This window comes from Leifsonia sp. A12D58, from assembly GCF_047530025.1.
GTDB lineage: Bacteria > Actinomycetota > Actinomycetes > Actinomycetales > Microbacteriaceae > Cryobacterium.
This window is the reverse complement of record NZ_JBLJAT010000004.1, coordinates 228,595-343,937: the sequence shown is the minus strand read 5'-3', so window position 1 is coordinate 343,937 and position 115,343 is coordinate 228,595. Positions and strand designations below refer to the sequence as shown.

General features: G+C 64.0%; 99 protein-coding genes, 1 tRNA gene and 1 riboswitch (1 of these 101 running past the window's edge). Of the genes, 46 read left to right on the top strand and 54 right to left on the bottom strand.

Going from position 1 to position 115,343, the window contains the following annotated elements; genetic code table 11:
• Together ACMT3I_RS12330 and ACMT3I_RS12325 are read left to right on the top strand one after the other, a co-directional pair.
• Positions 1-602, top strand: partial view of a putative F420-0 ABC transporter permease subunit gene (locus ACMT3I_RS12330; protein ID WP_414804782.1) — the 3' portion only. The gene continues 568 nt to the left of window position 1, outside the view; only the last 602 of its 1,170 coding nucleotides appear in the window; its start codon lies beyond the left edge, outside the window; it ends in the stop codon at positions 600-602.
• The gene (locus ACMT3I_RS12325; RefSeq protein ID WP_414804781.1) at positions 599-1,420 is read left to right on the top strand and encodes an ABC transporter ATP-binding protein; all 822 of its coding nucleotides are present in this window, start codon (positions 599-601) and stop codon (positions 1,418-1,420) included. The genes ACMT3I_RS12330 and ACMT3I_RS12325 overlap by 4 nt, the downstream gene beginning before the upstream one ends.
• Here ACMT3I_RS12325 and ACMT3I_RS12320 read toward each other — a convergent pair.
• Positions 1,417-2,109, bottom strand: coding sequence for a YceI family protein (locus ACMT3I_RS12320; RefSeq protein WP_414804780.1), 693 nt, complete (start codon positions 2,107-2,109; stop codon positions 1,417-1,419). The two genes, ACMT3I_RS12325 and ACMT3I_RS12320, sit on opposite strands and share 4 nt — an antisense overlap.
• Before the next feature lie 270 nt (positions 2,110-2,379).
• On the opposite strand from ACMT3I_RS12320, the gene cofD reads away from it, so the two are divergent.
• On the top strand, positions 2,380-3,396 hold the full coding sequence (gene cofD, locus ACMT3I_RS12315) for a 2-phospho-L-lactate transferase (RefSeq protein WP_414804779.1): 1,017 nt from the start codon (positions 2,380-2,382) through the stop codon (positions 3,394-3,396).
• A 53-nt stretch (positions 3,397-3,449) separates the two neighbouring features.
• Here cofD and cofC read toward each other — a convergent pair whose 3' ends face one another.
• Genes cofC through fgd form a run of 4 tightly spaced genes read right to left on the bottom strand, consistent with a single transcriptional unit; the run spans position 3,450 to position 7,340 of the window.
• Positions 3,450-4,145 carry a 2-phospho-L-lactate guanylyltransferase gene (gene cofC / locus ACMT3I_RS12310; RefSeq protein ID WP_414804778.1) on the bottom strand — a complete coding sequence of 232 codons (696 nt, stop codon included), beginning with the start codon at positions 4,143-4,145 and terminating at the stop codon, positions 3,450-3,452.
• Complete coding sequence (gene cofE, locus ACMT3I_RS12305) at positions 4,142-5,281, bottom strand: coenzyme F420-0:L-glutamate ligase (RefSeq protein ID WP_414804777.1); 1,140 nt, start codon at positions 5,279-5,281, stop codon at positions 4,142-4,144. The genes cofC and cofE overlap by 4 nt, the downstream gene beginning before the upstream one ends.
• Entirely contained in the window at positions 5,281-6,282 is a 1,002-nt protein-coding gene (locus ACMT3I_RS12300; protein ID WP_414804776.1) for a TIGR03557 family F420-dependent LLM class oxidoreductase, read from the bottom strand. The genes cofE and ACMT3I_RS12300 overlap by 1 nt, the downstream gene beginning before the upstream one ends.
• A gap of 53 nt (positions 6,283-6,335) precedes the next feature.
• Entirely contained in the window at positions 6,336-7,340 is a 1,005-nt protein-coding gene (fgd, locus tag ACMT3I_RS12295; protein ID WP_414804775.1) for a glucose-6-phosphate dehydrogenase (coenzyme-F420), read from the bottom strand.
• 288 nt (positions 7,341-7,628) lie between these two features.
• Between fgd and ACMT3I_RS12290 the strand changes: the two genes are divergently transcribed.
• Positions 7,629-8,465 (top strand): exodeoxyribonuclease III, encoded by an 837-nt coding sequence (locus ACMT3I_RS12290; protein ID WP_414804774.1) that lies wholly within the window; start codon positions 7,629-7,631, stop codon positions 8,463-8,465.
• A gap of 65 nt (positions 8,466-8,530) precedes the next feature.
• Here ACMT3I_RS12290 and ACMT3I_RS12285 read toward each other — a convergent pair whose 3' ends face one another.
• Together ACMT3I_RS12285 and ACMT3I_RS12280 are read right to left on the bottom strand one after the other, a co-directional pair.
• Entirely contained in the window at positions 8,531-9,451 is a 921-nt protein-coding gene (locus tag ACMT3I_RS12285) for an AEC family transporter (protein WP_414804773.1), read from the bottom strand.
• Between the two features lie 194 nt (positions 9,452-9,645).
• Positions 9,646-10,659: a serine hydrolase domain-containing protein gene (locus tag ACMT3I_RS12280; protein WP_414804772.1), complete on the bottom strand. Its 1,014-nt coding sequence runs from the start codon at positions 10,657-10,659 to the stop codon at positions 9,646-9,648.
• A 42-nt stretch (positions 10,660-10,701) separates the two neighbouring features.
• Between ACMT3I_RS12280 and ACMT3I_RS12275 the strand changes: the two genes are divergently transcribed.
• Complete coding sequence (locus ACMT3I_RS12275; protein ID WP_414804771.1) at positions 10,702-11,436, top strand: nucleoside/nucleotide kinase family protein; 735 nt, start codon at positions 10,702-10,704, stop codon at positions 11,434-11,436.
• Between the two features lie 100 nt (positions 11,437-11,536).
• Here the strand turns inward: ACMT3I_RS12275 and ACMT3I_RS12270 are convergent, their stop codons facing one another.
• Both ACMT3I_RS12270 and ACMT3I_RS12265 read right to left on the bottom strand, forming a co-directional pair.
• Positions 11,537-14,464, bottom strand: a complete 2,928-nt coding sequence (locus tag ACMT3I_RS12270) for an esterase-like activity of phytase family protein (RefSeq protein ID WP_414804770.1) — start codon at positions 14,462-14,464, stop codon at positions 11,537-11,539.
• Positions 14,465-14,565: 101 nt separating this feature from the next.
• Entirely contained in the window at positions 14,566-15,399 is an 834-nt protein-coding gene (locus ACMT3I_RS12265; RefSeq protein WP_414804769.1) for an SDR family oxidoreductase, read from the bottom strand.
• Between the two features lie 200 nt (positions 15,400-15,599).
• Between ACMT3I_RS12265 and acs the strand changes: the two genes are divergently transcribed.
• The 5 genes from acs (at position 15,600) to ACMT3I_RS12240 (ending at position 21,882) form a co-directional block, all read left to right on the top strand.
• Positions 15,600-17,684 (top strand): acetate--CoA ligase, encoded by a 2,085-nt coding sequence (acs, locus tag ACMT3I_RS12260; protein ID WP_414804768.1) that lies wholly within the window; start codon positions 15,600-15,602, stop codon positions 17,682-17,684.
• A gap of 128 nt (positions 17,685-17,812) precedes the next feature.
• Positions 17,813-18,748, top strand: coding sequence for an ABC transporter ATP-binding protein (locus tag ACMT3I_RS12255; protein WP_414804767.1), 936 nt, complete (start codon positions 17,813-17,815; stop codon positions 18,746-18,748).
• 87 nt (positions 18,749-18,835) lie between these two features.
• Positions 18,836-19,879, top strand: coding sequence for an aliphatic sulfonate ABC transporter substrate-binding protein (locus ACMT3I_RS12250; protein WP_414804766.1), 1,044 nt, complete (start codon positions 18,836-18,838; stop codon positions 19,877-19,879).
• Between the two features lie 85 nt (positions 19,880-19,964).
• A complete protein-coding gene (locus tag ACMT3I_RS12245) occupies positions 19,965-20,843 on the top strand; it encodes an ABC transporter permease (RefSeq protein ID WP_414804765.1) in 879 nt (292 codons plus the stop codon).
• A gap of 46 nt (positions 20,844-20,889) precedes the next feature.
• The gene (locus ACMT3I_RS12240) at positions 20,890-21,882 is read left to right on the top strand and encodes an LLM class F420-dependent oxidoreductase (RefSeq protein ID WP_414804764.1); all 993 of its coding nucleotides are present in this window, start codon (positions 20,890-20,892) and stop codon (positions 21,880-21,882) included.
• Here ACMT3I_RS12240 and ACMT3I_RS12235 read toward each other — a convergent pair.
• Positions 21,863-22,753, bottom strand: coding sequence for an SDR family NAD(P)-dependent oxidoreductase (locus ACMT3I_RS12235; protein WP_414804763.1), 891 nt, complete (start codon positions 22,751-22,753; stop codon positions 21,863-21,865). The two genes, ACMT3I_RS12240 and ACMT3I_RS12235, sit on opposite strands and share 20 nt — an antisense overlap.
• Before the next feature lie 177 nt (positions 22,754-22,930).
• Here ACMT3I_RS12235 and ACMT3I_RS12230 point away from each other — a divergent pair, with 177 nt between their 5' ends.
• The gene (locus ACMT3I_RS12230; RefSeq protein WP_414804762.1) at positions 22,931-23,296 is read left to right on the top strand and encodes a MerR family transcriptional regulator; all 366 of its coding nucleotides are present in this window, start codon (positions 22,931-22,933) and stop codon (positions 23,294-23,296) included.
• A 72-nt stretch (positions 23,297-23,368) separates the two neighbouring features.
• Here ACMT3I_RS12230 and ACMT3I_RS12225 read toward each other — a convergent pair whose 3' ends face one another.
• Both ACMT3I_RS12225 and ACMT3I_RS12220 read right to left on the bottom strand, forming a co-directional pair.
• Complete coding sequence (locus ACMT3I_RS12225; RefSeq protein ID WP_414804761.1) at positions 23,369-23,992, bottom strand: hypothetical protein; 624 nt, start codon at positions 23,990-23,992, stop codon at positions 23,369-23,371.
• 248 nt (positions 23,993-24,240) lie between these two features.
• Positions 24,241-25,398, bottom strand: a complete 1,158-nt coding sequence (locus ACMT3I_RS12220) for an MFS transporter (protein ID WP_414804760.1) — start codon at positions 25,396-25,398, stop codon at positions 24,241-24,243.
• A 314-nt stretch (positions 25,399-25,712) separates the two neighbouring features.
• Here ACMT3I_RS12220 and ACMT3I_RS12215 point away from each other — a divergent pair, with 314 nt between their 5' ends.
• Positions 25,713-26,960 (top strand): methyltransferase, encoded by a 1,248-nt coding sequence (locus ACMT3I_RS12215; protein ID WP_414804759.1) that lies wholly within the window; start codon positions 25,713-25,715, stop codon positions 26,958-26,960.
• Between the two features lie 68 nt (positions 26,961-27,028).
• Here the strand turns inward: ACMT3I_RS12215 and ACMT3I_RS12210 are convergent, their stop codons facing one another.
• Positions 27,029-27,652 carry a LysE family transporter gene (locus ACMT3I_RS12210; protein WP_414804758.1) on the bottom strand — a complete coding sequence of 208 codons (624 nt, stop codon included), beginning with the start codon at positions 27,650-27,652 and terminating at the stop codon, positions 27,029-27,031.
• Positions 27,653-27,870: 218 nt separating this feature from the next.
• Between ACMT3I_RS12210 and ACMT3I_RS12205 the strand changes: the two genes are divergently transcribed.
• Positions 27,871-29,316: a DUF6421 family protein gene (locus tag ACMT3I_RS12205; RefSeq protein ID WP_414804757.1), complete on the top strand. Its 1,446-nt coding sequence runs from the start codon at positions 27,871-27,873 to the stop codon at positions 29,314-29,316.
• Positions 29,309-30,049 (top strand): SDR family NAD(P)-dependent oxidoreductase, encoded by a 741-nt coding sequence (locus ACMT3I_RS12200; protein WP_414804756.1) that lies wholly within the window; start codon positions 29,309-29,311, stop codon positions 30,047-30,049. The genes ACMT3I_RS12205 and ACMT3I_RS12200 overlap by 8 nt, the downstream gene beginning before the upstream one ends.
• 53 nt (positions 30,050-30,102) lie before the next feature.
• Here ACMT3I_RS12200 and ACMT3I_RS12195 read toward each other — a convergent pair whose 3' ends face one another.
• From ACMT3I_RS12195 to ACMT3I_RS12180, 4 genes are all read right to left on the bottom strand, one after another.
• Positions 30,103-32,808 carry a glycoside hydrolase family 2 protein gene (locus tag ACMT3I_RS12195; protein ID WP_414804755.1) on the bottom strand — a complete coding sequence of 902 codons (2,706 nt, stop codon included), beginning with the start codon at positions 32,806-32,808 and terminating at the stop codon, positions 30,103-30,105.
• 77 nt (positions 32,809-32,885) lie between these two features.
• Positions 32,886-34,256, bottom strand: coding sequence for an extracellular solute-binding protein (locus ACMT3I_RS12190; protein WP_414804754.1), 1,371 nt, complete (start codon positions 34,254-34,256; stop codon positions 32,886-32,888).
• 92 nt (positions 34,257-34,348) lie between these two features.
• The gene (locus ACMT3I_RS12185; RefSeq protein ID WP_414804753.1) at positions 34,349-35,269 is read right to left on the bottom strand and encodes a carbohydrate ABC transporter permease; all 921 of its coding nucleotides are present in this window, start codon (positions 35,267-35,269) and stop codon (positions 34,349-34,351) included.
• Positions 35,270-35,275: 6 nt separating this feature from the next.
• On the bottom strand, positions 35,276-36,349 hold the full coding sequence (locus tag ACMT3I_RS12180) for a carbohydrate ABC transporter permease (protein WP_414804752.1): 1,074 nt from the start codon (positions 36,347-36,349) through the stop codon (positions 35,276-35,278).
• 139 nt (positions 36,350-36,488) lie between these two features.
• Here ACMT3I_RS12180 and ACMT3I_RS12175 point away from each other — a divergent pair, with 139 nt between their 5' ends.
• From ACMT3I_RS12175 to ACMT3I_RS12120, 12 genes are all read left to right on the top strand, one after another.
• Entirely contained in the window at positions 36,489-37,529 is a 1,041-nt protein-coding gene (locus tag ACMT3I_RS12175; RefSeq protein WP_414804751.1) for a LacI family DNA-binding transcriptional regulator, read from the top strand.
• Positions 37,530-37,712: 183 nt separating this feature from the next.
• Complete coding sequence (locus ACMT3I_RS12170) at positions 37,713-39,083, top strand: carboxypeptidase-like regulatory domain-containing protein (protein WP_414804750.1); 1,371 nt, start codon at positions 37,713-37,715, stop codon at positions 39,081-39,083.
• Between the two features lie 104 nt (positions 39,084-39,187).
• On the top strand, positions 39,188-40,618 hold the full coding sequence (locus ACMT3I_RS12165) for a sensor histidine kinase (RefSeq protein WP_414804749.1): 1,431 nt from the start codon (positions 39,188-39,190) through the stop codon (positions 40,616-40,618).
• Positions 40,615-41,379 carry a response regulator gene (locus tag ACMT3I_RS12160; protein WP_414804748.1) on the top strand — a complete coding sequence of 255 codons (765 nt, stop codon included), beginning with the start codon at positions 40,615-40,617 and terminating at the stop codon, positions 41,377-41,379. The genes ACMT3I_RS12165 and ACMT3I_RS12160 overlap by 4 nt, the downstream gene beginning before the upstream one ends.
• A gap of 64 nt (positions 41,380-41,443) precedes the next feature.
• Complete coding sequence (locus ACMT3I_RS12155; protein ID WP_414804747.1) at positions 41,444-42,094, top strand: hypothetical protein; 651 nt, start codon at positions 41,444-41,446, stop codon at positions 42,092-42,094.
• On the top strand, positions 42,052-42,303 hold the full coding sequence (locus ACMT3I_RS12150; protein ID WP_414804834.1) for a helix-turn-helix domain-containing protein: 252 nt from the start codon (positions 42,052-42,054) through the stop codon (positions 42,301-42,303). Before ACMT3I_RS12155 ends, ACMT3I_RS12150 begins: the two co-directional genes overlap by 43 nt.
• Positions 42,304-42,338: 35 nt before the next feature.
• Positions 42,339-43,262, top strand: coding sequence for an aldose 1-epimerase family protein (locus ACMT3I_RS12145; protein ID WP_414804746.1), 924 nt, complete (start codon positions 42,339-42,341; stop codon positions 43,260-43,262).
• 107 nt (positions 43,263-43,369) lie between these two features.
• The gene (locus ACMT3I_RS12140; RefSeq protein WP_414804745.1) at positions 43,370-44,254 is read left to right on the top strand and encodes an ABC transporter ATP-binding protein; all 885 of its coding nucleotides are present in this window, start codon (positions 43,370-43,372) and stop codon (positions 44,252-44,254) included.
• Positions 44,255-44,319: 65 nt separating this feature from the next.
• On the top strand, positions 44,320-45,426 hold the full coding sequence (locus ACMT3I_RS12135; RefSeq protein WP_414804833.1) for an ABC transporter permease: 1,107 nt from the start codon (positions 44,320-44,322) through the stop codon (positions 45,424-45,426).
• Positions 45,427-45,498: 72 nt separating this feature from the next.
• Positions 45,499-46,569 carry a threonine aldolase family protein gene (locus ACMT3I_RS12130; RefSeq protein ID WP_414804744.1) on the top strand — a complete coding sequence of 357 codons (1,071 nt, stop codon included), beginning with the start codon at positions 45,499-45,501 and terminating at the stop codon, positions 46,567-46,569.
• Entirely contained in the window at positions 46,569-48,260 is a 1,692-nt protein-coding gene (locus ACMT3I_RS12125; protein ID WP_414804743.1) for a long-chain-fatty-acid--CoA ligase, read from the top strand. Before ACMT3I_RS12130 ends, ACMT3I_RS12125 begins: the two co-directional genes overlap by 1 nt.
• Before the next feature lie 134 nt (positions 48,261-48,394).
• Entirely contained in the window at positions 48,395-48,979 is a 585-nt protein-coding gene (locus ACMT3I_RS12120; RefSeq protein ID WP_414804742.1) for a nitroreductase family protein, read from the top strand.
• Positions 48,980-49,109: 130 nt separating this feature from the next.
• Here ACMT3I_RS12120 and ACMT3I_RS12115 read toward each other — a convergent pair whose 3' ends face one another.
• Positions 49,110-50,147, bottom strand: coding sequence for an NADP-dependent oxidoreductase (locus tag ACMT3I_RS12115; RefSeq protein WP_414804741.1), 1,038 nt, complete (start codon positions 50,145-50,147; stop codon positions 49,110-49,112).
• Between the two features lie 74 nt (positions 50,148-50,221).
• Entirely contained in the window at positions 50,222-50,611 is a 390-nt protein-coding gene (locus ACMT3I_RS12110; RefSeq protein WP_414804740.1) for a DUF1304 domain-containing protein, read from the bottom strand.
• Between the two features lie 123 nt (positions 50,612-50,734).
• Here ACMT3I_RS12110 and ACMT3I_RS12105 point away from each other — a divergent pair, with 123 nt between their 5' ends.
• A complete protein-coding gene (locus ACMT3I_RS12105; protein ID WP_414804739.1) occupies positions 50,735-51,316 on the top strand; it encodes a TetR/AcrR family transcriptional regulator in 582 nt (193 codons plus the stop codon).
• An 80-nt stretch (positions 51,317-51,396) separates the two neighbouring features.
• Here the strand turns inward: ACMT3I_RS12105 and ACMT3I_RS12100 are convergent, their stop codons facing one another.
• Positions 51,397-52,173, bottom strand: coding sequence for a M23 family metallopeptidase (locus ACMT3I_RS12100; RefSeq protein WP_414804738.1), 777 nt, complete (start codon positions 52,171-52,173; stop codon positions 51,397-51,399).
• Positions 52,174-52,553: 380 nt separating this feature from the next.
• Positions 52,554-53,603 carry a zinc-dependent alcohol dehydrogenase family protein gene (locus ACMT3I_RS12095; RefSeq protein ID WP_414804737.1) on the bottom strand — a complete coding sequence of 350 codons (1,050 nt, stop codon included), beginning with the start codon at positions 53,601-53,603 and terminating at the stop codon, positions 52,554-52,556.
• Between the two features lie 130 nt (positions 53,604-53,733).
• Between ACMT3I_RS12095 and ACMT3I_RS12090 the strand changes: the two genes are divergently transcribed.
• Together ACMT3I_RS12090 and ACMT3I_RS12085 are read left to right on the top strand one after the other, a co-directional pair.
• A complete protein-coding gene (locus ACMT3I_RS12090) occupies positions 53,734-54,309 on the top strand; it encodes a gluconokinase (protein ID WP_414804736.1) in 576 nt (191 codons plus the stop codon).
• Positions 54,310-54,326: 17 nt separating this feature from the next.
• A complete protein-coding gene (locus ACMT3I_RS12085) occupies positions 54,327-55,799 on the top strand; it encodes a gluconate:H+ symporter (protein WP_414804735.1) in 1,473 nt (490 codons plus the stop codon).
• Here the strand turns inward: ACMT3I_RS12085 and ACMT3I_RS12080 are convergent.
• From ACMT3I_RS12080 to ACMT3I_RS12065, 4 genes are all read right to left on the bottom strand, one after another.
• On the bottom strand, positions 55,796-57,358 hold the full coding sequence (locus ACMT3I_RS12080) for an amino acid permease (RefSeq protein WP_414804832.1): 1,563 nt from the start codon (positions 57,356-57,358) through the stop codon (positions 55,796-55,798). The two genes, ACMT3I_RS12085 and ACMT3I_RS12080, sit on opposite strands and share 4 nt — an antisense overlap.
• 313 nt (positions 57,359-57,671) lie before the next feature.
• Positions 57,672-57,953 carry a hypothetical protein gene (locus tag ACMT3I_RS12075; protein WP_414804734.1) on the bottom strand — a complete coding sequence of 94 codons (282 nt, stop codon included), beginning with the start codon at positions 57,951-57,953 and terminating at the stop codon, positions 57,672-57,674.
• A 370-nt stretch (positions 57,954-58,323) separates the two neighbouring features.
• The gene (locus ACMT3I_RS12070) at positions 58,324-60,144 is read right to left on the bottom strand and encodes a DUF222 domain-containing protein (RefSeq protein ID WP_414804733.1); all 1,821 of its coding nucleotides are present in this window, start codon (positions 60,142-60,144) and stop codon (positions 58,324-58,326) included.
• Between the two features lie 544 nt (positions 60,145-60,688).
• Complete coding sequence (locus ACMT3I_RS12065; RefSeq protein ID WP_414804732.1) at positions 60,689-62,866, bottom strand: ATP-dependent Clp protease ATP-binding subunit; 2,178 nt, start codon at positions 62,864-62,866, stop codon at positions 60,689-60,691.
• A 151-nt stretch (positions 62,867-63,017) separates the two neighbouring features.
• Here ACMT3I_RS12065 and ACMT3I_RS12060 point away from each other — a divergent pair, with 151 nt between their 5' ends.
• On the top strand, positions 63,018-63,827 hold the full coding sequence (locus ACMT3I_RS12060) for an EI24 domain-containing protein (protein ID WP_414804731.1): 810 nt from the start codon (positions 63,018-63,020) through the stop codon (positions 63,825-63,827).
• A gap of 175 nt (positions 63,828-64,002) precedes the next feature.
• Positions 64,003-65,295 carry a glycosyltransferase 87 family protein gene (locus ACMT3I_RS12055; RefSeq protein ID WP_414804730.1) on the top strand — a complete coding sequence of 431 codons (1,293 nt, stop codon included), beginning with the start codon at positions 64,003-64,005 and terminating at the stop codon, positions 65,293-65,295.
• 16 nt (positions 65,296-65,311) lie between these two features.
• Here ACMT3I_RS12055 and ACMT3I_RS12050 read toward each other — a convergent pair whose 3' ends face one another.
• The 3 genes from ACMT3I_RS12050 to ACMT3I_RS12040 all read right to left on the bottom strand — a co-directional run bounded on the left by ACMT3I_RS12050 (position 65,312) and on the right by ACMT3I_RS12040 (position 69,150).
• Entirely contained in the window at positions 65,312-66,445 is a 1,134-nt protein-coding gene (locus tag ACMT3I_RS12050; protein WP_414804729.1) for a class I SAM-dependent methyltransferase, read from the bottom strand.
• A gap of 101 nt (positions 66,446-66,546) precedes the next feature.
• On the bottom strand, positions 66,547-67,992 hold the full coding sequence (locus ACMT3I_RS12045; RefSeq protein WP_414804728.1) for an APC family permease: 1,446 nt from the start codon (positions 67,990-67,992) through the stop codon (positions 66,547-66,549).
• Between the two features lie 60 nt (positions 67,993-68,052).
• Positions 68,053-69,150 (bottom strand): alcohol dehydrogenase catalytic domain-containing protein, encoded by a 1,098-nt coding sequence (locus tag ACMT3I_RS12040; RefSeq protein WP_414804727.1) that lies wholly within the window; start codon positions 69,148-69,150, stop codon positions 68,053-68,055.
• Positions 69,151-69,268: 118 nt separating this feature from the next.
• Between ACMT3I_RS12040 and ACMT3I_RS12035 the strand changes: the two genes are divergently transcribed.
• Complete coding sequence (locus ACMT3I_RS12035) at positions 69,269-70,708, top strand: PucR family transcriptional regulator (protein ID WP_414804726.1); 1,440 nt, start codon at positions 69,269-69,271, stop codon at positions 70,706-70,708.
• An 81-nt stretch (positions 70,709-70,789) separates the two neighbouring features.
• Here the strand turns inward: ACMT3I_RS12035 and ACMT3I_RS12030 are convergent, their stop codons facing one another.
• Genes ACMT3I_RS12030 through dnaK form a run of 4 tightly spaced genes read right to left on the bottom strand, consistent with a single transcriptional unit; the run spans position 70,790 to position 74,673 of the window.
• A complete protein-coding gene (locus ACMT3I_RS12030; protein WP_414804725.1) occupies positions 70,790-71,206 on the bottom strand; it encodes a heat shock protein transcriptional repressor HspR in 417 nt (138 codons plus the stop codon).
• 2 nt (positions 71,207-71,208) lie between these two features.
• Entirely contained in the window at positions 71,209-72,207 is a 999-nt protein-coding gene (locus ACMT3I_RS12025) for a DnaJ C-terminal domain-containing protein (protein WP_414804724.1), read from the bottom strand.
• Complete coding sequence (locus ACMT3I_RS12020; protein ID WP_414804723.1) at positions 72,200-72,808, bottom strand: nucleotide exchange factor GrpE; 609 nt, start codon at positions 72,806-72,808, stop codon at positions 72,200-72,202. Before ACMT3I_RS12020 ends, ACMT3I_RS12025 begins: the two co-directional genes overlap by 8 nt.
• On the bottom strand, positions 72,808-74,673 hold the full coding sequence (dnaK, locus tag ACMT3I_RS12015; protein ID WP_414804722.1) for a molecular chaperone DnaK: 1,866 nt from the start codon (positions 74,671-74,673) through the stop codon (positions 72,808-72,810). Before dnaK ends, ACMT3I_RS12020 begins: the two co-directional genes overlap by 1 nt.
• A 348-nt stretch (positions 74,674-75,021) precedes the next feature.
• On the opposite strand from dnaK, the gene ACMT3I_RS12010 reads away from it, so the two are divergent.
• Entirely contained in the window at positions 75,022-76,908 is a 1,887-nt protein-coding gene (locus tag ACMT3I_RS12010) for an InlB B-repeat-containing protein (protein ID WP_414804721.1), read from the top strand.
• 84 nt (positions 76,909-76,992) lie between these two features.
• A complete protein-coding gene (locus tag ACMT3I_RS12005; RefSeq protein WP_414804720.1) occupies positions 76,993-77,292 on the top strand; it encodes a hypothetical protein in 300 nt (99 codons plus the stop codon).
• A gap of 25 nt (positions 77,293-77,317) precedes the next feature.
• Here the strand turns inward: ACMT3I_RS12005 and ACMT3I_RS12000 are convergent, their stop codons facing one another.
• Positions 77,318-78,715, bottom strand: a complete 1,398-nt coding sequence (locus tag ACMT3I_RS12000; RefSeq protein WP_414804719.1) for an L-serine ammonia-lyase — start codon at positions 78,713-78,715, stop codon at positions 77,318-77,320.
• 290 nt (positions 78,716-79,005) lie between these two features.
• Positions 79,006-79,105: riboswitch (glycine riboswitch) on the bottom strand.
• A 95-nt stretch (positions 79,106-79,200) separates the two neighbouring features.
• Here ACMT3I_RS12000 and ACMT3I_RS11995 point away from each other — a divergent pair.
• Both ACMT3I_RS11995 and ACMT3I_RS11990 read left to right on the top strand, forming a co-directional pair.
• Positions 79,201-80,610 (top strand): MFS transporter, encoded by a 1,410-nt coding sequence (locus tag ACMT3I_RS11995; protein WP_414804718.1) that lies wholly within the window; start codon positions 79,201-79,203, stop codon positions 80,608-80,610.
• 81 nt (positions 80,611-80,691) lie between these two features.
• Positions 80,692-81,375, top strand: a complete 684-nt coding sequence (locus ACMT3I_RS11990) for a FadR/GntR family transcriptional regulator (protein WP_414804717.1) — start codon at positions 80,692-80,694, stop codon at positions 81,373-81,375.
• 79 nt (positions 81,376-81,454) lie between these two features.
• On the opposite strand, the gene ACMT3I_RS11985 is transcribed toward ACMT3I_RS11990, so the two are convergent.
• The 7 genes from ACMT3I_RS11985 to ACMT3I_RS11955 all read right to left on the bottom strand — a co-directional run bounded on the left by ACMT3I_RS11985 (position 81,455) and on the right by ACMT3I_RS11955 (position 88,728).
• A complete protein-coding gene (locus ACMT3I_RS11985; protein WP_414804716.1) occupies positions 81,455-82,426 on the bottom strand; it encodes an ABC transporter substrate-binding protein in 972 nt (323 codons plus the stop codon).
• Positions 82,427-82,528: 102 nt separating this feature from the next.
• Positions 82,529-83,527 carry an ABC transporter permease gene (locus tag ACMT3I_RS11980; RefSeq protein ID WP_414804715.1) on the bottom strand — a complete coding sequence of 333 codons (999 nt, stop codon included), beginning with the start codon at positions 83,525-83,527 and terminating at the stop codon, positions 82,529-82,531.
• A complete protein-coding gene (locus ACMT3I_RS11975; protein ID WP_414804714.1) occupies positions 83,524-85,044 on the bottom strand; it encodes a sugar ABC transporter ATP-binding protein in 1,521 nt (506 codons plus the stop codon). Before ACMT3I_RS11975 ends, ACMT3I_RS11980 begins: the two co-directional genes overlap by 4 nt.
• Positions 85,041-85,472: an RbsD/FucU family protein gene (locus tag ACMT3I_RS11970; protein ID WP_414804713.1), complete on the bottom strand. Its 432-nt coding sequence runs from the start codon at positions 85,470-85,472 to the stop codon at positions 85,041-85,043. Before ACMT3I_RS11970 ends, ACMT3I_RS11975 begins: the two co-directional genes overlap by 4 nt.
• A 124-nt stretch (positions 85,473-85,596) precedes the next feature.
• Positions 85,597-86,478: an amidohydrolase family protein gene (locus ACMT3I_RS11965; RefSeq protein ID WP_414804712.1), complete on the bottom strand. Its 882-nt coding sequence runs from the start codon at positions 86,476-86,478 to the stop codon at positions 85,597-85,599.
• Positions 86,475-87,431, bottom strand: coding sequence for an aldo/keto reductase (locus tag ACMT3I_RS11960; protein ID WP_414804711.1), 957 nt, complete (start codon positions 87,429-87,431; stop codon positions 86,475-86,477). The genes ACMT3I_RS11965 and ACMT3I_RS11960 overlap by 4 nt, the downstream gene beginning before the upstream one ends.
• Before the next feature lie 10 nt (positions 87,432-87,441).
• Entirely contained in the window at positions 87,442-88,728 is a 1,287-nt protein-coding gene (locus ACMT3I_RS11955; protein ID WP_414804710.1) for an L-fuconate dehydratase, read from the bottom strand.
• Between the two features lie 185 nt (positions 88,729-88,913).
• On the opposite strand from ACMT3I_RS11955, the gene ACMT3I_RS11950 reads away from it, so the two are divergent.
• Both ACMT3I_RS11950 and ACMT3I_RS11945 read left to right on the top strand, forming a co-directional pair.
• Positions 88,914-89,777, top strand: coding sequence for a fumarylacetoacetate hydrolase family protein (locus ACMT3I_RS11950; protein ID WP_414804709.1), 864 nt, complete (start codon positions 88,914-88,916; stop codon positions 89,775-89,777).
• Positions 89,774-90,526, top strand: a complete 753-nt coding sequence (locus ACMT3I_RS11945) for an SDR family NAD(P)-dependent oxidoreductase (RefSeq protein WP_414804708.1) — start codon at positions 89,774-89,776, stop codon at positions 90,524-90,526. Before ACMT3I_RS11950 ends, ACMT3I_RS11945 begins: the two co-directional genes overlap by 4 nt.
• A gap of 18 nt (positions 90,527-90,544) precedes the next feature.
• Here ACMT3I_RS11945 and ACMT3I_RS11940 read toward each other — a convergent pair whose 3' ends face one another.
• Positions 90,545-91,069, bottom strand: a complete 525-nt coding sequence (locus ACMT3I_RS11940; protein ID WP_414804707.1) for a hypothetical protein — start codon at positions 91,067-91,069, stop codon at positions 90,545-90,547.
• An 87-nt stretch (positions 91,070-91,156) separates the two neighbouring features.
• On the opposite strand from ACMT3I_RS11940, the gene ACMT3I_RS11935 reads away from it, so the two are divergent.
• A complete protein-coding gene (locus ACMT3I_RS11935; protein ID WP_414804706.1) occupies positions 91,157-91,567 on the top strand; it encodes an ASCH domain-containing protein in 411 nt (136 codons plus the stop codon).
• Positions 91,568-91,575: 8 nt separating this feature from the next.
• A complete protein-coding gene (locus ACMT3I_RS11930) occupies positions 91,576-92,535 on the top strand; it encodes an LLM class flavin-dependent oxidoreductase (RefSeq protein ID WP_414804705.1) in 960 nt (319 codons plus the stop codon).
• A gap of 14 nt (positions 92,536-92,549) precedes the next feature.
• Here ACMT3I_RS11930 and dcd read toward each other — a convergent pair whose 3' ends face one another.
• On the bottom strand, positions 92,550-93,170 hold the full coding sequence (gene dcd, locus ACMT3I_RS11925) for a dCTP deaminase (protein ID WP_414804704.1): 621 nt from the start codon (positions 93,168-93,170) through the stop codon (positions 92,550-92,552).
• 71 nt (positions 93,171-93,241) lie between these two features.
• Here dcd and ACMT3I_RS11920 point away from each other — a divergent pair.
• Positions 93,242-93,312: transfer RNA gene (locus ACMT3I_RS11920), tRNA-Gly, on the top strand.
• 116 nt (positions 93,313-93,428) lie between these two features.
• The gene (locus tag ACMT3I_RS11915; protein ID WP_414804703.1) at positions 93,429-94,292 is read left to right on the top strand and encodes a CPBP family intramembrane glutamic endopeptidase; all 864 of its coding nucleotides are present in this window, start codon (positions 93,429-93,431) and stop codon (positions 94,290-94,292) included.
• 201 nt (positions 94,293-94,493) lie between these two features.
• Here ACMT3I_RS11915 and ACMT3I_RS11910 read toward each other — a convergent pair whose 3' ends face one another.
• Entirely contained in the window at positions 94,494-95,093 is a 600-nt protein-coding gene (locus ACMT3I_RS11910) for a TetR/AcrR family transcriptional regulator (protein WP_414804702.1), read from the bottom strand.
• A 122-nt stretch (positions 95,094-95,215) separates the two neighbouring features.
• Between ACMT3I_RS11910 and ACMT3I_RS11905 the strand changes: the two genes are divergently transcribed.
• Positions 95,216-96,160 carry an alpha/beta hydrolase family protein gene (locus tag ACMT3I_RS11905; RefSeq protein WP_414804701.1) on the top strand — a complete coding sequence of 315 codons (945 nt, stop codon included), beginning with the start codon at positions 95,216-95,218 and terminating at the stop codon, positions 96,158-96,160.
• A gap of 229 nt (positions 96,161-96,389) precedes the next feature.
• On the opposite strand, the gene ACMT3I_RS11900 is transcribed toward ACMT3I_RS11905, so the two are convergent.
• The 7 genes from ACMT3I_RS11900 to ACMT3I_RS11870 form a co-directional block, all read right to left on the bottom strand.
• Positions 96,390-97,622 (bottom strand): Gfo/Idh/MocA family protein, encoded by a 1,233-nt coding sequence (locus ACMT3I_RS11900; protein WP_414804700.1) that lies wholly within the window; start codon positions 97,620-97,622, stop codon positions 96,390-96,392.
• A complete protein-coding gene (locus tag ACMT3I_RS11895; protein WP_414804699.1) occupies positions 97,609-98,931 on the bottom strand; it encodes an alpha-L-fucosidase in 1,323 nt (440 codons plus the stop codon). The genes ACMT3I_RS11900 and ACMT3I_RS11895 overlap by 14 nt, the downstream gene beginning before the upstream one ends.
• 37 nt (positions 98,932-98,968) lie before the next feature.
• The gene (locus ACMT3I_RS11890) at positions 98,969-99,787 is read right to left on the bottom strand and encodes a carbohydrate ABC transporter permease (RefSeq protein WP_414804698.1); all 819 of its coding nucleotides are present in this window, start codon (positions 99,785-99,787) and stop codon (positions 98,969-98,971) included.
• Entirely contained in the window at positions 99,784-100,617 is an 834-nt protein-coding gene (locus tag ACMT3I_RS11885) for a carbohydrate ABC transporter permease (protein WP_414804697.1), read from the bottom strand. The genes ACMT3I_RS11890 and ACMT3I_RS11885 overlap by 4 nt, the downstream gene beginning before the upstream one ends.
• Positions 100,618-100,702: 85 nt before the next feature.
• Complete coding sequence (locus ACMT3I_RS11880; protein WP_414804696.1) at positions 100,703-101,989, bottom strand: ABC transporter substrate-binding protein; 1,287 nt, start codon at positions 101,987-101,989, stop codon at positions 100,703-100,705.
• Between the two features lie 227 nt (positions 101,990-102,216).
• A complete protein-coding gene (locus ACMT3I_RS11875) occupies positions 102,217-104,862 on the bottom strand; it encodes a glycoside hydrolase family 98 domain-containing protein (RefSeq protein WP_414804695.1) in 2,646 nt (881 codons plus the stop codon).
• A 165-nt stretch (positions 104,863-105,027) separates the two neighbouring features.
• A complete protein-coding gene (locus tag ACMT3I_RS11870) occupies positions 105,028-106,185 on the bottom strand; it encodes an ROK family protein (protein WP_414804694.1) in 1,158 nt (385 codons plus the stop codon).
• Between the two features lie 323 nt (positions 106,186-106,508).
• Between ACMT3I_RS11870 and eis the strand changes: the two genes are divergently transcribed.
• Complete coding sequence (gene eis, locus ACMT3I_RS11865) at positions 106,509-107,693, top strand: enhanced intracellular survival protein Eis (RefSeq protein ID WP_414804693.1); 1,185 nt, start codon at positions 106,509-106,511, stop codon at positions 107,691-107,693.
• A gap of 162 nt (positions 107,694-107,855) precedes the next feature.
• On the opposite strand, the gene ACMT3I_RS11860 is transcribed toward eis, so the two are convergent.
• Complete coding sequence (locus tag ACMT3I_RS11860; protein WP_414804692.1) at positions 107,856-110,120, bottom strand: ABC transporter permease; 2,265 nt, start codon at positions 110,118-110,120, stop codon at positions 107,856-107,858.
• Positions 110,121-110,314: 194 nt separating this feature from the next.
• Here ACMT3I_RS11860 and ACMT3I_RS11855 point away from each other — a divergent pair, with 194 nt between their 5' ends.
• Complete coding sequence (locus tag ACMT3I_RS11855) at positions 110,315-110,983, top strand: TetR/AcrR family transcriptional regulator (RefSeq protein ID WP_414804691.1); 669 nt, start codon at positions 110,315-110,317, stop codon at positions 110,981-110,983.
• Between the two features lie 212 nt (positions 110,984-111,195).
• Positions 111,196-112,191 (top strand): TerC family protein, encoded by a 996-nt coding sequence (locus ACMT3I_RS11850; RefSeq protein WP_414804690.1) that lies wholly within the window; start codon positions 111,196-111,198, stop codon positions 112,189-112,191.
• A 48-nt stretch (positions 112,192-112,239) separates the two neighbouring features.
• Here ACMT3I_RS11850 and ACMT3I_RS11845 read toward each other — a convergent pair whose 3' ends face one another.
• From ACMT3I_RS11845 to ACMT3I_RS11835, 3 genes are read right to left on the bottom strand one after another with little or no spacing between them, the layout of a single operon-like run.
• A complete protein-coding gene (locus ACMT3I_RS11845) occupies positions 112,240-112,959 on the bottom strand; it encodes a glycosyltransferase (RefSeq protein WP_414804689.1) in 720 nt (239 codons plus the stop codon).
• Positions 112,956-114,407 (bottom strand): PIG-L family deacetylase, encoded by a 1,452-nt coding sequence (locus tag ACMT3I_RS11840; RefSeq protein WP_414804688.1) that lies wholly within the window; start codon positions 114,405-114,407, stop codon positions 112,956-112,958. Before ACMT3I_RS11840 ends, ACMT3I_RS11845 begins: the two co-directional genes overlap by 4 nt.
• Complete coding sequence (locus ACMT3I_RS11835) at positions 114,401-115,342, bottom strand: acyl-CoA dehydrogenase (RefSeq protein ID WP_414804687.1); 942 nt, start codon at positions 115,340-115,342, stop codon at positions 114,401-114,403. Before ACMT3I_RS11835 ends, ACMT3I_RS11840 begins: the two co-directional genes overlap by 7 nt.
• Position 115,343 lies beyond the last annotated feature (1 nt).

The window sequence follows — 115,343 nt, the reverse complement described above, 5'->3', positions numbered from 1 at the left end:
TCGCCAGGGTGGGAGGCACGATCAGCCCGGGGCGCGCAGTGTTGTCCGGGCTCGCCATCGCGCAGCTGGCCGCTGCGGGCACCTCGTTCGTGATCTTCTGGTCGGCGAAGGGCGATTCGTATCGCGAGATTCTGAACTGGCTGCTCGGCTCGGTTGCCGGTGCGTCGTGGTCGAGCGTGGCGATCTCGGTGGGCGCACTTCTCGTCGTGGGCACCGGCATCCTGCTCTCGGCCAGTCGGCTCGATGCCTTCGCGTTCGGCGACACCGCAGCGGCGTCACTCGGCATCAATGTGAACGCGACCCGCTGGGTACTGCTCACGGCCGTGGCCCTGCTCACCGGTGCCATGGTTTCGGTCAGTGGTGCGATCGGTTTTGTGGGGCTGATCCTGCCGCACGTCGTGCGCGCCGTGACCGGTCCTGGTCACCGTCGATTGTTGCCGCTCGTGGTTGTCGCCGGTGCCATCTTCCTCGTGGTCGCCGATACCCTCGCCCGTACGGTGTTCGACCCGCGGGAGCTGCCCGTCGGCATCGTGACGGCGTTCATCGGAGTCCCGGTCTTCATCGCGCTGATCAAGCGCAAGCGATCGGCGGCTTGGGCATGAGCGCCGCCGTGGGGACTGTGGCGCACGCATCCGCTACCTCTGGCGCCGCGGTATCCATCGACGACCTGTCATTCGCGATCGATGGCACGACAGTGCTGCGCGAGGTATCTGCGCAGATCCCGCGCGGCGCGGTGACCGGGCTGCTCGGGCCGAACGGGGCAGGCAAGTCGACATTGCTGCGCCTGATCGCCGGCATTGAGAAGCCGGCATCCGGTGCCGTGCTGCTTGACGGCACAGCTCTCGCATCGCTCCCCCGTCGCGAGGTCGCTCGTCGCATCGCGTTGCTTGAGCAGAATGCGGTTCCGAACGTTGAGTTGTCGGTGATCGAGGTGGTGTTGCTCGGGCGGATCCCGCATCGGTCTCGCCTGCTTGGCAGCTTCGGCGGTGATGACGATCGTGAGCTCGCGCTCGATGCGCTGGATGCCGTCGGGTCACGTGACCTCGCTGAACGCGACTGGCACACCCTCTCTGGCGGACAACAGCAACGTGTGCAGATCGCGAGGGCGCTGGCTCAGCAGCCATCGCTCCTGCTACTCGATGAACCGACCAACCACCTCGACATCAGCGCGCAGCTGTCGCTACTGGCCCAGGTGCGGGGGCTCGGGCTGACGTCGGTCGCCGCGTTGCACGACCTCAACCTGGCCGCGGCCTACTGCGACCACATCGTGTTGCTGCAGGACGGCGCGGTGGTGGCCGCCGGACGCCCGGACGAGGTCTTGCGGCCGGAGGTGATTTCATCCGTCTACGGTGTGGACTGCGATGTCATTCCGCATCCGCGGGGTGGGCATCCGGTGATCGTGTTCTCGCCTGCTGGTTAGGCCTTCGCGAGTTCGAGCAGGAATTCGACGTAGCCGGTGTCTTCGACCTTGACGAAGCCAAGGCTCGGCGCCGTCACGTTGAAGTCGGAGAACGTGATCGGGATCTGGCCGGCGAGTTTTGCATTGTCGCCATCGAGGGCGGCGGTGATCTCCACGGTCACGTCGTTGCTGACGCCGTTGAGGGTGAGTGTTCCCGTGGCCGACACGGTCTGCGCTTCGCCTGAGTCGGGCACTGTCATGGCCGCGATCGGCTGGGTGAGCACGAAGGTGGCCGTGGGGTATTGAGCGGTGTTGATCGCCTGGGTGCGGAAGTACTGGTCACGGGCCGCTTCGTCAGTCGCGATCGATGCCACATCCACATCGATGGTGGCCGCGGTGATCTCGGTGGATGTCGCGGTGACGGTTCCTGCGACGGTCTCGGTGCGCGCCGTCACCGTGATGTCGGTGCCGTTCAGCACCTCGTCGACGCGGTAGCCGGCGTATGAGCCGTCGCTGACAGTCCAGTCGCCCGCGAGTTCGTCGGCGGTGAGAGTACTCGGGGCCAGCGTGCCGAACTCTTCGACGGGGTCGGCGGCGGCGGGTCCGACGATCACATCGCGGTAGAAGGCGGGGCCGAAGGCGATGGCCGCCCAGCCCAGCACGACGACGACTGCCGCGATACCGGTGATGACCTTAGCTTTTGTGCTCATGCGCTTCATGCTCTGTCTGTTCTCTCTCGAGGGGCGAGGCGTCTGTTGGTGCAGTCGTGCGTGGTGCGATCACGCACAGCGTATCCAGCTCATGTGTGTAAGCACTATGCACTCTCTATGAGTATTCGATGCGGTGTTCCCTGTGCCGCGAGATCGGAGTTGTGGTCGTTATTCGGGCCCCAGAACGACCACAACTCCGATCTCGCGCACGTGTGAATGCACGTGGTTCCGCAGGCGTGAACGCACCGCGGATGCGGGAGAATCTAGAGCATGCAGAAGATTACGGTGTTGGCCGGCGGCGTCGGTGGCGCACGATTCACTCGCGGGTTGTTGGCGTTGCTTGACGAGAGCGCTGGCAGCAGGACTGCGGCTGACGGCGGGGACGCAGCATCCGTCACCGTCATCGTGAACACCGGCGATGACATGTGGCTGAACGGGCTGCGAGTCTGCCCCGACCTGGACACCGTGATGTACACGCTCGGCGGCGGCATCAACGAGGCGCAGGGCTGGGGGCGTCCGGAGGAGTCCAAACGTACCTCGGATGAGATCGCAGCGTATGGCCGCGGCTGGTCGTGGTTCACCCTCGGCGACCTCGACCTCGCGACCCACATCGTGCGCACTGACCTACTGCGAAGCGGATCGACGCTCAGCGAGGCGACGCAGTTCTTGTGCCAGCGCTGGCAGCCCGGGGCGCGTCTGCTGCCGATGAGCGACCAACCTGTCGAGACCCACGTGCGGCTGGCAGCGGATGTCGACGAGCACGCAGCGGGCGACTTGATCCACTTTGAGGAGTGGTGGGTGCGCTACCGCGCGCACGTTGACGTGACCGAGTTCGTGCAGGTGGGTCTGGAGACGTCAACGGCTGCGCCCGGCGTGATCGACGCGATCCTGGACGCCGACCTGGTCATCCTGCCGCCGTCGAACCCGGTGGTGTCGGTGGGCACAATCCTGGCGGTTCCGGGGGTGCGCGCCGCACTGCAGGCCACGAGTGCCCGCGTTGTCGGAGTCTCGCCGATCATCGGCGGTGCTGCCGTGCGCGGCATGGCCGACCACTGCCTGCAGACCATCGGCGTCGAGACCTCTGCCGCGGCCGTCGGGCTGCACTTCGGGTCGCGAGCATCGGGCGGTGTGATCGACGCGTGGCTTGTTGACGAGACGGATGCCGCGGCCGTCCACGCGCTGGAGGCGGCGGGCATCCGCTCTGCTGCTGTTCCGCTGTGGATGCACGATGTCGCCACGACCGCTGATATTGCCAGGGAGGTACTCGCGATCAGCGAGGCGCACTAACGATCAGGGAACGGCGAGCAGCGGTGCCAGGCTGGTTGCGCTCGCGGCGTGGGTCAGGCGGGCGGCACTATCGCAGGGGCGGTGCGTGCGACGAGTGCACTCGTGTGGGCGCCCACGCCCAAGTGCAGGGCATCCGCCAGGTTGTCGACGGTGTCGACGTCACGACGGATCGAAGCGTTCGAGTGGATGTCGAGCGGAACGTGCCCCGCGGACTCGTGAGCGGCACGCGACCCCAGGCCGAAGCGCGGTACGAACGGGACGCCGGCCAGCGCGAGCAACGTCGTCGTTCCGGCACCCTCACGATCGGGAACCATCGAACGCTCGTGATCGGCAGCGAGCGTGAGAGCGGCTTCGACGTCGGCAATCTTGAGCGCCGGGAGATCACCGGTGACGACAGCGATATTGAGCGCAGGCCAGGCCTCGCGGGCGGCATCCACACCTTGAACGATGGCCCAGTTGAGGGGATCCGACCGGGCGTTTCTGGCTGTGTTCGTGGCTGCCTGCCTCGCTGCGCGCCCCGAGTCTTCTGGGATCACGACGGCACCGAGCTGCAGCATCCGCGCCGCCACGACCTCATCGGCCGTCACAACACAGACCCGCGCGATCGACGGTGCGGCCAGTAGCGCAGCGACGGTATCGAGGGCGAAAGCGTCGGCCAGGCGTGCACGATCCGGATGGTCGCCGAGGCGCGTCTTCGGTTCTTCTGCCCCGGCGCTGCCCTTCACCGGCACGATTGCGACCCAGCTCACGCCGGTTCGTTTCCTGGCTCATGCGCGATGGGAACGTCGGCTGACTGCGTGTCGGCCTCATGCGCCCCCGCTGGATGCTCGCCGTCCACCTGCGCGTGGGCTGCGGCGAGACCGGCAGCGAAGCCCGCTGCCTGCCCCTGGGCCAGGCCTGCCTCGAACCCGGCGGCATAGCCTTCGGCGTGGGCCTCGGCGCTCCCGAGTCGAAACATGTCCTGCGCGCTGTCGCGCTGCAGGATCCGGGCGCCCTCGGCGGCCTGAGAAGCGGATGTCGGAGTGCCAGCATCGATATCGGTGGCGGCTACGGCATCCGAGTCGGCTACCACCAGCCGGGCGAGCCCACGCACCACGGCGACCGGGTTCTGGCTGGTCTTGCCCTTCACGAGGTCGGCAGCACCGGCGATCTCATCGCCGGCGGCGGCCGCAGTGACGGCCAGGCGGTGACCGAAAGCGTCGGTTGTGCCGCGCAGGTCATCGAGCACGAGCACCCCGGCGGCCCCGATTGCAATGTCTGTCTGACCGTCACGCCAGACGCGTCCGGCGGTGTCGGTGATAATTACGCCGAGGCGCAGGCCTGTCGCGGCACGCAGGGTGGCGCAGAGGGCACGGGCCGAGGCATCCGGGTCGACGGGCAACAGCAACACCGTACCGTCGGCGGTATTACTGGCGTCAACGCCCGCCGCGGCCATCACGAGACCCTGTCGGTTCTCGACGATGCGCGTCACGCCGTTCGGGTGCACACGGGAGGCCACCACACGCACCGTTTCGTCGGTGATCGCCTGCTCGCGGTCGGAAGCCGGCACGATCCGGCCCTCGGCCTTGGAGACGATTTTGCTGGTCACGGCCAGAATGTCACCATCGCGGAGCACCGTGCTCGACGCTGTTGTGGCTGCGACGACACCAGCGCCGGCACCAGCACCAGCACCAGCACCAGCACCAGATACGGCACCGTCCTTGGCGCCGGTGCTGGCCGCAGCCAGAATCAGCGCGGCCAGGTCATCCCCTGGCACGATCTCGCCGATGCCCTCGAGCACAAAGATCTCGAGTCCTGAAGATTGCGTCAGGGGCCTACCTTTCGCATCCGCCGCTCCCGTCGCATCCGCCACACGCGCAGCCGTCGCATCCGCTATCTCAGACATCAGCGCACCAGCTTCGGCAGGACATCGCGGCCGAACACGTCGATCCACTCCCGCTGATTGCGCCCGACATTGTGCAGATAGATGCGATCGAAGCCGAGATTGATGTAGTTCTGGATGTAGGCGCGGTGCACGTCCGGATCGGCTGAAATCACCATCCGGCCATCGAAGTCCTCTGGCCGCACCATCTTGGCCATCTGCTCGAACTCATACGGCGAGCGGATATCGGCCTTCGGAAACCGCATTGCCCCGTTCGGCCACTGCTGCATCGCGTTGATCATGGCGAGCTCGTCACTCTCTGCCCAGCTCAGGTGCAGCTGCAGCACCTTGGGCATCGTTGCAGGATTCTTGCCGCCATCACGCGCGCCCTCATTGAAGCGATTGAACAGCATCGAGATCTTCTCCGGCGGAGCTTCAACGGTGATCAGGCCGTCGGCCACGCGACCGGCTCGCTTCGCGGTGATTGGGCCAGCGGTGGCAACCAGGATCTCCGGTGCGACCGTGGGCATGCTCCACAGCCGCGTGGATTCGAGCTTGTAATACTGGCCGGAATGCTTGAAATCCCGTCCGGCGATCGAGGCGCTGAACAGCTTCGAGATAATCTCGATGGCTTCGAACATGCGGTTGAGGCGCTCGGGGGCTTCTGGCCAGTACGCAGCCATGACGTGTTCGTTGAGCGCTTCGCCCGAGCCGAGTCCGAGCCAGTGCCGCCCCGGATACATCGAGGCCAGCGTGGCGGATGCCTGCGCCACCATCGCCGGATGCCACCTGAACGTTGGCGCCGTTACCCCTGGACCGAAGTTGGCACCGGTACGCTCGCCGACCGCCGCCAGCACACTCCACACAAACGAGGACTCGCCCTGCGCCGGCACCCACGGCTGGAAATGGTCGGTCGCCATCGTGCCGGTGAAGCCGTTGGCCTCGGCATACGCCGACAGGGCAACGGCCTCCGCCGGGGCGAACTGCGCCAACATGGCTGCGTAGCCGATCTCCACCTGGGTCATGTCTCCATTGTGTCGGTTGGGTTGGGTCGGTCGGAACGCGCCGGCGGCTCGCTCTAGCCCAGTGCCCGCAGGCGCGGTGCGAGGTCGCGCTCGAACAGGTCGAGGAAGCGCTTCTGGTCGGCACCAGGACCGTGGAACACCAGGTGGTTCAGGCCGGCATCGATGTACGGCTTGATCTGGGCGACTGCCTCGTCGGGGTCAGAGGCGACGATCCAACGCTTGGCGACCTGCTCGATGGGCAGGGCATCCGCTGCGGCTTCCATCTCGATCGGGTCGTCGATCGAGTGCTTCTGCTCGGGTGTGAGCGAGAGCGGTGCCCAGAATCGGGTGTTCTCCAGCGCGACGGCGGGATCCGTGTCGTACGAGATCTTGATCTCGATCATGCGATCGATGTCGTTGATATCGCGACCGGCCTTCTCGGCACCCTCGGCAACGGCCGGCAGCAGCTGCTCGGTGTAGAGCTCCATGCCCTTGCCAGACGTGCAGATGAAGCCGTCGCCCGCACGGCCGGCATAACGCGCGACGGTTGGTCCGCCTGCGGCGACATAGACGGGGATGCCGCCCTCCGGAACGTCATAGATCGACGCCCCCTTGGTGTGGTAATACTCACCGTCGAAGTCGACGCGGTCGCCATTCCAGAGTTCGCGCATCAGCGTGACGGCCTCGCGCAGGCGAGCGAAGCGCTCCTTGAAGTCGGGCCATTCGCCGACAAAGCCGGTGGCGATTTCGTTCAGGGCCTCGCCGGTGCCGACGCCGAGGAACACGCGTCCCGGGTAGAGGCAGCCCATCGTGGCGAATGCCTGCGCGACGACCGCGGGGTTGTACCTGAAGGTCGGGGTCATCACCGAGGTACCGATCTGGATACGCGAGGTGCGCTCACCGACGGCGGTCATCCAGGCGATCGAGAACGGGGCATGGCCGCCGTTGTGCCGCCATGGTTGGAAGTGGTCGCTCACCGTGACGCTGTCGAACCCGTGTTCCTCGGCCATGACACCCAGTTCGACCAGCTCGCGTGGCGCGAACTGCTCGGCCGATGCCTTCACTCCCAATTTCAGCACTCTATGCCTCCGTTATCGGGACGCCGGTGTCCCCTCGATGTGGTCACTGACTCCGCGCACGCTTGCGACGGGGCAGTAGTACTACTTTCTCACTTTGGATGCCGTCGCGGCGCATTCGCCCCACTGTGGTGGCATCCGGTGCAGTAATCATGCGTTCCAGCAATCATCGGTTGCAGTAGCGCTAGGCGTGTATTGCGAGCGGACGTGGGTGATGTGCGAACGGACGTGGATGGCGTGCGCGCGGACTGCCCAGTTCGCGCAGTCGGCGTCACCAAATAGGCTTGCTTCATGCGCATTGCCACCTGGAACGTCAACTCCATCCGTGCCCGATCCGGCCGAGTCGTCGATTGGCTGGTGCGCGAAGACATCGACGTGCTCGCCATGCAGGAAATCAAGTGCAAGCCTGAGCAGTTTCCGGCCGAACCCTTCGAGGAGGCCGGCTACGAACTGGTGCTCCACGGCCTCAACCAGTGGAACGGCGTTGCGTTCGCCAGCCGCTTGCCGATGACGGATGTCGCCACCAGCTTCCCAGGTATGCCCGGGTTCTTGAAGGGCCAGGAGGGTCCAGACCAGCCGCTCGAGGCGCGGGCGCTTGGGGTGACGGTTGAGGACATCCGCTTATGGAGCCTGTATGTGCCGAACGGCCGCGCGCTGGATGACCCGCACTATGTGTACAAGCTCGACTGGCTGGCCAGGCTCGACGCGCATGCCCGCGACGAGCTCGCGAAGAACCCCGACCTCGCGCTGGCCCTGATGGGTGACTTCAACGTCGCGCCGACGGATGCCGATGTCGGCGACCCGTCGTTCGTCCACGGTGTCTCGACTCACGTGTCGGACCCGGAGCGCGCGGCATTCGCGGCATTCGAGGAGGCAGGACTCACCGATGTTGTGCGCCCGATCGTGCCGGAGGGCTTCACGTTCTGGGACTACAAGCAGCTGAGGTTCCCGCGCAATGAGGGCATGCGGATCGACTTCATCCTGGGCTCGCACGCCTTCGCCGACCTCGTGACGGATGCCAGCATCCACCGCAACGAGCGTAAGGGTGATGCGCCGAGCGATCACGTTCCGGTTGTCGTCGACCTTGAGCTTGAGGGCGAAGACGACGATCGCCCGATGATCTTCTAGTTCTGGGCTGGGGCTTATGCATGCGGGCGCCGGGGCGCGGCGCGCGGCGTGCGGCGTGCGGCGCGTCAGGCGAGCAGGGCAGCGATCAGCAGCAACGCCGGGATTGAGCCGACGGTCGTCACGAGCACGGTGTCGCGCGCGACGACGATGCCGCGGTCATAGCGAGCCGCGAAGTTGAAGATGTTCTGCGCTGTTGGCAGCGCAGACACTGCAACGACGGCGAACAGGTCCTGGCCGCTTATCCCGAACACCAGGTCGCCGATCAGGTAGGCGACGACGGGCATCACCGCGACCTTGATGATGGATGCCGCGGCGACCTGTTTGCGGCCGGTGCCCGCCTTGAGCGGACGTTGGCCGTGAAGCGACATCCCGAAGGCCAGCAGCACGAGGGGGATCGCGGCTCCGCCGATGAGTTCGAGCGGAGCCATCACCGGGTCTGGCACCTGCACACCGAGGACGGCGATCAGCACACCAATGAGCGAGGCGATGATCATCGGGTTACGGAGCGGCCCAAGCAGGATCGAGCCGACCGACGCTCGGCCACGCGTCGCTACGTCGAGGATCCCGAGGGTGATCGGGGCCAACACGAGCAGCTGCAGCAGGAGTACGGGCGCCACATACTGCGCATTGCCCAGCACATACACGGCAACGGGAAGCCCAATGTTGTTGGCATTGACATACACAGCGGATGCCGCCCCCAGGGCCGTCTCGCTCACCGGCATCCGGAAGAACACGCGAGCTATGACCAGGTACAGGCTCGCACCAATACCCACGCTACTGAGCACGGTGAGCAGGAACGACGAGAACAGCACAGAGACGTCGGCATGGGCGAGCACGGTGAAGAGCAGCGCTGGCGTCGCGACAAAGAAGGCGACCCGGTTGAGCACGTGCCCGGCGTTGGCGCCCGCAATGCCAAAGCGTTCGACGATGTAGCCGACGAGGATCACGAAACCGATGATCGCGAACCCGACCAGAACTCCACCCATTTGAAGAAGTCTAGATGGGCACTCGGTGCTCGGTCTGCTGGTTCCATCCGGTGCGCGAAATCGGAGTTGTGGTCGCTATAACCGCCGCAAAACGACCACAACTCCGATTTCGCGGCAGAACAAGCAGCTGAAGTAGCTAGGCAGTAGCAGCAGCTAGGCAGCTGAAGTAGCTAGGCAGCAGCAGCAGCAGCTAGTCAGCCACCGAGACGCTCGTCGAGCTCACGCACGACATCCCAGGCGCCCTCTTCTGAGTTGCTCAGCACCACGACGTCGAGCTCGGCATCGTAGTAGTGGCGCAGGATGCCGCTGGCTCCGGATGCGACACCATCGATGAAGTACGAGCGCACCAGGTCACCCTCATCGAGATCGAACTCGAAGCCAAAGCCGTACCGGGTGGTCTCATCCAGCTCAACCTGCGGGCTGAAGAATTCCTCGGTGAGCTCGCTGTTCAACAGTTCGCCGTTGCGCAGCGCCTGCAGGAACGCGACGAGGTCGGCGGCCGTCGCTTGCGCACCCTCGTGCGGGGCTCCAATGGGCAGCGCGCTGTACAGGGTCGAGGTCCACAGGCCGTTCTCGCCCTGGTCCCAGCCTTCTGCGACACGTGGGGCGACATCCGTGCGGTCGTAAAAACCGGCGTCGGTCATACCGGCGCGCGTGAAGATCTCGTCGTAGACGTACTGGCGGAAGCTCTGACCTGTAACCCGCTCAAGGGCGAGACCGGCGAGGATGTAGCCGGCGTCCGAATAGTTGCTCTCAACGCCGGGGCCGGCCAGCGGCTCCTTGTGGGCGAACAGCGGCAGGAAATCGATGGTGTTGCGCAGCGTGTAAATCGGCGTCTTCGCCCACAGCGCCGCGTAATCCTCGCCGGCTTCCTCATCGACGATGTCGGCAATACCGCTCGTGTGGGTCAGCAGGTGCAGCAGGTTGACGTCGGTGCCGATGGTGGTTCCGGCCAGGTCGACGTAGTGATGGATAGACGTTTCGAGGTCAAGACGCCCGGCCTCGACCTGCTGCAGCACAGCAACGCTCGTGAAGAGTTTGGTGATCGACGCAGTGTCGAATCGAGTGTCAAGCGCGTTCGGGATGCCCCAACGCTGCGTGGCCAGACCAGCCGCCGCCTCGAAGACGGTAGCGTTTCCCTTTTTGACGAGAACGACCCCCGAGAATTCGTTGTCGGCGAGAAATTCGTTCAATCCTGTTGTATCCACCACTCAAGTTTACGGAGTAGACCGGCGAGATAGCATCGTCAGGTGCCTGAACCCGTGCCCCGCGACCGAGATGAGCGTGAGCTGCGTTCGATCGACGAGGTGATAACCGGGCTGGAGAGCCTGATCCACGGCACGGCTGGCAGGGCGAATGCCCGAGCGGATGCAGTCAGCGATCACCCTCGACTCATCGTGGGAATCGCAGGGTCACCTGGCTCGGGCAAATCCACCATTGGGGCGACGCTGGTCGAGCGGCTGAACGCTGCGCCGTCGCCCGCGATGCAGTCGACCGGTGAACCCCGCGCCGTACTTCTGCCGATGGATGGCTTCCACCTGCCCCAGGCACGGCTCGTCGAGCTCGGACGCCGCGACCGTATGGGCGCGCCAGACACCTTCGACGTCGGCGGGTTCGTCAGCACGCTGCATGCCTTGCGCGCCGTGGGCCATGAACCAGTGCCTGTGCCAGGCTTCGACCGCGAAATCGAGGAACCTGTGCCCGACTCCATGAGCATTCCGGCAACGGCGAGCATCGTGGTGGTCGAGGGCAACTATCTGTTGATGCAGTCCGGAGGCTGGCAAAACGTGTTGCCACTTCTCGACACGAGCTATTTCGTGGAGCTGGAGCGCGGCATCCGTCTCGAACGGCTCATCGCCAGGCACGAACAGTTCGGCAAGAGCCCGGATGCAGCGCGCGACTGGGCGCTCGGCCCCGACGAAGCAAATGCGCGGCTGATTGAAGAATCAGCCGCACAGGCGATGCACCGCATTCGTCTGGACTGACCTTCGGCAGATCTGACCCGAGTGTCGCGAGTGCCGCGAGTGCCGCCACCACGTTTCTGCGGCGACGGCACTCTGGCGCCTTCGGATCTCAGCCCTCGGCTCAGGCCCTGCTGCGACGAAGACGCAAGCGAATCAGCACAACGGCGAGTCCGGCAAGGATGAGCACACCTGCTCCACCGAGCCAGGGCACCAGGTTCTGCACGCCGGTGGAAGCCAGGCTGCCCGCAACGCTTCCCGCAGAGGCGAGCGCAGTGACAGTCACTCCGACCCTGGCGACCTCGACGCCGCCAACCGACGCGACGATCGTGTGCCGGCCTGCCGGTGTCGCGGCAGGAATCTGCAGCGTCCCCGTCACTGCACCAGCCGCCGATGCCCTGAGTGAACCGAGCGAAACAGGCTCGGAGAAGAGGACAAAGTCGACATTCGCGCCAGTCGCGAAGCCTGCACCTGAGACGTTCACTCGATCACCGGCGGTAACGGTTCCGAGGCCAAGCGAGAGCGTCGCTGAATCCGTGGGTACCTCGGTCGGTGCCGGCGTCGGCTTCTCGGTCGGCGTCGGCGTTGCAGTCGGCGTAGGCGTCGCAGTCGGCGTTGGCGTTGGCGTTGGCGTTGGCGTTGGCGTTGGCGTTGGCGTTGGCGTCACAGTATCCGTTCCGAAGATAGCCGCTGCGGTACCGATATTCAGGAACACCGTTTCGCCCGTTGCATCCTTCAATCCGTCGTTGTCGGTGACGATGTAGACGTTCCCGTCGGCGCCGATGGTCAGGCCCTCGAGCTTCTCCTGCGTCCAGCCGTTCAGAGAGCGCAGCGCCGGAAGGGCGTCGAAAGCGAGTGTCTTCGGGAGCACCAGGAGCGGAGCGCCGGCAACCGGATCGGTTTCTGGCAGTTCGACCGTGTAGATCCGCTTGTTGACGGCGGCAGGACCGTTGAGCTTGTCACGCTCGATCACGGCAAGCGTGTTCGAATTGACGGCGACGATCTCGGACAGGCCGACCCAGTCTGACGGCGTGCTCGGGGCAGCCAGCTGGTAGCCGAACCAGGTCCAGCTCGATGTCGTCACGTCGTAGCGACCGATGCGGGTCACCCCGTCGCCGTCAACGGTCGAGGCGGTGGAACTCGGGTCGGTCCAGAGCGGACGCTGGATGGCGACGAACACCTGCTCGTTTCCGGCGGCATCCGTGATGGCCGTCACACCCTCATAGCCCCACTTGTTGATGTGGTCCGAAATCTCGACCGGGAGGTCGACGGTCTCGACGACCGCGCCAGCGGCATCCGTCCGGTACAGCTTGTTGGCCGCGCCCGTCGCACCCTCAGAGGCGAGCCAGAATCCGCCCTGCGGCCGGGCGAAGAGCCCCTCGACATCGAAGTTCGCCGGGGTGCCGCCCTGCGTCACGACAAGCCCCGTCGTGATGCGGGCTGGTGTCTTTGTGGTGTCCACGGTGAAGATGGTGCTCGGCTTGAGCGCGCTGTCGCTCGCCGTGTACAGGGTGCCTGGCTGGCCGGGCGCTGCGCTGAGTGCGCCAAGAGCGCTCCAGCCGATCGGTGCGCCGGTCGCGGTGCCGTCCGCGGTGTCCGAGATGATTGTCGGCGCCTGCGCTGCAGCGGCCCCCAGCTGGTAGATGGCAACGGATGCGCGCACACCGACGCTTGCGTCATCCGTCTCGCTGGAGACGACGAGCAGCCCCCGCGACGGAATGCTGAGCACGCCCTCCGGGCCATTCGTGGTGAACAGCAGCTGTTCGAACACCGGGTTGACCGGGTCACTCAGGTTGTAGACGGCGACGAAGTTGCTGCGCTCGCTCGCAACAAATCCGTAGCGGACCCCGTTGACCGTCGACACGGCCAGACCCTCCGGCTCTGATCCCTTCTTCGCTGCTCGGTCGTCGTTGTAGACACCGTGCTGCACGGCGAGGCGTTCAAAGGTGTTGCCGGCATCCCAGCTGACCGTGCCGCTGGTGGCGTCAAAGATTGTCCAGCCGCGGGTCCCGCCCTTCCAGTCGCCCTCGTTGGCCGTTGCCACGTGAGTATCGCCGACCCAGGCGATGGAGTCTGGCTCGCGGGGTGTCGACGCTATCGAACCGGTCAGGTCGATTTTGCCGTCCTTCTTGGTGTCGATGCCGGCAACGGCAACGGATCCGGCGCTGAACACCGTGTCGATCGCACGGGTCGCCAGGTCGATCACAACGATGCCGTTGTTCTCCTGAAGGGTGAGCGCCAGCTTGTTCTTACTGTTGATCGCGACGTATTCGGGTTCGGGGTCTGTGGCCTCGACAATGCCGGCGGCGGTGAAGTCCGGCAGCGCTGAGCCGTCGGGCGCGACCAGGGCGACCGGCGTCGCTGCCCAGCTGGTCGGGCTGGCGTTCAGGTCGATTACCTGCACAAATCCGGCGGGGAGCTGCGGCAGGTCACCCTTCGCGTGGCCGGCTGGGGTGGCATCCTCGTCGCGCTGGTTCTCGATGGCGATGGCCGCGTACTTCTTGTCTGCGCTGATGGCGATGGAGTCCGGCTGACCGAGCAGGTCGATCGAGGTCACGAGCGTGCGGTCGGAGATCCTCAGCACGTCGAGCCGTCCTGACGGGTTGGCGAAGTCGCCGCCGGATTCGTCGATCACCACGAGCACGTAGTCGCCGTAGACAGCGACCGAGGTTGGCTGATCATCGGCGTGGCCGAGGTCAGCCAGCGAGATCGTGCCGAGGCCGGTGGGCGCCGCAGGGTCGGTGATGTCGAGGAACCCGATCCGCTTGCCGAGGGCATCCGTATAAATGACAGTCTTGCCGTCGTCCGTGACGGCCGAGATCTCGGCGACTGTCGGCAGCGCGGCATCCACACCGGCCGGTACGTTCTGGAAGACCGGGTAGGTGGCCACCCTGTTGTAAGCGGATGTTGCTGGCACGGCCTGGGCCGCATCGGCGCCCTGCCCGGGAATGGTGCCGAATGCTCCGACCACGATCGCTCCGGCCAGGAGCGCCGTGGCTCCCCGAGTGAACGTTGTCTGACGCCGAGGTCTGATGGCTGTGTGTGCGCGCATACACCCAACCTGTCGAGTACGCACGAACCGATGCGAACTCCCCGATAGACGGAGGATTACGCAGGGGTGAACAGGCGGTGTCCTGGCCCGCTATCCCTCGATCAACGCCCGGTGAACTTCTCCATCGAGCGATAGACACCGAAGACGTTGTCGGCGACGGCATCCCAGACCGGCAGGGGCAGCGTGCCACGGAGGGCCTGCGCGAGACCGACGGTCCAGGGCATCCGGAGCAGCGGGCTACCGGCGAGCATCGACTTCCACACCCGGTTGACCACATATTCGGGCGTCATGATCGGGGTGAGCAGCGGACCCCGCGCCCCCGCGAACATGCCCGTTGAGATGTAGCTCGGGCAGACCGTGGTCACCTTCACGTAGTCGTGACCCTGCTGCACCAGTTCGAGGCGCAGCGAATCGCTCCACGAGATGAGCGCGGCTTTCGACGCCGCATAGACGCTCATGCGCGGGTTCGACAGGGTGCCGGCCGCGGATGCGATGTTGACGATCCGCGATTGGCGGTTCGGGTTCTCCATCATGGCCGGCAAAAACTCGCGAGTGATGTACATCGGCGCGAGGGCATTGATCTGCATGGTGGGGCGGGTGTCTTCGCCGTTGTCGTGTTCCCAGAAGTATTTGCCGCGGATGATGCCGGCGTTGTTGATCACGATGTCGGGGTTGCCGACCTCCATGCGCACGCGCTGGGCGGTCTGCGCAATCGCGCCGAGGTCGGAAATGTCGACGACGTATGGCGCGATGCGTGTGCCAGGCCAGGCCAGGTCGTTGAGCTCGGCGGCAGTCGTGGTGAGGGCGGCCGAGTCACGGTCCCAGAGGATGACCGCCTTGGCGCCCTCGGCGACGGCGCGCTCGGCGTAGAGGCGCCCCATTCCCATGGCGGCTCCGGTGATCAACACGCGTGCTCCAGCAACGGTTCGAGTCATGTTTCTATCATCCCAAGGTTCGCCGGGATCGGCTGACGGGATGAGCGGATGCGCATCCACTGCTCGCGTGCAGCCGCGCGGATTACGTCGCGTTTCGACCCGCGTGGCAACGCAACGCCAGATCCGGCACGCTGGCAGAAACGGTTCGGTCAGGGATGAGGTGACTCACGTTGACTCTCAGCATCACGAGGACATTCGCCATGACATCCGCCAGCCCCACCATCGAAAACCTGCTCTCCGAGACGCGGCGATATCCCGCAACCGCCGAGTTTGCCGCGCAGGCCAACGTCGATGCCAGCTGGTGGGCGAAAGCGGATGCCGACCCCGTCGCATTTTGGGCCGAACAGGCGAAGCGGCTGGACTGGGCAACGCCCTGGCACACCGATCACAGCTGGCAGCCGGCCAAACGAGCGGATGCAGCGAGCGCCGCCACAGCGAATACGGCAACTACAGACACCGGATTATCCGACGCCCTCGCCATCCCCCGCGCCGAATGGTTCGCCGGCGGCACCCTCAACGTCGCGGTGAACTGCGTCGATCGCCACGTGGCAGCGGGCAAGGGTGACAAGGTGGCGTTCCACTTCGAGGGTGAGCCAGGCGACCGGCGCACACTGACCTACAGCGATCTGCAGAACGAGGTGAACAAGGCGGCCAATGCCCTGACCGCGCTCGGCATCGTGCAGGGCGACCGGGTGGTGCTCTACCTGCCTGTCATCCCTGAGACCATCATCATCACCCTGGCCATCGCGCGCCTCGGCGCCGTGCACTCGCTGGTCTTCGGCGGATTCTCGGCCGAAGCGCTGCGCTTTCGAGTTGAGGACACCGGCGCAAAGCTGCTGGTCACCACCGACGGCCAGTTCCGTCGCGGCGCGGCTGTACCGGTGAAGACCGCGGCCGACGAAGCCGTCGCCGGTGTCGCCTCCATCGAGCATGTGCTCGTCGTGCGGCGCACCGGAGAAGCGGGCGCCGATGTTCCGTGGACTCCCGGGCGCGACGTCTGGTGGCACGACGTTGTCGATTCGGCCTCCGAGCAGCACAAGCCGGAGTTCTTCGATGCAGAGACGCCGCTGTTCATCATCTACACCTCTGGCACGACCGGAAAGCCCAAGGGCCTCGTCCACACCAGCGGCGGATACCTCACCCATGCCTCGTGGAGCCACTGGGCGATCTTCGACGCCAAGGACGACGACGTCCACTGGTGCACGGCCGACCTCGCCTGGGTCACCGCCCACACCTACGTGCACTACGGGCCGCTCTCGAACGGAACGACGTCGGTGATCTACGAGGGCACACCGAACACGCCGCATCCGGCCCGTCACTTCGAAATCATCGAGCGCTATGGGGTCACGACCTATTACACGGCGCCGACGCTGATCCGCACCTTCATGACCTGGTTTCCGAATGGGCTGCCAGCCGAACACAACCTGTCGAGCATCCGCTTGCTTGGCTCGGTGGGTGAGGCGATCAACCCGGAGGCCTGGGTGTGGTTCCGCGACAACATCGGGGCCGGAACCGCGCCAATCGTCGACACGTGGTGGCAGTCAGAGACGGGTGCCGCGGTGATGGCACCGCTGCCCGGCGTGAGCACGTTGAAACCCGGCTCTGCCCTGCGCGCCATCCCCGGTCTCACGACGCGCGTCGTCGACGATGCCGGGGTGCAGGTGGCGAACGGCTCTGGGGGCTACCTCGTCATCGATGGCACCTGGCCGGGCATGGCCCGCACCGTCTGGGGCAACCCGGAGCGCTACCTGGACTCGTACTGGGCGAAGTTCGCGGAGCAGGGCTACTTCTTCTCGGGCGACGGCGCCAAATACGACGACGATGGTGACATCTGGCTGCTGGGGCGGGTGGATGACGTCATCAACGTGTCTGGCCACCGGCTCTCAACGATCGAGATCGAATCGGTGCTTGTCGCTCATCCCGCCGTCGGCGAGGCGGCGGCTGTCGGCGTCGAGGATGCCGTGACCGGCCAGGCCATCGCGGTCTTCGTCATCCCGTCGGATGCCTCGGTTCTCACCCACCCTTCGGACTCGGAGGCCACCACCGCGCTCGCCGCACGGCTGCGGGCGCACATCACCCGGGAGATCGGGGCCATTGCCAAGCCGAGGGAAATCTTCTTCGTTTCTGACCTGCCGAAAACCCGTTCGGGAAAGATCCTGCGACGTCTGCTCGGAAACCTGGTCGACCGGCGCCCCCTGGGCGACGTGACCTCACTGCAGGATGACGCCGTTCCTGGCCAGATCGCGGCAGTCGTGGCGGCGTCACGCGGCGACATCCGCTCGTAATTTCGGCGGCCCGGCACCCCGGCGAGTTGCGGCTGTTGAGTGTTACGCCCGGTTTCGTTGCCCGCAGACGAACTGCCCAGCACTGGATAACGTCGAAGAATCTTCCAGAACGATTGTTGATTCAGACCATGCCCATTCACACCGCATCTCGCCTGAGTGCAGACGCCGCAACGGCAACCGTCGCGCCCACGAACGCGTCCGTGCCTGCGTCCGTGCCTGCATCCGTGCCTGCATCTGTGCACGGCGCTAGCGGCGCAGCCGCGACCCCGGTCGACAACACCTCGTTCACGGTCGAGTTCGCCGGCGTCGGCCGGGTTTTCGCCACCGAGGCCAAACGTACGTCTGGTGCGCTGACCGTGTTGCAGGATGTCTCTCTCACCGTGAGTGCCGGCGAGATTCTCGCAATCCTCGGCACCAGCGGATGCGGCAAGTCCACACTGTTGCGGATTGCCGGCGGTCTCGACCGTCCGACATCCGGGCACGTCCTGCTCGATGGCACTCCGGTGAGTGGAATCGATCCGCGCTGCGCCGTCGGTTTTCAAGAACCGCGGCTGCTGCCCTGGCGCACCGTTGCCGACAACATCGCACTCGGCCTGCCACGCGGCACCGGTCGCGCGGCAGGTCAGGCACGCGTCACCGAGCTGCTCGACCTTGTCGGCCTTGCCGACTTCGCCGGGCATCGTCCTCGCGAGATTTCCGGCGGCATGGCGCAACGGGCGTCACTGGCCCGCGCGCTGGCCCGCAACCCCGGTGTGCTTTTGCTCGACGAACCGTTCGGCGCCCTCGATGCACTCACCCGGCTTAAGATGCAGGACCTGTTGCTTGAGGTGCATCAGGCGGCCCCGACAACTGTGCTGCTCGTGACGCACGACGTCGACGAGGCACTCCAGCTTGCTGACCGGATCATCCTGCTCGGACGCCCAGACGCCGAGAGTGCAGCCGGCATCCGACATGAAATCGTCGTACCTGGCCATCGCCCTCGCGACCGCGGTTCAGCCGAGCTCGCTGAGCTGCGGGCCGACCTGCTCGCCGGACTCGGCATCGACCGGCACAGCGGCGCCTAGCCAGAGCCACGCCGCATCCATCCCACACAGCATCCGCCCCACACAGCATCCCTCCCACACAGCGCCCCACCCAGCCGAGAGAATCCCATGACAACACGACGCGTGACAGCATCCGCCCTCATCGCCGCCGCAGCGGCCGTCAGCCTGCTGCTGACCGGCTGCGTTGCCGGTGAAAACCAGTCGGCCAACGCCGATGTCGCCTCCGAAGATGCCACCAGCACCCAGGGCGGCACCCTCAACATCGACTTCGCCACCTACAACCCGCTCAGCCTGGTGATCAAGGACCAGGGCTGGCTCGAGGATGCCCTCGCCGAGCAGGACATCACCGTCAACTGGGTGCAGTCAGCCGGCTCGAACAAGGCCAACGAAGCTCTGCGTGCCGGTGCGATCGACGTGGGTTCGACGGCGGGATCCGCCGCGTTGCTCGCTCGCTCGAACGGGTCACCCATCCAGGTGATCGATATCTTCTCCCAGCCGGAGTGGGCAGCCATCGTGGTTCCAGACGGCTCAGCGATCACCTCGGTCGCCGACCTCAAGGGCAAGCACGTCGCAGCGACCAAGGGCACCGATCCTTACTTCTTCCTGCTGCAGTCGCTCGAAGAGGCAGGCCTCACCCAGGACGACGTTGTGGTGGAGAACCTGCAGCACGCCGACGGCTGGGCTGCCCTGCAGAGCGGCGCCGTCGATGCCTGGGCCGGACTCGACCCGATCATGGCCGGAGCAGAAGAGGCCGGCGCCAAGCTCATCTACCGCAACGTCGACTTCAACAGCTACGGCTTCCTCAACGCTACCGAGACGTTCGTGAAAGAGAAGCCAGATGTCGCCCAGACCGTCGTCAACGCTTACGAGCACGCTCGCGAGTGGGCGCTGGCCAACCCTGAGCAGACCGCGCAGATCCTGTCGGATGTCGCGGGTCTCGACATCGCCGTCGCCACCAAGGTCATCACGGAGCGCACGAACCTCGACGTCGACAACGTTCCCGGAGACGCCCAGCTCACGGTGCTCACCACGATCGGCCCGATCTTCGTCGAAACCGGCGATGTTCCCAACCAGGCTCAGATTGACGACGCGCTGTCCAGCCTGATCAACCCGACCTTCGCCACGAAGGCCGACGCCTCGGCGATCAAGTAGTTCACGTGCGGGGCGGCACCCGCCGCCCCGCACTCACCCGCTGGATCCACGTCCAGCAGCGCCCTCGCTCGACAGGACCGGACCGATGACTGACACCAACGCCGCAGCGGATGCGCTCACGCTGTCTCTGGCGAACCCCGCTACCGCCGCGATCCCCGGCGCCGCACCCCAGGATCCCTCCCCTGCCGATCGCTCGCCCCTGGCGTTCAGTCGACGCCGCTGGGTCATCATCCTCGGCGGCCTGCTGCTGCCCGCGCTGATCCTCGCGGTCTGGCAGTTCGTCACGACGTCTGGCCTCGTGAGCACGTCGCAATTACCCTCCCCCGTGATGGTCTGGGAAGCCGGAGTCGACCTCTACAACCGCGGACAGCTCACCCTGTACGTTGCTATCTCAACCCAGCGGGTGCTGATCGGTTTCGCAATTGGAGCCAGTCTCGGTCTGGCCCTCGGCGCGCTCGTCGGCCTCTCCCGTGCCGCAGATATCCTGCTGGCCCCGAGCCTCGGTGCGATCCGGGCCGTGCCGTCACTGGCCTGGGTGCCCCTACTGCTGCTCTGGATCGGGATCGGCGAAGACTCCAAGATCACCCTCGTCGCGATCGGCGCATTCTTTCCCGTCTACACGACAGTCGCGCAAGCGCTGCGACACGTCGACGCGCAGCTCGTTGAGGCCGGCCGGGCATTCGGACTGGGCGGCGTGAAGCTGTTCACCACGGTGCAACTGCCCGCGGTCGTTCCGACAGTGATTTCCGGCCTGCGGCTCGCGCTCGCGCAGTCCTGGTTGTTCCTGGTGGCCGCCGAACTTCTGGCCGCGTCGATGGGCCTCGGGTTCCTGCTGACCGAATCGGGCGGCAACGGCCGGATCGATCGCATCCTGCTCGCCATCGTGCTGCTAGCCGTGCTCGGCAAGATAACGGATGCCCTGATCGGCGTACTCGAACGCTGGGCGAACAAGCGCTGGGCGTAGCGCGTGGCGGACGAACGGCGAGTGCCGTCGCCCTAGGCTGAACGACATGCGATTCGGACTTTTTGTACCCCAGGGCTGGCGACACGACCTCGTTGGCATCGAACCGGCCGAGCAGTGGGCCGCCATGAGCGGGCTGGCTGCCCATGCGGATGCCGGCCCCTGGGAATCGATCTGGGTCTACGACCACTTCCACACCGTGCCGGTGGCCACCGAAGAAGCCACCCACGAAGCCTGGACGCTGATGGCCGCCTTCGCCGCGACCACCTCCCGCGTGCGCCTCGGCCAGATGTGCACGTGCATGAGCTATCGCAACCCGGCGTACCTCGCGAAGGTCGCCGCCACTGCCGACCTCATCTCGGGCGGACGCATCGAAATGGGCATCGGCGCCGGCTGGTACGAGCACGAGTGGCGTGCGTACGGCTACGGATTCCCGCGCGCCGGTGAACGCCTCGCCCGCCTCGACGAGGGCGTGCAGATCATGAAGCAGGCCTGGACAACAGGTACCGCAACCCTCGACGGCGAGCACTATCAAGTGGATGGCGCCATCGTGCGGCCACTCCCGTTGCAGCAGGGCGGCATCCCGATCTGGATCGCCGGCGGCGGCGAAAAGGTGACGCTGCGAATCGCGGCCCAGTACGCGGACTACACGAACTTCGACGGCTCAGCCGAGGGCTTTGCGCACAAGAGCGCCCTGCTGCGTGGACACTGCGAGGCACTCGGTCGTGACTTCGACAGCATCACCCGTTCGGCCAACTACAACACCATCATCGCCGCGACCGAGGCTGAAGTCTCTGAGCGCATTGACGCCATCGAGGCGCGCGTGACGCCATACCTCGGCGCAGAGAAGGCCACCGAATTCGTGTCCGAATACCGTAGCGGCACGGCGATTGGCGTCGGCACCCCCGAGCAGGTCGTCGAGCGATTGACCGAACTCAAGGGGCTGGGTCTCGGCTACGCGATCCACTACTTCCCCGAGGCGGCATACGACCGCAGCGGCATCGAGCTGTTCGAGCGCGAGGTTATGCCGGCATTGCAGTAGGCGGCGTGGCCGGAGCTGCCGGTGGCGAGGCCATCCCGGTCCGCGCCGTGGTTTTGAACGCCGGCGTACCGGCGAGGCGTCCTCCGTCGACGGACAGAACAGTGCCCGTGACGAACGACGCAGCGTCGGAACAGAGCCACACCGCGGCATCCGCTACGTCTCTGGCCGTACCGACGCGTCCCAACGGCACAGCGGCGGCCACGTTGGCCAGCGCCTCATCGCTCGCCGAGGCGAGGCGATCGGTGAGTATTGGCCCTGGCGCAATCGCATTCACACGGATACCGGCCGCCGCGTAGTCGAGAGCGGCCACTTTGGTCAGTCCCCCGATGCCGAATTTGCTCGCGACATACCCGGCAAGCCCGGCTACACCCTGCTCGCCCGCTGTGGATGACAGGTTGACGATCGCTCCGCCGCCCTCGCGCTCCAGCATCAGCTCCAGCTCGTATTTCAGGCTGAGGAAGGTGCCGCGCAGGGTGCTGTCGATCGAGCTGTCGAATTCGGCATTGGTCCAGTCTCCGAGCGGTGTCGGAAGATGGCCGCCCCCTGCAGCGTTGTTCACAGCAATGTCGAGGCGTCCGACCCGACGACGAACCTCGGCAAGCAGGCCGCGCACCGATTGCTCGCTGGTGACATCCGCAACCAGGGCGACAGCGACACCGCCGTGCGCCCTGATGTCAATCACTTGCGAGGCGAGCGCAGCCTCATCACGGGCGGCAAGCACAACGGATGCCCCAGCTGCAGCCAGGGCCCCGGCGATCGCGGCCCCTATGCCTCGGCTGGCCCCGGTGACAAGTGCCACCTTGCCGCTGAATGCGCCAGACCAGTTGGGGCGCCCCGGGGTGACGATAGGTGTCGATGCAGTGTTAGTCATGATCTACTCCTCGAAATCAGCTGACTCCCGAGTGAGTGGATCGGCAAGCTCTCTGCTCTGCGACTACGGGTCTCACCCCCGTTGACAGCGGAGCAAAACCATCGAACATTGACATGCCTGTCAAGGTAGAATTGCCAACACGCAGCCCCGTGCGGCACCGGATGAGAGGTGGAATCCGTGAAGATCGGCGAATTGTCTGAGCGCACCGAGGTTTCACCCCGACGGCTGCGCTATTACGAGGAGCAGAACCTGCTGGAGTCGAGCCGAGAAAGCAACGGCTACCGCGATTATGCGGAGTCAGCTGTCGATCGCGTGGTTCAGATCCGCGGACTCATCGATGCCGGAATCCCCACGGCACTGATCAAGGACATGATCCCGTGTCTGCGCGGCAAGCAGTCGATTCACGTGGAGCGCATCACGCCGGAGATGATCGAGACGCTCAACCAGCGTCGCGACCAGCTGGCCCGCAAGATCGAATGCCTCACCAAAAATCATGACGCCGTCGATGCTTATCTCGCCGAGGCGGTGAAGGCGCTGCACTAACGACGCTGCAGGCGTCCTAGAAAGCCAGCGCACACCCTGAGCGCAACGACGACCGCGCTGTTTGGGCCGGTGTCAGCCCAGTCTCGTGAGCCAGAGCTCCGAAAGCGCCACGCTGGGGGCAGAAGTGAACTCCGGCGCACAGTGTCCGATTTCGGTGCGACCACCACCATCCTCAAGCGGGAGTGGGTTCACCTCGAGCATCGCGAGCGCTCTGCGGCAGGGAATCGCGAGCAGGTCACCGACAACGATGTCAGCAGGCAACGTGACAGTTCCGCTAACCGTATGTTCCTCCCCCGCACCCGCGCGCATGCCAGCGCCAGCAAGATGAATCTGGGCAACCTTCGCAGTCGACGCCCGACCGATCAGTCGGGTCTGGGCAAATTCAAGTTGCAGGCCGGCCAGGCGCGCGTCGAGTGATACGCGCAGCGCGCCATCTGCTGCAGGCATCACGCTGGTGACTCTGGCCACAATGACACTTGCCCGTTCAGTCGATGACGGCCGCCCGCCCGAGCAGGGGATGACGGCAGCCGCGGTGTGCACCGAGGGGGTTCCGCACAGATCAGCGACACGCAACAGCGAGACACCTGAAACGAAGACGTCGGTGGTGGTTGCGTGGCTGAGCTCCGGCCAAGCGTCGAGATCGAGCGGATCGGGGATGCTGCGGCGCAGCGAGGGCAGAATGCGGGTGAGGGTCACGTATTCACCACGTGCGAACGCGGGAGCAGAAGCGGGTCATGGCTCAGTTCTACGCCGCATCGCTTCGAGTGACACCGATTATTACGGAAGCCATACGGTGACGCCGCTGAACCTCATGGAATCTTTACGGAGAGCGCTGGAGCGTTACACCTTGCCCGGCAATTCGTGCCGGGTTCGCGTCCCAATCTGACTCACGTTGCCAGCGTCATCACGGCGATCGCGATTGTGACACCAACGTGATCGCGACATCAGTTTGTCGCTGCAAATCCGCGCCGCGAACCCAGCACCACTGCACCACTGATTACGACCAGACCGAGGGCGACCCATGGCACCGTGCCCTCCCCTGCGGCATCGAGAACCATACCGCCCACGAAGGCTCCTCCGGCGATCGCACCGTTCCACGCTGTGACAATCAGCGATTGGGCGACATCCGCTGACGCTCCGGCCACCCGAGCGGGGGCGTTCTGCAGTAGTGAGGGCGCCCCACCGTACGCAGCTCCCCACAAACCGACAGCAATGATCGTTGCAATCGGACTCTGACCGAGCACGCCCAGGGTGATCATTGCCAGCCCGAGGGCAGCGGATGCCGTTATCACCAGCATCCGAAGCTGCCTGTCGATGAGGATGCCGACAACGACAAGCCCCGCGATGGCGCTTACCCCGAAGACCAACAAGACGATATCGAGATGGTCGGACCAGCCCGAAGCTCGCATCAGCGGCGCGACATAGGTGTAGGCAACGTTGTGACCAAGCACGAATGTGAGGGTGACCGCCAGGATCGCAATGATTCCGGGGGTACGCAGCACCTGTCCGAGCGTCGCGTGGCCTGCTTTTCGCTCGCCGGGAAACTGTGGAACCGAAACAAGCACCCACACGATTGCCACGAGGGTCACCGCGGCGATCATGCCGAAGACCAACCTCCAGCCAATGGCGGCTCCGAGCAGGGTACCGAGCGGCAGGCCAAGCGCGAAGGCAATCGGGGTGCCGGCCATGGCGATTGAGAGCGCGCGGCCCGATTGCGCAGGTGGCACCATCCGCATCGCGTAGCCGGCCATCATCGCCCAGAGCAGCCCGGCGAGCACTCCGCCGAACACGCGGGCGATGAGGATGACCGTATAGCTATCCGACAGCGCGGTGATGATGTTTACCACCATGAAGCCGAGCGCAAGCCCGATCAGCAGAGTGCGGCGCGGGATAGCTCGGGTGGCGGCAATAAGCGGGATTGCAGTCAGCGCCGTGGCCAGAGCGTAGACGGTCACCAGCTGACCGATCTGAGATTCTGAGACGCCGAGCGATCCGCTCATCTGGGGCAGTAATCCCGCCGGCAGCGTTTCGGTGAGCACGGCGAGGAAAATGATCGAGGCCAAGGCGAGCAGACCGCTCAGGGGCAGGCGAGTGGACGTCACTGGGCTGGCAGATGCAGAAGGGCTGGCGAATGCAGTCCCGACAGTTTCGACGGGGGATGTACACGGTGCAGAAGGAGGCATAGTGGCAGTCTGCAACCTTGACGCTTATGTGAAGGTCAAGGTCAGCTCTCGTCCCCGAGGCACGCTGGCTGACTCTCTCACTGCGCCAGTCGGTTTAGTCGCGTGATCAGGATGGCGTCAGTTTCGGCTGCAATACTTAATGCTGACAGCGGCGCAATTCCGGCCGCACCGTCCCGCGTACACGAACGAGGGCTGGGTTGCCCCAGCCGTGTCGTGTCACAGAAACTGGCGCCATGTCCAGCACTACCTCGCCAGCTTCGTCGGCACCTGATTCGACGCCTGAATCTCCCGTGACGTCGACATCCGCGCCCGCACACTCCGAACCCTCGTTCCTCGAATGGGACGAAGCAGGCACCCACCACCGTGCACTCTGGCGTTCGGAGGGCGGCTGGCCGGTTCCGTCTCGTGTCGCCATCGCCGATGACACCACCACAGCGGATGCCGCTTATCGCCTCGTGAAATCGGGCACGGCGCTGCTCTGGTGCGGCGACTTCAACAATGCGCGTCAGCTGCTGAGCGCGCTTGCGCGCCGCGTCGAGCAGCGGAAGCCCCATGCGCGTACCGATCTGACTGCGGCCTTCCACACCCATCGAACGGATGCCCTCACGCGCGCACGCCTGCTCGGGATGCTGCTCGTTCCGCTCGATGCCGGCTACGTCGTTCCGCTTCGCCGGGCACCGGATGTGCACGCTGCGTGTATCGAAACGTTCGGAAGCGCCGATTTATCGGTGGATTCGGTGCTGTCGCTACGCGAGCTGCTTGGCGTGATCGGTGCCCACGAATGGCGCACCAAGGGCGTGTATGTCGAGGCTCTCGGTACGAGCATCCACCCGCACTACGGTGTGTTCTCGCCGATCCGCGGTGAGTACCTGGATCTGGTCGCATCGGCACCACTGCCTGCTGCAGTCACTGGTGCCACGGCCAGCACTGGCGACGCTGCCGGCGGCACTGCGTTTGATATCGGGTCTGGCACCGGCGTGCTGGCCTCGATCCTGGCTACCCGTGGCATCCGTCAGGTTGTCGGCACCGATCTCGACGAGCGCGCCATCGCCTGCGCCCGCGAGAATGTGACCAGGCTCGGCCTTGACGATCGGGTCCAGGTCGTGCGCGCTGACCTCTTTCCGGAGGGAAGCGCCGACCTCGTCGTCTGCAACCCGCCGTGGATCCCGGCCCCCGCAGCGACGTCGGCCGACCATGCCGTGTACGACCCAGACAGCCAGATGCTGCACGGCTTCCTCTCCGGCCTGGCCGAGCACCTGAATCCGGGTGGCGAGGGCTGGCTGATCATCTCCGACATCGCTGAGCGACTGGGGTTGCGCTCCCGCGACGAGCTACTCGACCTGATCGACGCATCCGGTCTCGACATTGTCGCGCGCCTCGACACGCGGCCCACCCATTCCCGGGCTTTCGACGCCACCGACCCGCTGCATACGGCGCGGGCGGCCGAGGTCACCTCGCTCTGGCGGCTGCGCGCGGTCTGATCCGCTGGTCTGATCTGCTGGTCTGTCGGCCCAAATCCACGCCTCGAGTGAAGGCATCCGAGCACGAGTCAGTGGATGAACGCCAGCAGCACCCCGACGGCCACGAACAGCACGCCGAAAATTCGATTGAGTACCCGCTGGCCCCTGGCATCGCGGGTGAACCGCTGGAACGACCGCGCCGCCGCGGCGAAGAAGAACCACATCACGAGGATGTCGATGGTTACGACGGTGCCGGCGACCACCAGATACTGAGGCCAGAGCGGCTGATCGAGCCGAATGAACTGCGGCAAAAACGCCAGGAAGAACACAATCGCTTTGGGATTGAGCAGATTCACCCACAACCCGCGGCGGAACATCGACCAGGCGGACTCATTGCGCAACGCCTCGACGCTCTCCTCATCAACCTGCGGCGTGCTGAGGAACTGACGGATACCGAGGTACACGAGGTACGCGGCCCCGGCATAGCGGATGACATTGAAGGCAACCGGCGAGCTGGACACCAGCACGCCGACCCCAAGCGCGACAACAATGATGTGCAGGATCAGGGCTGCCTGCTGGCCCAGGATTCCCCAGAGCGAGCGACGGAACCCCGAGACAAGCGCATTACTCATCGTGTTGATCGCCCCGGCACCCGGCGTGAAGCTGATGAGGGTGCCGGCTCCGAGCAGGGCGAGCCAGAGTGAGAATTGCACGAACCAAGCCTAGGGTGCGCCGTGCGCCCCCGCGTGGGATCGCCGCGACGCAAGAACAGCGGCGTCGACATCCGCCTGACGCAACATCTGCGCGCTCCCACGCAGCAAAACGCGGCTGAATCCTCGTTAGGCTGAAGAAACGCGCACATTGCGTACATTGCGTACATTGTCGTACCCACGCATGCGGGGCGACCAATCCTTGAGGACGGGAGGTTCCCATGTCGAATTACATTGCAGAAGCACTGGTCGGTGAGCCCGAGGTCGTCGAGGATGCCCGCGTCCTCGCTCGCGATGTCGAGAAGAGTCCGGCCTGGCTGCGTCTCAAGGAGACGGCCACCGCCCTGCAGTCTCTGCAGGAGCAGAACGGCTCGATTGCGGATGCCGCGACGCCCGGATCCGAGATCAACATAGAGGCCACCGCCCTCGTCAAGACACTCACGGACGCGATCACTGAGCTCGCCCCACTGTTCCCTTACGATGCCGCCTACCTCGATGCCCTCGTCGTGGACTTCACGCGCTGGGCAGCCGGCGCAGACACTGGCGCAGACATCGACAGCACACCGCCATTTGGCGTGCCCGATTTCTACGACTCGCTGATGGCCTTCCAGCCACAGCAGCACCGCGCTGACGGCATCCGTCACCTGGTCGTGTTCCCGATGTACACGCAGAACGGCAGCACCAATCGGTTCGTCGAGGCCGTGCTGGTCGAGGTGATCTGGCCGGAGTTCATCGGCGAGCTGGAAGAGGAGTACACGAACAAGCTGTTCGTGCCCATCCGCTTTCTCGATTTCACGCCGGGCTACGACACCAACTCGGCAGTGCTGTTTCCCGAGACTGTCGCGATGCGCGAGATTCCGACGTTCACCTGGGGCGCGATCTTCCAGGATCGCGAGGCTGCCCGGTTCCGTCGAGTCGTGCGCGCCGCGGCCGAGATCACGCGTCTCGACCTGCCGGAGGATGCGGCAACCATGCTCGACGACCAGCACCTCACCGAGGAAATGTTCGTCATGTGGGACCTCATCCACGACCGCACGCACATGCGCGGCGACCTGCCGTTTGACCCGTTCATGATCAAGCAGCGGATGCCGTTCTTCCTCTATTCACTCGAGGAACTGCGCTGCGACCTCACCGCCTTCCGCGAATCGGTGAAGATCGAGCGCGACGAGAACGCCAGCCCCGAGGCCCGTAAGCACGCCAAGCTCGTGCAGTACGGCGTGATCTTCGACCGGATCTTCCGATTCGCGATCACCGGCAGCCGCGTGCGTAACTACGACGGACTCGGTGGCCAGCTGCTGTTCGCGTGGATGCACCAGCATCACGTGCTGCACTGGACAGACACCAGCCTCAGCTTCGACTGGGAGGCGGTTCCGGATGTCGTCATCGCGCTCGGCGCCCAGATCGACGAGCTGTACTGGCGGTCGATCGACCGCCCGAAGAAGGCACACTGGCTGGCTGCCTACGCGATGCTCACCGAAACCCTCACGCCGAATCCCGCATCCGTGTGGGCGCGCGGCTTGAGCGACGAGGTGCTCGCCGGGCCCCCGAAGGGCTACACGGATGCCGTGCTCGACGACGAATTCCCGCTGTCGATGTTCTTCGAAGCACTCGACAAGAGGATGAAGCCCGTCATCGAATCCACCATTGGAATCACCGGCCGTGACTAACGTGCGTCGTGCTGTCGCTGGTCGCACCGTGCTCGTAGCCGGTGCGACCAGCGCTGCTGGCATCGCCGTCACCTCTGCATTGTCGGTAGCTGGTGCGAGAGTGATCGCAGTCGGCTCCAACGCCGGCCGCTTGCAGACGTTGCGTGATCAGGTACCCGACGCGATCACGCACGTCTGCGATCTCAGTTCGTTTGACGCAGTGACAGCTCTGGCCGAGACCCTGCATGCCGATGCCCTCCGTGAGGGTTGGGGCCAGATCGACGGGCAGAGCCAGAGCGACGGGCGAGCGCAGATCGACGGCCTCATCCATCTGGTGGGCGGATGGCGTGGTGGCGGCGGGCTGGCCGGTCAGAGCGACGAGGATTGGGGCTTCCTGCATCGCAACGTCGTCACGACATTGCGAAATACCACCCGCGCTTTCAACAACGACCTGCTTGTCTCGCCGGCCGGGCGCCTCGCCATCGTGTCGAGCGTGTCAGTCGACAAGCCGGCTCCGGGTGGCGCCAACTATGCGGCGGCGAAGGCCGCGGCTGAAACCTGGACCAGGGCTGTCGGACAGGGGTTCGCCAAGGCCGGCCGCGATTCTGACGACGGTACAGCGCGTGCCGCAGCCGTGATCTTCGTGGTCCGCGCGCTGGAGGGCCTTGAGGGCGAGCTCGCCGAGAGCGTCGTCGGCCTGTGGGACGCCGAAGCGGCATCCGTCAACAACACCCGCGTGCGGCTGGGCGGTTAGGCGGCGGGCCGGGGATGCAGTGCGCTGCGCTCCCCGACCCGCCCTCTCCGCCGCTACCGTGCCGCGTGGGCCAGCAGCGCTCGTCCGAGTACGTGGGCCAAGGGAGTTCGACCAAGCTGCTCGCGCACCCGGAACGTCGTCAGGGTGACCTCGCCGTCGCTCCACGCGATGGTCGCTGTCGTGGTGGCCGCCCCGCGCAGCCAGCCGGAGAAGATTGCCGAGTGCACGTCGGCCGGTCGCATCGGTGCCGGGATCCCGGTGATGACGAACTCGCCGAGCAGGTCTTCGTAGGCGATACCGAGCAGCGGGCCACCGGGAAGCTCTGCGAATGCTCCCTCCTTACGCAACCATTCCTGGCGCGGCACCCAGTCCCCATCGCCCGTGCGTGGCCCGAGCTTGGCGGCAGGAAGGTAATCAAAGGCGTCGCCGAGCGCGCCGTGCTCTTCGGCCAGTACAAGTACACGTCCACCACTTCTGGCGTGTGCTTGTGCTCGCGCATCAAACGCACGGGTGACGAACACCGCTGTGCGGTCGATGTCGTGCTCGCCAGAGTCCGCAGCAGCGGTAGCGACCTGCCACCCCAGGGCCCGAATCCAGTCGACCACGAGGTCATCGGAACCGATGAGGGTCCGGGCAAGTTCTGGTCGTTCGTCGGCGAGGACGACGATGAAGGCCGCATCCCGCGCGATCAGGGTGCCGTTCCACCACACCTCGGCCGCGACCTCGCATTCAGAGGGCGTATCGGGGAGCACCACCGTGACGACGCTCTCCTCGCGCAGTGTGAGATCGACCGGCCGCGACGATACCGTCTCGCCCGCGACGATGATCCGGAGTTCGGCATCTCCCGTGGCGTAGCCGGCGATCGGTCGGGGCGGAACGATGTCCAGCGTCACAGCAAGCTCGGATCCGCCGAGTACCGAATAGGTATCTGGCCTGAGCACGACGGCGACATCACCGTTGATGAGACGAAAGTCCTCGTTGAATTCCTTGGGTCGCCGGTTCATGTCGAGCAGCCCATTGGCCTCCCACTGCACGTCGCTGAGCTGCGTCAGCACGTAGCCAGAGATAGAACCATGACGGCGGATGGAGCCGGTCTGGTAGCGGTTGGCCACCATCTGCGCGTGGTGGAGGGCCGAGATGAGCTGCATCCACGAACCGAAGACTCGATCAAGACCCAGCGACTCGAATCGCCCCATGAGACCGGTGCCTTCTGCGGCGCCGAACGCCCAATCAGCCCCGGCCGCGAACCACCAGGGTTCTGACCAGTCAGACGCGTACTGGTCACGAGCGTATGGCAGGCCCCAGTTGCCGAATTCCGACAGGAGTAGCGGTTCGGCGCCCGATCGCTCGGCATCACCGAAGGGGCTGTACGTCCAGTCAGGGCGCCCAGCGAACTCGGCGATCACGTCGTCCCACGCAATACGGCTCTCGGGAATGCCCCGATAGATGTGAAAGTCGTCGAGGTCACTCTTCACATGGAAGTGGGGCTCGCACGCCGAGTTGTCCACCACGAGAGACTGCGGCACCAGAGCCTTCACGTCATCGAACGTCTCCCGCAGCCAGGCGCGCTGCCCGGCATCCCGCAGGTCGATGCCCCATGACTCGTTCATCACTGTCCAGATCACGATCGACGGATGATGGCCATCCAGCTCGATCAGTTCGGTGAGCAGCGCGGCGCCCTCGCGCGCGCCCCGTTCTGTCATGGTCAGCCAGCTGGGCAGCTCTGTCCAGACCAGCATTCCGAGCCGATCAGCGATCTCGTAGTAGCGATGATCCGGGCGCTTGATATGGCAGCGCAACATGTTGAAGCCCAGGCGACGAGCCTCGATGAACAGCGCTTCGAGAGCCTCCGTCGATTCCGGGATCGTCGAACTGCCCGGGTGATAGTCCTGATCGAGCACAGCCCTAATCTCAATGGGTTCGCCATTCAGGAATACTTCGCTGTCTCGAGCTGAGAAGGTGCGGAAGCCCGTCGTGCGTGTCTGGCGATCGACGCCGGTGTCGGATGCGAGTTCGACCGTGACGTCGTACAGGTTCGGGGCGTCGAGCGACCAGAGAACCGGCCCGTCGACGATGTGGGTGATGGTTGCGTTCTGCACTCCATCGACGAGCGTCAGAGTACTCGTGGCTGCACCCTCTGCTGCATCGCCACACACGGTTGTGCTGAGCGTCAGTTGCTGGCCGCTGACGGCCGGTTCTGCGAGCCGCACGTCGACCGATAGGGCCCCGCTCTCGGCATCAGCACGCACCACCAGCGCCGTGAGGTGTTGGTGGTGGCGTTGTTCCAGGACGACCGACTGCCAGATGCCGGCTCCCGTGCCGTACCACGTCTGCTTTCCGTGCGGCACTTCAGCGGCGCTCGGAGTCCCTGCATCTCCGGTCTCCGGCGGATAGCTGACGATGACCTCGAGCTCATTGTCTGCGCCCCATACGATTGCGTCGGTCACATCGAGGTCAAATGGCGTCCATCCCCCGACATGCTCGCCGACGGCGACACCGTTCACTGACACGCTCGCCGCATAGTTGACGCCGCCAAAGCCGAGCATCAGCTTCTGGCCGGATGTCCAGTCAATCGGCAGCCGGAAGGTGCGCGAATAACGCACCGTCTCGTGCGAGTCTTCGAAGCCAGGAACCTGGATCGTCCAGGGCCCCGGCACCCGCACATTCACCAGTCCTTGACCCAGTGCCGAGCTGGATGTCGGCAGAGTGAGGGCCCACTCGCCGTCAAGGTTGAGAGACGGGCGGCTTGTTTCGGTCATGCGTGTGAGCTCCTCTTACAGATGAGGCCTGCGGTGCGACAACCGCACCGCAGGCCTCGACTTCGTGCGTTTGGCGACTACTTGCTGATGATCTGTTCGACGCGGGTCTGTGCTTCGGTCAACGCCGCACTGATGTCCTTGTCATTCAGCCACGTGGCCTCGATCTGCTCACGGATGGCATCCTCAACCGACTGCCAGCCCTGGATGTGCGGAACCTGGCGGGCGTTGTTCAACGCGGTCTCGACATAGTTCTCGCGCTGGATAGCGCCCTTGTATGCCTCGGATTCCAGCACTGACACGCGTGAAGACATGTGCCCGGTAGCGACGGCCCAGACCTCGGTGTTGTCATAGAGGTACTTGGCGAACTCAAGCGAAGCGCGGTACTGCACGGCGTCATCGTCCGACTGACGCGGCATTACCCACGTGTGCGACGCTGCCCAGGCGGCCGGCTCCGTGTACAGCGTGGGGAAGTCAGCGACCTGGTAGGTGAACGGTGCTGTCGTCGCGTACTCATTGACGACCCAGGTGCCGTTCATCAACATTGCGGAGTCACCCTTGAGGAACTGCGCTGTCGATCCGCTGTAGTCGATTGTCGGGTCTGCATAACCCTCGTCGATGAGGGTGTTGATGAACTCGAGTGCCTCTACAGCCTCAGGAGTGTCCAGGTTGACCGTCTTGCCGTCTTCTGAAATCACTTCGCTGCCCTGCTGGTTGACGAGGGTCGAGAACAGACGCCAGCCCATCGGGTCGTTGGCGAATGCTACGGAGATGAAGTATTTGCCGGTCTTTTCTTTGACGGCCTTGGCCGATTCGAGGAACTCCGCGGTCGATGTCGGGAGTTTCGGGCTTCCGTCGGCGTTGACCAGGCCGGCCTGGGTGAACAGGTCGACGTTCACGTGCGCCAGGATTGCGTGCAGGTCGAATGGCACGCCGTATACGCCACCGTCCCATTCGACGCCTGAGCGAGCAGCATCGCTCGCATCGTCGAGATCGATGCCGACTTCAGCCGGGTCGAATTCAAGCAGCACGTTGCGCGCGGCATAGTCCGGAATCGCGTAGCCGTGCAGGTTGGCGATGTCGGCTGGAGCCTTGCCTGCGACGCTGGCGTTGAAGGCGTCATAGTACGACGCCCATTCACTGCCACCCAGGCGCTCAACGGTGATCCCGAATTCGTTTTCAGCGTTGAACTTGTTCGTGAGGATCTGGATGGCTTCGCACTCTGTGGTGGCCAGCGTAGTGTCGGTCACCCCATCGGTCGTCTCTTCACACTCGCCGAACATCCGCGCCATCTGAATGGTCGTGCCGTCGAGCTGGGCCGGGGTCACCGCCGCGATTTCATCCATAAGATCGGCTGTGCTTGCTGCGCCTGAGCCGCCAGAGCAGCCAGCCAACAGCAGCGATGCTGTGGCAATGGACACCGTTGTCATTGCTAACTTCATGGTTCTCATGAAGGATCTCCTTTTATGTGAGTAGTGCATTTGTTGTGTGAGTGGTGCGAAACCCGACGGCGCTGCGCCATCGAGCGAGAGAAAGTCGAAACCTATTTGTCGCCGCTGGTCAGCGCGATGCCGCGAATCAGATGGCGTTGGAACAGCACGAAGACAATGAGCAGAGGCAGACTGCCCATGGTTCCCCTGGCCATCAACGAGCCGAGTTCGGTTGCCTGGGCAAAGTTGCCCTGCAGGGAGGCAAGACCTGTCGTGATGGTGAACATCTCACGCTGCGTTGCAGAGACCAACGGCCACAGGTAGTCATTCCAGGTCTGCACGAAGGTGAAGATGCCGAGGGCGACCATCGACGGCCTGGCCAGCGGCAGCATCAGCGAGAAGAAGGTGCGCCACGGTCCAGCGCCGTCTACGCGAGCGGCCTCCTCGATTTCATCTGGCACCTTGGAGAAGAACTGGGTCATCAGGAAGACGCCGAGCGGGGCCGCGAGCCGCGGAAGGATCAGCGCCTCGTATGAGTTGTGCGCATCGGCGTCGGCGAACATCGTGAACAGGGGGATGAACATCGCCTCCTTCGGGATCATCAGCCCGGCGAGCACGCTGGCGTAGACGATCACCTTGCCCTTGAACTCGATCTTGGCGAATGCGTAGCCGGCCATCGCACACAGGAAAACGGTGAGCAAGGTGGTGACGACCGACACGATGATGCTGTTCAGGAACCATCGACCCGTGAGACCGACTTGAAAGACGCCAAGGAAGTTATCGAAGGTGATGGCAGGCGGGATGAGCTTGTTCGTCTCCACCGCGAGAAGGTCGTTCGGGGTGAGCGCCAGCGACACCATCCACAGGGCGGGGATCAGCCACACCACACTCGCCGCGATCATCAGCACGTGATAAACGGTGGTTCTGGTCAGGTGGCGGGCTGTCGGTGCGCGGCGAGCCCGAGGGGCAGGCGTCGCAGCCGCTGCCGTCGCGTTCTCTGGGCGGCTTCGTTCTCTCTGAATCGTTGAGGACATGCGTGATTACCTTTCGCGCCCGATGGTCTTGAACTGGATGACAGAGACGACGAGCATGACGACAAAGAGGAAGATTGAGACGGTGGAGGCGTAGCCGAGCTCCAGATCACGGAACCCTGCTTCATAGATGTGCTGGATGAGCACCCGCGTTGCTCCGCCCGGTCCGCCGCTTGTCATGATGTTGACCTGGCCGAACACCTGGAACGACGCGATCACCTGGGTGATCACCACCAGGATCAGCACGTGCTTGAGGCCGGGGATGGTGATGTTGACGAACTTCTTCCAGGCCCCGGCTCCATCGAGGGATGCCGCTTCGTAGAGCGTCTTGTCGATATCCTGCAGGCCGGCGGCGAAGAGCACCAGGTTGAAGCCGACCGTCCACCAAACGGTGGTGATGATGATGCCGGCCATCGCGAAGGACGGGTCGGAGAGCCAGGCAATCGGTGCGATTCCGAAGTTGGCGAGGAACGGAGCAAGGAGACCCTTGTCGGGAGAGAGAAAGTAGCTCCAGATCAGCGTTGCTACCGAAACGGGCAGCACATAGGGCAGGAAGAACGCCATCTGGTACAGACCTGCTCCGCGACGTCCGCCCTGCAGCGCCAGCGCCATCAGCAGGCCAAGCCCAGCGATGATGGGAGTGGACACCACAGTGAACAGCAGGGTGTTTCGGAACGCGACCCAGAAACTGGGATCGTTCCAGATGCCACCTTCGCCCGGGTGGAAGCCAAGCACGATGGCGAGTAGCACCGCACCGGCTACGGCAACGATGCGAGAGACGGAGATACGCCGTTCCCTGATTGGCCGCACCAAGAGCCAGCCGACCACCGCAAGGATGGCGACCCGCCACAGGAACATGTGACCAAGGCTCCACGTCATTGACGTGCCCCACAGCATCCGCTCGTAGTTACCGAGCCCGATCCACTCTCGGGTGTATCCGAGAAGGTCCCAGTCGAAGCCGCTCATGAAGATGGCCTGGAGCACCGGGTAGATGATGAAAATCGCATAGATGGCCAGGAAGGGACCGGTGAACATCAAGCCGTTTTTGAGCGACCCTCGTGCATGCTGAGCTTTCCGCGCCACGACCGACTCCTAAATTGCCACGTTGCAAACTGTAAACAACAGAGACTGTGGCACAGCGCTAGAAACGTTGTCAAATCTTTGGTCGCTCCCGACACCGCGACGGTTTGCACGCGGTGCCCCGATGAGCCACGATGAGTCCATGGCGCGAAAGCTGGACGAAGTAGCACGGCTTGCCGGGGTGTCGCCACGCACGGTTTCCAACGTGGTGAACAACTTCGAGCATGTACGACCGGCGACCCGCATCCGTGTACAGCAAGCGATCGAGCAGCTGGGATATCGGCCGAATATCAGCGCGAGGCGGCTCCGCCAGGGCCGCACCGGCGTGCTCGGGCTTGCGGTTCCCGAGCTGTCGCAGCCCTACTTCGCCGAGCTGAGTGAACTGATCGAGCGTGCGGCACAGGAGCGCGGCTACACCGTGATGGCCGGGCAAACCGGCGGCTCACTCGCCCGCGAGATCGGCATCCTGCAGGACTTCAATTCCCACACCGTCGATGGCCTCATCCTCAGCCCGATGAGCATGTCGGCTGCGGATCTGCGAGACAACCTGCCCGGTGTACCCGTGGTGCTGATCGGCGAGCAGATCTTCAACGAAGATTTCATCGACATCGCCATCGACAACGTCCAGGCCGTACGTGACCTCACTGAGCACCTCATCTCGACAGGACGTTCACGGATCGCCGCCCTCGGCGCATTCAGCTCGCCCGGGTATCGCAGCGCGAGCTTGCGACTAGATGGCTATCGCGCCGCACTCGAGGCCAATGGAATCGTGTTCGATGATTCGCTTGTGCTCTACACCGATGAGTACGGGCGGGAGGCGGGGCGTGCAGCGACCGCCCGCGCCATAGCCGCCGGCGTCGAGATGGATGCCGTCGTCTGCTTCAGCGACGTCCTCGCGATGGGCGCACTCCGCGCATTTGCAACCGCGGGAATCACGGTGCCAGACCAGGTCGCAGTGGTGGGCATGGACGACATCGAGGAGTCGGCATTCAACGTTCCATCGCTGACCACGATCTCGCCGAACAAGGATGCGATCGCCACGAATGCAGTGAGCCAGCTCATTCAGCTCATCACCGATCCAGAGTCGGACACCGCCGACATCGACTGCTCGTACACGCTCGTCGTGCGTGAAAGCTCGACTGCGGCTTCTGCCAGCACACCCCAGGTTCGACTGGGCGAGTAACGCTACTGATAATCCGCTCGATCTGACATAGTGCCGCTACCCCCAGTTCGGGCCTGGATCGGTGGTCGCGACCATCCGACCGCTAAGCTCGCGGCGGAGCTTTTCGGAACAGTGTGTAGCGTTCTTGTTTCATCAGTCTCCATTTGACGAGAATTCTGCACAGTGGATGAGGACCCCAGAAACGTGAAAACGACTCCCCCCAGCGGCCTGCGCCGCATCGCCGCCCTCGGCCTTGGCCTCGCCATGGTCGGCGGGCTCTCCCTTGTGGCCGCGGCGCCCGCGTCGGCTGTTCCCGAGACCTATTCCGCAACCGGCACAGTCTTTGGTTTGGGGGGCACACCCCTCGGAGGAGCTGAGCTCACGATCGACGGTGGTTCCCCCTCGGTCACCGACGCTGACGGCGCGTTTGCCCTGTCGGTAGAACCGGGTACCCACGACCTGGAGATCGCTGCAGCCGGGTACATCACTCTGGCATCTTCACTCGACATGCCGAGCGCGAACATCGTCCTCGGCCCGTACAACCTTCAGGTCGTCGAGCCAGAAGCTCCTGCGCAGTTCTCGATCAATGGCGTAGTCACAGCCAAGGATGCCAACCCGGCATTCGCCCCCCAGGTATTGCTCAACGGTGTTGATGGATACTCCGGCAGCTACGTCGAGGTTGACGCAGCCGGAAAGTTCACGATCCCGAACCTCGCCCCTCGCGCCGACTATTCGCTGACGATTTCTGCAGACGGATACGGAACCCAGGTCAAAACTGTCCCCGTCGTTGACGCGGATGTCCCTGTATCGATCGAGCTGCTGCCATTCATGAGCACCGGCACCGTCACGATCTCCGGCACCCACGCCGTGGGCAGCACGCTCACCGCCACGCCGGCCGGCTGGCCTGCAGGCACAACCTTCACCTACGCATGGGGTGCCGTCGGCCCACACGCCCAGAACTCCGGTGACATCCAGGGCGCAGAAGCATCCACCCTGCTCGTGACCGCAGACACCGTGAACAAGCGAATCTGGGTTCAGGCCATCGGCCACCTTGACGGCTTCGCAGACGGATATTCTGACCCCGCATTCACCACTGCCCCTCAGCTGGCGACAGCAAGCGCGCCGGTCGCTGACTCATCCGAACTAGCAGCGTTCCTGGCGAACAACGGCTCCACGCCGTCGTCCCAGACTTCCGTCGGCCTGCCGGCTGACGCGCTGAACCCCGCCATGAGCTACACCGCCAACGTGCCGTTTGCGGGATCGGACAGCTTCGTCGACGCCTACCTCTACTCGTCACCGATCAGCGTCGGCACCTTCCCCGTTGTGAACGGCGTCGCCCAGATCACCCTCAGCCCCAGCGTGCTCAGCCAGCTGGCCGCTGGTGCGCACACTCTCGTTGTGGTCGGACAGTTCACCGGTGCCGTGTCGAGCGTCGAAATCAGTGTCGCTGCGGCGAGCGCCTCCGCATCGCTCGCAGAGACCGGATTCAACGCCGTTGTGCCTTTTGGTGCAGCCGCGCTGTTCCTGCTGCTGGGCGCCGGACTGCTGCTGCGTCGTCGTCGCCTGCACGCTTAGTCTGCTGATTCGATGAAGGGCACGGCCGAATGGCTGTGCCCTTCTTCGTGCACTCCCCCGAGCGACGGATCCGGCACGAGGCCCGGAGCCACTAGCGTGGCAGCATGACCGACAGCACCGCCGATCTACAGCGCGCCGCGGCTCTCTCGCAGACTGCCGATCCCCTCGCCCCAGGCTGGATCCGCGCGCGGCCGAGCCGTCAGGATTTCAGGAACGATATCTGGGTCGCCGTGCTCCTCGCTGCGGGAACCGCGCTCAGCGTCACCCTCAGCCGCATGGCCGACATCTATGCCGACTCGCCGACCTGGCTGGTAATCCTGTGGGTTGCCGCCATCGCGCTCCCCCTCGCCGTTCGGCGCCGCTGGCCCGAGATCACCGCGCTCGTCATCGCAGTGGTGTTCAGCGGCGGCGCGATGCTCGGCGTCACCGATCTGCTCTTTTCAAGCATCTGCCTGTACATGGCCATTTACACGGTCGGAGCGTGGGCGCCGAACCGCACGCGCGCCATCTGGGTGCGGGCAGTCATCATCGCGGGGATGTTCATCTGGCTGTTCTGGTCGCTCATCGTGGCCGCCAACCAGATGACAGCGATGCCCGATCTGTCGCGCGAGGGACTTATCTCTCCGTATGCGGCATTCGGCCTGCTCCAGGTGCTCATCAACCTGATTTATTTCAGCGCCGCCTACTACTTTGGCAATGCTGCCTGGCGATCGGCCCGCCAATCGGCAGCATTGGAGGCACGCACCCAGGAGCTCGCCGACGAGCGTTTGCGCAGTGCAGCACAAGCCGTCTCGCTCGAACGGATCCGCATCGCCAGGGAACTGCACGATGTCGTGGCGCACCACGTCTCGCTCATGGGGGTACAGGCCGGCGCTGCCAGACGCATCCTGAATCGCGATCCCAACCAGGCGGCCGTCGCCCTCGAAGCGATCGAACGCAGCGCCCGCACTGCCGTCGAGGAGCTGCACACCATGCTCGGCACTCTGCGCTCCGACGACGAGCCGCACAACCGCGGCAACAGCACCCGCGGCATCGATCAGCTCAGCGAGCTTGCCAAGGAGTGCACGCTTGCCGGCGTTCCGGTGGCCGTCACCATCGTCGGTGAGCCCCGGGAGGTCCCCGGCACCGTCGGCCTCTGTGTGTACCGCATCGCGCAGGAAGCCCTGACAAACACCCGCAAGCACGCGGGGCACGGGGCAACCGCCGATCTCCGGTTGCGCTACGAGGCGAACGCCATCGAGCTCGAGGTGACGGATGACGGCATCGGCCCCGTCACTGGGATGGATCCGACCCCCGGATCGGGACTCGGCCAACGCGGCATGCGTGAGCGGGTGGCAGCCGTCGGCGGCCAGATCCAGCTGGGCGCCAAGCCCCGCGGCGGATACCTGGTTCGTGCGCGCTTTCCCACCGCCGCCGCCGCTGCTGTCGCTGTCGCTGCCGAGATCGACGGCGGCATCCCCCCAGCTCTCGGCGCATCAATGCTCCCAACACTGCCAACACTGCCAACACTCGAACCAACCGGAGACAAGTCATGACCCCCGCCGTAATCCGGGTGCTGCTCGTCGACGACCAGGCGCTGCTGCGCGCCGGATTCCGCACCATTCTGGAGTCGGAACCCGGCATCACCGTCGTTGGTGAGGCATCCGATGGGCAATCCGCCATCGATCAGGCCAGGCTGCTGAACCCCGATGTGATCTGCATGGACGTGCAGATGCCCGGCATGGATGGCCTCGAAGCGACCCAGGTGATCGTGGCAGACACCGACATCGCGGCCGCCGTGCTCGTGCTCACCACCTTCGACCGCGAGGACTACCTGTTCGAGGCGCTCAAGCACGGGGCGAGTGGTTTCATCCTGAAGAACTCAACACCCGAGGCGCTGATCGAGGCCGTTCAAGTACTGGCCGGAGGCAACGCCCTACTGGCACCGGATGTCACCCGTCGCGTGATCGAGAGATTCACCGGTTCGTTCGGACTGCCCGGAGTGCCCGGGCAGCCACTGACCGTAGACCCGCTGCCCGGGCAACGCGCGCCAGGGCGCCCGGCACAGCCTGATCCCCGCCCGCGCACCGCCCCAGAGTCACTGGATCAGCTGACCGACCGCGAGGCCGAAGTCCTGGCGCTCCTGGCACTCGGCCTGGCGAATTCCGAGATCGCCGGCCGCTTGTACCTTGGCGAGGCGACTGTGAAGACCCATGTCTCGAAGGTGCTGATGAAGTTGGGGCTGCGCGATCGCATCCAGGCCGTGGTGTTCGCTTACGAGCACGGACTCGTGGTGCCAGGTCTCGCACAGTCTTGACGTGTGCCGCCCACGCCGATACCTTATCGACAATCGTTATTATCGATAATCGTTGGAGGACGCCGTGAATTTCACCGCTGGCAAGCTGGCAACCCCACCGACACCCCCGACAGGTCTCCGCCGCTCGGAACGCATCGCTCTCAGCTTTCTCGCCGCGGTGACCGCAGTGTTCGGCATCCTGGTGCTCGTCAGCGCAATCACCCAGGCAATCTCCCTCGCATTCGACCCACACACGCAGATGTCACTCAGCACGAACGCGCAGGTACCGAGTGGTGCGGCCACGGGTACGGCTTCGCTCGTGCAGGGCACTTTTTCCACAGCCACTGTCACCCTCGCTGGCATCTCGGCCGCGGCCCGCGCGTTCCTGAGCGGCGGAACACTCGTCAACGGCCTGATGCTGGCCACCCTGGCCGCCGCCTTTACCTACCTGTGCGTCGGGTTGATTCGCGGCCGACCGTTCTCCCGACACGCAACCTGGCTGCTCGCCACTGCCAGCACCACCTTGGTTCTCGGTGGAGTGATCACCCTCGGCCTGAGCAGCATCGGTCAGTTCATGGTTGCCGGTGAACTCAATGCCGACCCGAGCAACACCATCTTTCCGATGGCATCCACGGTCTCGCTCATGCCCATCTTCGCGGGCATCGCGTTGGGGGCAATCGCCGCAGCCTTCGAATTCGGCCAACGCCTGCAGCGCGATACCGAAGGCCTGGTCTAGTGGGCGTGCACTGCCGACTCGACGAGCTACTTGCCGCACGCGGGATGACACTCAGAGAGCTCAGCGAACGGGTCGGCGTGAGCATCGTCAACCTGTCCGTGCTGAAGAACGATCGTGCCCGCGCCATCCGCTTTTCGACCCTCGTCGCCATCTGCGATGCGCTCGACTGTGAAATCGGCGAGCTGCTCGTGCGCAACCCACGGAAGTGAACGCGGCAGGTCAAAATCCCGGGCAGAATTGACCCATGACCATCCCCCTCTCCGGCACTCAGTTCGAGCTCACCAGCGGTGAATACACCGCCACCATTGCCAGTGTCGGCGCTACGCTCCGCACCCTGCAGCACAACGGCCGCGACCTCGTCGTACTATTCGACGCCGACGAGATGCGCCCGGCATTCCGTGGCGCCACCCTGGCACCGTGGCCGAACCGGGTCATCGATGGCCGCTACACCTTCGAGGGCAACGAATACCAGCTTCCCCTCACCGAGCCCGGCCGCGGCCACGCCCTGCACGGACTCGTCGCCTGGCACGACTTCATCGCGCTCGACGAGGCCGAAGACCGCGTGATGCTTGCCACCACCGTCGACGCCCAGGACGGCTACCCGTTCCGCGTGCAGGTGCGCGTGGAATTTTTGCTCGACAGCAACGGACTGCACACCACGGTCGCCGCTCGCAACACCGGCAACGCGGCCGCACCATACGGCACCGGCCCGCACCCCTACCTCGTCGCGGGCGAAGGCACAGTCGACGACTGGACCCTCCTGCTCCCCGCCGAGCAGGTGCTCACCGTCACCGAAGACCGCCTGATTCCGACCGGGCTGGCGGATGTCGCCACCGAAGCAGACGGATCCTTCGACTTCCGCACACCCCGCATCATCGGCGACTTGTTCATCGACCACGCCTTCACCGGCCTGGCCAGGGATGAGAGCCGCACGGCAGAGGTGCGCCTCACCGCGCCATCCGGCACCGGCGTCGTCATGCGCTGGGACTCGTCATGCCCATGGGTTCAGGTGCACACCGCCGACCAGCCGATTCCGGCGAACAGCCGCCGCGGACTGGCCGTCGAACCGATGACCTGCCCGCCAGGAGCCTTCAACTCGGGCGAAGACCTGATCGTGCTGCAGCCGGGCGAGGTCACCTTCGCCGAGTGGAGCATCGCCGCCATCTAGCGGAACGCATCCGCCACCCGGATGAGCCTCCCGCTCACCCGCACGGCGGATGTGCACGCGGAGCCCTTTCTCGTACCGTGGGGAATACGGTCACAGAAAGGGCTCCCATGCTCGAAATCAGGAACGTCACCAAACACTACGGCTCGCGCCGAGTGCTCTCCGATGTGAGCTTCACCGTCGGCAACGGCCGGATGACGGGCTTCGTCGGTGGCAACGGTGCAGGCAAGACGACGACGATGCGCATCATCCTCGGCGTGCTCGAATCCGATTCGGGAACCGTCCTGCTCGACGGCCAGACCCTCACCGCGAGTGACCGCCGCCGCTTCGGCTACATGCCTGAAGAGCGCGGGCTCTACCCGAAGATGAAGCTGGCCGAACAGCTCATCTATCTGGCCAGGCTGCACGGCCTCCCGACCGTCGACGCGAAGCGCAACACCGCCGATCTGCTCGAGAGACTCGGCCTCGGCGAGCGCACCGAAGACACTGTCGAATCGCTCTCGCTCGGAAACCAGCAGCGCGCCCAGATCGCCGCAGCGCTGGTGCACGACCCGGAGTTCCTCGTGCTCGACGAACCGTTCTCTGGCCTGGACCCGATGGCGGTCGAGGTTGTCCTGAACGTACTCAAGTCGTATGCGGCCGAGGGCGCCCCCGTGCTCTTCTCATCGCATCAGCTCGACATCGTCGAACGCCTCTGCGACGACCTGGTCATTATCGCCGGCGGCGAGATTCGCGCCAACGGCCCGCGCGATGCGCTCCGCGATGAGTTCAGCAGTCCGCTCTACGAGATCCACACAGGCGGAGATGCCGGCTGGATCCGCGACGTTCCCGGCGTGACCGTCACCGAGTTCGACGGCGGCTTTGCCGTGTTCGCAGCCGAAACGGATGTCGCCAGCCAGCAGGTCCTGCACGAGGCATCCGCTCGCGGAACCGTGCACTCTTTCGGTCAGCAGCGGCCGACCCTCGCCACTATCTTCAAGGAGATCGTCAAGTGAACACCGTCACTCCGGCCAGCCAGTCGTCCGCCTCGGCATCCGTCACCCCGCAGTCGGGTCCGCGCATTCCGCGCACACCCCATGCCGCACCGACGTTCTGGCAGAGCGTCTGGCTGGTCGCCACCCGCGAGATCGTGGCCAGGCTCCGCAGCAAGGCGTTCCTCATCTCGACCGGCATCCTGCTGGCGGTTTCTCTCGGCTCGGTGATCGTCGGCGGCCTCGTCGGGGCGAACGCCACCCTGCCCAAGGTCGCCGTCGTCGGCACCGCGAGCCAGGTCGTCGAGAAGGCCACCGGGTTGGACGCCGTTCCGACCGACAGCGTCGAAGCCGCAGAGGCTCTGGTGCGTGACGGCACTGTATCGGCTGCCATCGTTCCGGCACCGGTGAGCCCGGCGTCGCCGCTGGGCATCGAAGTGATCGCGCTCGACTCACCACCGACAGACGTCATCAATGCACTCAGTGTGTACCCGGAGGTGACCCTGCTCGACCCATCGCCGGCAAACGGCATGCTTGCCTACCTCGTCGCCCTCGGCTTCGGGCTTGTCTTCTTCATGTCTGCCCTCACCTTCGGCACCACCATCGCGCAAAGCGTCGTTGAAGAGAAGCAGACCCGTGTCGTCGAGATTCTGATGTCGACGATTCCGGTGCGAGCCCTGATGGCGGGCAAGGTGCTCGGCAACAGCATTCTGGCCTTCGGGCAGATCGTCCTGATCGGGGTGCTCGTCTCGGCTGGCATGGCGGTGACCGGACAACGGGTGCTCCTGGGCGACCTCGGTCCGTCGATCGTGTGGTTCGCCGTGTTCTTCGCGTTCGGGTTCGTACTGCTTGCTTCGCTCTATGCCGCCACGGCATCAATGGTGTCTCGCCAGGAGGATGTGGGCACTGTCACCTCGCCCGTCATGATCCTGGTGATGCTGCCGTACCTGCTTGTGCTGTTCTTCTACGACAATTCGACGGTGCTGACGATCATGTCGTACATCCCGTTCTCCGCCCCGGTCGGGATGCCCATGCGTATCTTCCTTGGCACCGCCGAATGGTGGGAGCCCCTGCTGTCACTGGTGATCCTGCTTGTCACAACGCTGCTGGTGATCGTCCTGGGCGCTCGTGTCTACTCCAACTCGCTGCTGCGGATGGGCGCGCGCGTCACGCTGAAGGAGGCACTGCGCGGCTAGAGCGTCGCCTGCCGCAGCTTTCATGCAGCCCACGCACAGAATCGATGCGTCGAAGTGCGGGAGGATAGGGGGGTGACCGAAGAACTCCATGACCTCGACTCCCGCGGCTTCGCCTCCGACAACTACTCGGGTATCCACCCCGAGATCCTGGAAGCCATTTCCGTCGCCAACGGCGCACACCAAATTGCCTACGGAGAAGACGTTTACACGTCGAGACTGCAGGATGTCTTCGCGCACCACTTCGGTGAAGGCATCGAGGCCTTCCCTGTCTTCAACGGCACCGGTGCAAACGTGCTCAGCCTGCAGTCGATGCTGCCTCGCTGGGGTGCCGTCATCTGCGCGGCAACGGCACACATCAACACCGATGAGGGCGGTGCGCCCGAGCGCATCGGCGGCCTGAAGCTGCTGCCGATTGCCACACCCGATGGCAAGCTCACCCCCGAACTCATTGACCAGGAAGCCTGGGGCTGGGGCGACGAGCACCGCGCACAGCCACTGGCCGTCTCGATCACGCAGACCACAGAGCTCGGCACCGCGTACACCGCTGAAGAAGTCCGCGCCATCGCCGATCACGTACACAAGCTCGGCATGAAACTGCACATGGACGGCGCCCGCATCTCCAACGCCGCCGCCAGCCTGGGCCAGCCGCTCCGCGCATTCACCCGCGATGCAGGTGTAGACGTACTGAGCTTCGGCGGAACCAAGAACGGCATGATGCTCGGCGAGTGCGTCGTCGTGCTGAACCCAGAGGCCGCGACAGGACTCAGTTTCCTGCGCAAACTCAACATGCAGCTCTCATCCAAGATGCGCTTCATCTCTGCGCAGTTCATCGCCCTGCTCGGCGGCGACCTGTGGCTGCGCAACGCCAGCCACGCCAACGCGATGGCTGCCCGCCTGCGCACCGCGCTCGAAGACGGTATCCGTGACGGCGAAATCACCGGGGTCACATTCACGCAGGCCACCCAGTCCAACGCAATCTTCGTCATCCTGCCTGCTGGTGTCGCCGATCGCCTGCGCACCCACTTTCGGTTTTACGATTGGAATCCGGCCACAGGCGAAGTGCGCTGGATGTGCGGCTTCGACACCACAGAAGACGACATCGATTCCTTCATCGCCGCGCTGAAGCAGGAGCTTTCTGTGTAATGAATGCCTTCGAGAGCAAGCCATGGATCGCCTCGTACGCCACCGGTGTTCCCGCGACCATTGATCCGCCGACCGAGACGCTCGTCGACATGATCGACGCATCGATCAAGCGTTTCGGCTCAGCAATCGCCCTCGAGTTCTTTGGGGCGACAACGTCATATCGCGATCTCGGTGAAGAGATCGCGCGCGCGGCCAATGGGCTGCGCAAGCACGGCGTGAAAGCTGGAGACCGCGTTGCCCTCGTGCTGCCCAACTGCCAGCAGCACATCGTCGCGTTCTACGCGGTGCTGCGTCTCGGCGCAATTGTCGTCGAGCACAATCCGCTCTACACCGAGCGCGAGCTGCGTCACCAGTTCGAAGACCACGGCGCTCGCGTCGCCATCGTCTGGGACAAGGTCTACTCGACGGTCACCGATTTTCCGTCAGACCTCGGCATCAGCACCGTTATCGCCGTCGATGTGACCAAGCGGATGCCGTTCACCACGCGCGTCGCCCTGAAGCTGCCGATCAAAAAGGCGAAAGAGTCCCTCCACGCACTCACCAGCGGCCCGCTCCCCCACGGTGCCCTCACCTGGGAATCGCTGCTGGAAAACCGGCGGCTGAAACGGTCGCACCCGCGCCCCCGCATCCACGACACCGCCGTTCTGCAGTACACCAGCGGCACCACGGGATCTCCGAAGGGTGCAATCCTCAGCCACTTCAACCTGCGTGCCAATGCGCTCCAGGGCCAGGCCTGGGTTCAGGGTCTGCGCCCCGGCCAGGAAGTCTTCTACGCGGTTCTGCCCATGTTCCACGCCTACGGGCTCACGCTGTGCCTCACCTTCGCCATGAGTCTCGGGGCCAGGCTGGTGCTGTTCCCGAAGTTCGATCCCGCTCTGGTGCTCACCGCAGTTAAGCGCACGCCACCGACATTCCTGCCCGCAGTTCCGCCGATCTACGAACGTCTGGTTCGTGCCGCGGCGAAGCGCAACGTCAACCTGTCGAGCATCCGTTTCGCTATCTCGGGCGCCATGAATCTACCTCCGGCGACAGTCGAACACTGGGAAGCCGCGACAGGTGGTTTGCTGGTCGAGGGCTATGGCATGACTGAGACGTCACCGGTCGCCGCCGGCAATCCAATGGGCCCGACTCGCCGAACAGGTACCGTCGGTGTGCCGTTCCCCAGCACCGAGATCAGGGTTGTCGATCCCGACAATCCCACCGTCGACCGCGACATCAACGAAGAGGGCGAGCTGCTCATTCGCGGGCCCCAGGTTTTCTCCGGCTATTGGAACAGGCCGACAGAAACCGCTGAAGTACTGCTGGCCGACGGCTGGCTGCGCACCGGAGACATCGTTCGGGTGTCGGAGGACGGCTTCATCACCATCGTCGACCGGATGAAAGAACTCATCATCACCGGTGGCTTCAACGTGGCACCGACTGAGGTTGAAGAAGCACTGCTCGCGCACCCCGACATCAAGGATGCGGCAGTCGTCGGACTTCCCGCGGCCGGTGGTGGCGAAAACGTCACGGCTGCCGTGGTGCTGCGGCCGGGAGCAATCCTCGACGTCGACGCGTTGCGGGACTACTGCCGGTCACGCCTGTCTGCATACAAAGTGCCCAAGCAGATCATCGAAGTGCAGGATCTCCCTCGTTCGCTGATCGGCAAGGTGCTGCGTCGCCAGGTTCGGGATCAGCTGAAGAACATCTGATACCTGCCCGCGGCTGTGAAGTCGCTCAGGTAGATACGTGCATTGGCATGGAATAGCGCCACGGGACCAGGTGTTGAGAGTGAGCAGGGTCAGCGTTGCCCCGCTTTTGTCCGCCGCATTGAAAGAAGCAACCATTGACTCTCATCACTGACACGATAAGTCGCGCCGCAATCACCGACTCACCCCTCCTCGCCACCCTGGCCGAGCGCTGGAGCCCGCGCGCATACGACGCGGATGCCGTCATCGCAGACGACACGCTGACCACCATCCTCGAGGCCGCTCGCTGGGCCCCGTCTGCCAGCAACTCGCAGCCGGCTCGCTACATCGTTGCCCGCCGCGGCACCGAGAGCTTCACCAAGATCCACGACGCACTCATCGGCTTCAACCAGACCTGGGCAGACTCAGCCTCTGTGCTGATCGCGAATGTCGTCGACACTACTGAGAACACCAACCCATGGTCGGTCTACGATGTGGGCCAGGCAGTCGCTCACCTCAGCATCCAGGCGCAGCACGACGGCATCCACACCCACCAGATGGGCGGATTCGACGCTGCAGCACTCGCGCAGGCATTCGGCCTGACCGAGACTCAGACCGTGATCTCAGTGATCGCACTCGGAGTGCTCGGAAACATCGATGGCCTGAGCCCCGAGCTGCTCGCGCGCGAATCAGCTCCCCGCACCCGCAAGACGCTCGACGAGCTGCTGCTCGTCAACGACTAAGCACAACGAACGACCGGGCGCAGCTGCCCAACGCACGCAACAGGGCCGGGCCTTCTCACCTCACGGTGACGAAGACCCGGCCCTGTTGTGTTGTGCCGGCAGCGATGTACCCTGCCGGCCTCGTACATCCTTAGGCTGCGTTGCCGACGCGCACGACCATCTTGCCGATGTTGCCGCCGCGCATCAGGTCGAGGAATGCGTCGACCGTGTGGTCGAGGCCTTCGACGACCGTCTCATCGAAGACGATCTCGCCGTTCTGGAACCACCCGGTCATCTCGCGCATGAACTCGGGGAAGTGGTGCACGTATCCGGCCAGGGTGAAGCCCCTGAGCGTGAGTCCGCGGGTGATGATGTTCGCCATGTTGTCGGGACCAGGGGTGCGCTCGGTGGAGTTGTAGCTCACGATTGCACCGCAAAGCGCTGCGCGTCCGCCGTTGTTGAACGAGGCGAGCGCTGCTTCGAGGTGGTCGCCACCGACGTTGTCGAAGAACACATCGATGCCGTCGGGTGCGGCGGCGGCGAGCTGCTCGCGCACCGGAGCATCCTTGTAGTTGAAGGCTGCGTCATAGCCATACTTCTCGGTCAGGATCGCTACTTTCTCGGCCGATCCGGCAGAGCCGATGACGCGCGAGGCGCCCTTGAGCCTGGCGATCTGACCAGCAGCGCTGCCGACGGCTCCTGCGGCTCCCGAGATGAAGACCGAATCGCCCTCCTTGAGTGCGGCGATGTCAAGCAGCCCGACGTAAGCGGTGAGACCCGTCATGCCGAGGATCCCGAGGTAAGCGGACAGCGGCACGCCAGGGATCTCCTGAACGACGCGGAATCCGGCTGAAGCGTCCTCCTGGACGACGTCACGCCATCCGAAGTCGTGCACCACAACGTCACCGACGGCCAGCTTGTCGCTCGCCGATTCAACGACGCGTCCGACAGCACCACCGGTCATAGTGGCGTCGAGCGCGTAAGGCGGGGTGTAGCTCTTGACGTCGTTCATCCGGCCGCGCATGTATGGGTCGACAGAGACGAACTCGTTGACGACACGCACCTGGCCGGGGGCCAGTTCGCCGAGCTCGACGGTGACGGTGCGGAAGTCGTCGTGTGTCGGCCAGCCGACGGGGCGGGCAGCGAGCTGGATCTGGGTGCTGGTGGTGCTGGGTGTTGCTGAAGTCATGGGCGTAGAGCTTTCCTTGATTCGGTGGAACTGGTGATTCTGCGGAACTGGTGATTCTGCGGGGTCTCGACGATCTACATCGCAAGCCCGATCAGCAGGAAGATGATGCCCAGCGCTGGCGGAACGAGCTGCACGAGAGCCGGCCGCGCCTTGCTCGGTGACGAGATGATCAGCACAAGGCCAGCGAGCACCATCGAGCCGGCACCGGCGAGAATCAGGGCGGCGCCGGCTCCGGTCGTTCCTGCGGCGAACAACACGATGCCAATGGCAGTCACGATCGCGAGAAACAGGTTGTAAAAGCCCTGGTTGAAGGCCAGGGGCTTAGTCACATCCGCTTCGGCGTCGGTCTTGATGCCGAATGTCTTGCGGGCACGCGGCGTTGTCCAGAGCACCGACTCGAGAACGAAGATGTAGACGTGAATGAGAGCGGCCAAGCCAACAAAGATGAGTCCGAGGATTGTCATGGTCGCTCTTTCAGCTTCGCGGCCCGGAGGAACTGACGTTCCGTGCCCCCGTGGCCTGTTTCTGTATCGTTCGATCCAATATATACTGGATCGAACGATACGTAAACCATGAGGGGAAGAAAAATGGGCAGGACCCAGACATTTGACACCGCCGAGGCGATCCGTGCCGCGCGCGATGTCTTCTGGGACAAGGGCTTCGAAAGCACATCGCTTCCCGACCTCGAAGCAGCAACCGGCCTCAGTCGCTCCAGCCTGTACCACGCGTTCTCCAGCAAACGCGGCCTGTTTGACGCCGCAGTGCAGGATTACCTCGACGCGATAATTCGCCCCCGACTTCGCATCCTCATCACAGATCCGATCCCAGCGGATGCCGTCCAGCGTTACCTCGGTGGGCTCATGCAGGCCATCGAGACGCTGCCAGACGACTCCCCTCGCCTTGGCTGCCTGCTGGTGAACAGTGCGGGCTTTGCCTCGCATGACGAGGCGCTGCGCCTCGTCATCGACAGCTACCGAGCCGAGCTGGGCGACGCAATCGAACGGGCGCTCTCTCGTCGATTCACGGACGCGCCAGCCGAGACACTCGGGCAGCGAGCTCGACTTCTCACCTCTCTGTCGGTGAGCGCCCTGCTCGTCGCGCGCGTGAATCGAAGCGAGGCAGTTGCCATTCTGCGGAGCGCACTAGAACTCATCGACAGCTGGGAGTAGTGCCAGGCGCGCACAAAAAGACGGCAGCCCCCGAGGGGACTGCCGTCTTATTTGCTACAGCGCGCGTGACACGGGCTGGGCTACTGACCCAGCGTGACGCCACGGTCGGCCATGAAGGGCGCGGGGTCAATCCGGTCGCCGTTCACACGAACCTCGAAGTGCAGGTGCGGGCCGGTCGAGGCTCCGGTGCTACCGCGCAATGCGACGGTTTCACCAGCAGAGACGACCTGACCGACGCTGACGACGATTGCACTGCTGTGGGCATAGCCTGTCTGCACACCGTTGCCGTGGTCGATGAGTACCCAGTTGCCATAGGTGCCCAAAACGCCGGCGGCGACGACAGTGCCAGAAGCTACGGCCTGGATCGGGGTACCAGACGGTCCGGCGAGGTCAATTCCGTAATGGAAGGCCCCGACTCCGGGCACTGGCTTATTGGCCCTGGGGCCATACGGAGAACTGATGTTTCCGGTGACGGGCAGTACCCATTCAGGAGCGGGCGCAGGAGCAGGCTCTGGAGCAGGCGCTTCGACTGCGGCAACCGCGGGAACAGCCGCGGCCAGTTCGCCCACTGAATAGCTGTCACGCTCGATAGATGCAGTGACGGCCGAGGCATCAATGGTGACGGTCTGCGACGCTCGCTCGATGGTGGTGTCCAGCGCCTTTTCCTGCGTCTGCTCTGTCGATGATTCGACGGCCATCGCAGGCGTTGAGGTGGATACAGCCATCAGGCCGACGGAGAGGACTGCTGACATGCCCAGAATCCGACCGGTCCGACCGGCGCGGGTAGGGGTGTCGACTGCTGCTTCAGAGGTTGTGCTGTTCTTGCTGTCGTTGATCTTGTTGAAAGGGTTACGCACAGGCACTCCCTTCGACTCGAGGTGTAACGGGCATGTTGGCGTGGAGCATTACAAATCCAATATCTCGCCTATGTGGCGTCGTCGAGGGTCGGAATCCTCACGCACAGGGAAAGAATTCCGGAGCACGCGGGGGACGCACTCACAAGCAAATCATTTGGACCGAATACCGGCGCCGCATGTTGCAGTTATGCAATTACTGTACGTACCGGTTCTGAGAGAGTGCTCGAAGCTGAGTCCGATTCACCTGTATGTTTATGAATGGAAGCTCCTGAGCAACCCTCATATCCGTGACTTGCTATCACCACATAACGCGCCTGAGCGGGGATAATATTCCCAACTCAGGCGCGCTATTTCTCACACCGTAGTAAATAAAATTAGTTTTACGGGCGCAGCATGACCTTGACTGCACGACGTTCGTCCATCGCAGCGTACGCTTCAGCCACCTCACTCAGTGGAAGCAAGAGGTCGAAAACACGACCGGGATTGATCTCACCGGAGAGCACCTCTGGCATTAGCTCCTCGATGTAGCCGCGCACGGGCGCGACTCCACCGTTCACGCCTACGTTGCGGTTGAACAGTGGGCGAATCGGCAGCTCGGGGCCCCCATTCGGTACGCCGACATAACCGACCATGCCGCCTGGCCTGGCCGAACGGATCGCCTGGTCCATCGATTCCTTAGTGCCGACGCACTCCAGCACATAGTCAGCGCCAATGCCGTCAAAGAGTTCCTGTACGCGGGCGACGCCTTCGTCTCCGCGTTCAACGATGATGTCTGTCGCGCCAAATTCCTTCGCGATCTCCTGGCGATCCGCGTGGCGCGACATCGCCACGATGCGGGAGGCTCCCAATCGCTTGCTGGCGAGGATCGCGCAGAGCCCGACGGCTCCGTCACCGACCACGACAACCGTGCTGCCCGGCTTGACACCCGCAGAGACCGCGGCGTGATGCCCGGTTCCCATCACATCGGCCAGGCTCAAGAGGCCGGGGATCTGATCTTCGTCCGGCATCCCAGGGGTGGCGACGAGAGTGCCGTCAGCGAGCGGCACGCGTACCCGCTCGCCCTGTCCGCCATCAGCAAATCCGCCGAGGCGGTCGGGTGAACCCCACCAGCCGCCATTCAGGCAGGACGTACTGACACCGTTTCTGCAGTTAATGCAGGTGTTGTCGCAGTTGTAGAACGGCGCGATGACGAAGTCGCCGACGGCCACGTTCGTGACGTCGTCGCCAATCTCCTCGACGATGCCGACGAACTCGTGACCAATACGGTGAGGTTCGGTGACCGGCGCGATTCCGCGGTACGCCCAGAGGTCTGAACCACACACGCAAGCCGCGACGACTCGAACAATCGCGTCACCGCCACTGGACAACACCGGGTCGGCGACTTCTTCGAGTCGGACATCTCGTTCACCGTAAATCACTGTTGCACGCATGAAAATAGCCTATGCCTCTTGGCGCGAGTCGCGGCATCGGCCGGTCGTCCCTGGCCAGTCGTAATCCCACGATCGGCGCGGCGGACGCCATGGAGTGCCTCCTGCACGGGAACAGGGGCAGGATGTGACCATGAGCGACTGGCAGAGCATCGCAGCGGACCGCCCCCTCGTCCTCGTGGTGATGGGCGTATCCGGCTGTGGAAAATCGACCGTTGCTGCCCTGCTTGCCGGCCGGTTGCACTGGGAGTTCGAGGAGGGTGACTCGTTACACCCACCGGCAAACGTCAAGAAGATGGCCGCGGGGCATCCACTCACGGATGCCGACCGGATGCCATGGCTCGAGAAGGTCGCCGACTGGATCGATGATCGCCACGCCGCCGGCGAGAACGGTGTGATCACCTGCTCAGCCCTCAAGCGCTCGTACCGCGAGCTACTCAACCGCCGGCATGCCGGCGTGATCTTCGTATATCTCTCCGGCAGCCGCGACCTGATCGCCAGCCGGATGGCTGCCAGGCAGGGCCACTTCATGCCGACTGCACTTCTCGACAGCCAGTTCGCCGCCCTCGAAGAGCCCGCACCGGATGAACCAGCGGTCAGCATCGAAATCGGGCGCAAGCCGAAGGCGATCGCCCAAGCGATCATCGCCGAGCTGCATCTCACCGATGTGCCGACTATCCCCATGCGAGCCGTGAAACAGCACGACTGACCAGATTGGAGAAGGCGATGGACGTTCTGGATCGCGCAGTGACGGCGCTCAGCTGGATCGGAGCGCACAGCGCAACGGACCCCGTCGACGAACCGTGGAACGCTCACGACACCCAGGTGTTGATCGTGGCTGCGGTGGGCATCGCGATCGTGGTCGTGCTCATCGTGTGGGCAAAGTTCCACGCCTTTCTCGCCCTGACGATCGGCGCCCTGTTCGTGGGCATCGGCTCTGGCATCCCGCTCGACAAGGTGACTGCATCGTACGAGCTGGGGGTTGGCGGCGTGCTCGGCTACGTCGGGGTGCTGATCGCGCTCGGCGCCATGCTGGGCAAGCTGCTGGCCGATTCGGGTGGCGCCGACATCGTGGTGCGCACGATCCTGAAGGGCCGCCCAGCCACACTGCCATGGAAGATGGCGTTGATCGCCGGAATCATCGGCATTCCGATGTTCTTTGAGATCGGGCTTGTGCTCCTGATTCCCATCGTCATGCTGGCTGTCCGTCGCACAAATTCGCCCGCGATGCGGCTCGGCATTCCGGCTCTGGCTGGCCTGTCTGTTTTGCACGGCTTCGTGCCGCCCCACCCAGGACCGCTGGCTGCGATTGGGATCCTGGGCGCCAACGTCGGGTTCACGCTCGCGATCGGGCTCGTCATCGCGATCCCGACGGTGATCGTTGCCGGGCCGCTCTTCGGTCGTCTCGCCGCCCGCTGGGTTCCCGTCGGCGCCGGTGGCGCCGCACTGGCTGTGACCGAGTCAAGCGCGGATGCCGATGCTGACAAGGGGATAGAGCACACCGGCGCATCGCAGGACCCAACGGCCACGAGAACCCCCAGCTTCGCCTGGACGATGACCACGATCCTGCTGCCCCTTGTGCTCATGCTCTTGAAAGCGGCCGCCGACATCTGGCTTCCGAAGGACACCCCGGCGCGCATCATCCTCGACTTCCTCGGCGACCCCGTCGTGGCGCTGCTGCTGGCCGTACTGCTGGCCATGGTGACGTTCGGCACGACCGTGGGCTTCTCGGCATCCGTTCTCGCGACCAAGATCGGTCAGAGCCTGCTGCCGATCGTGGGCGTCGTCTTCATCGTTGGCGCCGGCGGCGGGTTCAAACAGGTTCTGATTGACGGCGGCACCGGAACGGCCATCGCCAAGATCGCCCTGGCTGCCAGCCTCTCTGCGTTGATGCTCGGCTGGATGGTGGCCGTGCTCATCCGGCTGGCGACCGGCTCTGCCACCGTTGCAACCGTGACTGCGGCGGGCATCGTCGCGCCGCTGTCCGCTGGGCTTCCCCCCGGACAGCTCTCCCTGGTCGTGCTGGCCATCGGCGCGGGGTCGCTGTTCTTCTCGCATGTGAATGACGCGGGGTTCTGGCTGGTAAAGGAGTACTTCGGACTCACCGTCGGCCAGACCATCAAGACCTGGTCTGTGATGGAGACCATCATCTCGGTGATGGGACTCGGGTTCACGCTGCTGTTCTCACTCTTCCTTTAGCTGCCGGGCCTGTCCGCATCTGAATCCGGTAGCTCCGGTGACTCCGGTGGCGACCCGGGCCCTGGCGAAGAGCCGGCACCGCTGACACCTGTCACGGTGTCGATGCCAGGCCGCTCCGCGACCACGGGGAACGTGCCGGTGTGTCCTTCACGCAGCTGAGCCGCCGCCAGGATGCGCGGTTTGGCGAAATGCCACCCGATCAGCAACGCCGGGATCACCACAATGAGTGAGGCGACGGTGAAAGTGCCGACCGGATAGTCGAACGCCATCAGCACCAGCACGAACAGCAAGAAGCCGAGCGTGACGTACGAGCTGAACGGCGCAAGCGGCATCCGAAAGTCCGGCCGTTTAAGCCGGCCCGCCTGCGCCCAGCGTTGCAGCTTCATTTGGCAGAGCACGATGGTCGCCCAGCTCGAGAGGATGCCGAGCGCCGCGATGTTCAGTACGATCTCGAACGCCTGCGCCGGCACTATCGCGTTGAGGCCGACACCGAGTAGTGCGATGCCGGCGGTGAGCAGGATTCCGCCGTATGGCACGCCGCTCGAGTTCATCCTGGCAGTGAAGCGGGGTGCCGCCCCATTGACTGACATCGAGCGCAGGATGCGACCGGTTGAGTACAGGCCCGCGTTGAGGCTCGACATGGCCGCCGTCACGACGACAAAGTTCATCACGGACCCGGCTATGGCTGCCGTCTCCGGGGAGCCGATGTGCGAGAAGAACGTGACGAACGGACTCTCGCCCGCCGCGTATTCCGTATACGGCAGCAGTAGGGACAGCAGCAGAATCGAACCGACGTAAAAGACTGCGATCCGTATGATGACCGTGTTGATCGCCCTCGGCATCACCTTGCGCGGGTTCTGTGTCTCGCCGGCCGCCGTACCGACCAGCTCGATGGCCGCGTAGGCGAACACCACACCCTGCAGCACGATGACCACCGGCAGCAGCCCCTGCGGCAGGATCCCGCCGTTATCGGCAAGCATCGTGATGCCGGTCGGGCCGACATCCGTTGGAAAGCCCATTGAAAGAAAGACGATGCCGACGATGAGGAAGACCACCAGCGCTGTCACCTTGATGATCGCAAACCAAAACTCCATCTCGCCGAACACCTTGACTGACACGAGGTTCAGCCCGAGCACAACGGCCAGTGCGATGAGCGCGAGCACCCACTGCGGTATGGAGGTGAAGGCCGACCAGTAGTGCACATAGAGCGCGACAGCCGTCACGTCGACGATTGACGTCATCGCCCAGTTGAGGAAATACATCCAGCCGGCGATGAATGCCGCCTTCTCACCCAGAAACTCTCGCGCATACGAGACGAATGAACCGGATGACGGCCGGTGCAGCACCAGCTCACCGAGCGCCCGGAGGATGAGGTATGCGAAGAATCCGCAGAGTGCGTAGCTGAACACCAGGCCGGGGCCGGCGATCGCCAGCCGCCCACCCGCTCCGAGGAAAAGGCCAGTGCCGATGGCGCCACCGATAGCGATCATCTGCAACTGTCGGGGCTTCAACGCTGCGTGGTATCCGGCCTGCTCGGACGAGAAGTCCTGTACCGCCATGATCTCGTCACCGAGACGCTCCAGCGGAGTTTCAATTGCTTCGACGGGGTCGTGTGCGTCGGGTTGCGGCAGGCGAAGTTCAGAGCTGGTGTCGTCTGGTTCCTGCTGATCTGGACGGTTCTGCTCGGCCATGGCGCCCTCCGATGTTCAGCCCCGTGACGGCGGCCCCGCTTCAGTCCGGTCTCGGCAATACGTTCGCCACACTACGCCCGGCCTGATGGGGGCGAACAGAGGGGACAGCGGTCGGAGCAACGCCGGGGCAGCACCCGGGCAGCGGCCGACGTGGATGAAGCGGATGGCGGTCAGCGATCGCTCACTGCGGGACGGGAGCCGCGGGCACCGGGCTCGCAGGCGCCTGAATCTCACCGTCGATTTCTACGAGCAGCTCCATTTCGGACAAGTCGATATCCGGTGCGTCTGGGGCGATTTGGTCGGGAGCCGGCGACCCGGCCGCGTACCTGAGTGTTTGCGTCAGGGTCGTCGTGAGTCCGTCGGGGGCATCGTGCGTCTCACGCTTCGTCTTCATACACGCGGTGCGTGGCCAGGCGGCCCGGATCGCGTTACCTGCGGCGTCCTCGAGCCAGAGTTCAGGCACAAACTCCATGTCTGCCGTGCAGGGACGAAGTCAGCTGGGATTCGCCCGCTTTCAGGGGCTGTGGGGAGGGTGTCTGGGGGAGGGATGCCTGTCTGCCCAGGCTCCGGTGTCGCGGACTGTAGTAATCCCCACGATTCGAACTGGTTGGAGGCTTGGCAGTCGACACCATCGACGACCACGGCATCGGGGACGGGGCGCTCTGCCGCTGCCGTGCCCGTAGCCGTAGCCGTCGTAACGGATCGGATGGAGTGCGTGATGCCCACGGTAGCGAGCCGAGATATCTTCCGGATAATGATCCGCGGGATGCGTGGCGGCCCTGTGGATGCCATTCCGCGGAGTTGCCGGGGCACTGACGGGAGCTGTATCCGAACTACGTTCTGGAGATGCTGGTGCTGCTTGCCGTGGCGCGATGTTGTCCGCCGGGCCGCCAGGTTCGGGTGGGGTCCAGCCAGGGTGGTGCCTTCACCTGGGGTGCACCGTTGACCATTCTGAGTTTCCAACCGGATGTCTCAATGCTGTGGTGGTGATACCAACACAGGAGCACTCCATTGCTGATGTCTGTCTTCTGGTTGATAGCCCATGGGATCACGTGGTGGCCTTCGGTCCAGGCGGGTGGGGCGGTGCAGCCCGGGATGACGCATCCTCCGTCGCGGGCGGCCATCGCCCGGCGTTGCCTCCGGTTGAAGAACCGTTCCTCGTGGCCAAGCTCCAGGACCTCGTTGTTCCCGCCGAGCACGATCTCCTGAAAACCACCGGCGCAGATCATCTGCTTCACCGTGCGCATCGAGACCGGCGCTTCGACGCCATCAATCCAGCCGACACCGTGGTCGTCGGCGAGATCGCGGGCATTCACGTGCACCATGACCGTCGGGGCAGAACCACCCATGGTCGGCGTTTTCGGGTCGCGGGCTGCGTGGTCGAACACTGCGCGGAAGATATCGGCGCGCTTCTCGTTCGTCGTCCTGTCATCGAACGGGATCGGGTCGTCCGGGAGTTCACCGGCATCGATGCGGGCCTGCCGCGCGGCCTGTGCCGCTTGTTCGACGGCTTGTTCGGCCGCCGACGGGAACGCCGGGCCGCTGTTGACCGGACCGGTGATGCCGGAGGAATCGGGGAAGGCGGAGTCGGAGTTAGTGCCGAAGTCGGAGTCCCGGTCGGTGGCGGTAGTGGCGGTTGCGGTGGTTGCGGTGGTTGCGGTGGTGGCGGCGGTGGCGGCGTCTCGTGCGGCCGCGCCATCGGGATCAGCCAGATGAGCGTCGGGCAGGAGGCCACCGTTACCCGGAGTCTCCGTGTGCGCGGACAGATACGTGTCGGTAATGCCGTCCATGATGCCGCGCAGCTCGGGCGTCACGCCTCCCCGCAGCGGGTAGAGGCCGTTGCGGAATGGGCCGAAGCCGATGTTGCTGCGTGCCTCATAAATATCCTCGTTGGGGGCGGCACCATCCGGGTCGAGACGGGCCGCCCACACGGTCACCTGCCCGCGAATCGAGTCCGCATCGAACGGGAACCCGGCGTTGGGCATGCCCTCGGTCGACTCCGACTCGAGGCCCGTCGCCGCCGCAACCAACGCTTCCTCGGCGACCTCGAGCAGGTCGGGGTTCACCCGGGCACGGAGCTCGGAGAGTCCGGTTACGATGGCCTCCGCGGCATCGATGCCCAGATCGCCACCAGCCAGGGCGGCAGCGACCGCGGGGAACAGGGGCGGCTGGATCTGGGTGAGTTCGTGGCGGGGCAGCACATGCTTGCCGAGCTTCAACCGGTGCGCCACCTCGCGCCCGGACACACGGGTCACCACGGTGATGAGTTCACTGCCGTTGTGACAGCCACGCTGACGCGCCAGGGAATCCTTACCCAGCCACTTCGCGGAGCGACGCTCCACCGTGGTCGCTGTCGAAACACGGGCCGTATCGGCCAGACGGCCGAGGGCTTCAACCGAACCCAGCGCCCTGATCGAGTCGTCATCGCCGAGACGGTCGAAATCGATGCGCGCCAGGGCTGCGGCACACTGCCGACGGGCGTGATCGAGCGCATCCAGAGGCGAGAGCTCGGCTACGGCAACAGAATCGGGAGCGACGAGAGAACCTGCAGTGCCCGCAGTGCCCGAAGTGCGGGCGGGATTCGCGGTGGCTGCAGAGCCTAGGATGCCTGCGGAATTTGGGGCGCCTGCAGAGTCTGGAGCGACGAGAGTCATGAGGCCACCACAAGCTTTCCGACCACCGCAGGGGCTGTCGGAGACGAGGAAGCGATGGAGAAGGTCATATCACAATCATTCCAGTTTCGAAAGTATGTTCGAGCTGAGATGGTGAATTGTGGATAACTCGTCGGTCCGACGCCCTGTGGAGGACTCCCTGTGGAGGACTCCCCGTAAAGGACTCCCCGTAAAGGACTCCCCGTAAAGGACTCGCCGCGGGAGGACTCGCCATGGGAGCGGGAGGACCCGCCAATGAAGAACCCGCAGCGCGGAACCTGATTAGAGATACGCGCAGAACCTGCTCTAGAGGTACGCGTTATGGAGAAACCGGCCACATCAAGGTCGCGGCAGGCTCCCCGTGACTACCCCAGCGTCCAGCGACGCGCAACAAGAGAACCCCCGAGTTCAGGGAAGGGCCCTATAACAGCGCCTCCCGAACCCGGAGGTTCTCGCCCACATCCCGCGCCGACCGGCCAGCCGGACCTGCCAACCGACCGGCCAGCTGGACCAGCCAACCGACCGGCCCGAACGGGACGTAACCCAGCTACTCCACCGAGTCCACCACTTCAAACACCGGCGCCGGCTCCGAATCAACCGCCAGGCCGTCGCCACCCGGCGCGAGGTCGACCCGCACCAGTTCGCCGTCGTGAACCGTCCCGGAGAGCAGTGCCATCGCCAGCTTGTCGTCGATCTCTTTCTGCATCAGCCTGCGGAGCGGCCGCGCACCGTAGATCGGGTCGTAGCCGCGCTCGGCCAGCCATCGTCTGGCATCCGGTGTCACGGCCAGCTGCAGCCTGCGGTCGGCAAGCCGCCGCTGCAGGCGCTCGATATACAGCTCGACGATCTGGCCAAGGTCTTCCATCGACAGCGGCGAGAACATCACGATGTCATCGAGCCGGTTCACGAACTCCGGCTTGAACGCCTGGCGCACGAGCGTCTGGACTGCTTCTTCTCGCTCGGCCTGGCTCAGTGCCGGGTCGACCATGAACTGCGAACCGAGGTTCGACGTGAGGATCAGGATGGTGTTACGGAAGTCGACCGTGCGGCCCTGACCATCGGTCAGTCGCCCATCGTCGAGCACCTGCAGCAACACATCGAAGACCTCAGGATGCGCCTTTTCGACCTCGTCGAACAGCACAACCGAATATGGGCGACGGCGCACAGCTTCTGTCAGCTGACCGCCCTGCTCGTAACCCACGTATCCGGGAGGCGCACCGACGAGACGGGAGACGGCGAACTTCTCGCCATACTCGCTCATGTCGATGCGGATCATCGCCTTCTCGTCGTCGAACAGGAATTCGGCGAGCGCCTTGGCCAGCTCGGTCTTACCGACACCGGTCGGACCGAGGAACAGGAACGACCCTGTCGGCCGGTCGGCATCCGCGATGCCTGAACGACTGCGGCGCACGGCATCCGCTACCGCACGCACTGCAGCCTTCTGCCCTATCAGGCGGTGCCCGAGTTCGGCCTCCAGGTTGACCAGCTTCTCGCTCTCACCCTGCAACAGTCGACCGACGGGGATGCCGGTCCAGGCAGCTATGACAGCGGCAATGTCTTCGGGAGTGACCTGGTCGTTGACCATGAGGGGCCCGCTCGCCTCGGCCTTCTCGGCCTCCTGCAGCTCGCGTTCGATCACCGGGATCTCGCCGTACAGCAGCCGCGACGCCTGTTCAAGGTTGCCCTCGCGCTGGGCCCGCTCTGCACGGCTACGCGCGTTGTCGAGCTTCTCTTTCAACTCACCGATGCGGTTGAGCGATGCACGCTCTTTGTCCCACCTGGCCTGCAGCTCTGCAAGTGTGCCCTGGCGCACCTGCAGGTCTTCGCGCAGCTTGGCGAGCCGCTCCTTCGAGGCGTCGTCCTTTTCTTTCTTCAGCGCGAGTTCTTCGAGCTTGAGGCGGTCGACGCTTCGGCGCAGTTCGTCGATCTCGACGGGGGCAGAATCAATCTCCATCCGCAGTCGGCTCGCGGCCTCATCGATGAGGTCGATCGCCTTGTCAGGCAGCTGGCGCGACGGAATGTACCGGTTGGACAGCGCCGCCGCCGCGACGAGCGCCGAGTCGGCGATCGCGACCTTGTGGTGGGCCTCGTAGCGTTCCTTCAAACCACGCAGGATGGCGACGGTGTCTTCAACAGACGGCTCACCCACGTACACCTGCTGGAAGCGGCGCTCGAGGGCGGCATCCTTCTCAATGAATTCACGGTACTCATTAAGGGTGGTGGCCCCGATCAGGCGGAGTTCGCCGCGGGCGAGCATCGGCTTGAGCATGTTGGCTGCCGCCACCGACCCCTCACCGCCACCGGCGCCCATGAGGGTATGCAGCTCGTCAACGAAGGTGATGATCTCACCGTCGGCGTCGTTGATCTCCTTGAGCACTGCCTTCAGCCGCTCTTCGAACTCGCCGCGATACTTCGCGCCGGCAACGAGGGCCGCCAGGTCGAGGGAGACGAGCTGCTTGCCCTTCAGCGAGTCGGCGACGTCGCCGGCGACGATGCGCTGGGCCAGTCCTTCGACGACTGCCGTCTTTCCGACGCCGGGCTCACCAATGAGCACCGGGTTATTCTTTGTGCGCCGGGTGAGCACCTGGCTCACCCGACGAATTTCGGCGTCTCGGCCGATGACCGGGTCGAGCTTGCCGCTCTTGGCCACATCGGTCAGATTGATGCCGTACTGCTCCAGGGCGGATTTGGCCTCTTCCTGGGGTGGTTGTTGTCCAGCTTGCATCGAACTTCCCTCCAAAGTTGAGTCTGCTTGACTCAATTTTAGCGGGCGGATTGACCTCTGCCTAGTGCCGAAAGCGGATGACACAACCGCCTTAGGCTTGCACCGTGGACCTCTTTACGCCAAACGACCGCACCGCCCCGGGGCTCTGCCCATGCTGAGCGGATTCTTCGGCGGCATCCGTCTGCTGCTGCGCGGTTTCGGCTTCTGGGGGCGCCGGCCAGCCCTGATGCTGCTCGGCCTTATCCCTGCAGCCATCGTATTTGCGTTGGTGCTGGCCGCGCTGATCGCCCTCGGATTCAACCTGCAGGCGCTGGTGGACTGGCTGACTCCGTTCGACGAGGGCTGGCCACGCCCGTGGCAGAGCATCATAAATACAGCAACATCGGCCGTGCTTTTCGGGGCAGCAATAGTTCTGTCGGCCGTCACATTCACGGCCCTCACGCTCGCCGTCGGCGACCCCTTTTATGAGCGCATCTGGCGCGCCGCCGAGGACGCGGCCGGCGGCCCCATTCCCGACGCGGGAGCCGGCTTCTGGCGAGCGGTGCGCAGTTCGCTCTGGCTGCTCGGCCTTGGCGCCGTCACCGCGCTCGGTGTTGGACTCGTCGGATTCGTCCCGCTCATCGGCGGACTGCTCGCGCCCATCCTCGGCGTCACTCTCTCTGGGCGACTGCTCGCGGTGGAGCTGAGCTCGCGTGCCTTTGAAGCCCGCGGGATACCGAGCGCGACCCAGCGAGCCCTGCGCCGCGGCATCCGCTGGCAGTTGCTCGGCTTCGGCGTTGGCACCCAGCTGCTGTTCATGATTCCATTCGGCGCCGTTTTCAGCATGCCGGCCGCCGTTGCCGGATCGACGTTCCTCGCTCGCTTGGCGCTCGACAACGCACGCTCGGCGGGTGCAACGGCGGTGGGCGCAGTGCCGGCAGCGGCGCCCCGCGTCACGCTCCAGGAGCCTCGGAACCCGTAACCACGACTGAGAGCACTCTCAGGCCAAACCCCGAATCGTCGATTCCTGGCCCGTTGCTTTTCATCTGGGGCTCTTATGCTCCACGAGTAGTGGCTCGAGTCGGCCACACCCGCCAGCTGAAAGGTGAGTCATGTCTGTCTTCTTCGATCGGGTAGACCGAAGGATTTCCAGCTCCATGACGGTCGAGCGGCGCACCTGGCTGCAAACGCCGCGTGGTCTCATCACCGGTTTCATCGCCGTGCACATCGTTTTTCTGGTGGCACTGCTTCCCGTGATCCTCACCGGCCGCGAGCTCGGCGACCTGTCGCTCTACAAGCTCTGGGCAGAAGAGGGCATGGGCGCGGGGATCTGGCAGGGCATCAACGTGGAGTGGGTCTATCCCATCGGCGCGCTGGTGCCGATCGTATTCGCCGCTCTCGGTGGCCCGTTCCTCTACCAACTGCTCTGGTTTCTGCTGACAACGGCGCTGAACGCCATTGCCGTCGGCGCACTGACCGAATGGGGTCGCAACGTCAAGGGATACACGGCGGCCTGGTGGTGGCTGGCGTTCAGCTTCGTGCTCAGCCCCGTCGGGCTGCTGCGTCTCGAGGGACTCACCGCGCCACTGGTCATCGTGGCCCTGATGCTCGTGGCCAGACGGCCGGTCGCAGCCGCCGCCATCCTCGCCATCGCGACGTGGATCAAGGTTTGGCCGGCCGCGGTGTTCCTTGCCGTTGTCGTGGCATCCAAGCGCCGCATCAGCATCGTCCTAACCGGAATCGCCGTGACCGCGGGTTTCGTGCTGTTCGTGTGGGCGACGGGCGGCATCCGCTTTATCGCTGGCTTCATCACGATGCAGTCAGACCGGGCGTTGCAGCTGGAGGCCCCCATCACGACGCCGTGGGTGTGGCTCGCTGCTTTCGGCCATCCCGATACGTACGTCTACCAGAACTATGCGATTGCAACCCGGGAGGTAGCCGGCCCCGGTGCCGACATCGCCGCGGCGGTTATGACACCGCTGATGTTCATCGCCGTCGCCGGCGTCCTGGTGCTGATGCTGCTGGCCAACCGTCGAGCCGGCGACAAGACCGACCTCATGCTTGTCGGTGCTCTCGCGCTCTCGAGTGCGTTCGTGGTCTTCAACAAGGTGGGTTCGCCGCAATACATGCTGTGGATCGCACCCGTCGTCGCCGTCGGCGTGGCCCACAGCTGGCAGCGCTGGCGCACCCCCGCCTATGTCCTCCTGGCCATCGGTGTGCTCACCACGCTGATTTTCCCAGTCTTCTACCTGCCCCTGGTCGATGGCGACCCGTTTGCACTCGTGCTGCTCACCGCGCGGAACCTTCTCCTCATCGCGGTGTTCGCCTGGTCAGTGCGGGCACTGTGGCGGATGCTGCGGCCGGCCCAATCACACATTTCAACTACGGCAAGCGTCGATTCTCAACTGAGCGATGGCCTGTCAGTCACTCACGCTCCGCCCCGGGGCTAACGCCGTCCCGCAGCGCCTAGCGGCCGGTCGACACCGTGACGGTGAACTTGGTGTTGCGGCCTACCTGATGCGTCGGGCCGACCAGGCGCGTCAGCGGCGGACGATACCCGAGGTGCGTGTTCCAGACTGTCCACAGTTCCCCGCCGGGACGCAGCACCCTGCCCGCGTCTTCGAACAGCTTGAGGGCGATACCAGCATGCACCGACGAGCCGATGTGGAACGGCGGGTTCAGCACGATCAGGTCAGCGGATGCGTCGGGCTGGCTACTCAAGGCATCGTCCTGCACGACCTGTACCCGGTCGGCCACTCCGTTTTCAGCAGCCGTCGCCGCAGCAGAAGCCACCGCGGCCGCTGACTGGTCGCTCGCGATCACGTGGAGCCCTGGCCGAGCCCTGGCCAGGCTCACGGCCAGCACCCCGGTGCCGCAGCCAAGGTCGATGACGGAGGTGGCATCCGCTTTCATCCTGTCGATGAACTCGAGCAGATAGCGGGTACCGATGTCGAGCGAGGTGCCGGCGAATGCTGCACCGTGGGCGCAGATGGTGAGGTCGATGTCGGCGTGGTACTCCCGGTGTGGCCAGGCCGATGGTACGTCTGGCGCCGGCACCGCGGGCTCACTCGCCGTGAGCACCCGGGACTTCTGCCTGGCCAGTGACGCGCTCACCGAATCGAAGTGCCGCGACAGCACCGCGTTCATCGCAGCCGTCATGTGCTTGATGCGGCCGCCGGCGAACACCCGCACATCGGGAGCCGCAAACCGAGCGATCGACTCAGCGATCTCGTCAAGCGCACCGAGGCTGCGCGGCAGTTGCAGCAGTACGACTCGAGCGCCCGTGAGCAGCTCGGAACCGAGGGGAAGCGAGCTGTAGACATCCGCCAGCCCGAGCTCGGAAGCGTTGGCCGCGAGGGCCCGCTGCCCAGACAATCCGTCCTGGTGCACACGGATACCCCTCGCACCGTGGAGCGCAGCGGCCCCCAGGGTGAGCGCGCCGTAGTGGTCTTCAATCACCACAACCTCACCTGGCGTCGCGGACTCGAGAGCGGATGCCGCCTCGTCGAGAATGAGCCGGTCGCTGGCGTCCACCGCGAACAGGTTGTCTGCCTCAATGTCTGGCCATCTGCGAAGCAGGTCGAACGAGAATTCTTGCACCTCGTAACGGTACCCGAGCCTTGCTGTGCGTGAGTCCGCAACGCAGACAGCGCCCCTCTTGCGAGAAGGGCGCTGCCTGTGCACGCTGGGGCCGTTCGGCGTTAGCCGACACCCTCCAACGAATCTGTTTCGGTGTGGCCGATGTTCAGGATCACCTGCGGGAACTTTTTTGCCAGGTAGACGTACCAGCCGATGGCTGCGAGCATCACCACGAGGAAGATATAAGGGATGACATTCAGCGGGTAGGCAGGCATCGGGTAGACGTTGGCGATGAACACCCAGATCATGCTGATCACCGCGATGGTCGCCGTGATCCAGACGAGCGTGTTCGGCAGTTTTTCGCGCCGCGTGTAGATGACGCAGGCGATGGCGACGAGCGAGTACGCGACCATGTAACCGTAGGTGCCGAAGGTGTCGACCCACACGGTGATATCCATGGCGTGAGCACCGAACGACAGCAGGATGATGTCGAGCACGATGGCAGCCGGACCAGCGAAGAGCAGCACACGGTGCGGGGTGAGGTGGCGCTCGTGGGTGCGGCCGAAGCGCTCCGGCGCGACGCCTTCCTTACCCATCACGTAGATGATGCGACCGACGACGTTGAGCGGCGCGACGACAACGGCGAAGAACGAGGCACCGACGCCGAACGTGAGCACGAGAGCGAACCAGCCCGGCATTCCGATCTGCGTGGCGATGTCTTCGAGCGGGCTCGCGCTGCCGGCCAGGCCGTCGCCGAGCACCACTACCTGCGTGTATGCGGCGAAGACATAGAGCACGCCGACGGTGACCGCACTCCACATGATGGCGCGGGGAATCGCGACGTACGGGTTCTTCGCCTCGCGTCCCAGGGCATCCGCTGACGAGAAGCCGACGAAGCCGAGGATGCCGAGCACCATGCCCGTGGCCACGCCAGAGAGCGGTACGCCGGTCAGGCTGAACTGCGAGGGATCCCAGGCCGCAGGGCCGGCCCAGACGAGGGCGAGCACCAGCAGCAACATCACGATGCTCACCGAGACCAGCTCAAGCACCAGCGAGATGCGGGCAGACACGCGGATGCCACGGATCGTGAACAGGGTGGCCAGGCCACCGAGCACGATGGCGAGCACGATCTGGGCGCCGACTCCCCCTGCGGGGATGCCGAGCAGGATGAGGAACTGGCTCATGTACGAGATCGACCCACCGAGCGAACCGGCGGCGATGCCCCAGCAGCCGATGATCAAGGCGATGCCTGCCAGGTAGGCGCCGAATGGGCCGAGGCCCTTCGCGACGTAGGTGTAGAGCGAACCGGCAGACGCGTGACGCTTGGCAAACGTGGCGACGCAGTAGCCGACGCAGAGGATGACGATCGTCGCGAGGATGAACGAGTACAGGGTGCCGTTGCCCGCGCCGATGAATATCGCTGCGGCGGTGAAGGCGATGACGGCTGTTGGTGCGATGTTGGCGATGGCCTGGGCTGCAAGTTCAGGCCCGCTCATCACACCGCGACGAAGACCAGCGTCGAGCGGCGCCGACTCAGCCTCTCGTGACGTTCGGATGGGGGATGACATGGCTGAGCTCTCCAAAGGGGTAAGGGAAAGTGGGGAAGGGAGGTGCATGACGCGGGGGCGTCAGGGAATAAGCAGGGTACGCAACGCTCCGCCGAATTCGAGGTCTTCGAATGCCTGCGCGGCTTCGGCCAGGGGGCGACGCCCCGAAACCAACGGGTCGAGCTTCAGCTGGCCGTCCATGTAACGGTCAACCAGGGCTGGGATATCGATTGAGGGGCGCACACTGCCGTAGTTGGAGCCCAGGATGCGCTGGTCGGCTTCGGCGAGAACGAGCGGCTCGAATGAAGCCCTGGCTCCGGTCGGCGGAAGACCGACGATGACGGCGGCGCCGCCCAGGCCGAGCATCTCGATTGCCTGCTCGGTGGTGGAGGTGCGGCCGATGGCGTCGAAGGCGTAGTCGACGCCATCCGGAATCAGTTCGAACAGAGCCTCAACAGCATCGACCTGCGACGCATCGATGCTGTCTGTTGCGCCGAACTGGGCGGCGAGCGCCGTCTTGTCAGCGTTCACGTCAATGGCGACGATGCGCTCGGCTCCGGCCAGGCGCGCGCCCTGCACGACGTTGAGGCCGACCCCGCCGCAGCCGATCACAACGACGGTTGAACCGGGCTCGACAGCGGCCGTGTTGAGCACGGCGCCGACGCCCGTTGCGACGGCACAGCCGACGAGGGCGACGACATCCAGGGGCGCATCGTCGCGCACCTTGACGGCACCGGAGGCCGGAACAACGACCTCTTCGGCGAAGGATGAGACGCCCAGGTAGTGGTGGACCTTCTCGCCGTCCTGGGACAGTCGGGAGGTTCCGTCGAAGAGCACGCCGTGCGGCGCGACGACGGTTGCGACCTTTTGGCAGCGGGCTTCGTGCCCCGAACGGCAGTAGCGGCACTCACCGCACGGCGGCACCCAGGACAGCACGACGTGGTCGCCGACCGCGAGTGACGTGACCCCTTCGCCGAGCTCGACGACAATGCCAGAACCTTCGTGTCCCATCACGAGCGGCGCGGGGGCATCCCATTCGCCCCGCTTAACGTGCAGGTCGGAGTGGCAGACGCCGGCTGCGGCGATCTTGACCCGCACTTCGCCGGCCTTCGGGGCGGCGAGTTCGACGTCGGTGTATTCGAGCGGCTGGTCTGGTGAACGGAAGACAACAGCCTTCATGGAATCCTCCTGAGATCGAAAATCGGGTTACGCCGATGCTAGGTGTCGGTGAGAGCTGGATGCGCTGTGAATAATGGTGAGAAATTCAGGGGTGTTCATCATTTCGTACACTGGCGTAATGGCTCGTGACGTTCTCTCCTTCGCCCGGGTGCTGGGTGGCGACCTCGTCGGCACCTCGGTCGGTCCGGGTACTTCCGTCGATTCGGTGCTCCCTGCCGAGAGTTTCACCGTTCTCGCGCATCCCAACTTCGCCAGTCTGGTCGTCGCGTCGCCCGCTGAATTGCGGGCGCTGCTCGATCCGGCTGACCCCCGCTCGACGATCATCCGCTCGGCAGTCATCATCGCCGCTGACGCCTCAGCTGCCACTCTCTCCCTCGTCACCGACGCAGGGGCGACGGCGATCCTGTGCCCAGGCACATCGGCCGCCGTGCTGGTGCCCACGCTCGCCGGGCTGCTGGCCGATGACCGAGCGGCAGAGGACCGCCTGGTCACGATCGGCACCAAGGTGCTCACCCAGGTCGCCCGCCGAGGCGGGGTCAACGCGGTGATCGCTGAACTCGCGCACCGCATCGACGGCTGGGCAGTGCTGCTCGACAGCCAAGGCCATGCGATCACGAGCGCCGGCGCAGGCGCGTTGCACGTGCAGGATGCGACGGCGGTCGCGCTGCGACGCCCCGTTCGAGTGCGCCATCCCGGCCTGCAGGTGCATCCGGTCGGCTCGAACGAAGACTTGACCGCCTACCTGGTCGTTGCCTCTCACGAGGGCTCGATGAGCCGCAGCCGAGATTTGGCGTCGCAGGCCGCCGCCCTGCTCGATCTCATCCTCCGCACGCACGACCATGCGACCACTGAGCGCCTCGGTCGCGAGGTGATGGTGTCGAGCCTGCTCACCGGAAACGTTGTCGACAACGTGTCACTGCTGCGCCGGTGGGGAGTGCACGAGAACTCACTCACGGCATTCGTGCTGAGCTCACGATCGAAATCGGTCGACCTGGAACGCCTGGTCGCGAGGTGGTTTGACGAACTCGGCTGCATACATGTGATGTCGACGGTGAACGGGCGGGTGCTCGCCTTCATTCGTGACGATCGCGTCGAGCAGATCGCCGCCCAGGTGGAGAGTTACGCCGACGACGTGCAGGTTCCGCTGCGCTGTGGGTTCGGATCGAGCGCCGGCATCGACGCGCTCGCCCGCAGTGCGTCCGAGGCCCGCCAGGCGCACGATGTCGCCGTAACCGACAGTCGGGCTGTGGCCCGCTATCGCGCGCTCCCGACGGTGCGCTACGTGCTCGATCGGCTCGACGACGATTCCCGCACGAACATCGCCGATGCCCTCGACGCTCTGCGCAACGGGGCCGGTCTTCATGGCGAGCTCACGCAGACGCTGCGCGTGTACCTCGCCGAACACGGGTCATGGGGAGTCACCGCCACGCAGCTCGGCATCCACCGGCAGACCCTGAACAGTCGCATCCAGCGGATCGAAACGCTCACCGGGCTGTCGATGTCGGACCCTGACGACCGCACGGCGGCCTGGCTCGCGATCAGGGCGCTGGAGCACTAGCCGGCGCTTAACGACAGAACGCCCCACACCTGGGGTGTGGGGCGTTCTGGACGAAGCGATTCAGCTCAACGTGCGGCTGGCCTACTTGTGCTCGAGTGGCCGCCAGATGGCAACGGCGTTCTGCCGCCGCAGTCTGGTGCCTGCCCTCATCGAAATCACGTCACCGGCCGATCCGGCAGCGAAGACGCGGCGACCTGGTCGGTTCAGCAGTTCGTCGGCGAGCGCGGTTTCGAGTTCACCAACCCTGGATCGCAGCCGGTTCACCTCGTCTTCGAGATTCAGGATGCGCCTGATGCCTTCCAGGCTCACACCTTCGCCACTCAGCTGCGCGATTTCTCGCAGCTTTGCCACATCGCGCATCGAATACCTGCGCGACTTTCCGAGCGTGCGACCGGGGCTCACCAATCCGATGCGGTCGTACTGGCGCAGGGTTTGCGGGTGCATTCCAGCCAGTTCGGCCGCTGTCGAGATGACGAAAACCGGTGAATTCTCATCCATATTTAGCCTCTGGCTCTCGCCAGAAGATCTTCGCGCGGGTTCTCCTTCGGCAAGGCATCGACAAACTCAGCGAGCTTCTCTTCGGCCTCTTTCGAGAGATGAGATGGCACAGCTACCTGCACCTCGGCGAGCAGGTCTCCCGTGCCCTTCGAGGTGCTGACGCCGCGACCCTTGACCCGCAGTACGCGCCCGCTCGGCGTGCCGGGAGCAACCCGCAGTTTCACGGGGCTCCCGCCGAGGGTGGGTACTTCGATAGTGGCACCGAGAGTTGCCTCAGCGAATGTCACCGGAACCGTTACGCGCAGGTTCAACCCATCACGCTCGAAAACGGGGTGCTTGCGCACATTGACAGTCAAAATGATGTCTCCGCTTTCTCCGCCGTCCGGGCTGGGCTGACCTTTGCCGCGCAGTTTGATCTTCTGCCCGTTGGCAACGCCCGCCGGAATCTTGACCTTGATCGGGTGACCATCCTGCGTCTGCAGAGTGATCGTGTCGCCTTGAGTAGCGGTGATGAAGTCGACGGTAGCGGATGCGACAACGTCGCGCCCGCGGGTCGGCCCGCCATAGCCGCGGAAACCGCCGCTGGCGTTTCCGAAGCCGGGATTGCCCCCACCGAACATGCCACCAAGGATGTCATCGAAGCCACCCTGCTGGAAGGAGTAGCTCTGCTGCTGCCGGCCACCCCCGCCGAACATGCCGCCAAAGACGTCGTCGAAGCCACCCTGCTGCCCGCCGCCGCCGCCAGGGGCAGTGAAGCGTGCTCCACTGCCCATGGCGCGAACCGCGTCGTATTCCTTGCGTTGTTCAGGATCGGAAAGCACCGAGTGGGCCTCGCTGATCTCCTTGAACTTCGCTTCGGCTGCGGCATCCCCCGGGTTTGAGTCCGGGTGATACTTACGTGCGAGCTTGCGGTAGACCTTCTTCAACTCGGCCGGCGTGATGTCTTTCGACACCCCGAGGACCTTGTAGAAGTCTTTGTCGAACCAGTCCTGGCTAGCCATCGCTCGGTACCCGGACCACGACCTTGGCCGCTCGCAGCAGGGTGGAGCCGAGGCGGTAACCCGTCTCAGCAACATCCGCAACGGTCTCGGTGGTGACGTCGGCGCTTGGCTGCTGGAAAATCGCCTCGTGGATGGTGGGATCGAAATCTTCTCCCACCTCACCGAACGGGGTCAGCCCCAGCTTCTCGACGCTGCTGCGCAACTTCGCGGCGATGGTGGCAAATGCCGAGTCGCCCTCGAGGTCGCCGTGCTTCTCAGCACGGTGCAGGTCGTCAAGCACGGGCAGCAGAACCTTGACGACATCGCCGACGACGCGCTCCCGCTCAACCTCGCGGTTGGCTTCGGTGCGCTTGCGATAGTTCGCATACTCGGCGGTGATGCGCTTGAGATCTGCCAGGTGCTCGTTCGACGGGTCTGAGGCTTCGCGATCTGCAGCATCCAGGATGTCCTGCACGGTCAGCTCGTCCTCCTCAATCCCATCGGCCGTTGCATCGGCGGCGGCAGCATCTGCGGCAGCAGTCTCGCCCGCGGCCCCGGGGGCACCAGACTCTGGTGCCCCTTCGGCTACTGGCTCATCTTCTGGACGGATGTCGTCAGCCATTATTTCTTCGCTTCGTCTTCGTCTTCGACAACCTCGGCGTCAACAACGTCTTCGTCAGACGCTGCGTCTGTCGGCTGCTCGCCTGCGTCGCCGGCGGGAGCAGAGGCCTCAGCCTGGCTTGAAGCGTAGATTGCTTCGCCGAGCTTGCCCTGGCTCTCGTTCAGCTTGTCGAAGGCGGTCTTCACTGCGTCGTCGTCTTCACCGGCGAGTGCCGACTTGAGGGCGTCGACGTCAGCCTGAACCTCGGACTTGACGTCTTCAGGCAGCTTGTCTTCGTTGTCCTTGATCAGCTTGTCGATCGAGTACGCGAGCTGCTCTGCACCGTTGCGGACCTCAGCGGCCTCACGGCGGCGCTTGTCTTCTGCAGCGTGCTCTTCACCCTCGCGCACCATGCGCTCGATGTCTTCCTTCGCCAGCGACGAACCGCCGGTGATGGTCATCGACTGCTCCTTGCCTGTGCCCTTGTCCTTGGCGGACACGTGCACGATGCCGTTGGCGTCGAGGTCGAAGGTGACCTCGATCTGCGGGATACCGCGCGGAGCCGGTGCGATACCGGTCAGCTCGAACGTTCCGAGGTTCTTGTTGTCGCGGGTGAACTCGCGCTCGCCCTGGAACACCTGGATCGCAACAGACGGCTGGTTGTCATCCGCTGTGGTGAAGGTCTCGCTGCGCTTGGTCGGGATGGCCGTGTTGCGCTCGATGAGCTTGGTCATGATGCCACCCTTGGTCTCGATACCGAGAGACAGCGGGGTGACGTCGATGAGCAGAACGTCCTTGCGCTCACCCTTCAGCACGCCGGCCTGGAGTGCGGCGCCGACGGCGACGACCTCATCAGGGTTGACGCCCTTGTTGGGCTCCTGTCCGCCGGTCTCCTGCTTCACGAGCTCGGACACAGCGGGCATACGGGTTGATCCACCGACGAGCACGACGTGTGCAATGTCGCTGACCTTGACGCCGGCCTCGCGGATGACGTCCTGGAACGGCTTCTTGGTGCGGTCGAGGAGGTCCTGCGTCATCTGCTCGAACTGTGCACGCGTCAGCGTCTCGTCGAGGTTGGCTGGACCGTTCTCGGTGAGCGACAGGTACGGCAGCTGGATGCTGGTCGACATGCTGCTGGAGAGCTCTTTCTTGGCCTGCTCAGCCGCTTCCTTCAGGCGCTGCTTGGCGATCTTGTCGTTCGAGACGTCGACACCGGTGGTCTCCTTGAACTTCTTGATCAAGTAGTCAACGATGCGCTGGTCCCAGTCGTCTCCACCGAGGCGGTTGTCACCGGAGGTGGCGCGAACCTGAATTGTCGAGAAGTCGTCGTCCTTGCCCACTTCGAGGAGCGAGACGTCGAAGGTTCCACCACCGAGGTCGAAGACCAGGATGAGCTCGTCTTCCTTGCCCTTGTCGAGGCCGTATGCCAGTGCAGCAGCGGTCGGCTCGTTGATGATGCGCAGCACGTTGAGGCCAGCGATCTCGCCGGCTTCCTTCGTTGCCTGACGCTCGGCGTCGTTGAAGTATGCGGGGACGGTGATGACGGCATCCGTCACCTTGTCGCCCAGGTACTGCTCAGCGTCGCGCTTCAGCTTGGCGAGGATGCGAGCCGAGATCTCCTGCGGGGTGTACTTCTTGTCGTCAATGCCGACAGTCCAGTCGGTGCCCATGTGGCGCTTGACCGAGGAGATCGTACGGTCGACGTTCGTGACGTTCTGGCGCTTGGCGGTTTCACCGACGAGCACTTCACCATCCTTGGTGAATGCGACCACTGACGGGGTGGTGCGAAGGCCTTCAGCATTCGCGATGACGGTGGGTTCTCCACCCTCAAGAACTGCAACCACCGAGTTGGTGGTTCCGAGGTCGATACCTACTGCACGTGACATATGTGCGTCTCCTTCAATTGCTTCCGGTTGTGGTGCTGTATTTCAAACTTGTGCAGCCGCACATTAAGAGTTGAGCGCTGCTGACTCAAGTATTCCATTCCCGGGTTTTTCTTGTCAAGATGACCGGCTGAAAGTTGAGTGTGAATGACTCAACTTTGCAGAGAAGCCGGTCAGTTGGCGTTTTCTGCCACACCGCACTCGGTCAGGCCGCGTACGGCGATTTCGCGAGACCGAGTCGGAAAACGCTACGTATACTCCCATAACTGGGGTCAGTACCTGCCAGTGCGCCGTGGGGCCACGCCGATATCGTGTGCCTGCATGCTTCGCAACCCTGGAGGAAAATCACCGATGATCGCTGCTCGACGCCCCCTGCATACCCGCGCACAGCGCACGTCCGTTGGGCGAACAGCGGCGACTGTGACAGTCACTGCAGCACTGCTCACGTTCGGGCTCACCGCCGCTCCTGCGCAGGCCGCGTCTGCAGCCACCACCACCGTCACCGATGCCGCCGGACTGGTCGCCGCATTTGCCGCGGGCGGAACGGTGACCCTCGGCGCTGACATTGACGTTCCTTCAACGGGCCCCGCCCTGAACGTCGTCCCCGGACACCCGGTGACGCTCGACCTGAACGGGCAGGACCTGTCGGCAGCCGGTGCACCCTACCTGGCTGGAGTCGGAGTTCCTGCGGGTACAGAGTTGGTCATCGGCGACAGTAGAACCGGCGGTTCGCTCGACGCGACCGGTGGCGACGATGCAGCCGGAATTGGGGGGCAGCCGTTTGAAGATGGTGGAACAGTCACCATCACCGGCGGAACCGTCACCGCACAGGGAGGAACCGACGCCATTACCCTCTGGACTGGCGGCGCCGGAATCGGCGGCGGCTTCCTGGGCGCGGGAGGAACCACCACAATCACCGGGGGAACGGTTACCGCACACGGAGGGGCCACGGCTGCCGGAATCGGCGGCGGCTACGGCGGCAATGGCGGCACGACAACGATCAGCGGAGGCGACGTCACTGCAACTGGCGGAGACCAAGGTGCGGGAATCGGCGGTGGCAACGGCGGAACCAACGGCGGGATCACTACCATCTCCGGCGGCACCGTCACCGCACAGGCAGGAATCTACGCCTCCGGAATTGGCGGAGGACAGGGCAGCGTCGGCGTCGGCAACGGCGGCACCGTCACCATCACAGGAGGCGTGGTTACGGCCAACGGCGGGTTGCAGGGTACGGCCATCGGCGGCGGTGCCTTCACTGGTGATGGCGGCGCACTGACCATCGGCAACGGCGCGCAGGTGACGGTCTCCGCGTCATCCGCTCCCGGTTCGTTCCTGATCGGCGGCGCCTCGAACACGGCTGCATTCGGCTCGCTCTCGAACAGCGGATCCCTGACGATCACGCCAGGCAGCGCCTTGACCATTCCGGCGGGCACCACCGTACAGAACTCCGGCACCATCGTGAACAATGGCACCATCAGCGGCGCTGGGGCCATCAATAACACCGGAGCGATCATCGGTACCGGCTCCGTTGGGTCAACCGTCGGCGTCGGCGCCAACAGCTTTGAGCTCACCTTCGACACCACCACAACCGGCCCCGGTAACACGCCGGTGACGATCGCTCCGATGCGCGTATATGCCAGCACGCTTGCTGCGGCGCAGCTGAGCCTTCCGGCGCTAACCGCGATCCCGCACTACGGTTTCAGCTGGTCAACGGATGCCGCGCGCACCACGGCCATGACGCCGACGACCGTCCTGACTCGCGACCTCACCCTGTACTCGACGTTCACGCTCGACCGCCACATTGTCAGCTTCGACCCACAGGGCGGCAGCGCCGTCGCATCCCGCACCACCGACTACGGCACGACGATCGCCGCGCCTGGCGCGTCGTCCCGCACCGGATTCACTCTCAATGGTTGGTACACGGCCCCGACCGGCGGCACGAAGTGGAACTTCGCCAACGCCGTGACCGGTGACGTGACCCTCTACGCCCAGTGGACCGCCGTCGCGGTAGTCACGCCACCGACTCCGACTCCGACTCCGACTCCGACCCCGATGCCCACGGCTACGCCAACCGCGACCCCGACCCCGACCGTCACGCCCAGCGCTGCGCCGGCGGCAGTCGACCCACAGCTGGCCTCGACCGGTTTCGGCGGCGGCGCGGCGGGGCTCGGAGCACTCATTCTCCTCATCGCAGGGCTCACCGCAATAATCGTGCACCGCCGCATCAGGAAGGTCTAAGAGCGCCACGCCCGGGGCCCCTCTGGCTAGCTTCCACCCCGCACCTGCCGCGGGCATCGCTACACCACTTGCTAGCCTGACGCTATGAATGACTCCGAGTCTGCAGCCGCCGAATCTGCCTCACCCCGTCGACGATTGACGTGGTTGATGGCGCTCGGCGGCATCGGCCTGCTTGCGATACTCGTCGGTCTCACGCTGATGGTGACCGCTACAGGCGGCACTCCTTCATTCGGCTGGTACGCGTATTCACCACTCGCCGAGGCAGTCTTTACCCCGGTCTACTTTCTGGCGACGCCGCAGGGCCAGACCGGACTACTCATGGGCGTCGTCGGCCTGGCCGTCGTTACATTCAGCGCCGGCTGGGCACTCGGCGCGCGCCGCTAGAACACCGCACCACGCTGCTACTCGGTCAGCACTCCACCACGTTGACGGCGAGGCCGCCCAGCGCGGTCTCCTTGTACTTCGAGCTCATGTCCTTGCCGGTCTCGCGCATCGTCACGATGACCTCGTCGAGCGACACGCGGTGCGTGCCGTCGCCCCAGAGCGCCATTTTCGCCGCATTGATTGCCTTGCCGGCCGCGATGGCGTTGCGCTCGATGCACGGGATCTGCACGAGGCCACCGATCGGGTCGCAGGTGAGGCCCAGGTTGTGCTCCATGGCGATCTCGGCCGCGTTCTCGACCTGCTCGGGTGTTCCGCCGAGTATTTCGGCCAGCCCGGCAGCGGCCATCGACGATGCAGAACCGACCTCGCCCTGGCAGCCGACCTCTGCGCCGGATATCGACGCCTGCTCCTTATAAAGGACTCCGACAGCACCTGCCGCGAGCAGGAACCGCACGACAGCTTCGTCCTTCACCTCCTGGCTGGCGGTGTCCATGCCCGGCGCATAGTGCGTCGCGTAGAACATGACAGCGGGGATGATGCCGGCCGCGCCGTTCGTCGGCGCCGTGACGACCCGACCACCGGATGCGTTCTCCTCGTTGACGGCGAGCGCCACCAGATTGACCCACTCCTGCCAGTACTTCGGATCCCGATCGGGGTCCTCGACCAGCAGGCGCTGATACCAACCCGGAGCGCGGCGACGCACGTTCAGTCCGCCTGGCAGCGTGCCGCTGCGCGCGATGCTTGAGTTCTTGCACTCCTCCATCACGTCCCTGATGTGCAGCAGCCCCGAGGCGACTTCCGATTCAGTGCGAGTGGCCAGCTCATTGCGCAGCATCACACCGCTGAAGTTCAGCCCCTCGCTAGTGCAGTGCGCCAGCAGTTCGGCCGCGGTGCGGAACGGCAGCGGAAGCTCCTGTTTGGAGGCAGCCAACTGCTCGGCCGCGGTCTGTTCCTCGCCCTCACGCACGATGAAGCCACCACCCACCGAGAAGAAGGTGGCTTGGTGCAGCACCTCACCGGCGGCATCCGTCACCTCAAATTTCATTCCGTTCGTGTGCCTGGCAAGCACCGTGAGCGGATGCAGGATCATGTCGGCCTCGACATACGGCAGCGAGCGGATGCCGGCCAGCACGATCGCGCCATCGGCTGCCATCCTGGCGAGGCATGCCTCCACCTCGTCAGGCAGGATCAGTTCTGGATGCCGACCTTCAAGGCCGAGGAGCACAGCGGTCATTGTGCCGTGCCCCCGACCGGTGGCGGCCAGTGATCCGTAGAGGTCGACGCGCAGCCCAGCGGCATTGTCGGCGTGGCCGAGAGTGGCCAGTTCGCCGGCGAATACTGCAGCGGCCCTCATCGGTCCAACAGTGTGCGAACTCGAGGGTCCGATTCCAACCGAAAACAGGTCGAATACTCCAACAGCCATCGTCTCCTCCTTCTTTAGGTGTACGACGGCGCCAGCGCGCGGGCAACGGCGGCGCAGCTCTGTGCGCTGCAACAGAGGGGTGCACTGCGACAGATATGCGTGCGGGATAAGAGAGGTACGTGAGGGGTCATGAGGAACTCCGGATGTCAGGCCTGACGCGCAAGCGCGCAGTAGTCGGTGTGTTCCTCCCCGCTCTGTATCGGACCTGAGAGTTTCCGCGTGCGGCCTGGCTGGGCGACGCTTGCACCGTCGGTGGGCCACGGCAATTGCCTGACCACTTTTCAGAGTTGCCTCCCGCTGCGGTACAGGGGCCTGAGAGATTCCTGGGGAGGAGTTGCTCCTACGGCGCCTGCCGGGATTACTGCGGCAGAACTCTCCCGCAGCGGATCGATGGCGTATGAAATTGTGAGTTGTCCACACCATACCTGAGTTGACTCAGTGCTCGCCTGTCCTCATTGTTTACCTGTCGCCACTAGCCTGATCACATGAATGACCACTCGAAGCCGGAGCGCACTGATGCGCCCCGCAACTTCCCGCCGGCCCACCTGACTCCGCCGGACGGCGCAGCGGCCACAATCGGGGTCGACACGGCTCAGGTTGACGCCGTGAGCAACCAGACGGCTCGCAAGGGCCGCATCGTGGCGTGGAGCCTCTGGGACTGGGGCGGCGCGGCGTTCAACGCTGTCGTGACGACGTTCGTTTTCACCGTGTATCTCACCGGCGAAGCTTTCGGTGGCGAAGCGTATGTGTCAAGCCAGCTGGGCTGGGCACTGGCCGGCGCTGGGCTCATCGTTGCTGCGCTCGCACCGATCACCGGGCAACGCTCCGATGTCTCGGGCCGCCGTAAATTCTGGCTCGCCGTCAACACCTATATCGTCGTCGCTGCAACCGCGCTGATGTTCTTCGTCGAGCCCTCACCAAGCTTCCTCTGGCTCGGGCTGCTCCTGCTTGTGGTCGGCACAGTCTTCTTTGAGTTCGCCTCGGTGAACTACAACGCCATGCTCGTGAATGTTTCGACCCCGCGCTCAATCGGCAAGGTGAGCGGATTCGGCTGGTCGATGGGCTACTTCGGCGGCATCGTGCTGCTGCTCATCGTGTACTTCGGCTTCATCCATCCCGACGTCGGCCTGTTCGGCGTCACCGGCGAGAACGGCCTCGACGTGCGCGTCGCCATGCTTGTCTCTGCTGTCTGGTTCGGTCTCTTCGCACTGCCTGTGCTGCTCGCCGTGCCTGAGTACCATGCTCCGGCCAAGGTCGCACGGGCGAAGGTCGGCTTCTTCGCCTCATACGCGCGCCTCGGCCGCGACATCGCAGCACTGTGGAAGACAAGTCGCCAGACGGTGTTCTTCCTGATCGCCAGTGCGGTGTTTCGCGACGGGCTTGCCGGTGTCTTCGCATTCGGTGGAATTCTGGCCGCTGGCACCTTCGGCTTCAGCCCCGGCGAGGTCATCATCTTCGCCATCGCAGCCAACGTCGTTGCCGGTGTCGCCACCGTCACGATCGGTCTGCTCGACGACAAGATCGGCCCGAAGCCGGTCATCGTCGCCTCGCTCATCGGTCTCATCATCTGCGGGTCAGCGGTCTTCTTCCTGCACGACGGTGGCCAGATCATCTTCTGGACCTTCGGCCTCGCGCTCTGCCTCTTCGTCGGCCCGGCCCAGTCGGCCAGCCGTTCGTTCCTCGCCAGGGTCATCCCTGCCGGGCGCGAGGGCGAGGTGTTCGGCCTCTACGCCACGACGGGCAAGGCCGCGACATTCCTGGCCCCGACGGCCTTCGCGCTGTTCGTCACCTTCGGTGGCGCGCAGTACTGGGGCATCCTCGGCATCGTCGTGGTCATCGCTCTCGGCCTCGCGCTGCTGATCCCGGTCAAGTCGAAGCAGGAGCAAATCCGCTAGGCGCGCCTCCCCTGGCCGAGACGGTGGTTCATGGCCGTTTTACGGAGTCCAGCCGGCGCCCCACAAAGGTAGGATCTTTGCATGGCCGTCACCGACGAAGCGATCCTCAAGATCAAAGACATGATCCTCTCCGGCGCACTCGGCCCTGGGGACCGGCTGCCTCCCGAAAAGGAATTGAGCGAACGGCTCGGACTCTCTCGCAGCTCGATGCGCGAAGCAGTCAAGGCCCTCGAGGTCATCCGTGTTCTCGATGTGCGACGCGGTGACGGTACGTATGTCACCAGCCTCGAGCCTCGCCTGCTGCTTGAAGCGATGTCATTCGTCGTCGACCTGCACGACGACTCGTCGATCCTCGAACTCTTTGCGGTGCGCCGCATCCTGGAGCCCGCCGCCGTGGCGCTGGCCGCAAGCCATGTCACCCCGGAGGATGTGCAGAAACTGCGTGCACAGATCGAATCGGTCAACGACGAGACCAGCGTCGAAGGCCTCGTCGCGCACGACCTCGAGTTCCATGGCGCGATCGTCGCCACCTCAGGCAACTCATACCTGTCGAGCCTGATTGATTCGCTGTCGAGCAATACAGTGCGGGCACGCATCTGGCGCGGTCTCACTCAGGCAAACTCGGTCGAGCGCACACTCGATGAGCACAAGGCAATAGTGGATGCGCTGGAGCGCGGGGACGCCGGCTTGGCTCAGGCGCTCACGACAGTGCACATCTCCGGTGTCGAGCAGTGGCTGCGCGACGCCGCACGGGCATCCGCGTAGGGCGCTGGCCGACCAACTGCACCAACACGAAAGCGCCGGGATCGATATCGATCCCGGCGCTTCGTTATGCGGCTGCTGATTATTCGTAGATGACAGCCTTGATCTTGTCGCTGTCAATGTTGGTCTTGTCGTACCAGAAGAAGCCCGTGTCGATGGTCTTTGCGACCTTCTCGCCGTTGATCGCTGCGACTGCTGCCTTGACGGTTTCGTAGCCGATGCCGACCGGGTTCTGCGTGATCGCGCCGGCCATCAGACCGTCGTTGATCGCGTCGATCTGGGCCTTGCCCGAGTCGAAGCCGACGATGGTGAGCTTGCCGGTGAGGTCGAGTTCCTTGACCGCCTGCACGACGCCGATGGCCGAACCCTCGTTGCTTCCGTAGATGCCCTTGAGGCCCGGGTTGGAGGCGATGATCGCCTTGGCGAGGTCAGCCGACTTGGCCTGGTCTCCTGCGCCGTACTGCACGTCAACGATCTCGATCTTCGGCTCGTTCTTCTCCATGTATTCGACGAAGCCGTCGCGACGGTCAACACCGGTGACTGAAGTCTGATCGTGCACAACGAGTGCGACCTGGCCCTCGTGGCCGATCAGGTCGGCCATCTGCTTGGCCGCTTCGGCCGCCGCTGCCTTGTTATCGGTCGATGCAGTGGTGACGGGGATGTCGCTGTCGACGCCGGAGTCGAAGGCGATCACCGGGATGTTGGAGTCCTTCGCCTGCTGCAGCAGCGGGCCTGCAGCCTGACTGTCGAGTGCAGCGAAGCCGATGGCTGCTGGCTGCTTGTCGAGTGCCGTCTGCAGCATCTGGATCTGCTGGTCGACATCCGCTTCGGTGTCTGGACCTTCGAAGCTGATGGTGACGTCGAACTCTTCAGCAGCCTGCTCGGCACCCTGCTTGACTGCCTGCCAGAACTGGTGCTGGAAGCCCTTCGACACGATGGCGATGTACGGCTTATCGCCTGAAGCGCCTGCGGTTCCGGAATCCGCTGCACAGCCGGAGAGGGCGGCGGCAACGGCTGTGATGCCCACCATCGCTGTAATCAGTCTCTTGTTCATGGGGTACAAACTCCTTCGTTCGATCACTCAAATTGCATGGAAATGTGGGAGGTGCGTGGAGGTGCAGGGTGAAGCGGTGGTGACCCAGGCAGCGACGCTGCGCTAGTTTCCGCGGCGTCGAAGGATGTCGAGGTAAACAGCGAGCAGGATGACGCAGCCAACCGCCACCGACTGCCACTCCTGGGGGATCGACATGATGCGCAGTCCGTTGGTGAGCACGGCCATGATCAGGGCGCCGATGACGGTTCCGACGATCGATCCCTTGCCGCCGGCCAGCGACGTGCCACCGATGACGACTGCGGCGATGGCTTCGAGCTCAAGGCCCATGCCGCCGGTGGGCTGTGCCGAGCTGAGTCGCGAGGCGGCCAGCACGCCGGCGACACCCACGAACACCCCGGAGACCGTGTAGATGACGATCTTCCACTTGTTTACGTTGACGCCTGAGAGCGCAGTTGCGGCTTCGTTGCTGCCGATGGAGTAGGTGTAACGCCCAAAGATCGTGCGTGAGAGCAGCACTGCGGCGATCACGATCATCAGGATGAAGATGGCGACACCGAGCGGAAAACGCATGCCGGGGATGATCGACAGGTTCATGATCGACTGGAAGTCGGGGGTGTCCTTGAAGTAGATCGGCTTGGTTCCGCTGATCACCAAAGCCAGTCCTGCCGCAACCAGCATCATGGCCAGCGTTGCGATGAACGGCGGGATCTTGAGGATGGCGACGTTGACGCCATTGACGAATCCGATCAGCGCACCGAATGCGACTGCACCGAGCACGCCGGCCCAAATCGGCCAACCCCAGTAGGTAAGGAAGACGCCGGCCATCACACCACACAGGATCATGCCGGTACCGATGGAGAGGTCGATGCCACCGGTGATGATCACGAATGTGGTGCCGAGCGCCAGGATTCCGGTCACCGTCGCGGCCACCAGGATGCTGGTGATGTTGGAGGTGGTGAAGAAGTGCGGGCTCGCAATCGAGAAGAAGATCACGATGACGATGAGGCTCGCGAACGCCAACAGCTGCTGCAGTTGCCCGCGGAGCCTGCCGATGATGCGAGGCGTGGAGAGGGGCGCTGCGCCGGATGTGATGGAGGTCATGCGTTTACCGTTCCTTCGGAGCTCATTCGAGTCGCGTAATCCATGATGTTTTCCTGGGTCGCGTCAGCATTGTCGAGAATCGTGGTGAGGCGGCCCTCGCACATCACCGCAATGCGGTGCGACATACGAAGCACCTCTGGCAGCTCGGAGGAGATCATGATGATCGCCTTGCCCGCAGCGGCCAGCGAGTCAAGCAGCGCATAAATTTCGTCTTTGGCGCCCACATCGATTCCGCGGGTCGGTTCGTCGAAGATCAAGACGTCGCAGTCTTTGACCAGCCACTTGGCGATGACGACCTTCTGCTGGTTGCCCCCTGAGAGGTTCTTGACCAGCTGGCCAGTTGACGGCGTCTTGATCGACAGCGCAGACACATACTCGGAGGCCGTTGACTGGATCGCCGCATTCTTCATGAAACCGAATGGCGCCGTGAATTTTGGCAGCGAGCTCAGCACGATGTTCTCTTTCACATCACGCTCAAGCAGGACGCCGAGCGCCTTGCGGTCTTCCGACAGGTAGCCGATGCCGAGCCCGGCCGCTATCGCCGGGTTACCGATCTGCACGGTGCGACCGTTCAACGCGATAGTGCCGCCCGACTTGGGGTCAGCCCCGACGATCGCTCTGGCGACCTCGGTGCGACCGGCCCCCATGAGGCCCGCAAAACCCAGGATCTCGCCGCGGCGGAGGTCGAAGCTCACGTCGTCGAGCAGGTGTTTGGTGCTGAGTCCTGTGACCGACAGAACGACCTCACCCACGGCATCCGTCGCGCTCGGTCGTGCCTCGCCGGTGATCTCGCGGCCGACCATGAGCGAGATGACCTCACTCATCGGGGTCGCCTGCGCATCAACGGTGTCGATGTACTGGCCGTCACGCAGCACGGTGATGCGGTCAGCGATCGCGCGCAGCTCGTCCATCCGGTGCGAGATGTAGATGACGCCGGTGTCCGGTCCGGTGAAACGACGGATCAGCTCGAACAGCGTCTCGACTTCGGCATCGTTCAGAGCTGCGGTGGGCTCATCCATGATCAGCACCTTGGCGTTGAATGAGAGCGCCTTGGCGATCTCGACCATCTGCTGCCTGGCAACTGTCAGCTCGCCCACGCTCTGACGCGGGTCGAGGGCGAGCCCGAGGCGATCGAAGAGCTCCTGCGCCTTGGCGTTCAGCTCGCGCTCGCTGAGAAAAAAGCCGCCGATGCGCGGCTCTCGGCCGATGAAGATGTTCTGTGCCACGGTCAGGTCGTTCGCCAGGTTGAACTCCTGGTGGATGATGCTGATGCCCAGCTCTTGCGCATGGCGAGGGTTCTCGATGTTCAGCTTCTCGCCGTTGAGAAAGAACTCGCCCTCGTCTGGCGTGTAGATGCCGGAGAGCAGCTTCATCAGGGTCGACTTGCCCGCACCGTTCTCGCCCACGAGGGCAAGCACTTCGTCGTGCCTCAGGTCGAGGCGCACGTCCTGCAGCGCCTTCACTCCCGGAAAGCTCTTGCTTGCTCCGATGATCTCAAGCAACGCCCCGGCGGTCATTCGGCGGCCCGTGCGTTGTCGTGACCGACGACGCCCTTTCGGAGCAGCGCGTTGCCGTACTTGCGCGTCTCACCGGTTCGCACGATCAGGTAAGCGGATGCCGCCACCTCGTAGTACGAGAACCTGTCGACGAACCGCACATCACCCGATGTCGCGCCGGCAGCTGCGATAAGTTCGTGCTGCACGCCCAGTACCTCGCCATCGGCACTCGTCATGAGATCGAGCCCTGGAGCATCATCGAGCGGAATGACGGTACGGATCGCGGCGAGCACCTGTGGCGTGCTGAGCATCGGCAGGTCGACAACGCGACTGCCGAGTCGGTGCGCCGGGAAGTGCGCATCGGCGATGACGACGGCGTCGGAGTGACCCATGGCATCCAGATGGAGCAGTAGCTCACCCGTTAAGATCGGATGTATGCCGTGTAGCAATGGGGTCTCTCTTCCTTGAGATGAAGCGTCTTGGTCATACTAGGTATGGCTGATCAGGTGTGTCAATCGCATACGGGTCGTGCTTCGTAACGGTTATACATCAGATCTCTGCGGCCTGCTTATGCTAAGGCAGCTGATAGGTCTCGGTTGCTGTCTGCGCCAGGATGCTGTGCTGCTCTGTGGGGCTGAGTTCGCCGATGAGCTCGCTCACCACTCGCCACGTGGGCGAGTAACCGCCGGCGGTAACGGAGATCGGCCAGTCGCCGCCGTACAGGAGTCTGCCGGGACCGAAGGCCTCAAGCGCCACATCCCACACCGTTCGGAGCGCGTCGGCGTTGAACGGTGCGTGAACGGTGTGCAGCCCGGAGACCTTGGCGACGACATTGGGCTGCGCGGCCAGTCGGCGAAACTGTGTGTCCCACGCCGAGAGTGCGTCGGTGCCACGGGGCGGCTTACCGAGATGGTCGAGAACAATCGTCAGGTGCGGCAGCGCCTCGGCCAGGGCGACCGTCGCGCCGAGGTGGCGCGGCCAGGCATCCGGTACGTCGAAGGCGACACCCCTGGCGGCCAGCAACGCGAGCGATTGGCGCACAGCGGGCAGCGACAGAAAGTCATCGCGGGGGTCGTCGTGCACCAGGTGTCGCACGCCGACGAATGCCGGATGCTGCTGCCAACGATCAAGCGCGGCCTCGGCAGCAGCGGGATCGTCGAGCGGCACCCAACCCACCACGCCGGCTACCCACGGCTGGGCGGATGCCACGTCGAGCAGGTGCTCGGTGTCGGCCAGGGTGTCGTCAGCCTGCACCAGGATCGCCGAGTCAATGCCAGCGGCATCAAGCTCAACTTTGGCCTGCCCTGGGGTGAAGTCTGCGTAGAGCGCGCCGAGCTCGGGCGTCAGCCAGGAATAGTCGCCGAGCTGCCTGTTCCAGAGGTGCAGGTGTGCGTCAATGCGCGGGCCCGCCACCATCCGGCCAGATACGTCAACGCCTGACTCCGGGTTCGTCATGCGGGAATGAGCCCTCTCTCGGCCAGCGCAGCCCACAGTTCCTCTGGCACGCTCTCTCGCATCCGCTCGGCGTTCTGCGTGATCTGCTCAGGCCGGCTGCCGCCGACGACGACCGTACGCACCGACGCGTTCCGTAGCGTGTACTGCAGCGCAGCCGTCGGCAGCGACACGTCAAACTCGTGGCAGACGACGGCAATGGCCTGCACGCGCCGAAGCAGGTCTGCAGGCACGCTGCCGTACTCGTAGCGGGCATCCGCTCCCGGATTGTCGGTAGCGAGCAGGCCGGAGTTGAACACCGAGGCGTTGACGATACCCACCCCGCGTGCCGCGCAGGCCGGGATGACGTCTGCCAGCGCCGGCTGCTCGGCGAGCGTGTATCTGCCGGCGACCATGAGCAGGTCGACGAGGCCAGTGTTCACCGAAGCGAGCAGTGCCTCTGTCGTCATCGATCCGACACCGATCGCGTCGACGACCCCCTCGTCGCGCAGGGCGGCGAGGGCCGGAATGCCCTCGTTGATGCCCTTGTCCAGGTCGTAGCGTTCAGGGTCGTGCAGAAACAGGATGTCGAACCGGTCGAGACCCATGCGCTCACACGACTCATCGACGCTCCGGCGGATGCCGTCGGCCGAGGCATCCCAGACTCGCTTTACATCGGCGGGCACCACGAAACTGTTGTCGAGGTCGAGGGTGCCTGCGCCGTCGGGGTTCGGGCGCAGCAGACGGCCGACCTTGGTGGAGACGAGGTACTCGTCACGCGGCTTGGTCGCGAGAAATGCACCGAGTCGGCGTTCAGAGAGCCCGAGGCCGTAGTGCGGCGCGGTGTCGAAGTAGCGCACACCGGCGTCCCAGGCGGCGTGCAGGATGTCGCTCGCCGCGTCATCCGTCATCTCGCGGTACATGTTGCCGAGGTTCGCGGCGCCGTAGCCCAGGCGCGGGAACGTGAGCTCTGGCATCTCCGGAAGCTCAGGCACCGACGGCGAATTCGTACTCGGCGCGGCTGGCCGCGAGCATCTCTGTACCTGCGCCCGGCGCGGTGGGTGCCTGGTATGCCCCGCTTTGCATGACGACGGGGGTGACGAAGTGCTCGTGCAGGTGGTCGACGAACTCGATCACGCGCCCCTCATTACTGCCTGAAACGGCGACGAAATCGAACATTGACAGATGCTGCACGGCCTCGCACAGGCCGACGCCACCGGCGTGCGGGCACACCGGCACGCCGAATTTGGCGGCCAGAAGCAGGATAGCGATGTTCTCGTTCACGCCGCCGACGCGCGTGGCGTCGATCTGCAGTACCTGGAGCGCATCGGCCTGCAGAAACTGCTTGAACATCACGCGATTGGCCATGTGTTCACCGGTGGCCACCCTGATCGGGGCGACGCCGCGGGCAATGGCCGCGTGAGCGAGCAGGTCATCGGGGTTGGTGGGTTCTTCAATCCAGGCCACGTCGAACTGTGCGAGGTGGCTCATCCACTCGATTGCCTCGTCAACGCCCCAGCGCTGGTTCGCGTCTGTGCCGATCGCAATGTCGGGTCCGACGACTTCGCGGGCAAGCCGCATGCGGCGGATGTCGTCTTCGAGGTTGCCGCCCACCTTGAGCTTGATCATGCCGAAGCCCTGCTCGACGGCTTCCCTGGCCAGGCGCGCCAGCTTCTCGTCGCTGTAACCGAGCCAGCCGGGAGTCGTCGTGTACGCCGGGTAGCCGGAGGCCAGCAGCTGCGCTTCGCGCTCGGCACGGCCGGGCTCTGCTGCGCGCAGGATCTGGAGGGCGTCCTCTGGGGTAATGGCATCGGTAAGGTAGCGGAAGTCGACGAGCTCGACGAGTTCTTCGGGGCTCATCCGGCCGAGCAGCTGCCAGAGCGGCAGGCCGGCGCGCTTGGCCTTCAGGTCCCAGAGCGCGTTCACCACGGCGCCGATGGCCATGTGCATGACGCCCTTTTCCGGGCCGAGCCATCGCAGCTGCGAATCCCAGACGAATTCGCGCCAGGTCGCGCCCATGTTGGCCAGAAGCTCTTCGGCATTGCGGCCAACGACATAGTCGGCCAGCGCCTGGATGGCAGCGACCTGCACGTCGTTACCGCGCCCGATCGTGAACACGAAGCCGTGCCCCTCAAGGTCGTCGGCGGCATCCGTGACGATGCGCACGTACGCGGCCGAATAGTCGGGGTCGAGGTTCATTGCATCAGAACCGTCAAGCGACGTCGATGTCGGAAAACGGATGTCGCTGGTCTCCAGCGCGATGACAGTGCTCACAGTTGGTTCTCGCTCACGGGGTCGTCTCACTCACAGGGTTTGCTGCTTGCTTGGGCACCCTGAGCCTAAACATCGGATGTATAGGATGTCAATTATCAGTACATGACCCGTCTCGCGCCTGAAACGACGTTTGGCGAGGATATAGTTCTGATGTTCCGGCAGCTAACCGCAGAAAGAGTCAACGAATGAAATTCGCACGCCTCGGTCCGATCGGCCAGGAGTCCCCCGCCGTTCTGGTGAACGACACCTACTTCGACATCTCGGCAATCACCGCCGATATCACCGGTGAATTCCTGGCATCCACTAGGCCGGATGCCGTGCGTGCCGCCATCGAGGCCGGCTCGCTGCCCGCGATCGAGAACGCCGACGCGCTGCGCATCGGCGCCCCGATCGTGCGCCCGAGCGCCGTCATCTGCATCGGTATGAACTACGCGGCGCACGCCGCCGAATCCGGCTCCCTGCCGCCCGAGATCCCGATCATGTTCTTGAAAACGCCGAACACGGTCGTCGGACCGAACGACTCGGTCGAGATTCCCCGCGGCAGCACGAAGACCGACTGGGAGGTGGAGCTCGGTGTGGTGATCAGCAAGCGGGCCTCATATCTCGACTCCCCCGACGACAGCATCAACCACATCGCCGGCTTTGTCACGGCGAACGACGTGTCGGAGCGCGACTTCCAGATGGCCGTCTCCGGCGGCCAGTGGTCGAAGGGCAAGTGCGCTCCCGGCTTCAACCCGACAGGCCCCTGGCTCGTCACGCCCGACGAGGTCGACTACCAGAACCTGTCGCTGAAGAGCCGGGTCAACGGTGAGATCCGCCAGGACTCGACGACCGCAGACCAGATCTTCGACGTGAACTTCGTGATCTGGCATCTCAGTCAGTACCTCGCTCTTGAGCCTGGTGACCTGGTGCTCACCGGTACCCCGGAGGGCGTCGCGCTCTCGGGACGCTTCCCCTACCTCTCCGCAGGCGACGTCTGTGAGATCGAAATCGAAGGCCTCGGCGTCCAGCGCCAGGAATTCACCGCGTACGAAGGAGTACACAAATGAGCCAGGAGTTCGAGAACCTCGTTGCCGTCGTGACCGGCGGAGCATCCGGAATCGGTGCAGCCATCGCCCAGCGCCTGCACGAGGGTGGCGCCTCCGTTGCCGTGCTCGACCTGCAGCCTGACGGAGCGGATGCCGCCCACTTCGCCGTGCAGGCGAACGTGGCTGACACCGCATCGGTGCGCGCCGCAATCGCTGCGGTCGGCGAGAAGTTCGGTCGCATCGACATCGTGATCAACAACGCCGGCATCGGTGCGCAGGGCTCGATCGCCGACAACGACGATGACGAGTGGGCACGCGTGCTCAACATCAACGTCACCGGCATCGCCCGAGTGACCACCGCCGCGCTGCCCTGGCTGCAGAAGTCGCCATCGGCTGCGATCGTGAACACATCGTCGATCGCTGCGACCGCGGGCCTGCCGCAGCGTGCGCTGTACACGGCATCCAAGGGCGCGGTGCTCTCACTCACCCGCGCGATGGCCGCCGATCACCTGCGTGAAGGCATCCGGGTCAATTGCGTGAACCCCGGTACAGCAGACACCCCGTGGGTCGGTCGCCTGCTCTCGAGTGCAGCGGATCCCGCCGCCGAGCGTGCAGCGCTCAACGCGCGTCAGCCGCACGGCCGGCTGGTAACAGCAGGCGAGGTTGCTGACGCTGTCGCCTACCTGGCCAACCCGCGCTCAGGGTCGACAACCGGCACCTCGATCGCCGTCGACGGTGGCATGCAGAACCTGCGCCTGCGCCCGGAGTAGTTCGGCCGCGGGGGCGGGTCAGCTGATGCGGACGGCCTCGTTGTGTTCGATGAGGGTGAAGGTGACGCCGTCATCCTCAGACACCCAGCCGTCCCAGTTATACGAGTCGTCGGTGATCGAGGTGAAGTTCCACCTGATCGCCTTGCCGTCGGTGCGGGTTCCATCCTGACGGATGCCGTGCCGGTACGGCGTGGCGATCAGGTGCGAGAACTCGCCCGTCGTCGGCGCAAAGTAGCTGACCCGCCAGACACCGGCGTGCGCGTCGTACACCCGCACCGCGGTGGCGACGGTTTCGAACCCAGACGGATGCGTCTCGCTCGCGATCACTTCGACATCCTGAACCGCTCGACCGTCGAGAATGAAGTCGACGATCCAGGTGAAATCACGTTCGGTCCACTCGCCCGTTTCTTCGTTCAAACGGGAACCCTTGGCCGCCCAACTACCGACAAGTTGCCCGAATCGGTGCATGCGCCCGGGGTAGTCGGGAGTGGGGCCTGAGGCGATGAGCGCCTCAGCAAGTGGGAATTGTCGAGCCGCGGTCATGGTCTGATTTTACCGGGGACCATGTTGCATGCGTATTAAGTGACGTAATTCGGTGCTTCTGATGGGCTCTCCCCTAGGGTGCTGTCTATGAGCTTCCCTACTGTTGACGGACTCCGCACCATGGAGCTCGGCCTCGCCGGCTCCTCCCGCGCGCACCTCAATGACCTCGTCATCAATGGTCAGAAGCGCGCAACGGCTGGACTACTGAGTGAATACGCCGAAGAGAACGAACCATGGGAGCAGGTCGGCGAGCGCCTCGTGCTCGTAGACGACGACATGAACGTGCTCGGCACAATCGAGATCACCCGCGTCGAGCCGACGACCTTCGGCGAGGTCACCTGGGAGTTCGCGCAGGCCGAAGCCGAAGGCATGGCGGATGTCGCTGCCTGGCAGGAGCAGCACCACGAGTTCTGGGCGCGCACCGGAGAGAGTGTCGCCGACGACACCGGTGTGCTCTGCATCTACTTCGACCTGCTGCCGCAGCCAGAAAGCGATTGACCCAGCCCATGAACAACATCCTCGATCGTCGCATCGGAGTTCTCCTGCCCCGCGATCTGCCAGCCGCCCACATCATCCCGTTCGCGGAGAAGGCCGAGCAGCTGGGCTTCGATGAACTGTGGATCGTTGAAGACTGCTTCTTCCGCGGCGGGATCGCGCAGGCCGCTGTGGTGCTGGCCTCGACGGCGAGCATCCATGTCGGGGTGGGCATCCTGCCGGCCGCTGCCCGCAATCCCGCATTCGCCACCCTTGAGATCGCCACACTCGCCGAGCTGTTTCCCGGCCGCCTGACCGTCGGAATCGGGCACGGCATGCCAGCGTGGATGCGCCAGGTCGGCGCGTGGCCTGCCAGCCCGCTGACAATGCTCGACGAGTCGGTGACGGCGATCAAGGCTCTGCTCGACGGCGAGACGGTGACGACCGCCGGACGCTACGTCACTCTCGATGACGTGGTGCTGGCATCCCCGCCCGTTGTCGTGCCGCCGATCCTGACCGGCGTGCGTGGCCCCAAGTCCCTGGCGCTATCCGGCCGGGTGGCCGACGGCACGATCCTGGCCGAACCTGTCACGCCGGAGTATCTGGCCGCCGCGCGCGAGCAGATTGCGGCGACGGGTGATCACCGGATTGTGGCCTACAACATGGCAGCGATCGATGACGATGCGGATGCCGCCCGTCTGGCCGTGCGCGGAGCCCTCGAGTGGATCGGCGACCCGGACTGGGTGCCGCACATTCTGCCACTGCCGTTCGCTGCGGAGTTCGCGAAGTTGCGGGCCGACACATCGTCGCGTGAAGAGTTCGGTCAGCAGCTGCCAGACGAGTGGGTCGATGCGTTGTCGCTTGCCGGAACGCCGGAGCGCGTGCGGGCACGCATCGCCGAATTGCAGGATGCGGGCGCCCACAGCGTCGTGCTCATTCCGACGTCAGCGGATCCGTTGGCCGAGCTGCACGCACTGGCCCGCGTGCTCTAGAAGCCGCGTGCTTCCTAGGAGCTGAGGTCCCGAACGTCGGTGCGGTCGGCATCCGTCGAGGTGACATCGGTGCGGTGGAAGTTCAGGTGCGAGCGCGAGGCGGTCGGCCCGCGCTGGCCCTGGTAACGGGAGCTGTAGTCCTGCGAACCGTAGGGCTTTTCGGCCGGTGACGAGAGGCGGAAGAAGCACATCTGGCCGATCTTCATACCTGGCCATAGCTTGATCGGCAGGGTGGCGACGTTGCTCAATTCGAGGGTGACGTGGCCAGAGAAACCGGGGTCGATGAAGCCGGCCGTCGAGTGGGTGAGCAGGCCGAGGCGACCGAGCGAGCTCTTGCCTTCGAGGCGGGCCGCGATGTCGTCTGGCAGGGTCACCTGTTCGTAGGTGGAGCCGAGCACGAACTCCCCGGGGTGCAAAATGAACGGTTCATTGGGCTCGGCCTCGATGAGGCGCGTGAGCTCCGGCTGGTCTGCCGCCGGGTCGATGAACGGATACTTGTGGTTGTCGAACAGGCGGAAGAACCTGTCGAGACGCACATCGATGCTCGAAGGCTGGATCATGCCCGGTTCGTAGGGCTCCAGACCAATCCGACCAGCAGCGAGTTCTGACTTGATATCACCATCCGAGAGAAGCACTGTGCCAGCCTACCGGCGGTAGCTTGATATGCTGGCACGGTTCCGGTCTGCTGTTGATGGCAGCCGGATCTGCGGATGTAGTTCAATGGTAGAACTTCAGCTTCCCAAGCTGATAGCGCGGGTTCGATTCCCGTCATCCGCTCACTTATCAGTTCTCAAGAGACTTGTGCCGCGCGTCTTCCGAATGGCGCGCGTCTTCGCACTTCGCTATTGTCCTGTGGAGAGCGCTCCCGCGCCACTTACAGTCTGGGGAAATGAATGTCCGAGCACGAATCCATGTCCGGCTGGAAGCGCTTCTGGGAGCGGGGGGGCTGGTGGAAGGCCCTCGTCCTGGTCGCCGTCTACTACGGCGTATACCTGTTGCTGGGGTTGCTTTCCACCGCCGTGTTCGGCAAGAGGGGCGACGGGCTTCCGACCGCGGAGAGCAGCGCGCTCGACATCTTCCTCGGTACAGGAATGCCCATTGTCCTCGCTAGCATCGTGTTGCTCGCTTTTGGATGGTCGATTGGGTGGCTGAAGGAGCTCTTCGGACCTCAGCCGATCCGCGGTCGTCGATGGATGTGGATCGCTATCGTCGTAGTGCTCGGCATCAACATCTCGGCAGCGTTGAGCGTCGACTATGAAAAGGCCGGAGCTGCTGTCGTGGCGTCATGGCTACTCACCGGACTCTTTGTAGGTTTCGCGGAAGAGACTCTGACGCGCGGCTTCGTCGTCAACCTCATGCGCAAGGCCGGGCACCGCGAGATCGCCGTGGCTCTGGTCTCCTCTGCGTTGTTTGCCGCGATGCACGCCGGCAACTTCTTCACCTCAGCTCAGGGCCTCAGCACAACGGCCTTTCAGGTCGTGTACACGTTCTTCTTCGGGATCTGCATGTACCTGGCGCTTCGCCTGACCGGAAGCTTGATCTGGCCCATCCTCCTCCACGCCAGCACCGACCCAATGGTCTTCCTCTACACGACCTATCCGACGAACGCGCCATTTGCGGTGATCGCCAGGCTCGACATCTTCATCGTGATCGGCGCTGGAATAGTCCTGCTGATCGCGCTAATCATCAGTGAGCGACGACGAACGAAGGATCTAATCGCGCCCCGCCGCGACCTGAGCGTGACACGCACAGCTTGACGTGCCGTTGGGGTGGCTGCACAAACGGCCCACGTCCGTAAGCTTTCCATGCCGGGCGAACGCTAGCCGATGGAATGTCCTGCGGTGCGACCCGATGGCTCCATTCATCTCTGCCGCAGTCTTCTTGTGCGGTTTACCGTCTTGGACCTTCTACGCGACAACTTCACAATCCGACGCGGTCAGAACCGGATGAGCAGCGAGTCAGCGAACTCCTTGGGCAAGCACACCCGAGATGAGTAGTTGCACGAGAACCTCGGCCTCGTATTGAGCGTCACCTGCTGAACCAATACAGAGGTTCCCGATGCCTTTGAGCACGTTGTACGCATCGATCGGTGGTGCTGCGTCTAGGGACTCGAGCGCTGCCTCGAGTAGCGAGCCGCATACCGGGACGAGACGGTCAACGAAGTAGGTATGAAGGGCGTCGGATCCGGCGCTATCTCCGTGCAGCGCGCCAGCCAGCCCGTGCTTGGTGACCAGGAAGTCCACGAAGAGGGCGACCCATGACCGCAAGGCCGCCTCGGGTGACGGACTCTCGGCGAGGAGTCGCGGACCGGCGTCTGCGCACGCCTCGACTTGGTGCCGGTAGACCGCGACCACAAGCTCCGGACGAGTCGGGAAGTGTCGATAGATAGTGCCTACCCCGACTCCCGCTCTTGCCGCGATCGTTCGGACAGGAGCGTCAACGCCCGCTTCAACAAATACAGCCGCTGCGGCATCAAGCAGAGCCTGCGCACTCTGGCGCGGACGACCCACCTGTTTGATCTCCGCAGCATGAGCCTGCTTGCTCTGGATATCAGCCATGGACCTCTCCTCGCTAGCTAGGCGACGCATACTTGCATTACGGAACAATGTTCCGTAATGTTGCGGAACAACGCTCCGATAACCAGTATCGCAGAGCGCCGCCCCGTGGAATGGAAATTGCTATGACCTCATCAATCGTTGACACTCTGGACAGCATCGTCGGCGCCGGCGCTCCGGTCGTCTCCGTCGCTCCCATCGAATTATCCGCTCCGGACCGCCCTGTCCCGTTGGACGTGCGTGTCTCGGCGCCGTCTGCTGGCACGAACCTCCCCGTCGTGGTGTTCTCCCACGGCAACGGGTGGAACCTGGACGGGTATGCGCCGCTCACGGCCTTCTGGGCCTCCCGCGGGTTCGTCGTGATCCAGCCCACTCACTTGGACTCGCGCCGGAACGGTTTCGGGTTCGACCACCCGGCGTTCCCGACGATCTGGACCGAGCGGATCGCGGATCTCACACGCATCCTTGACCAGCTCGCCACTATCGAGGCCGCCGTTCCCGGACTCGCCGGCCGCATCGACCGCAGTCGCGTGGCGGCCGTCGGTCACTCCTGGGGCGGGCAAACCGCTCAGTCGCTCCTCGGCGCACGGATCTTCGATGAGGCTGGCCACGTCGGCGAGGACATGTCCGACAAGCGCGTCACCGCGGGCATCCTGTTCGCGGCAACCGGTGTCGGCGGCGAGGACCTGCATCCGTTCGCGCAGGCGAACTTCCCGTTCATGCGCCCCTCGTTCCAGGAGCTGACCACGCCGACACTCGTCGTCGCCGGCGACCACGACCAGTCCAAAATGTCCAGCCGCGGCCCTGACTGGTTCACCGACGCCTACACGTTCAGTCCCGGTGCCACCGACCTCCTCACCCTCTACGGTGCCGAGCACGCGCTTGGCGGGATCGTCGGATACGAGGTCGCCGAGACCACCGACGAAAACCCCGAACGTGTTGCCGTCATCCAGCGGATGAGCACTGCCTACCTTCGGACCGCTCTGCACGTCGATGAGAACAGCTGGCCCGTTGCCCGTGCCGCGTTCAGTGACAGCACTGATTCGATCGGCTGCGTCGACAGTAAATGATGCACAGCGGCAGACCTCTCCCGACGCACGCCCCCCCCCCCCCCCAGGACGCAGAGGATTGTGCCTTGTAACTGGAGTGCAGCGCTCGTTCCCGGAGGTCTGGCCCAGACATAGGCTGCACTCAACATTGGAGCTCACACAATGAACAGCCCTGCCGCCATCACCATCACGCCAGTCCACGTTGCCGACCTGCTCGCTGAGGGTGAGCGGATGCCGGTCTAAGTTCACGTCATCGACCATCCCGATGGGCGCGTGCGAAAGCTATGTCGAGCTCAAGGCTTGGGGTCTGCTGACCGTTTTCGAAATATGCCACGACATGAGGCGGCAGGGCTGGCACCCGTCGTGCGCTGCCGCCGTCACGCAGCGATGCCGTCGCAGCGATACCGGCGGCAACGGCATCGCGCGCGGCTACCGGCGACGTTTCGGTGTCGCCACCCTCGCTGATGAACCGGAGGAATTCATCGATGAGCAGCGCATCGGCCCCGCCGTGCACGGCATCGGGATCGAGTTCAGGGACGGGATACACCTCGTCTGGAACTCCCATTCCTTGAGAACGATGACTCCAGACTCGCACCTCGGCGCCCAGCTCGTCCCCCCAGTTTTCCAGCCGGCCTTCGGTACCGATCACTGTGTAGTTGCGCCAGTAATCAGGCGTGAAATGACATTGCTGGTACGAGGCGAGCACACCGTTGGCGAGCAGCATGTTCATTTGGGATATGTCCTCGACGTCAATGACCGGCGCGAGGCCGGTCTGCGCGGTGGGAGGCCAATTGTCGAGGCTGACCCAATCCTCCATCCGCTCACCTTCATGATTGCTGCGATCGGTCACCTCCCCATAGACGGCAAGCGCGCCCATGGCGTTCACCCGCACCGTTCGAGCACCCGCTAGCCAGTGGATCACGTCGATGTCGTGCGCCCCCTTCTGCAGGAGCAGCCCAGTCGTGCGGCTCCGGTCTGAGTGCCAGTCCTTGAAGTAGTAGTCACCACCGTGGCCGACGAAGTGGCGACACCACACGGCTTTAACATCGCCGATCGTGCCGTCGGCGATGAGCTGCCGCATGAGAGTGATCACCGGCATGTGGCGCATATTGTGCCCGACATAGAGGCGGGTACCAGTGCGGTGGGCGGCATAGAGGATGGCGTCAGCATCGGCGAGGGTTATCGCAAGCGGCTTCTCGCAGAAGACCGGGATGCCTGCCTCGAGCAATGCAACCGCGATGTCGCGGTGCCGGTCATCGGGGGTCAGGACGAGCGCACCATCCACGCCGCTGGCAAGGAAGGTCCCGAGATCGTCAGTCACAAGCGCGCTAGGCAGAGCCTCGCGTGCATCCCGTCGCCCGCGTTCCGCAATATCCAGGACGGCAGATACTACTGATCCAGACCCAGGGCGATGAACATCATGACGCAGCTGCGCCCTGTGGCCGAAGCCGACGATTCCGATCCGCAGGTCAGCCGGCGGCACTGATTGCCCCCGGCGTGAGGTGAATCGTCACGACCGTGTCGATCTCGTCTGGCATGTCGTATGTGAACGCAGGATCGTCGTCGCCGAAACTGACGAACGCGATTTCTGGGTACGCCTCAACGAGCCAGGAATCTGCCCGCTGGATTGGTGCGCCGCGGGCCTCGAGCCCCTCGATCTGCGCAGCGTTGACACCGACGAGAGCGAGCGGCCCGATCTGCGGTTCGAGCGCATGCGCATAGAGCACGTCGTCGCGTCGCGTGTAGTACCCCCACTCCGGCTTCGGCAGCCCCGCATACCCGGCACTAAATACACTCTCGCCGTGCTTCTGGAGCCAGCTGCCAATCTCAGTGAGTGTTTTCGTTTCAGGGTCACCGATACGGCCATCCGGCAGCGGCCCAACGTTGAGGAGCAGGTTGCCGCCCTTACTGACAATCTCAACCAGCTTGCGGATGACCATGCGGCTCGACTTGTAGGCGTCGTCGCCGATGAAGTGCGACCAGTGGTTGTTGAGTGTGAGGCAGGCCTCCCACGGCACAGGCTCACCATTCACATCCCGGATGCCGTCGGCTGGCACCAGCTGCTCAGGAGAGACGAAGTCGCCTGCCCAGGCCTGACGCTCATCGGTGACAATCGAACCGAAGTTACCGCCATTCGCCTCAAGTCGATTGTTGAGGAGGATACCGGGCTGCAGCTCGCGGATCATCTGCACGAGCTCCGTTGCACGCCATTTTTCGCCACTCATATCGTCATAGGAGAAATCGAACCAGAACACGTCGAGTTGCCCGTAGTTCGTGACAAGCTCGCGCACCTGGGCATGCATGAAGTCGAGGTACCGTTCGAAGTCGTACTCCTGCCCGCGGTATGCCTCGTCGGAACGATGCGGGTGGTGGGCGTCGTCGAACGCCGGATAGTCGGGGTGCGACCAATCGAGGAGCGAGAAGTAGAGGCCGACCTTCAATCCCCGACTACGGAACGCCTCGACGAACTCCTTGACGACATCGCGCCCGAATCCGTTGTGCATGGTCGTGTATGTGGTCTCTGTGCTGTCAAACAGGCAGAAGCCGTCGTGATGCTTCGCAGTGAGCACCGCATACTTCATGCCTGCGGCGACAGCAAGGTCTGCCCATGCCTCTGCATCGAACTGGTCAGGTACGAAGCCGTCGATAAACGGCTGGTAGTCCTCCATCGAGACCTGGTCCCACGAGCGCAGCCATTCTCCCCTGCCGTGCACGGAGAACGCACCCCAGTGGATGAACATCCCAAACCGGGCGTCCTGAAACCACGAGCTGGCGTTGTCAGAGTGAAGCATGTTGCCTTTCGAAAGAGAGTGATCGGTCGCGTACATGTCAGCCCTTCACGGCGCCCGCGACGATGCCAGACAGGATGTAGCGCTGGGCGAAGAGGTAAACGACGAGAACCGGGATGATCGTGATCACGAGGTTCGCGCTCACCAGCGCGTAGTCATAGGTATGGAGGCCCTGGAAGTTGTAGACGGTCATCGGCATTGTCCAGGTCTTGGAGCTTGAGGTCAGGAACAGGACGTTCTGGAACTCGTTCCACGCGTACGTGAACAACAGCACGAGCGCCGTGAAAGTCACCGGTTTCATCAGAGGCAACACCACCTGGAAGAACATCCTGAGTGGCCCAGCCCCGTCGAGAATCGCGGCCTCGTCGATGTCGCGCGGGATCTGCCGCACGAAGCTCACGAAGATCAGCACCATGAACGGGATCTGCGTCGCGATGTCGGAGAGGATCAGACCGGCATGGGTGTTGTAGAGCCCCATCCACTGGAGAATGCGGATTGCGGGGATGAACGAGAACGGCGCGATGAGGCCTGCGAGCAGATAGAGATAGATACTCGAGGTGACCCGCGTCGTGCGGCGCGCGATCAGGAATCCGGCAAGCGCACAGACAATGATCGTTCCTACGGTGACTCCGACGGTGATGATCACACTGTTGACGAGCCCAAGGGCGACGCTCGGATCGGTGATTACGGTGACGTAATTGTCGAAACGCCACTCGGTGGGAAGCGTGAGAGTGAACCCGCTTGCCTCACTCGACGACTTGAAGGAGTTCAGCAGCACCAGCACCATGGGAACCACGAAGACGGCGCCAACCACAAGCGCGACGGTGCTGGTGGTGATACGCGAGCCGATGCGTGTCATGACGTCCTCGCTTCGATCCGGCGGCTGATGAGATGGATGACGAACGCGATCAGTGTGATGATCGCGAACTGAACGAAGCTGATCGCCGAGGCGTAGCCCAGGTTCGTGGTGCCGAGGGCCTTTGCGAGGAAGGTCGTCATGACCTCGGTTGCGTACCCTGGCCCTCCGCCGGTCGTGGCGTAGATGATCTCAAACGCCTTCAGGCCCGAAATAAGGGTGAGTAGAGCGGCGAGACCAACGGTTGGCGCGACGATCGGCAGCGATATGGATATTGCACGTTGCCAGGGGTTTGCCCCGTCGACTTCGGCAGATTCGAGCAGCTCGGTCGGCACCCCCTGCAGGGCTGCGAGCACCAGTACGACGGTCCACCCGACACCCATCCAGATGTCGATCCCCGCGACCGAGATCAGGGCGAGGTCGAAGTTCCCTAGCCAGTCCTGCGTGGCGAAGCCGAGGCCAATGTTGGCGAGGAACGTATTCAGCAATCCGTCATTGGCGAGGATGAAGCCGAACACAATGCCGACGACGATCGTGGAGAACATGATCGGCATGTACACAATCGCCCGCAAGACGTTACGCCCGAGGAACGCACGGTTAAGGAAGAACGCCAACAACACGCCAAGCGCGGTTTTGCCGACGGTCGTGATCACCGCGTACGCAACCTGGTTGCCCAGCGCCCCGAAGAACGCGGGTCCGTTGTCGACGAGCAGCAGCTCGAAGTTAGCGAAGCCGACGAAGTCCTGGCGCCGCGACATCGTTGATGCATTGGTGAAGCTCAGCCACAGGCCGAATGCGGCGGGGAGCACGAAGAACAGCGTGAAGATCAGCATGGCCGGCGCCCCGAACCAATATGGGTACGCCTTTGCCTCTAGTTGTGTCTTCCTGCGCCGTGACGTGGCTCTCCGCCGCATGTGCTTAGAAGCCTTCTCGGCCGGCGGTCTTGCCCGCGTTGGCCCAGGCCGAGTCGACCTGAGTGAGGAACGTCGCCGCGTCGATCTTCTTGGCGATGAGCTGCTGATACGACGCGATGATGTCGTCCTGCGGCGTCGGGAACGTCGTCGCCGTGTCGAATGCACCACCGGACTCACCGTTTTCGAGGTATGCCTGGATGTCGGCGATCGCCGGATCCTGGTTCTCGACGGTCACGTCGGTGAACGCTGAGATACCAGGTGACTTCGACAGGTTGGCGGCGACATTCTCGGGCTCGATGAGGAACTTCAGCAAGTCGGCCGACTCATCGGCAACCTTGCTAGAGGCCGCGATGTGCAGGATGTTCGGACGTGAGAGGCCGATCTGGTTCGTGCCGTCCGCGGTGGGAAGTGCGAAGAAGCCGATCTCTGCGTCCGCATCGAGTTTCCGGATTTCACCGATCGCCCACGACCCGTTGATGATGCTCGCGGTGCTTCCGTCGGCCACCGTTGCCAGGGCGTCCTCGTACTTGGCAGTGACGGCATCCGCGTTGATGACACCGGCCTCCGCCCAAGCCTGGAGCGCCTCGTACTGGGGCAACGTGCCTGGCACCTTGCTCCAGGTGGTCTCGTTGGCAGACAGCGCGTCGACGACATCCGGGTCGTCTCCGATGAGGTTGGCGTTCACAGCGTTGCGGTGCTGCAGGAGTGTCCAGCCGTCGGCGCCTGAGAGGAACAGCGGCGTGGCGCCTGTTGCCTGAATGGTCGTGAACGCCGCGGTCAGTTCGTCGAGCGTCTTCGGGACCTCGACGCCAGCGTCGGCGAAGGTGGTCTTGTTGTAGATCACGCCGAATGAGCTGAGACCGTCTGCGCCAGGGTAGCCATAGATCTTGCCGTCGGCCGCGCGCATCGATTCGAGAACGCTTTCTGTCATGCGGTCAGCGAAGGCCGATTCATCGACCTCAAGCATGATCGCGGCGGGGTCATCAACGCCGTCCTGGCCTGCGTAGATGTCGATGCCCTCGCCGCCCTGGAGCCGCGCGCGAACTGTGTCGTCGTACTGTTCGTCAGGGATGGCCTGCACCTCGACGGTGTTGCCCGACTTCTCCTCCCAGGCGTCGACATTGTCGGCGAACGCGCCTGCCGATGCCCAGCTCGACGGAACGACGTAGACGACGTTCGCGCCATCGTTGCCGTCCCCTCCGGTAGTGCCGGTGGCGCACCCGGTCAGTGCCAGCGCTCCGGTGACGATGATGCCGGTCAGGCCGAACGTCACTGCCTTTCTGCGGTACATACTGATCTCCTCATTGAAATGTGTGTGGTGCGTCGAGTTTCGGTTATGCGTCGCTGCATCCCGGGCCGATTCTCATTTACGAAAGGGTCTTTGCGAAATGCTTCACATGCATTTTGATCCGATGTCTGGCCACTTGTCAAGCATCGGAAGTCGATTGGCCTCGGCGCGGATGTGAGAACGAACGAGACGGCGCCCCATCGGGTCACGATGGGGCGCCGTCTGCCAGTTCAGTGGCCCAGAACCCGCACTTCCGCGAGGGAGAGCGGGTTGGTCCCGTTGAGCTGGATTTTTACGATTCTGCCGTCGACATCCGCTGGAAGAGTCACCCGTGGATTCGGAGAGGCCACCTGAACGCTGCTCCAGACGGTCGCGCCCGATGCATCAAGGACACTCACGGTGAAGTTGCCCAGACGACTGCCGCAGCAGTCGGTGCGATTCCAGATGTCGATGGATTCGACCCGGCGTACCCCTCCCAGATCCACCTGCCACCATGCCCCGACCTGCGAAGTGGTGTGCGTCACGGAGCCGTTCCCGTAATTACCGTCGGCGTTCCCGTCGAGTGCGCGTGATGCTTGGGCGCCGTATAACGTCGAACTCTGGTTGGCCACGCCGGCTGAGGCCAGGTTCGACCGGAATGGTCTGACCTTCACCTCGGCGAGGCTGAGGAAATTCGTACCGTTGAGTTGTACCTGCACGTAACGCCCTACCGCTCCGGCAGCACTGACGAGGGTACTCGGGTATGGGCGCTCCGGCTGGCTCGAAGACCACACGACGTTACCCGCAGCGTCCCGCACGCTCACCGTGTAGTTCGTCAGGCGATCCAGATCCGTGGCGTCGGTGCGGTTCCAAATCTCGATGTCGCCGACAGCGACGTTCGCCCCGAGATCGACACGCCACCACGCGCCCGCTCGAGACTGGGTGTGCGTGACCCCTCCCAGGGAATAGTCGCCATCGGTGCTGCCGTCAACGGCCTTGGATGCGACTCCCACCGCCTCGTAAGTCGAGCTTTGCGTGGCGGTCTTCCCTGCCGCAATGTTCGGCGATGCCGGAGAGGCGGCATCTGTGTCGACGGTGAAGTTGACCTGTCCGTTGTGTGTGATCGCGATGGTCAGCCGCTCATTCTCGGCATCCCACGCCTGCGTCTGGCTGTACGGCCTGCCGGTTTGCTGGTCCATGGCTTCGAAGACCACCAGCGGGGCTCCCCCCTGCCACGTTCCGTCGATGGTGACCCTTGTCGTGCGGATGTCGCGGGCGCTGCGGTCATCGACGATCCGACCTGTTCCGGTCACAATGTTGCCAGCGGCATTCTTCACGACATTGCCAGACGCATCCCGCTGGACCGTGAGGTACTCGTGGATGTACTGCAGCGTCTGGGCGCGGTTGAAGTCCTGCCCGGCCGGCACACCGAGCACGCTCTCAGTCCACACGTGGCTGCGATTACTCCGGTAGTTGTTGAGCCGAAATGACACGCGGCTCGCGCTCTCGACCATAGTCGCGTATGTGTGGGGCTCTGCGGCAATGCTGATCGCAGCAGCATTCGACAGGCGTGGCTTGAAACTGCTCTTCAGAGTGTGCTGCACATTCTCCTTGAAATTGTTCCAATACCAGGCGTTCCCAGAATGCAGCAGGAACGTATTGCTCGTCAGGAACTCCTGCGGATACTTCGAGTTGAAATAGGGGTATCGAGTATCTGCCGGTACCACTTCAGGGAACACAGACATCTCCGCGGCGGTGAGGTTGTTCGGGACGAGCGGGATGATCCCAAACTGACCCGTGTTCGGGTGCACGTTCGAGGATGCAGTGTCGTACGTCGGCGGGTTGAAGCCCGCGGCGCCCTGATACACGACCTTCGTCGTTGCGAGGACATCCTGCCGCGACGGCACGGGAACGGCCCCGCTGTCGAGGTCACGGAACAGCGGGATGAGTCCGTACTGGAACGGTGCCGTGCGAAGGCTGTTGGTTGAGAACATCAGGAAGCCGGATTCCGGAGCGAACGCGGTCGCTCCCTGGCTTGCGGCGCGTTGGATGCTTTGCGCCATCAGAGCTTCGGGGTTTTGGAGGTTGTCCTTCCAGGTCCGGCTACCGACGTTGGGCCCATAGAGCTGGCGATGGCGCTGCTCAGCCCAGTGCCACTGGTCAGTGGCCGAACCCCAGTTCCCCACGATGCCAGCCAACCAGAGCCCGTGAAAGAGATTGTCGGTGCTGGTGTTCGCCTCGGTCTCCTTGTTCATCAACACGACATTGCCCGAGTGAGCACGCATGGCATCAAGAACGCCCGTGCTGGTGTTTTCGAGGTAGTTGGTGATGTTGCCGTGGTTCGAGTCCGTCCAGCTGAAGATCAACCCGTTGTCACCTGCGGCATTGATGAGCGTCGTCACGCGGGGACCGTTTGAGCTCACGTTGCCCCAATACAGTTCAGCGACGTTGATTCCAACGAACGAGCTGTAGGTCGCTGCAGTCTGGCTCCAGAAAACAGCAGGCGCTACCGAGCTTGAGCCGCCGTGCAGCGCCTGGACCGAGCAGGGAATCGCGTTCGCCTGGCAGATCGCGAGATTCGAGGTCACGAAGTCTTTGAAGCCCTGGGTATCGCCGGGGTACACGTTGTCGGGGATAAGGTTGACCACGATGTTGTCGCGGAGATCGGTTGGGATCTGCGCCCAGGTTGCGGCCATGGTGGTACCGCCCTCTGTCTCGGCGGTTCCGGGATAGTAGCCAAGGATGATCAGCGGATTCTCTCGGGAGAACTCGTGGCGTAGCGCGGGGTTGGCGGCGAAGGCGGGGGCAGTCGGCACGATAACGCCTGCTGCGGCGGTTGCAAGGGTGAGCGATATCGCCAGCCTTCGTCCCCACCGTGTTCTCAGTGATCCACTCATCGAACGTTCCTCCTTGAACGTGACACAGGCCGGATTGATTAATAAAGCACCCTTTAGGAAATGCTCGATCGATTAATACCAGCTGCATGCGGCAACGTCAACGATCACGGCATTCGCGTGCGCCTGCCAATGACGAGACAGAGATCTCGGCAGGACGACGTCGGCTCAGGCGTTCGCCTCCGCCAGCCGGTAGATCGGCTCGGCGGCCACCCCGAAGAAGCGGCGTCCGACGCTCTCCAGCGCGGCAATGAGAACGCCTGTCACCGCGGCGTCCTCGCCCAGTTGCGCCCGCACCACTGGCGTCTCTGCCGGCGGCATGACCGCCGCATAAACGGCATCCGTGACGAGCCCTGCGACGAGTTCGCTTGCTGCCGCTGGGCCGTAGAGAACAACGACATCCGGGTCGATCGCGACGAGCATCGTGGCGATCTGCTCGCCCGCGATATGCGCAAACTCCTCAATCTCTGCGTGCGCGTGGGCGTCGCCCGATTCGGCCGCTGCGACGGTTGCAAGAAACTCCGGCATAGACGGCCAACGCTCCAGCAATTCAGCGTGCGCCGACGACTTCAATTGGCTGATCTCGCCTGCCAGGCTGCGCTTTCCCGCGTGCACTACTCCGTCGATCACGATGCCAGCCGTGATCTGGTGCCACACAAGAACGAGCACTACGTCGCTCGCATCGATCGCCGCACCATGCCGGTGCTCAGCGAGCGCTGCTGCGTTCAGGTCGTTCTGCAACGTCACCGGCACATCGAATGCCGCGGCGAACACGTCGGCGACGTTCTGGCCGGCCCACTCGGCAAAGATCGGCGAACGCGTCATCAGTCCGTCAGGAGACAGGCTTCCTGGCACAGCAGCGCCGATTCCCCACAGCGGACCAAGGTCGTCGTGGCGCGCCCTGATGTCGGCCACGAGGGCGACCAGCGACTGCATCCGCTCACCAACGCTCTGCCTGTGATCGGATGCGAACACGTAGCGCATCCGAACACGCGAGGTCATGTCGGCGACCAGGATGCGCACCTGGTGCTTGCCGAGCTCCACGCCGATCACAAATCCGGCGCGTGGATTGAGTGCGAAGCGGGATGCGGGGCGGCCCGAGCTCTGACCGCGGCGAACGACCCTCTCAACCTCGGAAGCGAGACCAAGAACCACCAGGTCTTGGAGTCGGTCAGTGATGGTCGGCCGTGACAGCCCCGTGGCGACCGCCAGGTCTGCTACCGTCGACGCGCCGTCTTCGCGCAGCGACCGGAAGCATCGCTCCAGGTTCTCGAGACGCACAAACTCGAGGCGATCATCCTTGGAACCCACGTCTGGGGAGGCCATCTTCGTTTCCATTCGGTAGTGCTGTGACGCACGCATTCATTCGATACTCGACGTTTGGTCGCCCCAGCATTGCACACCGCACGCTCACTCGACTCGGTTGAGCGTGATGAGCATCGCCTGCTGCGGGTCGCAGCGTCGGCAAAGGCACCCCAATCTCGCCCAGCAACCACCCGGAGAGCACGAGCGGCCTCACGATGGCGTGGGCATCCAGCACGGATACACGGGATGGCATACTCGCTCGACCTCATTGTCGGTCCTTCATCTCACGCAATCTGTGTGATTCAATTTACTAAACAGGGTTATGTAAATCAAGGGAGAGACGATTGCCCCACGACACTCGCCGAATCGATACCAGGGACGACAACCTCACCGCGGCCAGCCGCGAACTGCGTGTCGATGCATTCGCGCTTGACCCGGCAATCGCTCAAACCGTCAGGACTCCCTTCGGAACCTGGGGTGGCTTTGACGGCATAGATCGCCTTGTGGCCGTCGCAGATGACTATGAGTTCGACTCGTACTTTGGCGGGGTTCGCGTGCCGACAGCTGGTATCGGCGGAGTCGCAGTCGCCCCAGAACATCGCGGCAATGGACTCGCCTCCGCACTGATGAAGGCAATAATCACCGGCGCTCGCGAACGCGGAGCAGTCATATCCACCCTGTTCGGTGCCGCACCGGCGCTCTACCGTCATTTGGGCTACGGCATGCTCGCGAACTCATACCACTGGCGCATCCCAACCTCGAGCCTCGTCGGCATCCGCTCCCCCGCTGGCTACACCCTCCTTCGGGCGGAAGACTCTGATCGTCCCGAAATGCTGGAGCTGTACACACAGCTGGCGCTCGCCGGTACCGGCATGGCAGATCATGCAGGCATCGCGCCCCAAACAAGCACAACCACGAGGTACACGCTCGTTCGCGATCCCGGGGGTCGACTTGCAGGCTATTGTTCATGGCACACCGCCCGCGCTGGGACGGGCATGGAGCTGCGCCTCGGCGAGGTCCGTGCTCTTGACCCATTAGCAAGCCGCGCCCTGCTCAGCGGCCTCTCACGCTGGGGCTCAGCAATTGAAGCAATCACTGTGACCTCGGTCGACTCCGAAGAGTTTTGGAACACTGTGCCTGGAGTGGCAGTACCCTCAGGGATTGCGCCATACATGCTGCGCGTACTCGACCCCGCAGCAGCTGTGGCGGCACGCGGCTGGAACGCCGCTGTCGCGGGCGAGATTCGATTCGAACTGCGTGATTCGATATTCGCCGACAACAGCGGTGCATGGCAGCTGGTCGTGAGCGGCGGTGCCGCCACGCTCACCCCAGTCACCTCGGCCGCATCAGACACCGTGCATCCACCACTCGTTTTCAACGCAGAAGGTTTCGCACTGTGGTTTGCCGGAGTCGCGACCTGCGACGAGTTACGTCGCACCGGCCGGCTTGACGGTGGCGATGCAAGGGCGGAAGCGATCCTCGACGCGATGGCCGCACAAGCCAAGCCCACCATCACCCACTACTTCTAGTGCCTCCAGCCCGCCCCTGTCGCACCTGGCGCGACGCGAGAGTGGGCAGCACCGTGGAACCAGACTGCGAACGTCGCACTTCTAGCCCAACCACTCGTGGCGGCCGAGGGCGCAAGGCCCTCGACCGCCACGATGTCGTCGCTGTGTCGAAACGCTTCGGCGCTAGACCCCGACGAGTTCCTTGTCAGCTGCGGCATCCGGACCCGCTTCGCCAGCAACGATCGTTGCGTCGGCGTTGGCGGCATGCTTTGCCGAAGCGACAGGTGCTGCCGGGCCGTGGAGCGGAGCCACAGTGACATGCTCGGTCGTGGTGCGCACCGGCTTGACGGCGTCGATCACGTAGACGATCGCCAGGCAGACAGCACCCCACAGGCCGAGGGTCAGCAGGTGAGCGCCGACGACATCGCCACCGAAGTAGACGATCGAGCGAATCGTCTCAACTGCGGCCGGGAATGGCAGCCATTCATGCAGGTCGCGGAAGACTCCGGGAACCATGTACATCGACAGCGCGCCGTTCGAGGATGGCACACCCATGAACATCAGGATGCCGACCGCAGGGATGACGGCGAGCAGGCCCATGAGCCGCTCGAACACCGCGGCGAACATCGCTATACAGAAGATCGTGAAGGCACCAGCCCCGAAGAGCTCTGCAAAGTGACCATCGATCGTTCCCGTAATCGGACCGGCGATCAGCCAGACGACTGCCGACATGAAGAGGGAGTACACCCCGACAAGCGGCAGGAGCTTGCGCAGCGGACGCGTTGCCGGGGCCGCATTGGCGCCAACGACGATCACCATGAAGCCGGCGAGAATCCAGCCCATCGCGATGTACATGACTCCGACTCCGCCGCTATCACTTGCAGGCAGCGGCGCGACGTCTTCGGTCACGGCTTCGACCTGCTGAGCCGCGGCCACCTGACTGAAGGCGCGGGTGACGATCATCGAGGCGCTTGAGCCCGCCGACTGGTTGATCACCATGGTCATCACCGGGTTCTCGGCCGACGGAAGCACCAGTGCACCGACGACATCGCGATCGGTGACCAATTGCCTGGCGTCATCAGCGGATGCCACGGCGCGAAGCTCGAACATCCCATTCAGGTTTTCCTGCAGGGCATCAACCGTCTGCTCGGCCTGCGCAATGTTGGCACCGGCAACAGCAATCGGCATGTCCTTCGGCGTCGGTGTGCCCATGGCGCCCAGCATGAGCGTGATCATCATGGACACCATGGCGAGCGGGAAGAACAGCAGCGACGCGTAGCGCCAGAACTTGCTCTTGGGGCGCTTTCCGCCGTGCAGCGACGGCATGTTGAGCACGATCGGCTGCGGGTTGGGGTCGCGGCGGCGCTTGATCACGTCGATGAGAGTGGTCAGCGCCAAGCCGACAACAGCGCCGATCGCGAGCACGAGCAGGTGCGGCCACACACCAGCACCATCGAAGTACAGCACTGAACGCAGCGACTCACCGATTGCCGGTGTCGGCAAGAAGTTGTGCATGAACGCGTAGAACGACGGCATCGTATAGACCGACATGGCCATGTTGGATGACGGAACGCCAAACACCATCAAGAAGAGCATGCCGAACAAGACGGCCATCGAGCCGAAGATGCGCGTGAAGAACATCTGCACGCTGCCGATCGCAAACACTCCCAGCCAGGCAATGCCGAGCACCGCCGCCGTGTGATCGGTTGAGACGACACCCAGAGCCGGGCCGGTCACAAACCAGACGAGAGCAGCTACAAGCGCGGCCCACCCGGCGAGCAGTGGAATCATCCGTCGCTTGCGCAGCAGCAGGTGGGGCGCGTTTGAGACCAACACGCTGAACGGCAGGTATCCCGCCATTACGAGTGCCGTGGCCAGGAACATTGCTCCGAGGCCCGAAATGTCAGTATCGGGAAGCGCCTGCAAGTCTGTGGACTCAAGGCTGAGGCCGAGGCCGATCAGCTCCGGCGCCACCAGACTGGTGACAGTTGAAACCTGGCTGGCGCCTGCAGCACTGGCGGTGTAGAGCGTTGCAGTCGAACCATCGATAGCAACGGCACCGGATACCTTGCGGTCCATGACCATCTGGCGTGCTTCTTTTACGCTGTCAACGACTGTGACATTGACGGCATCCGCATCGGCAGATTCCAGTGCGTCGACGAATGCGGCTGAGTCAGCGCTCACGACGGCGATGGGCATGTTGTGCGGGGTGGGCGAGTGCATCGTGCCCAGGTAGCCGCTGATCATCATGCCGACCATTAGCAGCGGCATGATGAAAATCATCGCGATGCGGGCGATCGGTTCAATCTTGGCGCGCTTGGCCGCGTCGGCAGCCGCTTTCGCCTCGGCTGCTGAATCAACGACAGTCGCGTCCGGCGCATCGCTGGAAGCCTGCGCATCGATTGAAGCCGGCGGATCGCTTGAAAGGTTCTCTACAGTACTGCTCAAGTCATGCTCCTACACGTGAGGTCATGCTGGCCGCGCTGCCACATGAAGGGGGATCGGGTATTGACGATGGATAGCTCGTCGAACCAGTTTGACGATTCTAAGACACGTGGCGTAAATTTTACGAATCGGGACAACTTCGGGCACTGAGAAGCAGTGCGGGATACTGGTTACCGCCGTACAAGGAGGATCAACCCGTGGGTCAACACAGCGACAAGGCGCGCCAGGCGTTGCTGAACGCCGCTGAAGAACTCTTTGCTCGACACGGCATCGATGCCGTATCGAACCGGTCGATCACCGAACATGCCGGCACGGCAAATCACTCAGCAATCGCCTATCACTTCGGCGGTCGCGACGAGTTGATCTACGAGCTGCTCCACCGCCATCTCGCAACCATGAGCATCCGCCGCACAGAACTCATGGCCGAGCTCGGAGATGAATTCGACCTTCGTGACATCATCGCGTGCAGAATCCTTCCGTTCATTGAACAATTGGATTCGTTGCCTGTCCCCAGCTGGCGCGCGCGGTTCCTTGATCAGGCGCGCACCGTCCCATCTGTGGCCGCCGTCCTTGCCGAGATGGTGATCGAAACCGAGGCGTCATCCTTTGAGGACGTGGGTGCGCTCATGCGTAAGTCCATCGGGGACGTGTCGCCGGAAGTGCTCAGGGCGCGCTCAGGGATCATGGGCCAGATCGTGCTCGGGGTCTGTGCCGAGTACGAGGCCCGGCTGGAAGACGGATTCGCGCAGGGCACCTGGGCCGACGTCGGATATTTCCTGATCGACTCGACAGTCGGCATGATCTCGGCACCGGTCACTCCCAGGGATGAGCGCTTCATCCCGCCATCCACCCCGAGCCTGGTGTAGCCGGTCTCCAGCACCGACCGTCCAGACCCGCGCAAGCCGACTTCTCAGACTCTGCACTTATACTGCCCATATAAGGGGAGTAATCCACCACGTACGCTTCGTCAGTACGGACCCAGCGATGTGTCCCGGAGGTACGGTCACCACTCTGTATCGAGAGCGGCGGCGGATGAGACTTTAGATTCTGTCTCTTCCGACCCCTTTTGGAGTTCCCCGTGAACGTGAGCCTTACTACCTGGCTGATCACCATCGCCGTGACCGTCGCCTTCTTCGTCTATGAGTTCTTCGTACACGTACGAAAGCCGCATGAGCCGACCATCGGCGAATCCGCCCGCTGGTCGGTCTTCTACATCAGCCTCGCCCTGCTCTTCGGCGTCGGTATCGGCGTGTTCTCCGGCTGGAACTTCGGCGGCGAATACTTCGCCGGGTATCTCACTGAGAAGGCCCTATCGATCGACAACCTATTCGTCTTCCTCATCATCATGAGCGGATTCGCGGTTCCGAAGGCCTACCAGCAGAAGGTGCTGATGATCGGCATCGTCATCGCACTCATACTGCGCGGCATCTTCATCGCCGTCGGCGCGACGCTCATCTCGAACGTGTCCTGGATCTTCTACATCTTCGGCGCGCTGCTGCTCGTGCTCGCCTGGCGCCAGGCCTTCAGCAACCATGAGAGCGACCCGGCGAACGGACGCCTCGTAAAAATTGCCCGTCGCATCCTGCCGATCACCGACGACTACCACCGCGACCGCATCTCGGTGAAGATCGACGGCAAGCGCTTCTTCACGCCGATGCTGCTCACAATCGTGGCGATTGGTGTCGTCGACCTCGTCTTCGCCGTCGATTCAATCCCGGCAATCTACGGGCTGACCGAAGAGGCGTACATCGTCTTCACGGCCAACATCTTCGCGCTGATGGGTCTGCGCCAGCTGTACTTCCTCATCGGCGGCCTTCTTGAGCGACTCATCTACCTGGCTCAGGGCCTCGCCGTCATCCTGGCCTTCATCGGCGTCAAGCTCGTTCTGCACGCGCTGCACGTCAACGAGCTGCCCTTCATCAACGGTGGCCAGCACGTCGAGTGGGCACCGGAGATCCCGATCTGGTTCTCGCTTGTCTTCATCGGCGCCACCGTCGCGGTTGCAACGATTGCGAGCCTGCGCAAGACCGGCAAAACGCGTAAGACCGAGCTCAAGACCACCGACGCCACGTAACGCGCAGCCGCGGCTATCCCCAATGGTTCGACTGACTGCCCGGCTGGCTCAGCCGGCGGATGCAATCAGATCGTCGCTGAGATATCTCGCGTAACCGCCTGGCGTGCGCCCCACCGCGCGTCCAGATGTCAGCACGCAGCAGGCATCCGTCGCCTCTTCGATGATTCCGGGCAGGCTGCGCAATGCCGCAACCAACTGCACGTCTTCGTGTTCGGGCAGTCGAGGATAACCGCCGGCCTGCAGGTATCGACTCGCTCGAAAACCGAGGTTGGCGCCATGCACGTGGCCGTTCGCTTCGCCCGGAACGTGCGTACGAGTCCAGGCATCTCGCTGGGCCTCGTTGAGGTCAGTGAAATCCGGACGCACGGTGCCGATCATGACATCCGCACCCCGCCGAGCTATCTCGATCTGCTCGCAGAGCCAGTTGGCCGGCACGCTTGAGTCGCCATCCGTGTTCGAAATCCAGAGCGCCGCCGGGTCGACGTCACCGAGTTCCTGAAGCCCGAGCGCAACACCGCACGCCCTGGCTTCTCCGACATTATTGACATCCGCAACGATGACGGAGAACTCCGAAGCCGACGCGATAGCCGCTGAGGCATCGGTACAGGCGTCAAGCACCAACTTCACCGTGATCGCCGGGGCATCGATCACCGTTGACCGGACGACAGCGATTGCGTCGCTCAGAGCGTTGAGGCAGCGGGGCAACAGCGCTTCTTCATCATGGACAGGAACGACGACGAGAATCGCTTCGAGTGCTGATCGCGTCATGTCACAAGCCCCGTTCTCCGCGCGACCGACTGCGTGGGTGGCGCCTGAAATACCTCAAGAATGAAGTCTTCTTCTTCGTGTCGAACCAGGCGTTTCACACCGGGCAGTTCGTTGAGTGCGCGATGAACCTGCTCACCGGTGATCGGGTATTCCTGAACCTCGTGAAGCCAGTGGCAGGCGAGGAGCACACCGCCCCGCCGCAAGGAGTCGACTGCACGACGCAGCGCCAGATCGAGGTCAGTCAGGCTCCAGTAGTAGCCGACCTCCGACAGCACGACGAGGTCAAATGATCCCTCAGGCCATTCTTCCGGTGTCTGAAGCTGCATGAATTCGACGTGCTCCGCCTCGCGAAGACGCTCGGCAGCAAGTTCCAGTGGCCGCCGCGCGATGTCTACCGCGACGAGATGATCACACCGATCAGCGAGAAGTTCGGTCAGTACGCCGGTGGAAGACCCGATTTCAAGCGCGTTCCGATATCGAGGATGGGGCAGCGCCGCCATCGTGATCGCGCGCTTGCGTTCTTCGTACCATCGCGTTTCGAAACCCCATGGATCGCTCTTGCCGGCATAGAACGAGTCAAAGAACTCAGAACGCAGAGATTCGTACTGCGGTTCGGGCTCGCGCTGCAGTTCTGGCTCGGGCTCGCGCTCGCGCTGGTCGGCGCGGTTGCCCGCAGCTGCCCCGGCCCGACTGTCGAGGCGCGCGGGCTCGATGAATGTCTCAAAGTCTCGCTGAAAGTGCCGCAAGAATTCGGGCGAGAGCAGAACCTCATCGCCAGGCAACGCAGACAAAGGCAAACTCTGGCTGACGTGGCAACTCATTGCATCGTTCTTCAGCGCCTGCTCGTCTGGGGTCAGCGCCAGACTCACTGTTGCGGCCCATGGCAGGCCACTCGGTTCACCCCAGTGCCAGAGCCAGATGGGATATTCGAGCAGCCGCACCCCGGCTTCATTCGCCACCGCTCGCGCCACCGTGCTTACCGATACGTGGTCGCGATGCCCGTCGCCACCGTATGGCACGACAAGGAGGGTCTCGTCTGAATCGCAACCGCTCAGCACCTCAGCCATCAGGTGCTGCAGCGCATCGCTGCACTCGCGAATCGTGCCGTCGGCAATCCCAACGAACGTGATCGTGGCATCGGGGGCGAGCGTTCCGATCGCCAGCTGGAGCTCACGTCGACGCACGTCAGCGAGCTGAGCAGGAGACTGTGTCGGAGAAAGCGGATGCGACGCTTCGCCATTCGTCGCAACGATGACGTGCACCTGTGCACCCCGTGCGGCACTTCGCGCTATCAGCCCACCGGCCCCGAGAGTCTCATCATCCGGATGCGCCGACAGCACCACGAGATGCGAAAAGTCCTCGACAAGCTGATGGGTGGGATCCCACCGAGGATCCGCTGCCCAGACCGCCTCGTCGGTTCCTGGCGACCGATGATCGAACGTCACCACGGCAGCGCCCCGGCCTCGTACACAAGCTTGCCTAGCGACACATCGTCCTTCTCTGCGTGGTGCTGACGGATGTAGAGATCAAGGTCAGCGACTCGTCGAGCGTGGTCTTCATCGGACACCAGAGGCGTCGGACCGAGCGCGTGGGCAACCGTCGTGAGTGTTGCCTCTGCCGAATTGAAGACCTGAGATCTGACCTGTTTCGCAAGCCTGGCGAGTTCTCGGCCGGTCACCTCGCCGCTATCGACGGCAGCAGCGGCATCCCGCAACATGGCCTGCGCCGATGCGAGCTGAACGTCAACCGCACCGGCGTGCATGGCGATAATCGGATCGATCGGGTTCGCGCTTTCCACAAGCCGGGCAAACAGCTTTCGGCTCACTCCAACGGTACCGCCCCACCAGCAGGCAGCGACCGCCATGCCGCCCCAGTGAAAACCGGGTCGCTTGACGTACCAGTTCGTCTCTCCGACAGGAATCGCGCGCACATCGGCAAGCGTGATCGGGGTGCTCTTCACGTTCTGGAGCCCACGCGCAGTCCACGGGCCCTCGTGCACAGACACACCCTCGTCCCGCACGTTGATGGCGAACAGGCGTCGTTCACCGTCACCCACATGCGCCGTGACCAGCGCGTGGGAGAGCACGTCGGCGAGTGAACACCACGGCTTTGTTCCAGTCAACGTCCAGCCGGACGAATCCTCAATCGCCTCCAGCTTGACGCCGGGCCCTTCGGCCGCGAACACACCCCAGCTGCTTTCCTGGCTTGTTCCAATGGCCGACAGGTCTGGATTACCCGCTTGCCGGAGGATACCCAACGCATCGAGGTGAGGTTCCAGCATTCGCGCGGCACCGACATCCACAGCAGCAACCGTGGCCAGAAACTCCCAGAGCTCGGCAGTCGAGCCATCACCGGGCCATGGCAGACGCCCAGCGATGTCCACG

What these genes read in the sequence shown, in the direction of transcription:
- ACMT3I_RS12325 (WP_414804781.1), top strand. Translation starts at nt 599, where the DNA reads ATGAGCGCCGCCGTGGGGACTGTGGCGCACGCATCCGCTACCTCTGGC.
- ACMT3I_RS12320 (WP_414804780.1), bottom strand. Translation starts at nt 2,109, where the DNA reads ATGAGCACAAAAGCTAAGGTCATCACCGGTATCGCGGCAGTCGTCGTC.
- cofD (WP_414804779.1), top strand. Translation starts at nt 2,380, where the DNA reads ATGCAGAAGATTACGGTGTTGGCCGGCGGCGTCGGTGGCGCACGATTC.
- cofE (WP_414804777.1), bottom strand. Translation starts at nt 5,281, where the DNA reads ATGTCTGAGATAGCGGATGCGACGGCTGCGCGTGTGGCGGATGCGACG.
- ACMT3I_RS12300 (WP_414804776.1), bottom strand. Translation starts at nt 6,282, where the DNA reads ATGACCCAGGTGGAGATCGGCTACGCAGCCATGTTGGCGCAGTTCGCC.
- ACMT3I_RS12290 (WP_414804774.1), top strand. Translation starts at nt 7,629, where the DNA reads ATGCGCATTGCCACCTGGAACGTCAACTCCATCCGTGCCCGATCCGGC.
- ACMT3I_RS12285 (WP_414804773.1), bottom strand. Translation starts at nt 9,451, where the DNA reads ATGGGTGGAGTTCTGGTCGGGTTCGCGATCATCGGTTTCGTGATCCTC.
- ACMT3I_RS12270 (WP_414804770.1), bottom strand. Translation starts at nt 14,464, where the DNA reads ATGCGCGCACACACAGCCATCAGACCTCGGCGTCAGACAACGTTCACT.
- ACMT3I_RS12265 (WP_414804769.1), bottom strand. Translation starts at nt 15,399, where the DNA reads ATGACTCGAACCGTTGCTGGAGCACGCGTGTTGATCACCGGAGCCGCC.
- acs (WP_414804768.1), top strand. Translation starts at nt 15,600, where the DNA reads ATGACATCCGCCAGCCCCACCATCGAAAACCTGCTCTCCGAGACGCGG.
- ACMT3I_RS12255 (WP_414804767.1), top strand. Translation starts at nt 17,813, where the DNA reads ATGCCCATTCACACCGCATCTCGCCTGAGTGCAGACGCCGCAACGGCA.
- ACMT3I_RS12250 (WP_414804766.1), top strand. Translation starts at nt 18,836, where the DNA reads ATGACAACACGACGCGTGACAGCATCCGCCCTCATCGCCGCCGCAGCG.
- ACMT3I_RS12245 (WP_414804765.1), top strand. Translation starts at nt 19,965, where the DNA reads ATGACTGACACCAACGCCGCAGCGGATGCGCTCACGCTGTCTCTGGCG.
- ACMT3I_RS12240 (WP_414804764.1), top strand. Translation starts at nt 20,890, where the DNA reads ATGCGATTCGGACTTTTTGTACCCCAGGGCTGGCGACACGACCTCGTT.
- ACMT3I_RS12235 (WP_414804763.1), bottom strand. Translation starts at nt 22,753, where the DNA reads ATGACTAACACTGCATCGACACCTATCGTCACCCCGGGGCGCCCCAAC.
- ACMT3I_RS12215 (WP_414804759.1), top strand. Translation starts at nt 25,713, where the DNA reads ATGTCCAGCACTACCTCGCCAGCTTCGTCGGCACCTGATTCGACGCCT.
- ACMT3I_RS12205 (WP_414804757.1), top strand. Translation starts at nt 27,871, where the DNA reads ATGTCGAATTACATTGCAGAAGCACTGGTCGGTGAGCCCGAGGTCGTC.
- ACMT3I_RS12195 (WP_414804755.1), bottom strand. Translation starts at nt 32,808, where the DNA reads ATGACCGAAACAAGCCGCCCGTCTCTCAACCTTGACGGCGAGTGGGCC.
- ACMT3I_RS12190 (WP_414804754.1), bottom strand. Translation starts at nt 34,256, where the DNA reads ATGAGAACCATGAAGTTAGCAATGACAACGGTGTCCATTGCCACAGCA.
- ACMT3I_RS12185 (WP_414804753.1), bottom strand. Translation starts at nt 35,269, where the DNA reads ATGTCCTCAACGATTCAGAGAGAACGAAGCCGCCCAGAGAACGCGACG.
- ACMT3I_RS12175 (WP_414804751.1), top strand. Translation starts at nt 36,489, where the DNA reads ATGGCGCGAAAGCTGGACGAAGTAGCACGGCTTGCCGGGGTGTCGCCA.
- ACMT3I_RS12165 (WP_414804749.1), top strand. Translation starts at nt 39,188, where the DNA reads ATGACCGACAGCACCGCCGATCTACAGCGCGCCGCGGCTCTCTCGCAG.
- ACMT3I_RS12160 (WP_414804748.1), top strand. Translation starts at nt 40,615, where the DNA reads ATGACCCCCGCCGTAATCCGGGTGCTGCTCGTCGACGACCAGGCGCTG.
- ACMT3I_RS12145 (WP_414804746.1), top strand. Translation starts at nt 42,339, where the DNA reads ATGACCATCCCCCTCTCCGGCACTCAGTTCGAGCTCACCAGCGGTGAA.
- ACMT3I_RS12140 (WP_414804745.1), top strand. Translation starts at nt 43,370, where the DNA reads ATGCTCGAAATCAGGAACGTCACCAAACACTACGGCTCGCGCCGAGTG.
- ACMT3I_RS12125 (WP_414804743.1), top strand. Translation starts at nt 46,569, where the DNA reads ATGAATGCCTTCGAGAGCAAGCCATGGATCGCCTCGTACGCCACCGGT.
- ACMT3I_RS12115 (WP_414804741.1), bottom strand. Translation starts at nt 50,147, where the DNA reads ATGACTTCAGCAACACCCAGCACCACCAGCACCCAGATCCAGCTCGCT.
- ACMT3I_RS12110 (WP_414804740.1), bottom strand. Translation starts at nt 50,611, where the DNA reads ATGACAATCCTCGGACTCATCTTTGTTGGCTTGGCCGCTCTCATTCAC.
- ACMT3I_RS12105 (WP_414804739.1), top strand. Translation starts at nt 50,735, where the DNA reads ATGGGCAGGACCCAGACATTTGACACCGCCGAGGCGATCCGTGCCGCG.
- ACMT3I_RS12095 (WP_414804737.1), bottom strand. Translation starts at nt 53,603, where the DNA reads ATGCGTGCAACAGTGATTTACGGTGAACGAGATGTCCGACTCGAAGAA.
- ACMT3I_RS12090 (WP_414804736.1), top strand. Translation starts at nt 53,734, where the DNA reads ATGAGCGACTGGCAGAGCATCGCAGCGGACCGCCCCCTCGTCCTCGTG.
- ACMT3I_RS12085 (WP_414804735.1), top strand. Translation starts at nt 54,327, where the DNA reads ATGGACGTTCTGGATCGCGCAGTGACGGCGCTCAGCTGGATCGGAGCG.
- ACMT3I_RS12080 (WP_414804832.1), bottom strand. Translation starts at nt 57,358, where the DNA reads ATGGCGGTACAGGACTTCTCGTCCGAGCAGGCCGGATACCACGCAGCG.
- ACMT3I_RS12070 (WP_414804733.1), bottom strand. Translation starts at nt 60,144, where the DNA reads ATGACTCTCGTCGCTCCAGACTCTGCAGGCGCCCCAAATTCCGCAGGC.
- ACMT3I_RS12065 (WP_414804732.1), bottom strand. Translation starts at nt 62,866, where the DNA reads ATGCAAGCTGGACAACAACCACCCCAGGAAGAGGCCAAATCCGCCCTG.
- ACMT3I_RS12060 (WP_414804731.1), top strand. Translation starts at nt 63,018, where the DNA reads ATGCTGAGCGGATTCTTCGGCGGCATCCGTCTGCTGCTGCGCGGTTTC.
- ACMT3I_RS12055 (WP_414804730.1), top strand. Translation starts at nt 64,003, where the DNA reads ATGACGGTCGAGCGGCGCACCTGGCTGCAAACGCCGCGTGGTCTCATC.
- ACMT3I_RS12045 (WP_414804728.1), bottom strand. Translation starts at nt 67,992, where the DNA reads ATGTCATCCCCCATCCGAACGTCACGAGAGGCTGAGTCGGCGCCGCTC.
- ACMT3I_RS12040 (WP_414804727.1), bottom strand. Translation starts at nt 69,150, where the DNA reads ATGAAGGCTGTTGTCTTCCGTTCACCAGACCAGCCGCTCGAATACACC.
- ACMT3I_RS12035 (WP_414804726.1), top strand. Translation starts at nt 69,269, where the DNA reads ATGGCTCGTGACGTTCTCTCCTTCGCCCGGGTGCTGGGTGGCGACCTC.
- ACMT3I_RS12030 (WP_414804725.1), bottom strand. Translation starts at nt 71,206, where the DNA reads ATGGATGAGAATTCACCGGTTTTCGTCATCTCGACAGCGGCCGAACTG.
- ACMT3I_RS12025 (WP_414804724.1), bottom strand. Translation starts at nt 72,207, where the DNA reads ATGGCTAGCCAGGACTGGTTCGACAAAGACTTCTACAAGGTCCTCGGG.
- ACMT3I_RS12020 (WP_414804723.1), bottom strand. Translation starts at nt 72,808, where the DNA reads ATGGCTGACGACATCCGTCCAGAAGATGAGCCAGTAGCCGAAGGGGCA.
- dnaK (WP_414804722.1), bottom strand. Translation starts at nt 74,673, where the DNA reads ATGTCACGTGCAGTAGGTATCGACCTCGGAACCACCAACTCGGTGGTT.
- ACMT3I_RS12010 (WP_414804721.1), top strand. Translation starts at nt 75,022, where the DNA reads ATGATCGCTGCTCGACGCCCCCTGCATACCCGCGCACAGCGCACGTCC.
- ACMT3I_RS12005 (WP_414804720.1), top strand. Translation starts at nt 76,993, where the DNA reads ATGAATGACTCCGAGTCTGCAGCCGCCGAATCTGCCTCACCCCGTCGA.
- ACMT3I_RS12000 (WP_414804719.1), bottom strand. Translation starts at nt 78,715, where the DNA reads ATGGCTGTTGGAGTATTCGACCTGTTTTCGGTTGGAATCGGACCCTCG.
- ACMT3I_RS11995 (WP_414804718.1), top strand. Translation starts at nt 79,201, where the DNA reads ATGAATGACCACTCGAAGCCGGAGCGCACTGATGCGCCCCGCAACTTC.
- ACMT3I_RS11990 (WP_414804717.1), top strand. Translation starts at nt 80,692, where the DNA reads ATGGCCGTCACCGACGAAGCGATCCTCAAGATCAAAGACATGATCCTC.
- ACMT3I_RS11985 (WP_414804716.1), bottom strand. Translation starts at nt 82,426, where the DNA reads ATGAACAAGAGACTGATTACAGCGATGGTGGGCATCACAGCCGTTGCC.
- ACMT3I_RS11980 (WP_414804715.1), bottom strand. Translation starts at nt 83,527, where the DNA reads ATGACCTCCATCACATCCGGCGCAGCGCCCCTCTCCACGCCTCGCATC.
- ACMT3I_RS11975 (WP_414804714.1), bottom strand. Translation starts at nt 85,044, where the DNA reads ATGACCGCCGGGGCGTTGCTTGAGATCATCGGAGCAAGCAAGAGCTTT.
- ACMT3I_RS11965 (WP_414804712.1), bottom strand. Translation starts at nt 86,478, where the DNA reads ATGACGAACCCGGAGTCAGGCGTTGACGTATCTGGCCGGATGGTGGCG.
- ACMT3I_RS11960 (WP_414804711.1), bottom strand. Translation starts at nt 87,431, where the DNA reads ATGCCAGAGCTCACGTTCCCGCGCCTGGGCTACGGCGCCGCGAACCTC.
- ACMT3I_RS11950 (WP_414804709.1), top strand. Translation starts at nt 88,914, where the DNA reads ATGAAATTCGCACGCCTCGGTCCGATCGGCCAGGAGTCCCCCGCCGTT.
- ACMT3I_RS11945 (WP_414804708.1), top strand. Translation starts at nt 89,774, where the DNA reads ATGAGCCAGGAGTTCGAGAACCTCGTTGCCGTCGTGACCGGCGGAGCA.
- ACMT3I_RS11940 (WP_414804707.1), bottom strand. Translation starts at nt 91,069, where the DNA reads ATGACCGCGGCTCGACAATTCCCACTTGCTGAGGCGCTCATCGCCTCA.
- ACMT3I_RS11935 (WP_414804706.1), top strand. Translation starts at nt 91,157, where the DNA reads ATGAGCTTCCCTACTGTTGACGGACTCCGCACCATGGAGCTCGGCCTC.
- ACMT3I_RS11930 (WP_414804705.1), top strand. Translation starts at nt 91,576, where the DNA reads ATGAACAACATCCTCGATCGTCGCATCGGAGTTCTCCTGCCCCGCGAT.
- ACMT3I_RS11915 (WP_414804703.1), top strand. Translation starts at nt 93,429, where the DNA reads ATGTCCGAGCACGAATCCATGTCCGGCTGGAAGCGCTTCTGGGAGCGG.
- ACMT3I_RS11910 (WP_414804702.1), bottom strand. Translation starts at nt 95,093, where the DNA reads ATGGCTGATATCCAGAGCAAGCAGGCTCATGCTGCGGAGATCAAACAG.
- ACMT3I_RS11905 (WP_414804701.1), top strand. Translation starts at nt 95,216, where the DNA reads ATGACCTCATCAATCGTTGACACTCTGGACAGCATCGTCGGCGCCGGC.
- ACMT3I_RS11895 (WP_414804699.1), bottom strand. Translation starts at nt 98,931, where the DNA reads ATGCTTCACTCTGACAACGCCAGCTCGTGGTTTCAGGACGCCCGGTTT.
- ACMT3I_RS11890 (WP_414804698.1), bottom strand. Translation starts at nt 99,787, where the DNA reads ATGACACGCATCGGCTCGCGTATCACCACCAGCACCGTCGCGCTTGTG.
- ACMT3I_RS11885 (WP_414804697.1), bottom strand. Translation starts at nt 100,617, where the DNA reads ATGCTGATCTTCACGCTGTTCTTCGTGCTCCCCGCCGCATTCGGCCTG.
- ACMT3I_RS11880 (WP_414804696.1), bottom strand. Translation starts at nt 101,989, where the DNA reads ATGTACCGCAGAAAGGCAGTGACGTTCGGCCTGACCGGCATCATCGTC.
- ACMT3I_RS11875 (WP_414804695.1), bottom strand. Translation starts at nt 104,862, where the DNA reads ATGAGTGGATCACTGAGAACACGGTGGGGACGAAGGCTGGCGATATCG.
- ACMT3I_RS11870 (WP_414804694.1), bottom strand. Translation starts at nt 106,185, where the DNA reads ATGGCCTCCCCAGACGTGGGTTCCAAGGATGATCGCCTCGAGTTTGTG.
- ACMT3I_RS11845 (WP_414804689.1), bottom strand. Translation starts at nt 112,959, where the DNA reads ATGACGCGATCAGCACTCGAAGCGATTCTCGTCGTCGTTCCTGTCCAT.